This window comes from Vitiosangium sp. GDMCC 1.1324 (assembly GCF_003044305.1).
Classification (GTDB): Bacteria; Myxococcota; Myxococcia; order Myxococcales; family Myxococcaceae; genus Archangium.
In genome coordinates, this window is sequence record NZ_PZOX01000012.1 from 230,687 (window position 1) to 343,804 (window position 113,118).

Below are 113,118 nucleotides of genomic sequence, written 5' to 3' on the forward strand. Positions count from 1 at the left end.
CGAGGGTGCTCACGTGAAGACGCCCACCCCCGTCATCAGTGGCACGGCGGAGGCCAACAGCATCGTCACGGTCATCATCGATGGCACGGTGGTGGGCACGGCGACGGCGGATGGCTCGGGCAACTGGAGCTACACGCCGGCCGCGGCGCTGACGGACGGCCCGCACCAGGTGAAGGCGAAGGCGACGGACGCAGCGGGCAACACCAGCCCCGAGTCCGCTGTGCGCAACTTCATCGTGGACACGGCGGCCCCCATTGCCCCTGTCGTGACGGCTCCGGCCGAGGGGGCTCATGTGAAGACGCCTACCCCGGTCATCAGTGGCACGGCGGAGGCCAACAGCACCGTCACGGTCATCATCGATGGCACGGCGGTGGGGACGGTGACGGCGGACAGCTCGGGCAACTGGAGCTACACGCCGACGACGGCCCTGGCGGACGGTGCGCACCAGGTGAAGGCGACGGCGACGGACGCGGCAGGCAACACCAGTGCCGAGTCCAACGTGCGCAACTTCATCGTGGACACGGTTGCTCCGGTGGCGCCGGTGGTGAGCGCGCCCACGGAGGGCACTACGGTCAAGACCCCCACGCCCGTCATCTCGGGCACGGCGGAGGCGGGCAGCACCGTCACGGTCATCATCGACGGAGTGGCAGTAGGCACGGTGACGGCGGACGGCTCGGGCAACTGGAGCTACACGCCGACGACGGGCCTGGGAGATGGTCCGCACACGGTGAAGGCGACGGCGACGGACGCGGCGGGCAACACCAGCCCCGAGTCCGCCGCGCGCAACTTCAGCGTGGACACGGGCGCGCCCGACACCTCCTTCGCCGCGACTCCGCCGAGCCTCAGCAACTCGTCGAGCGCGACGTTCGACTTCAGCTCGAACGAGACGGGCGTGACGTACGAGTGCAGGCTGGATGGAGCCACCACCTTCACCGCGTGCACGGACCCGCAGACGTTCACGGGCCTGGCGGATGGGTCGCACACGCTCAACGTGCGTGCGCGTGACGCCGCGGGCAACGTGGACGCCACCCCGGCCTCCTACTCCTGGACGGTGGACACCCTCGCGCCCGCGGCGCCCGTGGTGACGAGCCCGGCTGCCACGGTGGACACCCTCACGCCGGTCATCAGCGGCACCGCCGAGCCCCACAGCACCGTCACCGTCATCATCGACGGAGTGCCGGTGGGCACGGTGAAGGCGGACGGCTCGGGCAACTGGAGCTACACGCCGACCACTCCGCTGGCAGCGGGTCCTCACTCGGTGACGGTCACCGCCACCGACGCGGCCGGTAACACCAGCGAGGCCTCGGGCCGCTCGTTCACCATCCTCCAGGACACCGTTGCTCCCGACACCACCATCACCTCCGGTCCGTCGGACACCACCTCGGAGCGCAGCGCGACGTTCGCGTTCAGCTCGAACGAGCCGGGCGTGACGTACGAGTGCAGCCTGGATGGCGCGGCCTTCACCGCGTGCGTGTCGCCGGTGACCTTCACCGACCTGTCCGAGGGCGAGCACACCTTCCAGGTGCGCGCTCGCGACGCCGCGGGCAACGTGGATGCCACCCCCGCCACCCGGACCTGGACCGTGGCCACGGGGAATACGGGCGGGGACATCGCCTTCCTGGGCGATGGCTTCGGCTGCTCGGCCACGGGCGGTGACTCGTCGCTGGTGCTGATGGGCCTGGGCACGTTCCTCGCGCTGGCCCGCCGCCGCCGCCGGTAACCAGGCCCCCCTTGTCGTGAGACCCGGGCCGGGCTCCCTTCCCTCACGGGAGGCGGGGCCCGGCCCTTTCTCTTGCCTCAGTGCACCTGCTGGGACGAGCCGGTGGTGGGGTGCGGCTCGGAAGGAGTGGTGCTGACGGAGGACAGCAGCGGGAGGGCCACATAGAAGGTGGCGCCCCGGCCCACCTCACTCTCCACCCAGATGCGGCCGCCGTGGCGCTCCACGATGTCGCGGCTGATGTACAGGCCCAGCCCCAGCCCGCCGTACGACGTGACGGCGACATTCCGGGCGCGGAAGTAGCGCTCGAAGAGCTGCTCCTGCTGGTCGTGCGGGATGCCAATGCCCTCGTCCGCCACGGCGAGCAGCGCGAAGTCACCGCGCACGTCCAGCGTCACGCGCACGGTGCTGTCTCCGGGGCTGTACTTGAGGGCGTTCTCCAGCAGGTTGGCGATGACCTGCTCCAGCCGGTAGGCGTCTCCGTTGATGCACACGGGCTCGGCCGGGTGCGAGTAGTCGATGCGGTGCTGGCCGCGCTCGGAGTCCATGCTCGTCAGCGAGCGCTCCACGAGCGTGTCCAGCTGGGTGGGCTCGAAGTGCAGCGCGAGCCGGCCGGCCTCGATGCGCGAGGCATCCAGCAGATCGTTGATGAGCGACGTCAGCCGTACCAGGTGCTGGCGCGCGTGGCGCAGCAGCGTGGGGTCCACCGGCTCCTGGCGCTCCATCCGGCGCTCCAGGCTGGCCAGCCGCAGCGACAGCGGGGTGAGGGGCGTCTTCAGCTCATGCGAGGCGATGGTGAGGAAGTCGTCGCGCACGCGGATGGCCTCCTGGGCCTCGCGGAAAAGGCGGGAGCGCTCGGACTCGGCGCTGCGCTGCTCGGTGACGTCCTCGACGATGCCCACGCCGCCCTCCAGGACGCCGTTCTCGTCGAAGCAGGGCGCGAAGTGGACGCGCACCGGAGTCACCTTGCCCGAGATGACGGCACGGTAGTCCCCCTCGTAGTACGCGTGGCGCCCTTCGAGCACATCGCGCACGCAGGACTTGAGGGCCTCGTCCTGGAGGGAGAGCAGCTTCAACCCGATGAGGACCCGTTTGGGCGAGCCCATGAGGCGCGAGAAGTAGTCGTTGCACGCCATGAGGGTGGGCGTGGTGTCGAAGTGGAAGAGGCCCAGCGGGGCGTTCTCGAAGACGAGCTGGTAGGCGCGCTCCCCGGCGCTGCCCGCATGGGCCAGGCGCGTGTGCACCGCGGGGGACAGTTGCTCCAGGGGCTCGTGGGTGTAGTCGGGGAACTCTTGCGAGCGCCGCAGCACCACGGTGATGCGCTCCCCACTCTTTCCGACGGAGGCCCCCGCCGTCACTTCCACCTCCAGCTCCGGTCCTCCCCGGCGCAGCAGGGACGCCCGGATGGGTCGCCCGCTCAGGGCGCGCCGCCGGCCCAACAGGTAGCGCAGGAAGGACTGAGCATCGAAGGTGTGCAGGCGCCGGGGGACGAGCACGGTGAAGGGCTGGCCCACCAGTTCCTCCTGCGTCCAGCCGAGCAGGCGTTCGGCGGCGGGATTCAGGTAGAGGACGCGCTCGTCGGTGTCGCAGGCCACGAGTGGGTCCGCCATGGCATCCATCACCTCCCTGAAGTCATCGCCAGCCATGCCTCCCCCTCCATGGAGGGTCACCTCCTCGCGCCTACAGGTTGGGTACGGAACGGTCGCTCTGTGAGCCCTTCCACACCGAGCGCTCGTGGGCCGGGTCCCGGCTCGCGGAGCGGGAGACGGGCCAGGGGCATCGGTTGCCTGCCAGCCTGACGAGGGGGAGCAGGTCAAACTCCCACGAGGGGGGAGGGCTCGCCGAGGGGGGGGGCAGGTGGCTCGGCGCGGACGGCGGGCGGCTCCAGCTGGAAGCGCGCGACGAGGGGCATGTGGTCCGAGAGCCCGTGGAAGCGGCTGCGCGTGTCCCCGAAGGGGCGGGTCTCGTCGGCGTCCAACCACCGCACCCCGCTTCCGGAGAAGATGTGGTCCAGGTGCATGCGCATGTGCATGAAGCCCGCGGTGGGGAAGCCTCGCGAGGCCTTTGGGTCTATCTGCCCCACCGCCGCCTGGGCGCTGGTGAAGTGGGCCTCGTCGCAGATGCAGTGGAAGACGGGGGAGGCCGGAGGGGAGTTGAAGTCCCCGCAGACGAGGAAGGGCTCTCCGGCGGACTTGTGCCGCACCATCTGCACGAGCGCGTGCGCCTCGTGGAGCTGGTTGATGCCGTTGCCCATCTTGCTCTTGGAGGCCCAGAAGGCGCGGGAGAAGGGCGTGGGCAGGCTCAGGTGGGTGTTGAAGACGTGGAGAGGGAGGCCGTCGTCCTTGCGCAGCAGGCGCATGTGCGCGCAGATGCGGCTCTGCTTGCGCTCGCGCAGCACCCGCACGTGGTGGTGGGTGATGTGGTGGGGCGCGTCCACGTTGTGGGTGTCCACCGTGAGCCGCTGGGTGTTGACGAGGATGGCCAGCCCGGTGGTGTAGAGCGGGAATTCACCCAGCGTGTAGCGGTGGGCGCGGAAGTAGAAAGCCTCGTAGGGCATGGGCCGGCGGAAGTTGGCGAACGTCTCCTCCATGCGCCCCATGAAGGCCTCCAGCTGCGTCTCGCCGCGGGGGGTGTGCCGGTCGGCGACGCTGCTGCGGAAGGACCGGGTCTCCACCTCCTGCAGGCAGACGATGTCCGGCAGCGGCTCCAGCCCGGCCAGGGCCGCGGCGACCCGTCGCTTGGGTCCTAGCGTGCTGGCGAGCCCGCGCAGGGCATGTCCGAAGTAGCGGACGTTGTAGCTGACGATGCGGAGGGGCGTATCGGCCATGCTCGCTCGTGCGCCGCGTGGAGGCGGAAAGGTAGGGGGAAATTATTGCCGGTCCTGTCCGACGGGGAGCGCCCTGGGCCTTGCGCAGCGCCCCGTGGCTCGGGTAGTGCGCCGCCACCGGGGTTGCCTGGCACCCCTGGATGCATGCAGACCGCCCGTTGGCCGGCAGCGGGCCTGAGAGGAACACCATGAATCTGCGTTCGACGATTTGGGCCGTGGCCGCCCTGATGGCTGGCGGCATGATGGGCTGCGGCAAGCAGCCGAGCTACTACCGCGTGGCCATCGACACGGCGCCCCTGAGCAACCTGCCCCCCAGTTGCTACCGCTCGGGCACGCCGCCCACGGACGACACGACCAGCAACGTCGTCACCGTCGACCAGTGGGTCATCTGGGACGGGGTGGATGACCGGAAGTACCTGCAGACGGGCGACATCAGCTATCCGCTGGGCGATGCCCAGGTGACCATCACCGCGGGTGATGCCATCGTGAGCAGTGCGGACAAGGACAAGACGACCTTCGTCGTCGAGCGCACGCGGACCAATCCCAGCCGCAGCCTCCGCGCCACCTATACCTTCGACAGCCTGGGGCAGACCGCCGAGGGCACGCTCGCGCTGAGCTACTCCTGCACGGGCACCGGGTGCGATCCCAACTGCGACGCCTCGCTGCACTTCGTGGGCCGTCTGCTCGACGTGGATCCGACGCTCATCGTGAACAACACCGCGGGCTAGTGCCGCGGCGATGGGCCTCTCCCGGCGCGGCCTCGAGGTCTCGCCGGGGGGAGGCCGTCATCCCAGCAGCCACCGCTTCAGCAGCACGAAGAGCCAGGCGAGCCCGAACCCCGTGGCCGCCGTCACGAGCAGGAGCAGCCAGTCCATCGGGGAGCCCCGCTCCTCCAGGACTCGGCGCCGCACCTCGGGCATCCCATCCGGGTTGATGGCGTCCATCAGGAGGTTCTCCCGCCAGTCCTCCACGTACTCGCGCGCCCACGACTCGAAGCCCTGGCCGTCGCGCTGCGTGCCCGGCGCTTCCAGGTGCCGGTCGATCCACCAGACCCGGGCTTCGGGTGAGCTCAGGTTGATGGCGGAGACGGCGCTGTCCCGGTGGCCGATGGAGAACAGGTGCTCGGGCCAGGGTTCACCCACGCGGCCGCGCCGCAGCTCACGGTTGAGCTGGATGAGCCCGTCCGCGTCGTCCCACAACTCCGTGTCGGTGTTGCCGGCGAGGGCGGCGATCGGGAACCGCTCCATCAGCCGCCGGTAGCTGGGGGGGAGCTCGATGTCCAGCTCGCGCTCGATGCGCTGGAGGTCGGAGGCGTTCATGGGCGGGCTCCCCACTGTACCTCCCCTCGATGTGACGCGCCCGGGCGGACGGGCGCATGGCGGGAGGGCGGGGCTGGATGCCAGGCAGGCGGAGGAGCCGGGACGGTGTTAAGGAAGGGGCACGCCATGACGTCTTCCTCATCCCGTTTCCGCGGAACCGATTCCTACCTCTCCAGCGAGGGCCTCCAGGCCGCCGTCAACTGCGCGCTGACGCTCCAGCGTCCGTTGCTGGTGCGCGGCGAGCCCGGCACGGGCAAGACGCTGCTGGCCGAGGCCGTGGCCCAGAGCCTGGGCCTGCGTCTGCTCACCTGGCATGTGAAGAGCACCACGCGCGCCCAGGACGGCCTGTATGTCTACGACACCGTGCAGCGCCTGTACGACTCGCGCTTCGGCGACGGGGACGTGCGCGACATCCGCCGCTACATCCGTCTGGGGCCCCTGGGCGAGTCCTTCGCCTCGAAGGAGCGGGTGGTGCTGCTCATCGACGAGGTGGACAAGGCGGACCTGGAGTTCCCCAATGACTTGCTCCACGAGCTGGACCGGATGCGCTTCCGCGTCTCGGAGACGAACGAGGACGTGGCGGCCACGCACCGCCCGGTCGTCATCATCACCAGCAACAACGAGAAGGAGCTGCCGGACGCCTTCCTGCGCCGGTGCGTCTTCCATTTCATCGACTTCCCGGACCAGGAGCTGATGCGGCGGATTGTGGCGGTGCACCACCCGGGGCTGGACGAGTCGCTGACGGAGCAGGCGCTCAAGGTCTTCTACGAGCTGCGCAACTTCACGCGGCTGCGCAAGCGGCCGTCCACGAGCGAGCTCGTGGATTGGATTGCCGTGCTCAAGGCCAACGGCGTGACGAACGTGAAGCTGGAAGACAACCTGCCCTTCCTGGGAGCGCTGCTCAAGCGCGAGCAGGATTTGCTGTCGGTGGCGGAGGCCTTCGGGCGCGGCCGCCGGACGAAGGCCTGAGCCGGAGCGAGCCATGTTCCTGCCCTTCCTCTACGAATTGCGGCGGCGCGGGGTGCCGGTGGGCGCGCAGGAGGCGCTGTCGCTGGCGGGAGCGCTGAAGGCGGGGCTGCACGACAGCTCGCTGGACGGCTTCTACCACGTGGCGCGGGCGCTGCTGGTGCACGCGGAGACGCACCTGGATGCCTTCGACCAGGCCTTCCTGGCGCACTTCAAGGGGATGGAGGGGGCGGGGCAGCAGCTCACGCAGGAGCTGCTGGAGTGGTTGAAGGAGGCGCGGGAGAAGCGCGAGCTCACCCCGGAGGAGCGGGAGTTGCTGGAGCGCTTCGACGCGGAGGAGCTGGAGAAGCTCTTCCAGCAGCGACTGGAGGAGCAGCGCGAGCGGCACGACGGTGGGACGAAGTGGATTGGGACGGGGGGCGCCTCGCCCTTCGGGCACTCGGGCAATCCGCGCGAGGGCTTCCGGGTGGGAGGCGAGGGCGCCCAGGGGACGGGGGGCCGCATGGCGATGAAGCTCGCGGGAGCGCGGAAGTACCAGGGCTACCGGGGCGACGTGGTGCTGGACACGCGGCAACTAGCGGTGGCGCTGCGCAAGCTGCGGGCCTTCACGCGTGAAGGAGCGCCGGACGAGCTGGATGTGGAGGGCACCATCGCGTCCACGGCGAAGAACGCGGGCGAGCTGGAGGTGGTGACGCGCCCGCCGCGCCGGCCGAACACGCGCGTGGTGTTGATGATGGACGTGGGTGGCTCCATGGACCCGTACGCGCACCTGGTGAGCCGGCTCTTCTCGGTGGCGAAGCAGGCCACGCACTTCAAGGAGCTGCGCACGTACTACTTCCACAATTGCGTGTACGGGCGCGTGTTCGACTCGCCGTACCTGGTGGGAGGCATCAGCGTGCCGGAGCTGTTGGGGCAGGTGGGCCGGCACTTCAAGCTGGTGGTGGTGGGGGACGCGTTGATGGCGCCGTACGAGCTGGCGATGCGGACGAACTCCGAGGGCCGCTACGACCCGAATGAAGGCAAGGAGGGGCTGGTGTGGCTGATGGAGCTGGCGCGGCACTTCGAGCGCAGCGCGTGGCTCAACCCGGAGCCTCCGCAGACGTGGCGTGGCAACACCATCCAGGCGGTGAAGAACGTCTTCGACATGTTCCCGCTGACGCTGGAGGGACTGGGAGACGCGGTGGCGCACCTGACGAAGGGGCGCGTGGTGCGCGGTCGCCGGTAGCGGCCAGCCCTTTCTACGCTCAGTGTTACTTATCCGGCACGAAAGCAGGGCTCCTGACGCTAGGATGCGCGCGTCTCACCAACCCAGGAGCCGGAGATGAAGAGCCAGTGGCTGAGTGCAGCGGTCCTCGCGGTAGCGGTGGCAATGAGCGCCTGCGGCGGCACGCAGGCGGAGCCCGAGACGACGCCGGAGCAGGGCAACGTCGAGGGGCTGTACCCGCGGTGTGATGCGAATGGGAACTGCGGGCCGGGGTTCACCTGTATCAATGGGGTCTGCCGCCCGGGCGTCATCGAGCTGCTCCCGCAGTGTGACGAGGAGGGGAACTGCCCGACGGGGTACTACTGCCCCGGTGGTCCGGGAAGCACCTGTCGTCGGGGTGGCGTCAGCGCGCAGCTCCCGCAGTGTGATGAGGACGGGAACTGCCCCGTCGGCTTCGTCTGCCGCAATGGCCCGGGAAGCACCTGCTACCGGGGCGTGGCCGTCGCCCAGTGAGCTGAACGTCTGATTCCACGGCTCCTGGCGCTGCTTCGCCAGGAGTCGTGTCACCGGAGCGGGCCTCCTGCCCACTCAGCCGAAGCTGGCGGCCTCGGTGAGGGTGGCTCGAGTGGCGCGCATCGCCGAGCCGAACCGAGCGACCCCATCCGCGCGCAGCCGCTTCACCGCCTCGCCACCCAGGTAACGCTCCACCGCTTCCTGGCCCGTGAGCTCATACCAAGCCACGTAGCGGACCCATCCATCCTGTGCCCGCGACGCGTCCTTCCACAGGCGGCAGCGCAGGAAGCCGGGCTCTCGGAGCACCTCGGGAATGTGCAGCTCCCGCATCCACCGCAGCCACTCTGGCTCGGAGTCGGGCGCCACCTCGAGGGTGATGGCGTAGGCGGTGGGCGTCACTTCTGGCCCCCGAGCCACGAGCCCCACCGCACGAGCCGCACGCCACCCTCGGACTCGCGCTTGCCACCGGCGAGCACGCGCTCGGTGTCGCTGGAGAGCGGCTGGAAGCGCGCCTCATACGGCAGGCCCGCGAGCGCCGGGGCCCACGGCTCGGCCGCATACGTCTCCGAGGAGACGCGCTGGATGCGCTCGACGTTCTCGGTGTGCTGCTCGGTGAGGGCGGGCACGTTGCGGTCCTCCGCGGTGAAGGTGCCGCGGCTACCGGACGCGGCGGCCGCGGGCGGCCAGTCCCCCTCGCTCAGCGCACCGAAGGTCAGCTCCGTCAGCACCTCCTCGAGGGGCTCGGGCTCGGCCTGCGAGAAGTCGGAGCAGGCGGGGGCGTTGGTGTCGATGGGGCCCTCGGTGCGCAGGAGGTAGCCACGCTCGGCGGCGAAGCACGAGCGCTGCACGCTGGGCGAGGGGCCCACCACGTCCACGCGCCGGTCGTAGTACGCGCCAGGGCCCAGGGGCCGCTCCAGCGCCGGCACCGGAGCGCTGGTGCTGGCCGAGCCCTCGCGGAACTCGCGCAGCGTGAGCTGGATGCCGCCCGGGACGTGGAAGCCAGCGGACTCGGTGCTCGCGTCGATCAGACCATGGGTGAGGTACAGCGGGCCCGGCTCGTTGGCGTACACGCGCGTGCGCAGCGGGCCGTCCACGGGGCGCTGGTCGCTGACGTAGCGCATGGCCTCCCAGGTGCGGCCGGCGACGGAGGGACGCTCGGCGGTGGCCTCGCCCTGGTGGGGCACGTCGATCGGCCGTGTCACGTCCGCGCGCACGGGGATGAGCTGCTCCTGCGCGAGCCGCGTCTGGGACAGGGGCTTGCCGGCCTCGTCGGTGTAGGCCAGCCGCACCCAGACCCAGGGCTGCTGCACGGACACCACCTCCAGCGTCACCAGACCCTTGAGGGTCCGCGCGGTGCCGCCGCCGCCGCGGGGCTCGGGTCCCTGGGTCGCGGAGAAGGAATACGTGACGCGGTCACCCACGCGGGCACGCTGCCAGTCGTCTTGCGCCTGCACGGACGCGGGATTCTGGGCCTGCGTGTCGGAAGGAGAAGGGCCGCTCGACTTCGTACTCTCACAGCCCGGGAGGATGGACAGGGCCGCGCCCAGCAGCGCGGCGAGGGGAAGAGGGGAGTGGCGCATTTGCATGGGAGACTTGATACACCGGGAGTGTATTCACTCCCATCTTTCGCTGGAGCCGCGCGCATGCCCCCGTCCCTGCCCATCCGCCGCGTCGTCCTCTACAAGCATGGAGTTGGCTACTTCGAGCGCCGCGGAAAAGTGAACGGCAGCGAGACGCTCCACTTCGACTTCAAGGCCCGGGACATGAACGACGTCCTGAAGTCGATGACGGTGTTGGACCTGTCGGGCGGCTCGGTGTCGGCGGTGAGCTATGACTCCACCAAGCCGCTGGAGCAGTTGCTGCAAGAGGCCACCATCCGGATTCCGGACTCGGGCAGCCTCACGGCGCTGCTGGGGCAGATCAAAGGCGCGCGGGTGCGCGTGCGGGTGGGCAGGGAGCAGCAGGTGGAGGGCGTCATCGTGGGGCTCGAGTCCCTGCCGGTGGCCCAGGGCGAGACAGCGGTTCACCGGCCCTTCCTGACGTTGCTGGTGGGCGCCTCCCTGCGCAGCTTCGATCTGCTGGATGTGGCGGAGCTGACCTTCCTGGACGACACCGTGCGCAAGGACCTCGAGTTCTACCTGGCCACGGTGCTGTCCTCGTACAAGAAGGACACCAAGCGGCTGTCCGTGCTCACCGCGGGTGAGGGCGAGCGGGAGCTGTTCGCCTCGTACGTGTTGGAAGCGCCGGTGTGGAAGACCAGTTACCGGATTCTCCTGGAGGAGGAGCAGAAGCCGCTGTTGCAGGGCTGGGCGGTGGTGGACAACACGGGGGACGAGGACTGGGAGGACGTGGACCTGGCGCTCATCGCCGGGCTGCCGGTGTCCTTCGTGCACGACCTCTACAACCCGCGCTACATGAAGCGGCCGGTGGTGGAGGTGCGCACGGAAGCGGCCGCCGCGCCCGTCATCCCCGAGGAGGGTTTCGCGCAGGAGGAGGCGTTTGCCGAGGCGCCGATGGAGATGGCGGCGGACCTGGCTCCCGCCATGGCGGCGCCCGCTCCCATGATGAGGACCTTCGGGGCGGCGCCAGGCGCGGCGCGCCCGAGCCGGCGCGAGGCGATGGAGCGCAGCGCGGGGGTGAAGACGCTGACGAAGGAGGTGGGGGACCTCTTCGAGTACCGGGTGGACCACCCGGTGACGGTGCACCGCAACCAGAGCGCGCTGGTGCCCATCCTGCACCGTCCCTTCGAGGGCCGGCGGGTGCTGCTCTACAACCGCGCCACGCGCGAGAAGAACCCCATGGCGTGCATCGAGCTGAAGAACACCACGGGGCTGACGCTGGAGGGTGGCCCGGTGACGGTGACGGAGGGGGACACGTACGTGGGCGAGGCCATGCTGGACACGATGAAGCCGGACGACCGGCGCTTCGTGCCGTACGCGGTGGAGCTCGGGTGCGTGGTGTCGGTGGAGGACCGGACGGAAGACGGGCCGGTGCTCAAGGCGGTGGTGAACCGTGGCGTGCTGACGGTGGAGTTCTACCACTTCCGGCGCACGCACTACTCGGTGCGCAACAAGGCGAAGCGGGCGCAGACGCTGTACCTGGAGCATCCGCGCACGGGCTGGCAGTTGCAGGACACGCTGGAGCCCGACGAGACGACGGACAACTTCTGGCGCTTCAAGCGCGAGCTGGCGTCCGGCGCGAACGAGGACTTCGCCGTCACCGAGTACTCGGGCGGGCAGCGCACGTATTATCTGTCGAATACCGGACTGGACGAGGTGGGCTTCTTCCTGAGCTCGGGCTTCATCGACGAGCGCGTGGCCCAGGGCATCCGCGAGGTCATCTCCATCCGTGACCGGGTGGCGCGGCTCGCCGAGGACGAGCGGCGGCTCACGGACGAGCGCACGCAGCTCTTCAAGGACCAGGAGCGCATCCGGGCCAACATCGAGACGCTCAAGAGCGGGGCCTCGCAGCGGGAGCTGGCCGAGCGCTTCGTGACGAAGCTCAACGAGCAGGAGGACCGGTTGGAGGCCATTGCCCGCGAGCTGGAGCGGGTGGCGCGCGAGAAGCGCGAGGCGCAGGAGGAGGTGAACCGCAAACTCCAGGCGCTCTCCTTCACCGCGGACCTCGGCACGCCGTCCGCCCAGAAGGCCAAGGGTCGTGGGAAGGACAAGGCGTAGTCCTCCTTCTCGCCGTGACCGGATAGGTATGGCATCATGTTCGCGGCCGCGGGGCTGCCCGCTGCCAGCGAAGCCAATTCAGGAACTGGGAGGGGAACGATGCTGCCGAAGAACGACGAGACCGAGAGCACGGAGCAGGAGGTGAAGACCCAGGGCGCTACCACCTACGTGAGCAACGGCGGGCACAACGAGCCGCCGGTGGGAGTCGCCGCGGAACCCAACGAGGCGTCTGGCCCCGCGAATCCGCTGTAACGGGCCCTCCGCGCCGGCTCAATTTCCCTGTGCGCCAGGCGGCCGGGCCGACCCGATGAGTCGTTGCACGCGCTGGAGTTGATGAGCCCAGGTGTGCTCGAGGTTGCGATTGTCCGCCAGCGCCTGGGTGAAGTCCTCCTGGGCCTGGTTCCATTGCATCTGTTGCTCGGGCTGCGCTGAGCCCTCCGCTCGCGCGAGCACGAGGCTCGCCCTCAGGACGCGAGCCTCCGGCCAGTGAGGGCGCTCCTCCAGCAGGGCCCTGGCCAACGCGAGCCCCTGCTCCAGCAGCGGGTGGGGATTCTCGCCCCGCTTCGCCGTCCAGGCGGCCCACTCCCGGTAGAAGTGGCCCAGGGTCAACCGGGAATCCACTTGGGTGGGGTCCAACTCGAGTGCCCGCCGGAAGGCCTGTTCCGCCTCCTTGAAGTCCGTGGCGTGGGCCTGTCCCTGGCGTGCCTTCCACCGGGCCTGGAGCTCTCGCACCCGCCCGAGGTTCAGTTCGTTGTCGGAGTCATTGGGGTTGCGTGCGAGGGCCTCGCGCAGTGCCTCCGAGGCCCGCGACAGGCTCCTGCTCGGATCCCTCCCCTGGTCCAGCTCGAAGGCCGCCTGGGTGTAGTACAGCTGGCTCAGATTGGCCCAGGGGAGCGGGTGCTCCGGCGCCAGTTGAAGGGCTTTCTGGTAGGCCTCCTGCGCCGCGCGCACGCTCGGGCCGGGTTCCTCTCCCTGGGCGCGGAGCCAGGTGGCGCGCCGGGTCTGCATCCAGCCGAGGTTGTTGTAGGCCGAGAACTTGCGGGGAGCCACCTGGATGGCCTGCTCGAAGGCGTGCTGGGCCTGGGCGAGCAATGGGAAGGGCTCCTCGCCATGGTCCCACGCCTCGCCCGCCAGCCGGGTCAGCACCAGGCCCTCGCCATTGAGGAGGTAGGGGAGCCGGCCATCGATGGCGAGCCCCTGGCGGTACCGCTCGAGCGCCTTCTCCAGCTCCGCTCGGGCCTCCGCGGGGTGCGCCCCGCTCCTGTTCGCCTTCCGCTCGTGGACCTGCCCCTCGTAGTAGTACAGCAGCACGCTGCGGGGGTTGAGCGCCCGCGCCTCGCCGAGCGCCTGCCTTGCCCGCTCCAGGTCCCCATCCGGGTCCGGGGCGCGCGGACGCGAGACGCGCAGGAGGTAGGCATTGACGAGGTCCGTCCAGGCGATCAACTGGGTCCCATCCATCTTGACGGCCGTGCGATAGGACTCGATGGCCTTGCCCAGCCTGGGCAGCGAGTCCTGGCCGGTCTGATGGTCGTACTCCGCCCACGTGCCGTAGATGAGACCCAGCAGCCTGTGGCTCTGGGCATCCCGGTCCTCCAGGGCGAGCCCCTCGATGACGTCAACGGCCTGGCGGAGCTGCTCGCGAGGATCCTGATTGCGGAGCTGGCGGGTCCGCCCCCACTGCAAGAAGAGCCATCCCAGCTCCTTTCGGGCCTCGGGCCGTTCGGGCGCGAGCTCCCGAGCGGCCCGCGCGGCCTCGAGCGCATGCTGGAGGGGCTCCTGCACGTCTCCTCCCCGGGTGATGCGGTCCTCGGCCAGGCGGCGATGGAAGCGCGCCTCCAGGACCCTGGATTCGTAATGGTCGGGCGCCACCGCGAGGGCACGTGACACTGCCTGGAGACCGCGCTGGAAGGGCGGCTCGATGTCGCCGTGGCCGTAGAGCTCCATCTCCATCACGGCGAGCTCGAGCCGGGCCAGCGCGTGGTGGAGGGCGGGGTTGCTTCGGCCGATATCCACGGCCCGCTCGTAGGCCCTGCGGCTGGCGGCGAAGGCGGCCCGGGCCTGCTCGTATCCGCCCTGGTTCCAATGCGCCGTGGCCGAGGCCAGGAAGATGTCTCCCCGGAGCCGGGGCGCCTCATAGAACCCGGGGGAGCTGTCCCCCAGGGCATCCAGGCGGGCCAGGGCATCGTCGAGGCGGCCCTCGAAGAAGGCGAGGAGTGCCGCCACGTAGTCCGGAGGTACCGGAGCGCCCGCGCTTCGCCGGAGGTATGCGAGCGCTGGGTCCCGCAGGCTCCGCTCAAGCTCCTGCTTGCGTGCTTCGCGCCGCCGCTGGGGTGAAGTGTCGCTGGGGTCCGCCTTCCCGCGCTGCTGCTGGTAGTCGCGCTCCACCTCCAGCAGCCGCTCCTGGTAGAGGTGACCCATCACCAGGGCCAACGTATAGGCCACCTGGGGCTCGCGGAAGCCCCGCTTCCATGCGGCCTCCAGGTGCTCCCGGGCCTTCGTCTGGTCTCCGAGCGCGAGGAAGCCCTGTCCCAGCGCGTAGTGGCCCGGCCCCTGACCCAGGTCGCCGGCCTCGCGCATCTCGGCCTCCAGCTCGCGCATCCACGCCTGGATGGTCTCCCGGTCGGCTCGGGTGTCATGCGGCGGCGACAGGTGCGAGTGCAGGGCATGGCCCTCGATGTCCTTCGCCTTGGCGGTGAAGCGGCTCGCCAGGAGCTCACGCTGGGAGGCCTCGCGGCTCGCCAGCACGGCCTGGCCCACGGCGAGCGCCACCACGATGAGCGCCACCGAGCCCGTGATGACGAGGGCCCGGTGTTGGCGCGCCTTCTTGCGCAGGCGGCTCCAGGGCCCGATGGGGCGTGCCCGCACCGGCTCGCCGTTGAGGAACCGGTCCAGGTCCTCGGCGAGGGCGCGCGCCGAGTCGTAGCGGGCCGAGCGGTCCTTCTCCAGGCACTTGAGGACGATGGCCTCCAGGTCCACCGGGATGTCCACGTCGAGCGAGCGCGGGGGACGCGGCTCCACGAGGGGGATGTTGCTGAGCACCTCCAGGTGGTTCTTGCCCGGGATGGGGAAGGTGCCCGTCAGCAGGTGGTAGAGCGTGGCGCCCAGGCTGTAGACGTCCGCGCGCCGGTCGAGCCGTGCCACCTCGCCGCGAGCCTGCTCGGGCGCCATGTAGTGCGGCGTGCCCAGCACCGAGCCCGTGGCCGTCGTCCCTTCCTTCCAGTCGCGCGCCAGCCCGAAGTCCATGACGTAGGGCTCGAGCTTCCCGTCCTCCGTCCGCGCCACCAGGATGTTGGAGGGCTTGAGGTCCCGGTGGATGAGGCCGGCGCGGTGGGCGGCGTGCACGCCCTCGGCGGCATCGCGGAGCACCATCGCCTTCTGCTCGACGGTGAGGTGCTTTGCCATTTGGTTCAACGTCTGCCCGTCGATGTACTGCATGGCGATGTACGTGCGGCCCTGGAACTCGCCGACCTCGTACACCTGGCACACGCGCTCGTGGACCACCCGGGCCTGCGCCCGCGCCTCGAAGACGAAGCGGCTCGCGGTGTCGGGGTCGTCGTCGCGCACGAACTTGAGGGCGACGTCGCGCCTCAGCTTCATGTCATGGGCGAGGTAGACCCGTCCCATGCCGCCCTGTCCGAGCAGGCGCACGTACCGGTAGCGCTCCCACCCGGACACGGGAAAGTCCGGCGTCTCCTCGAAGGGGGGGACGCGAAGGGCGCGCTGATTCCGCGTCGCGCTGTCCAGGGTGAGGGTGCTGTGCGGGGTGAGGGTGCTGGGTGGGACGGGCCCCGGCGCGGCTTCTCCGCGCAGCGAGGCCAGCGAGTCCGCGGAGAGCAGTCCCCGCTCCACGAGCAACTCCAGGGAGGCGCGTCCCAGGCGGAGTGCTTCCACGTGCAGGGCCTCCGCCTCGTCCCTGGAGAGGAGGCCCTTCGCCACGGCCATGCGCAACTCCGAGTCATAGGCGTCGAACACGGAAGCCCCCTGGGAGAGCGCGCATGTTACAGCCACGGGCGGGAGACGGATATGCGGCGGGGCGGCTCCGCCGCGGAGCCTCTACCGGAGGTCCGCATCCATCCCCGGCTTCAGCCGCCCTCTCTTATTCTCCGCGAATGCGGCATGGGCGGAGCCCACCGTGAAGCCCTCCAGTGCCTCTTGGCCGCTCAGTTGCTCCTCGGGGTACCAAACACTCGAGGGCTGGCTCCGCGCGTTCTGCCTGGCAGCTCTCAGCGCCGCCCCGTGGCTCGGAGCGGCGTCACGCCTTGCTCACCACTCCGGTATCTGCCGGACCTCGACCTCGTTCACCTTCACGATGTCGCCGAAGCGTATCGCCCACTCGATGGCCGCGGCCTTCGACGGGAGGTCGAGGAGCGCATAGCCGGCGACGAGCTCCTTCGATTCCGCGAACGGCCCGTCGATCACGGTGTGCTTGCCGCCTTTGAAGCGGATACGCGCGCCCTTCTTCGTGCTCGCGAGGCCGTTGGTCGCCTCGAGCACGCCCGCCTTCGTCATCTCGTCGATGAGCGCGCCCATCTTCGCCATGAGCTGCGGATCCGGCGGTACTTCGTTCTCCGAGCGCTCGTCCATCTTGTGCATCGACAAGAAGCGGAGTGGCGGGTTCTCCGGCTTCGGCACCATGCCGAGGTCCCACGGCTCGACGACCGGACCCATGATGAGTTCCACGTCGCCGAGCACGGCCGCGAACTTGTCGCACCACGAGATCGCCTCCTGCTTCGAGCGCACGCGCATGAGCGCGAAGCCGGCGACGAGCTCCTTGGCCTCGGTGAAGGGGCCATCGGTCATCGTGCGCTTGCCGTTCTTGTAGGCGATGTGCACCCGCTGCGACGAAGGCTTGAGCCCTTCGCCCGAGACGAAGACCTTCTCCTTCGCGGCCTCCCCGATGAGCTTGCCGACGCCCTCAATGATCGCCGGCTCCGGCGGGAGGCCCTTCTCCATCTCTTCCGTCATCTTGTGCATGACCATGAATCGCATCGCGTCTTTCCCCTGGGTTCGAGCTGGGCCTCATGCCTCGCTTCTGGAACGGCGACGAACCAGCCGGGGCCAGATCGACACACGTGGGCCCACTTTTTTTGGCGGCCTGACGTTTTCTGAAACCCTCGTATTTCCAATGGGTTGCGTTCTGCCCACTCCCTCAACACGGCGCGGGAGAGCACGGTGCGGGAGTTGGAGATCTGAGCTGCCAGGCGAGACTCCGACCAGAATCCGGTTAAAACATTATTTCCATGTTTAAATTGATTAACATGTTGACACTCCGATTTCGGCGCTCGCAATGTGGGCCCGTCGCCGAGGCCGGCGACAGGGAGCGCGCGAGCGGGCCGCGGGCAGTCCCGCAGCTCGTACGGCGCGCATCGATGCCATCGCGTCCACGACGCGCATTGCAGGGGATCGCACCATGCCGAAGTCGAAGCAACTCTCGTCCTGCCTCCGTCCCGCCCGCCGAGCCTGGCCGGCGCTCGCCGCCCTCGCCCTGGCCGCGAGCGCGCCGGCGGCCCATGCCTATTCGGCCGTCTACGGCGGCGGCCCGTTCTATTCCGGTGGCACCGCGGTGATGGACGACCTGCGCAGCTCGGGCTTCACCACCGTGATGCTGTGGAGCTTCCACATCGAGGACAACGGCGACCTGGTCTACAACGACATCCCGGTGGTCAAGAATGGCGCCTACATCGGCGACCCGGCTTGGCCGACGCGGCTGGCCACGCTCAAGACCGCGCCGACCTCGGTCAATCGCATCGAGGTGTCGATTGGCGCCTGGAGCGTTCCTGATTTCGAGCGCATGGCCAGGCTGGTCAACGGCACCGCCGCCGGCTGCGGCAGCACCATCGTCTGTGGCACCGGCAGCAGCAGCATCCTGTACCGCAACTTCCAGGCGCTGAAGACCGCCACCGGCGCCGACGCGGTCAACTTCGACGACGAGAGCGCCTACGACCTCGCCTCGACCACCCAGTTCGGGCAGATGCTGATCGGCCTGGGCTACAACATCACCTTCGCGCCCTACACCAATCAGAGCTTCTGGAAGAGCCTCAAGGACAACCTCGGCAGCGCGGTCGACACCATCTACCTGCAGGTGTACGACGGAGGCGCCGGCAACAATCCGGCGAGCTGGAACACCGCGATGGGCATGACCGTCGACCCGGGCCTGTGGTCGCGTCACGGCACCGGCTGCGGCAGCGGCGACAGTCCGGCCACGGTGCAGAGCAAGATGAGCAACTGGAAGGCCACCGCAGGCATCGTCGGCGGCTTCATGTGGCTGTATGACGATATCCAGGCGTGCTGGTCGCAGGGTACGACCGCGCAGTACGCGGCGGCGATCAACACCGCGGTCAGCGGCAACACCCCGCCGGTGGCCAATTTCGGCGTCAGCGTGAGCGGACTGACCGCGAACTTCAGCGACTCCTCCAGCGACATCGACGGCAGCATCGCCTCGCGCAGCTGGAATTTCGGCGACGGCAGCGGCTCGACCGCGACCAACCCCAGCCATACCTACGCCAGCACCGGCAACTACAACGTCAGCCTGACCGTGACCGACAACGGCGGCGCCAGCCACACCAAGACCCAGACCGTCTCGGTCGGCGCCGGCAACATCAACCTGGCGCTCAACAAACCGGCGACCGGCTCCAGCGCCTGCAACAGCAGCGAAACGCCGGCCAAGGCGGTCAATGGCAGCGTCTCCGGGGGCAACACCGACAAGTTCTGCTCGTTGACCTCTCCGTCCTGGCTGCAGGTCGATCTCGGCTCGGTGCAGACGGTCAGCAGCTTCGTGGTCAAGCATGCCGGCGCGGGCGGCGAATCGAGCACCTGGAACACCAAGGCCTTCACCATCCAGACCTCCAGCAACGGCACCAGCTGGAGCACCCCGGTGACGGTGACCAACAACACCGCCAACTCGTCGACCCACTCGATCAGCGCCACCTCGGCGCGCTACATCAAGCTCAACGTGACCACCGCGACCCAGAACGGCGACCCGGCGACGCGCATCTACGAATTCGAGGTGCGCTGACCCTGCCTCGAGGTTTCATCCTGGAGCCGGGAACCTGGAGGTACACACACATGTGCATCCACCCTCTCGGCATACGACTCGTCCCGGTCGTTCTCCTGCTTGCCTCAGGATGCAAGCAGGAGCCCCGGACAGTGGACAACCTTCTTGGCGCGGATAGCGATGGCAATGGAGTCCGTGACGATAAGGTCCTGGTGAATACTCGCGCGCGTGCCGATGCCTACAGCAGATACAACACCGCCCGGAGTGGGACCGTGATGCCACTCCCCGAAGGCGATACCTGTATCAAATAACATGAGAGGCATCATGTCATGACAACCCTTGCAGCCCGTTCCTGGAGGCCGTTTCCTTGCGTCTATTGAGCCGACTCGTGGTGGGTGTCCTGGGGTTCGCCCTGCTCGTCTCCGGAGCCCTCGGCTGGCGTGCCATGCAGGTCCAGCGTGAGCGGGACCGCCGCGTCGCGGAGCTGCGAGCGCAGCTGCCGAAGCTCCGCGCCGCCGAGTCGCTGAGCGCCACGGACGCGTGCCACCTGGCGGAGGCTTACTACCTGGAGCAGAAGCATGCGCTCGTCACGAGCTGCCGGGATGCCACTGTCGAGCCCACGAATCCCGGGGTGATGAAGTTCGTGGGGCTCCGCTATGCATACCACTGGGATGATGCGATCCTCGGGGGCGCCCACGTGCCGACGCTCTGTCTTGCGAAGGGGCCCGAAGGGTGGTCTGTCGCGGGCGAATCCTACCAGCTGGCGGACTGCCATTTCGCGGCGCCGACCGGAGCTGGGGCGCCCGAGGCGCAGGTGGCCCAGGCCCAGCGTGCACGCATGGAAGCCATGTATGCCGCGGTCAAAGAGGCTCTCGCGAAACCGGACTCGTCCAAGGACGTGTGTGACGGACTCACCCCCACCCGAGCCGTGGAGGTGCTGGATGCCGATCTCCTGGAGGTGGGCACGGGCGCGGGCGCGCGCGATCAGCGCAGCATTCGGTTCGGCGACCTGCTCTACAGCACCTGCTTCCCCAAGCCGGGCCAGCAGCCGTTGATGCCGTGTGGCGTGGGCCATCGCGAGCCCATTGCCTATGTCGTGGCCTTTGATGACATCCAGGAGGTGGCGCCGGTGGAGACGAAGCCGGGCGCGTTCGAAGGCGGCCTCTACACCGCGAGCGTGAAGCTCGTGGACGTGCGACAGCACGAGGTGCTCTGTCAGCGCGGCGTGACGTATACGCTCCCGTCCGAGGTCCTGACCACGAGGAGCAAGGGGCTGCGGGAAGCGTACTCCGAGGGGGTGCGCCAGGAGCTGCACAAGACCGTCAGCGCGCTCACCCAGGGGCAGCTCACCGTGGCGTTCTGAAATGAGAACCCATGAGCTCCTCGTGGTGGGCCTGATGATCGCCAGCCCGGTCTCGCTCGCGCAGGCGGACAGTCCGACCTACGTGTGCGGCAGTGGGGATCGGGGGGCGGGAGCCCGCGACATTCCCTGGAATACGGACGAGTGGCGCGAGCTCCAGCGCGCCGTGCTCCGCTACTGTGCCCGCGGCGCTGCGGTGGACCCGCAGCGCCATTGCAAGTACGTGGTTCCGCTCGTCAAACACGGGCACTGCGCCTTCGAGTTCTACGAGGCGAACGCATCGACTCCCGCGTGCATTGCGTTGGGGCGCCACTCCGACGCACCGGAGCTCTCGTGGCACGCAGAGCTCGAGCGCGTGCGCGGACGGTGGAGGGTGCATCGGCTCCTGTTCGACGATCTCGAGAGGCCGTAGCCGGAGCTGCGGTCCCGGCTCGAGCAGGCCTTTCGCAAAAACAATCTCCTTCAAATGCAAGCGTGTTTTGAGCGCTGCCCGGAATTGTTGCCGTTTGGAGGATGAGCGCATTCTGAGAAATCAATGTTTGCCTCATACGCAATTTAGTTGCCTATCATTGCGATGACACTCATTGCGGGTCACGTCCCCATGGGGCGAACCCATACATCCTTGAGTGACGCTGGAGGCAAACATGTTGAGGTGGCACTTCCCGTTGCGGCGCCTGGTTGGCGCCGTGTCCCTGGCCGCGACGTTCGCGACTGGTTGCAGCAACCCGGAGCAGGCTCCGGAGGCGCAGACTCCCGAGTCGTCGCCCTCGGCGGAGCTCAACGTCACGCTGGAGGACGCGTTCGTCGCCATTCCTCGCCAGGTGAGCGCGGAGCAGCGACAGCAGGTGCAGCAGAAGCTCGACGGGGTGGTGGAGGACGCGGGCCAGAGCTTCTACATCGCCATCCGCAAGAGCGAGCTGGCCCAGAAGTGGTTCCTGTCCGCGTTCGTGAAGCAGAACTTCCCGGGAGGGGTGAGCTACTCCGCGGGCAGCTCGCTGGGTACGCGCGTGGTGAGCTTCAAGGTGCAGAACGGCAAGCTGTTCGTCTTCGACGTGGACGACCGCAAGACGAGCAGTGATGTGTTCGATCCCCAGGTGCTCGTCGAGGCCTATCCCATCGTCTCCGACTACGCCGCGTTCAACCGCGTGCGCGGCTCGGACCAGTACGTGCTGTTCGATCCCGTCTCGGGCCTCAACCACTTCGGCGTGGTGGGCGATCAGCTCGGTGAGTACGGTCAGCGCTTCCAGGTGGAGCTGAGCTTCGCCCAGCGCTTCCGCCGCATCTCGGACGGCGTCACGTTCGAGCAGGTCTTCACTGGCTACTCGGACACGCCGGACCCCTACTCCGGCGAGCTGCTGGAGAAGAACCAGTTCCGCACGTCCGGCACGCTGGGCATCGGTCTGCGCAAGTACTCCGAGGGCCAGGGCTACACCCCCACCGAGCTGCCACCCCTGGAGCACTACTTCCGCAGCGAGCCGCGCCTGATTCCCAACACGGGGCAGGTGAAAGAGGTCGCCGCGAAGTGGAACATCCACCCGGGCATGAAGCCCATCAAGTGGTACATCTCTGACCACATCCTGTCCGTCCAGGCCGATCCTCGCTACACGGGCTATGACCTGGTGGCAGCGGTGAAGCGTGGCATCGAGGGCTGGAACTCGGTCTTCGGCTTCAAGGTGTTCGAGGCCGCGGTGGGCGACAGCTCGCTGAGCTTCGCGGATGACGACAAGAACGTCCTCATCTTCGACCCGGACGACTCTGTGGGCTTCGCGTTCGCCAACTGGCGCACCAATCCCAACACGGGCGAGATCCGTGGCGCGAGCGTCTACTTCAACACGCTCTGGCTGAAGTACGCGGACACCATCCTTAGCCACGGCGCGAGCGCCACCGCCACCGCGTACACCCCGACGGCGAAGGCGACGAAGCCGGCGCACCTGTCGTGGGCCGGGATGAAGGGCACTCCGCTGTGCGAGCTGGAGGCGCCTCAGTTCCGCGCGCCGGCCCTCGGGCTGGCTCAGCTCGAGAACAGCCTCCAGGGGGCGAGCGCGGCGCTCACCAAGAAGCAGATCGTCGAGCAGTACCTCACGCACGTGGTGCTCCACGAGGTCGGCCACACGCTGGGTCTGCGCCACAACTTCGCGGGCTCGCGGGTGTTCAACGGTACCCCCGGCACCCAGCGGTCCAGCTCGGTGATGGACTACGTGTACGATCCGGATGCGGTCTATGGGGACACGCCGGGCAGCTACGACGTGCAGGCCATCCGCTACCTCTACGGGCTGTCCTCGCAGCTGCCCACCGACGCGTTCTGCACGGACCAGGACACGCGGTTGGACCCGTACTGCATCCGGTACGACCGCTACGACGATCCGCTCACCTTCTGGTACGGCCCGTACCACCAGCTCATCATCGAGCTCATCCTGGAGGGCAGCGCGACCTTCGATGAGTTGTCCTACGCGTTCAACTCCTACAGCAACACCGAGTTCCAGTTCGTGCGCGCGGCCAACCCGGAGACCCAGGCCTACGCGTACGATCTCGCCATGGCCCAGGTGCGCCCGCCGCTGGTGGTGCCGGACGGCGCGATCCCGGAGTACGCCGCGCTGGCGGACGGCCTTGCCACCCGCATCCTCTCGCGCCTGTACCTGGATCCGGCGTCGCAGCGAGGCTCCTTCACCAACAACCCACCGAACACGCCGGCCCTCACGGCCAAGGTGGTCACTGACCTCAAGAGCATCCTGCTCAACGTGGACGGCATCCGCAGCTACGCCTCGCGCCGCACGGCGGTGGACATCCTGAAGACCCAGCAGTCGCTGCCCGCCTACTCGGCGCTGCGCGAGGCGAAGAACACCCTCACCGCCCAGCTACCGACGCTGTCCGGCGATACGCTCCTGCAGACCGAGGACCTGGTGGCCCGCATCTCGGCGGCCATCTCGCCCTACTACCGCTGAGCCTGACTTCGTCCCCTCTGGCGCGACCGCCAGGGGGGCAGGGGGGCGCACCGAGGGAGCGAGGAGGTCCGCGGACGGGTGGGGCGAGGACCGAGATGACGCGCGAGCGGCCCAGGACTGCTGGTATACGCGGCCCATATGAATGAGGCCGTCCTTCATCGAGCTCTCACGGTCGCCGTGCTGGTGTTGGGCGGGCTGACCTTCGTCGGCTTGCACTTCATCGTCGCGCCGTATGGGCGCCACTACACAGGCGGGTGGGGACCCACGCTCCGAACGCGGACTGCGTGGATTCTCATGGAGTCACCCGCGGTGCTCCTCTTCGGTTCCATCTTCGCTTTGGGACAACACCGGACGGAGTGGGTGCCGTTGGCCTTGCTCGGCCTCTGGATGCTCCATTACGTCCACCGCACTTTCATCTACCCCTTCCAGCTCAAGGCCGACAGGAAGCGGACGCCTTGGCTCATCGTGTCGCTGGCGCTCATCTTCAACACGCTCAACGCTTACGTGAACGCGCGGTGGATTTCACATCTCGGGACGTATTCGAACGCATGGCTCCTGGACCCGCGGTTCGTGTTGGGGGCGCTGCTGTTTCTTCTCGGCAAATGGGTGAACATCACTTCGGACACCACGCTCCTTCGCCTGCGAGCGCGTGGCGAGGGCGGGTACCAGATTCCCCAGGGCGGTCTCTACAGACTGGTGTCCTGTCCCAACTATCTGGGTGAAATCATGGAGTGGGTGGGCTGGGCGATCGCGACCTGGTCGCTCGCGGGTGTCTCGTTTGCGCTGTACACGGCTGCGAACCTGGTGCCGCGGGCTTTGTCCCATCACCGCTGGTACCGCGAAACCTTCGCGGACTACCCGTCCCAACGGCGCGCGCTCATCCCGTTCTGGTTGTGACGGCTCTCACCGCGCGCGACGCCGAGGGCGTCGTGCTACACCAGTTCCCCCGAACCAACGAGGGGGAAACATGCGCGGATATCAGGCAGGACTGCTCCTGGTGGGCTTGTGGCTGGCGGCGTGCGGAAGCGTGAAGCGCGAGGACTTCGACGCGGAGCTCGCCACGGCCGTGTGCGAGAAGTACGTGCGCTGCGGGTTGTCGTACGACGCGGACTCCTGCGAACAGGGCCTGGCGGTGGGGTTTCTCGCTCAGCATGGGTTGAACGCGCAGTACAGCGTGGCCATCAACGCGGGCCAGATGCACTACGACGCGGATGCGGCCGAGAAGTGTCTGGAGAAGATCCGGAGTGGCCCCTGTGACGTGGACCCGCTGTCCTCGCGGATGTTGCTGGAGGGCGTGGGCATGTCCGCGGACTGCCGGTTCCTCTTCGGTGAGGTGGCGGACGGCGAGGCCTGTCGTTGGAGTGGTGAGTGTGGTGCCCCATCCGTCTGCAGCTCGACGGCCCCTTGGTACTGCGGGACCTGTCAGCCCAAGCGCGCCGAGGGAGCCCAGAGCCCATCCTCCCTTCTGTGCATGGAAGGCCTCGTCTCCTTCCAGTCCACCTGCCAGCAACCCCTGAAGGAGGGGCAGTCCTGCGATCAGCCGGGCATCGACTACTCGGAGGCCTGTGAGCCGGATCTCATCTGCGATTCGGACAGCCTCGTCTGCCGGCGCCTCGCGTCCAAGGGCGAGGCCTGCGACCTCCAAAGCCATCGGTGTGCCTGGAACCTCGCGTGCATCGACGGTACCTGCCATGCGCTGAACGGCAAGGGAGAGTCCTGTACCGCCCAGGCCGCGAACGTCCTCGACCTCAGCGGATGCCAGCGGGAGCTCTTCTGCGATGCCGACCCTGGTGCGCCCGGCAGGTGCCGCCCGCGGCTCGTCGACGAGGGCTCCTCGTGCCGCGACTACCGGGAGTGCGGCCGAGGCCTCTACTGCGAGGGCTCGGACACCGGGAGCGGTCAGCGCGGCACGTGCCGTCGACTCGCGCGAGAGGGGGAGAGCTGCGACGGGCGCGTCTGCAATTTTCGCTTCTACTGCTCCGAGTCGTCCCGCACCTGCATGCCCCGCAGGCAGTTCGGTGAGTCATGCGCGGACGAGGCCTCTTCGTGTGCCCTGGGACTCTCGTGCAACGGGCGCACCTGCGGAGGCCTGGACTACAACTGCCATCCGTAATGCACTACGGCAGGGACTTCTTCTCGAAGAGCGGGCAGGACACCATGGTCCCCAAGCAAAAAGGCGCGAGGTTCAGTGACGGCTCGGGCTTCACGAAGATGGACATCCAGAAGCTCCACAAGTTGTATGGGTGCTAGGAATCCTTGACGTGCAGCGCTCGGCCTCTTCCCTTCCTGGAGGCTCTGACTCCTTCTTGGGGGGACGACGTCCGAGGGATGGCTGGGGCGGGTTCATTCCGTGGATTCCAGGCCGTTGGCCCGCTCCCCCTCCTTGCTCGGGGCTTGGAACGGCCCTCTCCGTGAGGCTGCCCGCTCGGTGTGTCGAGGCACGGTCTTCCCGAGGTGTGCTGCGGCCAGGGAGCGGGCTGCACATGGTCCTTGGTGGAGCGCCCGTCCAGGGCGCTCGTGCGCGAGCACCCCCAGAGAGGAGAGGCACCATGGACGAGACACCTCGCAAGCAGTTCCAACCCCTACCGGGCGTGCGCTGGGGCGCGGTGGCCACGGGCGCGCTGCTGGGGGCCGCCGTATGGCTGGTGCTCCTGCGCTTCGGAGACATGCCGCAGATGTTCTCGTTGTCGTTGGAGAAGAACGCGCCCGGACTCGGGCTGCGGGTGTGGTGGGTGGTGGCGCCGCTGCTCGCCTCGGGCGTGGCGTCGTGGACGGGGGTCTGCGCCTCGGGTGAACGGGGCATCCGGGACGCGTACCTGCACGGGTTGCTCGCCTGGGCGGGTGCGCTGCTGCTGGCCGCCCTGGTGGGACTGGGCAGCGTGGGCGTCTTGCCGGAACTGGGGTGGAGCGGGCTCGCGGCGGTGGTGGGCGCCGTCGTGGGAGCCGCGCTCGGGCGGGCCCTCCTGGCCGGGCGTGTGGCGGTGCCCTGGGTGCATTCCGGAGCCAGCCGTCGTCCCCTGCTGCGCGGGGATGCTCCGGTCGAGGCGGGCTCGCCCTCCCAGCCCCGAGCGCGGTGGAGGGATGTGCTCGGGGAACGGCGGGGGACGCCGGGGGACCAGCGGCCCGGTGCGCACGAGGACGCGCGGGACCCGGACCACGATCTGCACTGACGGAGGCTCGCTCGGGGCTGGGGGCGAACCCACCTCGAACAGGACGTTCCCCGGCTCGCGGCCCTACTGGCACAGGGGCTGGTAGGGGATTCCGGGCACATACTGTTTCCACTCCTCGGGGCTGAGGCCCGAACCCACGAGCTGACATGCCACACCGATGGGGTTGGCGACGACCGCCGGCAGAACGCCGAGGTCCCACACCATGGCGAGGCGGTCGCGGCTGCTGGTCACCAGCCAACGCCCGTCGGCGCTGAGCGCCAGGTCCTGTACGTTACGGGAGAGCATCCGCAGCGTCGCCACCCGGTTCGGTGCGGCCGCATGGGCGACGTCCCACAGGATCGCGGTCCCGTCCTCGCTCACCGTTGCCAGCAGGTTCCCTCCGGGGTGGTAGCCAATGTCGTTGATCTCCCCCGTGTGGCCCTTCAGCGTGGCGACATGGCGGGGTCGAGCGGGGTCGGTGACGTCCCACAGGTTCACGTTTCCCTGACGACGACCGCTTCCGTAATCGGAATGGGTGGTCGCCAGCGAGTGCCCGTCCGGGCTGAAGGCCGCCTTCTTGGCGTTGTCCAGGCTCGGTTCGGAAAGGTGAGCCGGAGAGGATTCGGAGGAGATGCGAACCGGACGGGAGGGATTGGAGATATCCCAGAGGATCAGCCCATAACCCTGGGGGAGGGCCAGGACCTTTCCGTCCGGGCGGAAGGCAATTCCGCCCAGGATGTTGATGCCGGAGAACGTGATGAGCGGGGTCGGGTGGGTGCGATCCTTGACGTCCCACAGCGCTCCCCATGCCTCACTGAAGACCAAGCCGCCCGTGGCCACCAGCGTCGTTCCGCGCGGGCTGAACGCCACGGTCGACACGGCGGTTGAACGGGTCTCGGTGGCGACCTTGCGCGGGTGCTCCGGGGCCGTGACGTCCCACAGCACGATCGCGCCCTGACCGCTGTAGTTCACCTCGTTGCCGGCGGCGCTCCCCAGGGTGGTACCGTCCGCGCTGAACGAGACGGCATTCACGGAGCTGATGCGCCCGGGCAGCGTCGCCAACCTGCTCGCGTGGCGTGGGTCGGTGACGTCCCAAAGGAGCACGGTCCCCCCGAAGCCCGCGGTCGCCAGGGTGTGGCTGTCTGGGCTGAACGCGGCCGCATCCCCCACGCCCTCCTCCTCGGCCAGCGTCGCCACGGCCGTCGGTTCGGGGTGGCGGGTGTGCCAGCGCGTCACGGTGGTTCTGTCGTCGGCGGTGCTGAGGGTCAGGCCATCCGGGCTGAACGCCACGGCCTGCACCGAGCCCGTGTGGCCGCCCAGCACCACCGGACTCGGCCGGGTCGGGTCGCGGAGGTTCCAGAGGCGCGCCGTGCCGTCGTTACTGGCGGTCGCGAGCGTACCGCCGTCCGGGCTGAACGCCACCGCATTGAGCGAATCGATGTGGCCAACGAGTATGGCGAGCCGCTTGGGGGTACTCGGAGCGGAGATGTCCCACAGGTCCGCGTTGCGGTCGTGGGCGGTGACGAGCAGGCGGCTGTCCGGGCTGAACGCGGGGTGTTCCGACGAGAGCGGCAGCCGCACCAACTCTCTCGGGCGGGTGAGCTCGGAGACGTCCCACAGGGTCTGGCCCGTCCCATGGGTCACCACCAGACCCGTGGGCGACTCCTTGCCGGCGAGCAACCCCGAGGAGGTGAGGAGCAGGCGGCCATTCGGGCTGAAGAGCACCTCTTCGGAGTCGAAGACCCGGGTCCGTGTCAGCAGTCGCTGGGGTCTTGTGCGGTCGCCGAGATGCCAGAGGATGAGTGAACCGTCGCCGGCGCCCTTGTCCTTGCCCGGGCGGCAGACCGTGGCCAGGGTCTTCCCGTCGGGGCTGAAGGCCACTGCCGACACATCGGGCAGGTCGGTCAGGGTGGCGACTTGCCGGGGCCGGGCGCGCTCGGTCAGATCCCACAGGATGACGGTGCCGTCACGGGCCGCGATGGCCAGCGTGCCGCCGTCGGCGCTGAAGGCGACATCCTCCAGGGACTCGGCCTTGCTGGAGAGGTCCGCCAGCCGGGTCAGGCCGGAGTCGGTGACATCCCACAGGGTCACGCCCACTTCCTTGCTGGAGAAGTTCTTGACGGTGGCCAACGTCCGCGCGTCCGGGCTGAACACCGCCGATTCGATGCGGTCCCGGAGGGAAGAAAGGGAATCGTCTGAACTGGAATCGCCCGAACTGAAACCGCCCCCGTAGCGGGTATTCATCAGGTTGGTGATCAGGCCGACCCGGGCCAGAGGCGTGGGATTTACTCGTAGCGCGGCGAGGTTGAGCCGGAGCGACATCTGGGGCTGGGACTCGCGGAGGTTTTCGGCCTCCGCCAGGAGGGCCCGGCCCGTGGCCAGGCGGCGCTGCTCCTCGGCGACCGTTCGCTGCTGCTCGGCGAGCTTTCGCTGCTCTTCGGCGACGGAGCGTTGCTGCTCGGCGGCGGAGCGTTGCTGCAGGGCCACTCTGGCGGTGATCAGGGCAACGACGAGCAGGGCGATCAGGCCGGCGATGGCTGCCCAGCGTAGCCGTGTGGCGAGGCGGTGCTGGCGGATGTCCTCGCTGTCCAGCTCGTCCTTGGGGATGCCGTGGACGGAGGCGGCCAGTGCTCCCACGCTGCTGCGGAACCTGACGTGCCGCTCGGAGAGCTGGGTCTCGGTGCGGGCCCAGGTCAGGTCCACCCACAGCGGCTCCGCGTCGAACGCGCCGCGCAGTTGCTCGGGCAGCGCGGTGGTGCGCTGCCAGTCGAAGTCACCTGCCTTCGCGTCCCAGTGAATCTCCCCCTCGGTGAGCGCGATGAGGAACGTGTCGCGCTCACGTTCCTCCTGCCAGAAGGAGACTTCGCGTCGAACCCACTCCGAGCGGGCGGCTTCCGGGGAGGCGAGCAGGATGAAGTAACGCGAGCTGCGCAGCGCGCTCTCGATGGTGACCCAGAGATCCGGGTTGGCCGCGAGGCTGCCCTCGTCGCGGAACACCCGCAGGGCGCGCGGCCGGTACCAGCGTTTGGCCAGGCGGTGCAGACAGCGTTGCACCGCGGGAGCGAGCTGATTGTCGACCGCATGGCTGTAGGAGATGAACGCGTCGTAGATCCACTTCGGCTCGGGCGACTGGTTGCTGCGCATCGCACCACCCCCCGGACGGCTCAGGCCCGCCCCAGTCTGCACGGAATGGCGAAGCCGGTGCCGGGTCCGCCGGGCGAGGCTGTCGTCCCTCCAACCATTCCGGCGGCGGGGTCAACAACACGCACAGGCGCGAGTCCTCTTCCTACTGCCCGAGCGACTCACATGTCTGACATCTTCTTGGCTTTCTTGGGCTCAAAGCACCTTTGGCGCGCACTTCGAGGTCGCCGAGGAGGCGGGGTTGCTCCACCGCCCGGACAGGAAAACCCTGGCCTTGACCTCCGAGGGCATGTTCTTCGCGGATGCCGTTGCAGGCCTCCTGTCCATGGACCGCGTGGCGTTCCTGAGGCGCCTGTCCGAGGTACTGAGGCGCCAGCCCGAGCCAGAGAGCGAAGAGGCTCGCGACTTCATGGGCTGAGGGGACGTGGCGGTGTTGCAATGTTTTGAGGTTGCCAGTGCAGCTCGGTTGCGTTTGAGTGTGTCGCTCCAAGCGGGAGCCATCGGCTCCTCCAGAGGGCGGATCCACCGAGGCCATGTCCCAGAAAAGAATCGCGGCGAACCTCGAGTACCTCCAGCAGCACTTCGAGCAGCACGTCAATCCGCGGGGGAGGCAGACTGGCTACTTCCGGTACTCCTTCGGGCGCCGGGAGGACGACCCGATGAGTGCCTTCGCCAGATTGGAGTACTCCCAGGGCACCGGCTCATCGTCCCTGGCGCGCTACATCCCCTTGGAGGCGCTGGACGTCGAGGAGACGCGGTTTCGGGCCTTCGTCGCCGGGACCGCGCGAGCCATCGTCGAGAACGTTCCTCGCTTCCTGTCGGACCTGGTGCTGGTCGACGTCCAGCTCCTGGAGGACGTGGTGCTCGTCGACGAAGCGGACCTTAGTGAGCGGGTAGCGCAGACGCTTCGCGAAAACGCGTTCGAGTCCGCCGTGTCGTGTCTCGAGACCGTCTGCGAGCACCTGGAGGTGGAGCTTCCCGAGGACCGGCCCGACTACCTCGAGTTGCTCCAAGCGCTCCTCATGTATGACATTTTCGACGCGGACTTCGAGGCGCTCCTCGACGACCTGTCCTCCAGGCTGAAGGCGCTCCCCATCGAAGAGCGCCCCGAGGCGACCCGTTGGATTGTCATCACCGCCAACTGGTCGCAGTGCAAGCCCCACAAGGTCATCTGGAGGGGACAGGAACTCCCGCTGTGGCATGGCCTCGTCTTGGAGTTGGGAGCGCTCCACCGGGAGTGGCATGGTGCGGACATCCCACGCATCCCACGCCGAGGCGATGAGAACGTCGTGGAGCGGCAAGAGACCCGGCCCGTCATCCAGTGGTCGTCCGACCCCCATCCCGTCCTCCGCATTCCCATGGCGCAGTCCGTCACCTGGAGACGGTCCTTCCGGAACGTGGGTGAGCAAGGGGCGGGAGTGAGCATCTCGGTGACTGGGGACTTCATCAAGACGAGTCTGGTGGAGCCGCGCCTGGTGGTGAATGGCGTCGAGCGTCCCTTGCACGTCTCGTTCATCTCGGGAGCCGAGGCCCAGATTCCGATGCCCCTGGATCCTTCGAGTGAGCACCACCTCGAGCTCACCTTCCAGGCCCGAGGCGGAGGTGGAGGCATCATCGACGTGGGCGTGATGGCGTGGGTTCCCTCGGAGGACACGAGCGATGGGATGGGCTCGGTGTCCTCGGAGCTCAAGGAGACGCTTCAGGTGTTCGTCGGCTGAGGGCCGATTCGGAACGGAGGACAGACGATGACGACGAGGCCCTTGCGGCGCCTGTGGGCGAGCGGCGAGACACTGTGGGTTGGAAGCCTGACCCACCTGGACATCTACGAGAAGAACCAGGGCATTCAGCGCTGGGTGAAGGGAGATGTGGAGTTCAATCGGATGTCGAACGTCGTCCTGGCCGTGGCACCCGAGAAGGAGCGGGTCTGGGTGGGGCGTGGGGCGCAGCGCGAGGTGGAGAAGTTCGGGCCCGAGAACCATCCGCCCCGAGTCTTCACCTTGACTCGGGGACTGGACACGCCCGTCACGCCGCTGGAGGTGGAGCTGGCGGACCTGGTGTGTGATGGGGAGCGACTCATCGGTTGCCAGGTCGACGGTCGTCCGGGGCTGGCCAGCATCCTGTGGAGCGATTTGTCGGCGAGCGCCTGGCAGACGATGCCACTCCCCGAGCCGGTCGTCGGCGTGCCGTGTGAGCTCTTCCCTCCCGAGGAGGGCGTGGAGGGGGATCCTTCCGGGGTCCTGCTCTCGACTCACTTACACGGCGTGGTGGCGGTGGATCCCGGCTCGGGGTTGATCGCCGTGATTCGTCCGGGCTCGTCGAAGGTGGACTTCGTCTTGAAGCTCGCGCCGGCGAGGCTCAAGGAGCAATGGTTCGCGGTTCCCACCCGGAAGGGGGTGCTGCTCGGCATCACGCGGAACGGGACGTCCTCGGCGCTGCTCCATTACACCGAGGACGGGCGCCTCACGGATGAGCTCAACATGCAGGAAGACACCAGTGTTCGAGGCCTCGCGCTGGCGGATGAGGACACGGCCCTGGTCGTCATGAAGAGGCACCTCGCCCTGGCACCGGTGTCGCCCGAGCTGACCATCTCGGAGATGGTGCCGGTCGACATGGAGGATACGTTCCGCTTCGCCACGGCGACCGCGGCTCCCGGCAGGGTCTGGATTGCGCCGGACTACCTCGACTACGGCTGGATTGCCCAGGTGCGCTGCGAGGCCGGCAAGCCGCCGGAGCTCTGGAAGTTCAAGGCACCGCTGGCTCAAGGCGAACCGCTCTGGGATTACGGGTGCTCGCGCCCTCGGCTCGACTGGGAGGACGCCTCGGCGACCGACACGATGAAACGCAAGTTTTCCGTTCCGCTGGCGTCCTCCTCGACCTGGAGGCAGCGCTTCCGGAACGTGGGGACCGAGGCGACGGGACTGCGCCTCCTGGTGGGAGGCCGGCCTCTTGGAGCGGACGCGGTGACGGTTCGCGTGCGACTGAACGGTGAGGAGCTCGTTCCCGCCTCCCACGCGGGGGATGACATGCGCTTCGAACACCGGATGTCGATTCCGCCAGGGGCGACCGGTGAGCTCGAGGTCACGGTTCATGGCCAGCAGATGTGCTCGGGGCTCGTCGCCGTGAGTCTCGCCCCCTGGACTCCATCGAAATACCTGCCGGCCCCCGAGAGTCTCGGTGGAATGCACAGTGAGATCTACAGCTTCCTGGAGCTGTCGGTCGTGGACCCGTCGTCTGTGTCGTAAGACATTCCGAGCGAGGGCCCGTTGATGGGGATGACTGGAACACCACAGGAGCTCAAGGCCCGCGTGAAGCGCCATGACGTCCGTGAGATGGACGGCCATCTCGAGATCTATTTCTGAGCCACGCACAGCCCAGCAGCAAGCCGGGCCTCGCCGCTTCACAGACAAGCGAAGGGCTGGGACATATCCGGGTAACACTGTGCGCCGAACAGGCGTGCGAAGGAGACGTGGACGCGCCGCGTCTCGTGGGCCCGGCGCCGCACGCGGATCTCAAAGCGCACCGGTATGCTCACGGGCAGGGTGTTGCTCACCTCTCCGTAGAAGGACTCCGTCAGGCGGACGTTGCGCACGGTATGGTCAATCCAGTTCGTCCCGTCGTGGAGCTGCAACGCCAACTGGCCATCATCCACGCTGTCGGAGGGACCGGAAGCGCTGGCGGCGTCCACGTCCATCTGGACCGAGCCGCGGACGAGTCCGGGCTGGAAATGGGTGTAGAAGCCATCGAGGTACCCGATGACCTGATGGCCCGCGCCGGGCTCGATCAGTACCTCCTCTCCGGCGGACAGCTCCACTTCGTAGCCGTGGGTCGCGGCGGACTGTTGCAGGGCCGCGCCCCGGGTCTGGAGGGAGGAGGTGGAAGACTGCTCGGAGCCACAACCGGACACGAGCAGGGCACACAGCGAGAGAACAAGGTTCTTGGACATGGGACGGGTCCTTGGGATTGAGAATCGGGTGGTGAGAGGGAATGGGTCCGGGGCGCGCGCCGTGCGCCGCCGGCTCCCCCTTGACGAAAACCGCTCGAAAACCCTGACAACCCTTGGACGGACCCGCGAAGGTGTGTTGGGAGCGCGGGCCGTGTAGGAGCAGCGCCCGCAGTCGCCCTACGGCGCGGAGCTGGTGCTCGTGTGGCTCTGGCCAATCGCGTACAGGATGGCGTCCCGCAGCTCGGTCGTGCTGTCCGCACGGAAGAAGCTGCCCTTGCCCGCCAACGCAATGCTCTGGAGCATGGGGCTGCTGTCGCCGTAACCGACAACGAACGTGCGCATCGTCTGGATTGCCGGCATGTCGTCACGCAGATCCATGTGCGACAGGAAGAATGCCACGTCATCCATGAAGTTCTTGTTGCCCACGCCAAGGCCGGTCGGCCAGTTGTATTCGGTGTAGTCACACGCCTCCTTGGTGGAGCCGACAAGGTCGCAGTAGTTCACGCCACCCACGTCAGGGTTCACCTCCGGGTAGACCGGATCGAACCGGAGCAGCGAGCCATCGTCGTGCCGCCTCTGGTAGTACATGAGGAGCTCCATCATCTTGGTGATGGGCACCGTGTTGTCCGAACGAGGCGTTCCCCCGCTCACCACGATGACGGCATTGGTCTGGAACCTGAAGCACGTGGAACGCCGCTGGGCCCAGGGCTCCTCCCAGGGCTGGCCTGGCAGATAGGCTCCGGTCGATGGGTCGGAGCGAGGCTGCTTCAGCCACTCGTCTGGAGCCATACCCCAGTAAAGGCCTACCTTGCCCGTGTAAGGGTCATCGTAGGTGCCACCATTGCAGCACCCCGGCCAGCCGAAGTACCCGGGGGAGAGCGGCTGCTTGAACCACTTCTCCCACTTGCCGTCCATCTGCTGCGAGGAGTAGTAGCCACCCAGACCGAACAGGGCCTCGCCAATGGAGCGCTCGTTGTTGCGGTACTGCATGTTGTTGACGGCCTTCATCAGCCCGGGCCGATCCATCGCCGTCTCATCGAAGGTGGGATGGGACTGTTCGCAGGTCGGACGCAGCGGTGCGAGCAGCTCCGGCGGATCGAACCAGCCGTGGTCCCTGCCGAAGGTGGCCACGCCCAGGCGCGTGTGGGTCACCGATTTGATGACGTCCTTGATCACCTTGCGCGCAATCACGAACTTGGGCGGACGCACGTTGAGGACCCGGCCACTGACAACCCACTTGCGATACGCCTCGGGAGGAATCTGTGGCTCGCCGGGCTCCCGGACGGGGCCATGCTGATACGAAACGGTCGCGGGGTTCACCATCGGACCCCGCCACCAGCCCTTGGTGTTCAGACAGCTCACGCACTCCGCGATGAGTGAGGAGTCGGAGTAGGGGAATGGGTAGTCCTCTATATCCCAGCCCACCTGGCTGTAGCAGGCGTTGAGTGCGTCACCGTAAGAGTAGTCCAGCTGGCGGGTGTCAAGGCTGAGCGAGGACGGGTACTCCTTCACCATCCAGGCGATGCGCCGGCCGCGAGTGAAATAGAACGCATTCGGATTGAAGAAAGGAGAGGCGAGGTCGGGGTCGCTATCATAGACGACGGAGCCGTTCTTCGCCGGGTCCGAGCTGTTCGCGTCGAACCAGCTCATCGCGGAGACCAGCGCCGGGTCCGAGCAACCCGTGTTGATTGCCATTCCAGCCGAGCCTACTCCTCCAAGATCTCCAGGAGCGGGGTTCGAGGGCGTGGGGTAGTAGCCGGGTGTGAAGACCTCGGGCAGATACTGTGGGAAGTCCTGCATGGACTCGCTGTTGTCCAGCAGGAGGATGACATTGGGTGGAACATCCTGTGCATGGCTCGGGAGGGGCAGAAACCAAAACATTCCTGCTGCCACCAGTCCCACGTTCAAACCTCTACATGTACCCCATCCACCTGGCATATCGCGCCCTCCAGACGAGCCCCACTGAATGGTGGGGAGTGCTCGTTTGACGAGGATGCACGCAACCCCTGACAACGCGACTACGGCCCACGGCCGGCGGTACAACTGGACGAAACGCTGGAGCGAACGGGGCAGAGAGGAAAAGGGAGGCGAGCAGGGGAGTTTCGCGGAGAAATGGGCAGAGCCGGTGGAGTTGGAGGTGGCGCCACTGCCGTGCTGGGAGGGGTTGGGAGTAGAGGAGAGGCAGCGCAAGGTGAGGGGGTTGCTGCTTGGAGGCGGAGGAGGATGCCCGAGAACGGAGCAAGCCCGTGTTGGGAGCGCGGGCCGTGCAGGAGCAGCACCCGAATACCCGGCCCTTTCCTCTGCGCTTCGTGCCCCTGGTCGCTTGACACCCTCTGAGCCGATGACGGGGGCCCGCTTCACCACCGTCAAGGGCCAGGACACCGCCGCCCGCTACGCGGAACTCTTCGGCATCTCGGGCAGCACGGGCCGGGGCGGTGGGTGTGTCGACATCCACCCCGGCACGGTTCGGCGCTGAGCCTCAGGCGCGGTGATCAACCACAGTTGTCGGGATCGTAGATGGCGAAGTTGGTCTTCGTCCCGACGACGCGCAGCGTGTGGCCACAGCTACAATCGCCGTGGCCCACCTCCACGCTGTAGGTCGCATCGCTGTAGTACCTGACAAAGGAGAACCCTTCGCAGTAGGGCAGCTCGTCCTTGCGCGTGCTCAGTTGGGACTCCTCGCTTACGTCCTCGACACCACCACAGCCTGCCAGCAAGCCAACCGCCAACAGCCCGCCAAAGATGCTCTTGCGCATGATGGAAACCTCTAGATGGCAATTCGGGTTTGTGCAGCCTTCCGAGGATAGCGCGTTTCATCGTGAGATGCTCTGGAATCCAGGAGACGACGTCCGGACAGGGCTGGATGTGTCTCCGCGGAACCCCAGGGGTCATTGACCCGTCCGCCGCGAGTCGCGAGAGTGATCGGAGAAAGGTGCTCCCATGAAGGTCGTCTTCATCAATCATCATCTCTTCCAGGACGGCGACACCTATGGGCTCATCTATGCCCTGGTCCTGAATCAGGCGCTCAAGGTGGAGGCCCTGCGACTGGGCCTCTTCTGGATCAACGACGACCTGTATCAGCCCGGCGTGAACGGTGCTTCCCAGGAGGTCCGCGACTACACGCGGAAGGTCCAGACGCGCCTGGGCTACTTCGAATCCTTCGGGCAATTTGGTCCCCAGGTCGTGCTCGCACGCTGCCGGTTCAGCGACGCAGTCGACGTCGTCGAGTACGAGGCGGGGGACAACGAGCTGCTCATCACCGCGAACAAGACCCTGTTCAAGGACAACCCCCGGCTCGTGTCCCTCTTCCTCACGGGAGAGGAGAACGACCCGAGCCTCTGGCTCAAGGAGCTGGACGCCCGACTCGATGCCAGGGTGAAGGTGGACGCAGGCTCCCTCGCGTACGCTGCCAACGCCCTCGAGGTTTCACTGGCGGAGCTGCCGTCCCCGAAGGACCTGGAGCGCCTGCGCAACTACCTCAAGGTCCACTCCAGCTACTCCTCGGACTCGCTCTGTTACCTGGTGAGGGGCCTGGGGCCCTCCACGCGGACGGCGTTCAAGGCGCTGGTGGCTCGGACGTTTGGGTTCGAGCGGGACGACGAGCTCTACTTCGCCTACATCAGCAAGTCGACCGACTACGTCCGGCAGTGCATCACCGTGAAGGGGTTCGCGGCCGTGGCGGACGCGCTGCGCAAGGCCGTCCTCCGCTGCACCCAGGCCTACACGGAAGACAACCGGACCTTCATCCGGACCTTCATGGCCGGCCTGATCGCGCACAAGGACCCGGTCGCCCGGCTGGGCGTTCCCAGCAAGCCCCCGGTCGTCCAGCTGGGCGTTCCCAGCAAGAAGGCTCCCGAGCCCATCCTCCTGCTGTTCTGGATCCGTGGCGCGAAGAAGGACGAGGAGAGCGCCATCCTGGGCACCTACGAGCAGGACGGCTCGGGCAAAGCACCCAGCGTGGGGAAACCCCAGCACCACACCAATGTGACGCTCTACAAACAGGTTCGTCACATGGTCAAGGAGCTCTCCGTCCAGACGGGGGTTCCCATCCTTTTCGTGCCCATTGGCGATGAGCTCGTGGAGGACTTTGGAACGACCGTCACGGATGCGTCCCGGTCGGTGGCGCTTTCGCGGACCGCGCTCGAACATGCCGCGCTCGTGCTGGGCATCTCCCTCACCCAGCGCCCGAGCCACGAGGAGTACACGCGGCTGTGCATGTACCTGCGTGCCCACTACGGCTACGACGCAAGCCAGGTCGAGATGCTGCTGGAACTCCGCAGTGGCTTCAAGAAGGGCGCCAAGGACCACAACCTCATCCGCTTCTTCGAGCGCGAGCCCTTCCGGAACAGGCCCATGGGCGCGCAGATCAACTTCCTGCTTCAGCTCGCCTCCCAGTACCGGGTGGTCCAGGTGGGCATGCGGAGCGGTTCGATGGAGCGCCTGATGTATCTGGGGGTTCCGACCATCTACTTCGATCGCACGAAGCCCCTCCCGGATCTTCCCAATCCCGTGGGCGCCGCACGCATCAAGCAACTCTGCCTCTTCGAGGGCGACAGCCTCACGGAGTTGATGGACTACTTCATGCGCTGCGACGCGGCGCTGAACTCGCCGAATCCCATCAAGGGGTATCCGCTCTTCTTTCAGATTGAAAACAGAGACACCGGATTCCTCAAATACTCATCCGTGAGCGAGAACCGGGTCAACAAGATGATCGAGAAGCTGGCAGAGCACCACCTGCGTGACTACAACCAGCTCAAGCACAAGATCGTCCAGAAGGGGTTCCTCTCGTCCCCCGGGTTCAATGAGCTGCGCCGGAACCTGCTCAAACTCGGAGGGCTGGTGGATGCGGAAGAGCAGAAGATGCTCTTCATGCTCTGGTTCACGATGTTCGTCTATCCCAGGTACTCGGCGCTCCTGAACGCGGATGCTCCACGCGTGGGCGGCGCGCCCCAGCGCAGCAGTTCCTTCCAAACCCGGCTCAATTTTCACCGGACCCTGCGCGAGCTGGAGATCCATACGAAGCGGAAGGAGCGGAGTGATAGAAAGAAAGGCGGAGGCAGCTCGGGCACGAGCACTTCCACCGCGACGGCGTCTCCCCCCTCTTCCTCCGCTTCCTCCTCTTCCTCTTCCTCCTCCGGGATGGGGGGCAGGGGAGGGGGCGCGGCCGTGCCACTCCCGGTCGCGGTGGGCTACCAGGTCAACGATCTGATCCGTGTGGACTACATGGTCGCGTACGACGTCGTCGGGCGCATCACGGGCATCAACGGGAACCTGGTCACCATGCGCATCGACCACTGCTATCGGCCGAATACGTTGACGGAGGTCGAGGATGCGGAGGCCCGCTTCCTCATCGGCAAGAGCATGGACTGGAACAAGGGCGATATCCTCCGCAAGGAGCCCTGAGCAGGCCGAGGAAGGTGTCAAAGATTCGAGCGAGGCCTCGATGAATTTCCGGGCCGGTCAGGCTGTCTTGAGCCGCATGTCCCCCAGCGCCTCTGTGTCCCTCGGCATCCTCGCGGTCTCCCTCGGCCTTCTGACCCCCTCGCGGGCGGCGCGTGCCGAGGAGGGCGACTGTCTCGTCTGGGCGCAACCTGACTCGAGCAAGCGTCCCGGAGGCGGCTTGCACAAGATCAAGATCCGCATGCCCGACGCGATGGCCCGAGACGAAGCGAGCTTGAAGCACGTCGCCGCGGGCCTCGCGAGCGTCGGCGCCCGGGTGCTCTTCGAGTACGGCGCCGGCTCCGAATATCCCTTCTTCGTCCAGGCGACCGATGCACAACTCGATGCCCTGGCGGCCCGTCTCACGGGGCTCTACCAGAATCCGGTCGAGCAGGTCCGGGCCTGGTTTCAATATGCCGACGACGTGGACGTGCTCGAAAGCACCGGTCTGGGCCTGATCGTCGATACCGGCAGGACGCGACCGGACCAGCTCCCGGTTCCGAGAGGGTGGGCCCTCTCGGCTGGACCCGAGCAGCCGGTGTATTGGCTGGTCCACTTCGCCGCACCCATGTTCAATGATTCACCGTGGCTCGCATCCTTGCAGCACGCCCCGGCACTCGAGAGCCCAGCGCCGAGGGTGCTGGTCGACTGGAATGCGACCACCGCCGTGGTCCGCATGACCGCGGTTCAAGCGGGTCAGGTCCGCCGGTTGCCTGGAGTGGACTGGGTCGGTCGCTACGAGGCGGCATTGAAGCTCGGGCGAAGCCTCGGCCCGCCCTCCGGTTGTCTGGAAGGACGCGCCGGTGCTGAGCAACTGCTTCGCTCCGCCGAGGCCCTGCCCGAGGAGGAAGTGGAGCTCGTGGTCGGACTCTTCGAGTCGAACCCCAAGTTGAGCAAGGCGATCCTTGCCCAGGGCGGAGCGGTGTCCGAGAGCGGCGAGGACATGCTTGTCGTCAAGGGACCGCGGCGGCTGATCCGCTGGCTCGCCCGCCGCGTTGAAGTTCGCTTCCTGGACGTGGAGGCCACCGGGGGTCCAGCTGTGGACGGGCTCGGCTCACCTGCTTCAACACCTCGTGCCCCTCGTTCTCCCTCCAAGGAGTAGGAATCATGACCCCGTCCCTCATCGTGCGTGCGCTCGGAGCACTCTCTGCGGCAGTGCTGCTTGGGGGATGCCCCACCTCGCGTTACGTCTTCATCCCCATCGCCCACGCTCCCGGCGAGAGCGGCAGCAACTGCGTCGAGGTCTGCTCTCGAGCCTTGGGCGTCCCCCCGTCGGTCAATTGCGGCTGGAGCGGCGAAGAGGTCCGATGCATCTACTCGGGGCGCGCTCCGGCGCTCCCGAGTCGTCCCTTGGAAGCCTCCGACTGCCGGGCCTCCTGCGCGGAGGCAGGCATGCCCGATGTCGAGAGCTGCGAGGCAATCACCGCCATGAATGGGGAGCCGCTGGTGGCTTGCTCCTATCGGGTGGGCTACCTCTGAGCCCCTCACCCTCCCAGTGCGTGCTCTGAAGCCTGTCGGGTACCGGGTTCACGGCGTTCTGATGGTGATACCGGCGGTCCAATGGATGTCAGACGGGGAGTGTAGAAGGGATGTCCATGGGCCGGCATGATGCTGGTCTGGCTTCAAGGAGATGTCCCTGTGGCTCAACCGGTCTACGTCGATGATCACCGTTACGCAAATGATTCGGACGATACGGCGGCATTCCAGAGGGCGTTCGATACGGGCACGAAGGAGATTCGCTTGTTGGCCCGGACCTACGTGGTGTCCGCTCCGGTGACGCTGAAGACCAAAACCGCCTTGCATGGCGAAGGCAGCGGTGTCACCACCCTCCGCTCGAGCGCGCCCCAGAGTCCTGTCATCCTCATCGAGCAGGGCGCGGACTTCGTCCACATCAGTGGCATGACTATCGAGCATGATGGCCCGTCGGCTCCGGTGGCCGGGGGCGATGGCATCTTCCACGACACCAATGGCATCACGGGCTCGTGGGACCGGGGTGTGCTCACGGATCTGCGCCTGAGCAAGAACTACATCGGGTTCAACGTGGGCATGACGGCCTATACCATGCTGTTCGAGGTCCAGGCGGTGGACAATGTGAGCCACGGTTTCAACATGGTTGCCAGTGCGCTGGGAGCCGCCAACCCTCTCCAGTACTACTTCAGCAAGTGCAGCGCGTCCAAAAACGGGGGTTGTGGCTACCGCTACGAAAGCCGCAACACGGCGCCGGCCACATCGGTCGGTGCGCTGGAAAACTGCATCACCTACGCCAACGGGTCGCATGGCGTCGCGGCGTACGGTGTCCAGACCAACCCACTGGCCAGTATTCGCATTGATGGCGGTTTCTATGGGGAAGACCGCGGCCACGGCATCTACCTCGACACGTGGGGCTCTCAGCATCTGATTCGTCCGGGCTTCGTGGAGCTGGCGAACGAGTGCGGCATCTACATCTCGGACCACAACCGCGAAGTGCAGGTCAGCTGCGGGATGGTGGTCAATAATGGCTTGGATGGTCTGTTCATCAACTGCCCCGACGCGAACGTGACGGGAGGGCAGTTCATCGCCAACGGCCGCCTCCGGATCGATGGTCGCCGCAACGGCGTCTATTATTACAGCAGCGGGACGGGCGTGGTGACGGGTGTTCGATCCAAGGATGTGTCTGCCGCCAATCAGCAGAGCTTCGGCCTCGTCTCCAATGCCGAGGTGCTGGTCACCGGCAGCGACTTGCGAGGCAACATGCTGGCGGGGATCACCGGGCTGACCCATCCGGCCTCCACCGGCAACCGCACCTGAGGACAGCAGGTCCCGGTGTCAGGGCTCGCCCTCGCTCGCATGGCCCTGCCACCGGGCACCGGCTGTCTGCCTGTCACGTACCCTGGCCGTGAGTCATGGCTCGGCGACCCGGTGTGCTCGCCGATGAGGTTGACTCGCCCGGGGGCGTGCGTTTCAAGTTCTTTGACACCGTTTCGGCTCACTGATGAGCTGCTTCACCATCCACGTCCCCGCGTCCGTCCCGTCCGTGCGCCACAGTGCGGAGAGGCGGATGAAATACAGGATGCCGTTCATCTGGACGGGCTCGCGGATGGCGCCGCTGGACGGGTCATAGGGCCAGTCCTTCACCTTCACCGTGCCCTCGGGTGTGCCGTCGCTGTGCCAGAGGTCCACTCCGGACACCCCATCGTTGGCGACGAAATAGAACATCCCCTGGTAGGCCCCGAGCACGTTGCAGTCACACCACGCCGTCCCGGAGCGGATCTCCTTCACCATCACCGTGCCGGCCTCGGAGCCGTCGCTCTTCCACAGCTCATAGCCAGTGGCCGGCGTGTGGGCGATGAAGAAGAGCGTCTCCCCTATCCGAGTGGGCGCACTCAATCCCGAGGTGGCCGAGCCCGGAGAGACATCCTTCACCAGCACCGTGCCCTCGGGGGTGCCGTCACTGCGCCACAGCTCGTTGCCGGCGTGGTCGTTGGCGGAGAAGTAGAGGATGCCGTCCATCTCCACGAAGTTGTCAGGGTTCCCATCGTTGGGCCTTGGACCCGGAGTGGAACGCATCACGCCGCGCGCATGGACGCACCTGCTTCAGGAAGAAGGCGAACGAGCCCACGCCGAGACCGTGCCGCGTCACACCCCCGTCACACCCCATGCGTTAGCAAGGGCTCCTTTCGACGCGTCGACGCGGCGCAAGGAGTCACTCGATGACGCCTCAGGTTTCCCCTCGTGCGGCAAGGACATCCAAACCCAGCAGGAGGAGGGGAGCACAGGCGGCCATGGGGGATTTTTGTGTGGTTTCACTAATTACAAGGGAGTGTGTATGAGTTTCCAATTCGTCAAGGGCGCGCTCGTCGCGGTCGCCCTGGTCCTGCTGAGCAGCACCCCGGCTCGTGCTGCCGATTATGCGTCCTACCCCGATGGGAGCGTCCTGATCGACGCCAGTAAAAACCAGCGCTGGCTCATCCAGGGAGGCGCGAAGTTCTCGATTCCCTCCACCGAGTGGTCCTACTTCAACAATCTGTTATTCACCTACTTCGTCTCGTCGAGCACCATTGATGGCATCACCTCGGTCCCCCGGGATGGAACGACGCTGCAGTCGCGGGGTGACGTTTCGATCTACGTCGTCATTGGTGGCTGGGCGTGGGGCATCCCGGACATGAATGAGCTGGAGCATTTCGGCGGGACCAGCAATGTGCGCATCATTCCCTCTTCCTTCAATTACTGGTCGCTCGACACCGCGCAGAATGGAACGATGGTTCGCGAGCGTAGTGGTGACCCGGTCTATGTCCTTTTCGGGTACACCAAGTTCTGGCTCCCTACCTCGGCGGATGTGGAGTATTACGGCGGTTGGGGGAGCGTGAAGGTGATCCCGAATGGCTCCGCGGCCAGCATGTCGGACATTCCCCAGTGCGGGACCCGCCTCCGCGAGCGCTCCAGCGGAGTTCTCTACCGTATCAACGATCTCGGCCAGAAGTATGTCATCCAGAACCCCTCCAGCTATGAGTGGGCCAACCACTACGTGGTTCCCGATGGCACGCTGGCCAGGTTCCCCGACGGTGCTGCGGTCTCCTGCATCGGCTGACCCCTGAGTGAGGGGGAAGGGGCCCGGCTCCGGACCATTCCATGGGGGACTTCCTCCGTGGCACAGCCGGAGGCCGGGCTTCACCTTTCGCGGATGCGCTCGGGGTGCGTGTACACGTTGAAGCGCCCGTTGCGCACGAAGGGGGCGAGGGGTGGCGCATGTGTCCTCTCGATGAGGCTCAGCCGGTGGGGAATGGGCAGGGCTCTACGCGAGAGGAGAAATTGAAGGGGCGGGACGCGCCGCGGTACCCCGCCCTCTTCGAGGGCGTCCAGTCGAAGAACCTCTATGACGCGGGTTGCCTGAGCACCTGGGTGTACGACAACGTTGGCGGCGCGGTGCTCGTCGAGTAGAGCGGGTTCCCAGAGCGGGCCGCGCGCCGGAGCCATCCGGGATGGGGCGGTGACCCGGCGCGCGGATTCCCATCAGGCCCGGGGCGAAGCCCACGCGGAGGTGCTCCAAGATCCTTCGCCGCCAGCTTCCACACCTCTCCAAGTGGTTCTCGAAGGTTCTGCTTGCCACGTTCATCGCCCCGAGCTTGGCGAGCGGTTCCTCGCTGAGCTTTCCATCAGCACGTCAAACAGCGCCTCGAGTCTGGCGGAGAGCGCGGAGGGGTCCGCCTCGATGAGCCCGGGAATTCCGACGACCTGCCGCATGACCTGGAAGCCCGCGATGAGCGCCAGGAACATCGCCGCACGTTCCGCGGGTTCGCGCCCGGGCAATACGTCTGCCAGGGGCTTCTCGAAATGCTTCACGAACTTCTCGCGGAGGATTCTGGCGGCCTGCTCGTTCGACGCCGAGCGGAGCATGATCAAGAAACCGTCCATGGGCGTTGCCTCGGGAGCCGTCTTCGCGACGAGCGCCTGGGCGACCTCCCGGCTGAGCGTCGCCAGTTCCCCACTGCGCGCGGTGACCCGGCTCGTGAGGATTCCGGGCGCGGACAGCGTCACCTCGACGACCTCCTCGAACAACTGCTCCTTGGAGCCGAAGTAGCGGTTGACCAGCATCGCGGTCACCCCCGCCCCCTGCGCGATCTCCCGGACGCCGACGCCGTCATAGCCTGAACGCATGAAGGCCAGGCGAGCTGAATCCAGGATCGCCTGCCGGGTTGCTTCGGCGTTCCGACGGCGCGGTGGAGGCCCGCCGGACCTCGCCTTCTTCGTGTTCACCTTGCTCATTCTACACCTGTAGACTTTCGTGGCGCCGGGAAGTATACAGGTGTAGATATCCAGTGGCCACCCCCAAGACACAAGGAGACCGACCATGGACATGCAACTGAAGGGGAAGCGGGCGCTCGTGACCGGTAGCAGCTCGGGCATCGGAGCGGAGATCGCCAGGATGCTCGCCGCGGAGGGGGTGAAGGTGGTGGTTCATGGGCGGGAGCCGGGGCGGACGCAGGCGGTCGCCACGGAGATCGAAACCGCCGGAGGCCAGGCGGCGATGGCGCTCGGCGACCTGACCACGGACGAGGGCGCCACGGCCGTCATCGATGCGGCACAGCGGGCCTTTGGCGGCATCGACATCCTCGTGAACAACGTCGGCGGTTCCGCCAGCGTGGCGCACCCAACCTGGTTCGAGGCTCCTCTGGAGGAATGGGCGGAGAACTACCGCCACAACACGCTCGCCGCCGTCCGCTTGATTCAAGCCTTCGTTCCCGGGATGCGGGAACGCCGCTGGGGTCGGGTGATCCAGATTTCGTCACGCAATGCCATCTCGCCGCACGCCCAGTTCGGCGCGTATGGCGCGGCCAAGGCGGCGCTGAACAACCTCACGCTCAGTCTGTCGAAGGCGCTCGCGGGAACGGGCGTGACGTCCAACGGCGTGATGCCAGGGTTGATCTACACGCCCCAGCTCGACTCCTGGTTCGTCGAGGTGGCACAGAAGCATGCCGGGACGAGCGACCCCAAGGCCGGTCAGGCGCATGTCCTGAAGAACATCGTTCACCAGACGGTCGATCGCCTGGGACAGCCGAAGGACATCGCCGCGGCGGTCTGCTATCTGGCGAGTCCGCTCAGCGACTTCATGACGGGAACCACGTTCCGCATCGACGGCGGCGCCACGCCGACGGTGTGACGCTTCTCGCCGGAGGTTCATGCGGCCGCGGAGAAGAACATCCGCGCGAGCGCCAGCGCGTTGCCGGTGACGTCCCCCTGACCTAGAAGGCGGGAAACGACCCTTCAGCGGCCCTCACCCCGGTTCAGCGATGCATCCCACTTCCCCGAAGCAGCGGCTCCCCTATGAGGGCATCCTCTTCGACCTCGACGACACCCTGATCGACTTCAAGGCCTCGGAGAAGTCGGCGCTGGCGCTCGTTTACGAGAATTTCTACCGGGCCTTCTCCCAGGAGGACGCCTTCACCCGCGGCTTCCATGAGATCAACCAATCGCTGTGGAAGGCCGTGGAGAGCACTCAGTTGCCCGTGGGCCAGCTCGGGTTGAAGCGGTTCCAGCTCCTCTCGGAGGCCCTGGGCGCACGCATCGAGGCGGAACCGGTGGCTGCCTTCTACGAGCACCAGCTCGGCACGACCGCGAGGTGGTTTCCGGGGACCTCGGAAGCGCTCGCCCTGCTCGGGAGCCGGTACAAACTGGGCATCGTCACCAACGGCCTGACCCATATCCAGAAGGCCAAATACAACCATCTCTCCCTGGGGACGTGGTTCAAGTCCTTCGTGGTCTCCGAGGAAGTGGCCATCTCGAAGCCCCAGAAGGAGATCTTCCATATCGCGCTCACGCAGCTGGAGATCGCCTCCGAGCATACCCTCATGGTTGGCGATTCCCTCACTAGCGATTATGCGGGCTCCCTGAACGCGGGCATGGATTTCTGCTGGATCAACCCCAAGCAACTGCCCTTGCCCGCGCATCTGCCGGAGCCGAGATTCACGCTTCAATCCGTGGCGGAGTTGCCCGCGCTCCTGATGTCTTGAACGCGGGTCGCGGCCCTGGGGTCAGCCGCACGCCCAGGCGAGTGCGAGGACCTTGGGGTGGTTGGGGCAGCGCGTGACGTCGGCATGCCCGAGTCACTCACCGCGGACCTCAGCCGGCAGCGGCCCGACGCGAAGGCCGTCGACTGGTTCCACCTGGTGCTGCGCTAACCGGTCGGTGGCGTGCCGGCGTTGATCGCCCATTGCGCGGCGAAAGCCCGCTTGTAGGCGGGCCGCGCTTCGCCGCGGGCGACATAGGCGGCCAGGTTCGGAAATTCGTCCAGAATGCCCGATGATCTCAGCCTGAGCAGCACCGACACCATCATCAGGTCGCCCGCGCTGAACGCACCGTCGAGCCAGTCGGAATCGCCCAGGCGAGCGGAAAGTTGCTTCAGCCGGCTGCGCACACGAGCCTCGACCAGAGGCAGACGCTCCTCACGCCAGGGCTTGTCGCCTTCCAGCAGTCTGGCGGTTACGAGTTCAAGGATCGGCGGCTCCACCGTGTTGAGCGCAGCAAACATCCATGTGATCGCGCGCGCCCGCGCATTGGCATCGTCCGGCAGCAGGCCCGCCTGGCGCTCGGCGATATGGAAGACGATCGACCCTGTCTCGAACAGGGCGAGATCGCCTTCCTCATAGGTTGGAATCTGACCGAAAGGATGAAGCGCCAGATGCGCGGGTTCCTTCATCGCACCGAACGAAACAAGGCGAACCTCATAAGGTTGGCCCACTTCTTCGAGCGCCCAGCGAACGCGCGTATCACGCGCCAGTCCCTTGCCGCCATCGGGTGACCGTTCAAAGGCGGTGATGGTGATGGTCATCGTGAGGCTCCTCCTTGGCGAAAATCATCGGCTGCGGGGTCAGCATAGCGGAGCGGAGGCCGACCACGCCCTGGTGGCGGCTGTCGCTGCACGATGACGCTAGCCATGGTTTCGGCCGATGCAAGAAGCGCGAGGACGATATCCGCCCGATCGAGGGACGGCCGCCGCTCGACCGCATGCCCCAAGTTGCCGGTCGCCTTGTCATCGGCCGCCAATGGGTGAAGACGCTCAGGAAGGGTGTCAGACGATTCGTAGGAGACGAGGTGTCGAACGAGTCCTTTGAGTGATGCCTGGAGGCTGTCCATGGACCCATAGGGTGAAAGTCCCGAAGCGGGAGAAGGTCGAGCCGCATAGCTTGGGTGGCACCGAGAGGGGAGAGCCCTGCGGTGAAGCCCACCGACAAAGCCCCGTGTTAGCGGGGTGAGCGAGTGCGCGGGCCGCAACGACGAGTGAACGCCTGGAAGAGGCCTCGTGACTCGTAAACACCGGGTGCCGAGCCGGCTCAAAGACGGTGAAGGCAGCAGGAACTCCCCGAAGACGACCTTGGGGAGTCCACCCGGCGGGGTAGAAGGCGGCGGCACGTGAACAAGGCCATGGATGGAAACAGGGAAGGGCTCCTCGTCCCACGGAAAAAGCCTGTGGAAGCAAGGTAGCCGCGCGAGCCGAGGAGGCGAAGTGCGGCGAAGACGAGAGCCTGACAGATGGGTCCGTAGTAGCGGGGAAGCGGGGTAATGCCCGTGGAGCGAAGGGGCCCTGCCGGAGGCATTCGGAACGAGAGGTGAGGCGGGAGTGGGATGACAAGACCCACCGTCAGTCCGCAGGAACCTCGAATGAAGATAGACCGCCGGGCGAAATCAGCCCCCGGCTGGCAGCGGCGGAGTAGGGGCGCGAAGCCCCGAAAGTCGGCGACCAGGCGGATGGAAACATAACCCCGGTGGAGGACGCCTCCGCGGTGAGCCGGATGCGGGAAATCCGCCCGTCCGGTTCGAAGTGGCGGGGGCCGGAAACGGAGTGATGGTGCGCTCTAAACGGGCACGAAGCCGGAAACGGCGGAGACGGCCAAGAGCAGCCTGCACACCACCGCGCCGGCCCTCGACCCGATCACCTTCCCCGCGGGCTTCGGCATCTCCTCGGCTGAGCAGGCGAAGGTGGTGGGAGCCCACGCGGATGGCATGGAGGTGGCAGCGCGATCGTCCGTGCGGCCCAGTCCGATGGTCCTGCGGCGGCCCGGCAGGTGTGCGCCGAGATCAAAGCGCGGCCTCAAGCGCTGAAGCGTACCGTTGCCCGCCTTCGTGCTGGGAAACAGCTCGCCGCGCCCTGTCTCGAGGGGCGCGGCGAATTTGTTTCGGCGTTCTGACTCCCGATCCACCAGGCGAGCCGCTGCGCTCGGGCCAGGCGGGAGAGGGCCAAGGCCTTGCCCCGGCGCGACAAGCTTCGCACCTTGCCACGGAGAACTCTGCCACATCGCGAGAATTGCCATGAGCAAGGCCGTCCAATTCGATGAGTATGGTGACGTGAACGTGCTGCACTTGGTGGAGATGCCCATGCCCACGGCCGCGCCGGGACGCGTGGTCGTCGAGGTTCGCGCGGCGGGCATCAATCTGATTGAAGCAGCCATCCGCACGGGCGCCGTCAAGGAAATCTTCCCCGCCCACTTTCCGTCCGGCGAAGGGAGCGACCTGGCGGGCGTGGTGGTTTCGATCGGGCCGGGAGTCACCGACTTCAGGCCGGGAGAGGAGGTGCTCGGCTGGTCGGATGAGCGCTCGAGCCATGCCACGCACGTCTCCGTTCCGGCGAAGCAGCTCACCCCCAAGCCGCCCGGACTCTCCTGGGAGGTCGCCGGCTCGCTCTACGTCGCGGGGCTTGCCGCCTGGGGCTCGGTGGAAGCCGTGAACGCCCAGCTTGGCGAGACGGTCGTCGTCTCCGGTGCGGCAGGCGGTGTCGGCTCGATCGCCGTGCAGCTCCTGCTCCTCCGCGGCGCGCGCGTCCTTGGCATCGTTTCGGAGCGGAACGCGGAATGGCTCAGGCAGCTCGGCGCCATCCCCGTGAGCCACGATGAGCGGACGCTCGAGCACCTCCGTGCGGCCGCACCGAAGGGCGTGGACGCCTGGGTGGACGTCTTCGGCGCAGGCTACGTGAAGATGGCCATCGCGCTCGGCGTGAAGCCCGAGCGCATCAACACCATCGTCAACTACCAGGCGGCGAAGGAGGTCGGCGCGATGACCCGGGGCACACAGTCGGTGTCGAGCGCGACCACGCTCGGAAAGCTCGCGGCGCTCGTCGCCGAGGGAAAGATCCAGATTCCCATCGCCGCGCGGTATCCGCTCGAACAGGTCCGCGACGCCTACCGCGAGCTCGAGCAGCGGCACACGCGGGGCAAGATCGTGCTCGTGAACTGACCGCTCGGCGCGGCCAGATGAACCAGCCGCAGTTGATGAAGCGCTTCTCGCATCCGGCGCTCGCGACGGCGGCGTACAACGCGGGCCCGGAGGCGGCGGTGAAGTGGGTGAAGGAGAAGGGCGCGCTGCCCCTGGACCTGTTCGTCGAGGAGATTCCGTTCCGCGAGACACGCGGCTACGTGAAGCAGGTGCTGGCGGACCTGTACCTCTACCAATCCTTCTACGGGAAGGAGGCCGCCACGCAGCGGTTCTCCCTCACCGTCCCATCCCCCGCCACCGAGGGCGTCAGCTTCTGAGCGCCCCCTGAAACGGGACTGCCTTTGCCGGTCCCAGTTGGCGGCGGCAAGCAGCGCAATGCTTCACAAGTGAGGGCTCCTGGCTCTGGAGCCCTCTCATGCCACCTACCTCCACGGACATGCGGACTTGCCGCTCCAGGTTGGCTGCGCCTCCGCCGCGCTCCTCCCCAGGATTCCGAGGGTACGATTCGAAGGAGAACCCTCTCATGAACGTCCAGGCCATGGCTGACCCTTCGGCCCCTTCCGAGGCCAACCCCCTCCCTACCAGCGCCGAGATCATCGGCTTCCTCGTGAAGACGCTGGAAGTGGAGTTGGGCCACGACATCAAGGCGCGGACCTGGCGCAACTACATCACCGGAAAGCCGGTGAGCGAGAAGACCCAGGAAGCCATCTTCGATGCCCTGACCCTCGCCTTGCTGGGGCCAGCGGTACCGACGGGTGACGTCCCGCTCCCCAGTCGGCAGGTCGCCCCAGCGGAAGAGGTCATCCGGGGCATCCGGGACGTCCTCATGTTCCAGGCCCGGCACTGGGACGACATCCGTGCCCAACTCCCAGCGGGCGCCTCCCCGAAGGCAGTGCCACTGCTCGCCATCATTGCCCTCCGCCTCGCCATCATTGATCTGGCCCTGCGGGTCGCGACGCTTTTCGTACTCCGGAAGGACATTCAGCCTCCCAAGGAGCGAACAGCATCGGAGGTGTCGGAGACACCTGAACTCGAAGACAATGTCCTCGGGCAACTGCTTCGCGAGTTGATCAAGCTCTCCAGGCTCACCCGGGACGAGTTCGCCAGGAAGCTCGGCGTCAGCAAGCAGGCATTGGACAAATGGCTCGATGGTCGCGAGCTGCCTCCCGCGCTGCGGCTCGAGGAGATCGTCGATCTCGTGGTGAAGCAGACCGGGACGACCAGGGACTCCACGCCCGTCCGCCTCCTGCTACGTGGGCTGCGGCTGCTGTCCAAGTTGGTCCGCCCCCTGGAGGCCTTCATCGGCCACAAGCAGTTCGAGCAACTCGGTCTGGCCTTCCTCCGGATCACGCGCTCGTTGTGGCTATACATCGCCCGCATCCACATCCACCCCGAGGAATTCCAGGCACAGATGTATGGCGAGCTCATCCTGCTCGGCTCACATTCGGGCTGGGGACAGCACATCCTGAGGGAGAGCGCGCCCGAGGAGAAGGACATCGTCTGGAGTGGCCTCATCCGCGCCGCGGGAATGGACTGGGCCGATATGCTGACCTTCATCCAGCAGGTCGCCAACAACCTCGCGAGCATGGAGCGGATCGCGAACTCCGAGGGGCTCCGTCACATCGACCTCGAGGAACAGGCGGAGACATCCCTCCTCATGGCCTTCGCGCCCGACGATGCACTCCCCGTTTTCCTGTCACGCCTGCGCACAGCCCCACCCGAGCACCGCGCCATGGCGAACTGGTACTTCCTGGGCTTGCGGCTGGAGGGAATACGGGAGTTGCCGGATGGCCCGGAGAAGCGCTCGGAGCTCGCGCGGCTGGCGGAATCGTGCCGGCTGGCAGCCAGCACGAGCCCGTGGCAACCCGAGTCATTCAACTGCCTCGCCTGGCTGTGCCATGGCGAGCGCATCCTCCTCCTTCTGCAGCCGTTCAACGACATCTCGATGGAGAATCGGGCAACCCTGGTGCGCGCGGGCCGGGAGTTCATCGCCGCCCTGGACGATGCCCCTCGGACACCTCCTCCCGCCGACATGCGAAACTGGAACGAACACATGTCGAAGCTCCGCGAACAGGTCGCGGACCTCTGCGACCGACTCGAAGCCATGGATCAAGAGTGATTCCGCCGCCTCCGGCTACCCGAGCAGTTCCGACAAGGGTCCCGGAGTGATCCGCGTCGGTCCATTGGACGGGGTACACTGGCTCAACTTCACAGGCCATCGAAGAGACGCGGGCTCTCGTAACGTTGGGGGTCTGGCCCGAAGCGGGCGAGCTCACTCGAAGCGACGCTCTCCCCTCCTACCTATGGCGCCCGCTACGCGCTACCGCACCGCTGGCTGATTCGCCGACAAGCTCCTAGCTGCTCAAGAAGGGCTGCCCGGCCTCACAGCCTGCACCCAGGAGTGAGCCCGGTGGACCCGGCCCTTGTTGCCCGCGCGGGGCCGGCCTACGAAGGGGGCATGGCCCCTTCCCCCTCCGACTCCACCACTCGCGCCACGGCCATCGGCGCGGTGGCCATCCTCCTCTGGGCCTCGCTCGCGCTGCTGACGACGTGCACGGGCAGCGTCCCGCCCTTCGAGACCGTGGCGATCTCCTTCGGCGTCGCCTCCCTGCTGTCGCTCGGCAAGTGGCTGGTGCGGCGCGAGGACATCGGGCGCCACCTGCGCCAGCCGGCCGCGGTGTGGCTGACGGGCGTGGGCGGGCTGTTCGGCTACCACTTTCTCTACTTCCTGTCCCTGAAGACGGCTCCGCCCGTGGAGGCCAACCTCATCAACTACCTGTGGCCGCTGCTCATCGTGCTCTTCTCCGCGCTGTTGCCCGGAGAGCGCCTGCGCGGGTGGCACGTGGCCGGAGCCGTGCTCGGCCTGTGCGGCACGCTGCTCCTGGTGACGGATGGAGGCCGGGTCGCCTTCCGTGCCGAGTACGCCGCCGGTTATGCCTCGGCGCTCGCCTGCGCCGTGACGTGGGGTGCCTACTCGGTGCTCTCACGCCGCTTCGGCGCGGTCCCCACCGACACCGTCGGCGGCTTCTGTGGCGTCACGGCGGTGCTCGCCGCGCTCTGCCACCTGGCCTTCGAGCGGACCGTCTGGCCGGGCCTGGGCGAGTGGCTCGCCCTGTTCCTCATGGGCGCCGGGCCCACGGGGCTGGCCTTCTTCGTCTGGGACGTCGGCATGAAGCGCGGGAACATCAAGGCGCTCGGCGGCCTCTCCTATTCCACGCCGCTGTTGTCCACGCTGTTGCTCGTCGTGTCCGGGCGCACCCGGCCCAGCTTCATGCTGGCGCTGGCCTGCCTCTTCATCATCGGTGGTGCGATGCTCGCCTCGCGCGACCTGTGGGCCCGTGAGGAGCGTGAGGCGGCGGGCCAGACGACCCCCTGACGGGGAGATACGCCGGGCCGTCTTCCCGAGCGGGCTATGGCTCCTCGGTCGCGCCCCAGCGCTGCTGGGCCAGCTCGAGGGTGCGGGCATTCTCGGGCACCTGGCGGAGAAAGCGCTCGCGGGCGGCCTCCTCTGGAATGTCGCGAGCACGCTCGCGCAGGCACCACAGCGCGTCGCGCAGGGCTTCTTCCCCGGCCTGGAAGTCTCCCCCGGCCAGGCATGTCTCGGTCAGCGCGAGGTGCACGCCAACGGCGGCCGTCCCCGCACCGCCCAGGGCCTCCAGCTCCCGCGCACAGAGCGTGGCCATCTCGCGGGCCTCACGGGTGCGCCCCTGGGCGAGTCGCGCGCGGGCCAGCACGGTGCGGGCGAAGAGCCGGTACGGGGGATAGGGGGCCAGCAGCTCGCAGGCCCCGAGGGCGTCGGCCTCCGCTTCGGCCCACTCGCCCCGGTGGGCGGCTGCCCTCGCCAGCGTGATTTGCGACCACCCCCGGTGCAGCAGGGGGCCCGTGTCCTCCATCTCCTCCCGGGCCAGAATCCGGGCCTCCTCCCAGTGCCCCGGCTCAAGGCTGCCGGCCAGTGTCGCGGCCAGGTGCGTCCGCGCCACGGAAATCGCGAGGGACTGCTTCGTCTGCCGGGCGGTGCTCAAGCTCAAGCGGAGCATCTCCTCGGCACCCGGGACGTCCCCCAGCGCCGCGAGCGCCTGTCCGGTGAGCGCCCGCGCAGAAAGCGCGTTGCCCTCCGCGCCTAGCTCCTGGAAGCCGCTGATGCTCTGGCTGGCGTCCACGAAGGCCTGCCACGGTCTGGCTTCGAGGACGTAGTGCACGAAGTTCCACGCCAGGCCCACCCAGCCACTCGCCAGGGGTTCCCGGGCCATGGCCTGGGTGCTCATCACCTCGGCCATCCGCTCGAGAAGGATGACCGCCCGCGGGCGCTCGCCCACCCAGGAGGCCGCACAGCACAGCAGCGAGAGCGCCTCGATGTAGGCCGCCGTGGCACCGGCCTCGGGAGTGGTGCCCAGCAGGAGCTGGCCGTACCCGGCCATCTCCTCGTGTCTCCCGAACAGGCCCCCTCCGCCAATCATCATGCCCATCAACTTGCACCAGAGCGGATCCCCCGGGCTCAGCGCGGTCAGGACCTCCGGGCCCTTCTCGAACAGCAGCACGAAATCACCCATCCAGAATGCCGTGGCGACCCGGAGGGCGCGCAGTCGCACCAGGTTCGTGCCCTGGGCCCCCAGGGTCAGGGCGGCCTCCACGCACTGGAGCGTGCCGGGCAGGTCGTGGCGCTCGAAGTGCTGTGTGGCGGCCCGGGTGAGGAAGGGAATGGCGCGCTCGGGTTGCTGGCCCAGCGAGGCGTGCTCGGCGAGCACCCGCGGGTCGCTCTCCCCGGCCTGTTCCAGCCAGGTGCCCGCCAGCCGGTGGCCGTCGGGCTTGTGGCTGTCGGGCACCAGCCCGTAGGCCGCGTCCCGCACCAGCGCGTGGCGGAAGCGGTACTCGGCCTCGCCGGGGAAGCGGCTGTCGGGCTGTGGCTGCACCCACTCCTGCTCCACCAACCGCTGTATCCAGCCCTTCAGCGCCTCCTCCGACAGCTTCCCGCTCAGCAGCGTGCGCACCCCGCCCGCCCAGAAGGTGCGGCCGAGGAAACTGGCGGCCAGTAGCACCTGGCGGGCCTCGGGCTCCAGCCGCCCCAGACGCGCCTGCAACATGGCCAGCACCGTCTCCGGCGGACTCTCCCCCCTGCCCTCCACCACCGCGCGGATGAGCTCCTCCAGGAAGAGGGCGTTGCCCGCGGCCTGCTCCACGAGTCTGTCCACGAGGGCATCCGACACCTGTGCTCCCAGCACCTCGCGCACCAGCCGGGCGCCGGCCTTACGGCTCAGCTCGCGCAAGGGCACCTCCTGCAGGCGCCGCGTCCGGAGTCCGGCCAGCAGCGGCTCCACCTCGGGCCGGGCCAGGGCCAACACCATGAGGGGTTGCTCGGCCAGCTCCCGCAGCGCCGTGTCGATCAGCCGCACGGAGAGCTGGTCCCCCCAGTGCAGATCCTCCAGCACCAGCAGCACCGGGTGGTGCGCGCACTCGGCGCCCAACCACGCCACCAGCGCTCGCTCCACCTGGGTGCTCATCAACCGCGGATCCCCACGCGCGGCGCGCAGGCGCGGGCTGTGCTCGTCGGGAAAGGGGATGGCGCACAGCTCTCCCAGGAACTCCACCACGTCCCGGGCCTGCGTCTCCGGCAGGTGCTGGGAGAGACGCCGGGACAGCCGTGCCCGGCGCTCCTCGAGGGGCTCGCCCCCCGAAACACCGCACAGCCGGCGCAGGGCCTGGGCGAGCAATCCATCCGCCGAGCCCGCGCTCATGGGGTCTCCACGGCCCAGCAGCACCAGCGGGGAAGGCTCGTGGCGCTCCAGGCGGCGGAGGAACTCATGGCGCAGCCGGGACTTGCCCGTGCCGGCCGGAGCCGTCATCAGCACGGCTTGCGCGGTGGGCTCCTCCACGCAGGTGGAGAAGGTCATGTGGAGCAGGGACAATTCCTGCTCGCGGCCCACGCAGGGGGTGGGCCTGCCCAGCAGGGGGCGGGACTCGTCGGCACTCAGGTGCTCGCCATGCAACAGGAAGAGGCCGGACTGTGCACGGGTGAGCTGGAAGCAGGAGCCGAGCAGCCCCGCCGTCACTTCGTCCAGCAGCACCGGAGCTGCGCCAGGGGGCAGCGCATCCACCTGGCGCAGCAGTTGGCCGGCGCGGTCCATTGCTTCACCCATGGGCAGGTGAGGGGCGAGGGCGCCGCGGCCGGTGGTGAGGACCACGAGGGCGTCGGGCCATTGCTCCAGGAGGAGGAGGGCGCAGCGAGCGGCGAGGGAGGCGGGGTCGGTGGCCGAGCCGAGGGAGGCCACGAGGGTGGCGACCAGGGCGCCATCGGCGAGCAGCTCCACCCGGGCGTCATGGGGGAGCAGCAGGGGGCGCAGGGAGTCGCGCAGCGCCTGGCGAGAGCCCGGCTCTCCCGGGACGCGAGGCGCGGCCAGCAGGACGGTGACGAGTTGCTGCCCGGCGGTGGCCAGGCCGGGCAGAGGAGCGCTCGGGGACGGGGTGGCGTCCGGCCCTGTCTCCAGGTGAGCGCGTAGTTCCTCCAGCGCACCGAGCAGGCCGTGGGCATCCGGGAGCCGGCGCGCGGGCTCCTTGGCCAGCATGCGATCGAGCAACCGCTGGAGGGAGGAGGGCAGCTCGGGGCGCGGCTCGCGCAGCGGCACCGGTTCGGTGAAGAGAATCTTGGCCAGCGTGGCCATCAAGTGGGGCGCGCGGAAGGGCGGCTGGCCGGTGAGACACTCGTAGAGGACACAGCCCAGGGAGAAGATGTCGGCGCTGGCGGTGAGCTGCTCCTGACCCGACACCTGCTCGGGAGCCATATAGCCCGGAGTGCCGAGGAGCACCTGGCTGGCCGTCATGAAGCTGGAGGAATCCATGTGGCGGGCCAGACCGAAGTCCAGCAGCACCACGTCCTCGGGGCGGCCCTGGCGGAGGAAGAGATTGGAGGGCTTGAGATCACGGTGGATGACGCGGCGCTGGTGGGCCGAGGCAAGGGCCTCGGCGGCGCGTCGCAGCAGGGAGAGCGTCTCCGCGAGGCTCAAGGGCTGGCGTGCGAGGCGGCGCGAGAGGTCCTCGCCATCCAGCCATTCCATGGCGAGGAAGGGGTGCTCCTGCTCGGTGTGGCCATGGGCGACGTAGGAGACGATGCCGGGGTGGCGCAGCTCCGCCAGGAGGGAGATTTCACGGGTGAAGCGCTGGCGGGCCCTGGCCTCGTCCACGCGCAGCAGCTTGAGGGCGACGGGCTGGCCGGAGAGGCCGTCGATGGCGCGGTAGACAGTGCCCATGCCACCATGGCCCGCGAGGGACTCGAGGGTGAAGCGTCCGGCGATGAGGGTGCCCGTGGGTAGCGAGGGCGCCATCGGCGCGGTTGGCTCACCCGGTGCCCGGCGGATCGTGAGCGTGGTGCTCTCCATGGGAGCGAAGTGTAGGTCAAACTCCCAGAGCGACCTATACCCCGGGCCGCCTACGGCCCGAGGCCAGGGAGCCGCCTGGTCCGCAGGGCAGCGAGGGGTGGCCGCTTCAGGGTTTCGGGCCCGCCAGCAATCGAACGACGGCGGCTCGTCCTGTGTGTCGACGAAGATGAAGGACTCCGCAATGGCCGCTCCGGCGAGAGCGGGAGATTGCTTCGCTTCAGTGGACTCGGGTGGATGGGGCCAGAGCAGCACTCCCGATGGCCGACGTCACCTGCTCCAGCGTGGGCCAGGGCCGCTGCCTGGACACCGACCCCACCGTGAGCAATGACCTGTGCGAGGGCGGCACCTTCCGCAAGAACTCGGACGGCTCGGTGACCATCTCCGGCTGGAACATGCTGGACCTGCAGAACTTCTTCGTCACCCGCGACAACTTCCGCCACCAGGCCATGGACCTCTCCCAGGTCGTCCGCGTCCTCCAGGGCGGCATGAACACGAGCCTCACGCCCTTCGGCGTCACCGTGGACGCCAGCCACATCGACTACGTGGGCCAGAGCCTCCCCCAACTTCGTGACGATGAGGACGATTCTCTACTCGACCCCCATCGCGCTCCAACCCCCGTCGGGGAAGTGACCGAAGGTGATCTCCCTCTCCCGGAGGGTGAGGGAATATGGCCGCAGTGCAGCACATGTACCCGGCGGCACACCTTCGCCGACTTTCCCACCGGCTCGGGCAGCTTTGGATCCGCCGGCTCGTCCAGCACGGCCTCCAGGTTGCTCAAGCCCTCGCGCTTCGCGCGTTCGCCCAGGTAGCGCACCATGTCCGGCTCGATGTCCACGCCGGTCCAGCGCAGCCGCTGTTGCAGGGAGTGCCTGTGCTGGACGGGCCCGGGCCATGAGGTCCGGGCCCTCTTCCGCCAGTTCTTCAGGGGAAGAGCGACGCCGCGAGCTTCGCGGTGCGCGCACGCTGCGGGTGGTCGCCGACGGGGATGCGGGCCACCTCCTGCTCGGTCGCGTAGGAGATGACCGACACGGTGTCGTCGCCAGCCACCGAGACATAGCAATACTGTCCGTCGGCGCTGCTTGTCGCCCAGTAGGTCCGCGCGCCGAGCGGGTGGATGCGGTAGCGGAGCGTCTCGCGTGAGACGATCGCCGCGTAGTTGGACATCGTTCCTGCCACGCAGAGCTTGGTCCCATCGCCGCTCATCGCGAGTCCGTGGTGGGCGGAGTCGAGGATGTACTGGTCACGGCGCAGCGCTTGGGCCTCCTCGGAGACCGGCAGGTGGGCAAGCCGCGTCACGCGATCCTCCTGCAGGTCGTACTCCACGAAGCCGTGGAAGAACGACACCTGGAAGTAAAGGAACCGCTCGTCGGGGGACAGCGCCATCGGCCGGACCGCCGCACTCATGTCGGGCATCCCGATCTCGGCAAGCTTCTGGCGCATGTTCATCCTCTTGAGGACCTGCAGCGTGCGCGCATCGACGATCTGGAAGATGCGATCACCCTTGGTGCCATCCATCTCCGGGGTATCGAATGGTGTGTAGACGAAGCCGATGCTGGCATTGAAGATCTTGCTGCCGTCGCGGGAGTAGTTGTTCTCGTGCGGGTTGTCCCCTGCGGAGAAGGAGCCGACGATGTTCCCAGTGGCGGTGTCGATGATGTTCACGCGATTCGCCGTCGATGCCGAGACGGCGAGCCGGGTACCATCCGGCGAGATGGCCATGTGGTCGGCGCGCTGACCGTCGACCCGCGTCCGCCAGCGAAGCTTGCCGGTGCTCAGATTGATGGCAACGACGTCCGCGAAGCTGGGTCGCGAGACGTAGATGACCTGCCCGTCCTTCGAGGCGAACATGTCATCCACGAACTGATCATGGCCCTCGCCCACCTGCTCGCGGATGAGCAGGAAGTACGTCAGGCGCGCGGGGTCGAGCATGATTTCCAGCATCCGCTCATCACGGTCTGGAATCACGTTGATGCGCCTCAACCGCTGGTAGCTCTGCACATCGATGACGTCGGCGGTCCCGTCCCAGTTGTTGCCGACCAGCAGGACGTCGCGCATCGGCGTCTGGGCGGCGGCACTGAACGAAACCAACATCCATACGGCGGCGAACAACGAAACGGCTCGAGCGCTCCATCGGCTCAGGCTGGTGCCCACTTGCCGGGTACCCATAGTTGGTCCTCCTCAGGACGAGTCAGCGTTGCAGTCCCAACCGCAACGGAAGGGGAGTACCAAGCCACGCCGCGACATCGCCCCCACCGAAGGGAGGGGAAACGCTCCCACCCGGCTACCGCCACGGGCGGGAGATCCTGCTATGAGCAAGGAGCCAACTATCGCTCCTCCTGGATGAGCCAGCGGGCTACCCTGCGGCCACCACTCATCCGGGAGCTTCAACATGACCGTGGCATCACTCCGAGTCTCTCTGGCCGTCGCCTGCACCTCGCTGTGGATGAGCGCGTGCCAGCACGCTCCCTCTTCCAACCCAGCTCAGAGTAATGCCACCGCGTCGCAGTCGACGGCTCAGTCCGCGCAGGCCGTGCCGTCCGCGCCCGCGACGCCCGCGCCCACGCCGCCTGCTCCCGAGCCCGCGCCGGCCGAGCCCGCGCCGGCCGTCGCCGAGTCCGCGCCGCCCTCCTCTGTGCCTGCGCCTGCCACACCCGAGCCAGCCGCGCCGGTGCCCGCAGCGCCCGAGCCTGCTGCGCCGAACCCTGCCGAGACGGTGGCGCGGTTCGACGGTTATCGTGACCTGCGCTTCGGCATGAGCGCCGCCGAGGTGAAGAAGGCCTGGGGCAGCGGGCTCAAGCGCGATCCCAAATCATCAGACTCGTGCTTCTACCTGGACCCGGGGGCCGGCTGGTCCAAGGTCGGCCTCTCGTTCATGATCGAGAACGGCAAGTTCGTCCGCTACGACGTCGGCAACAAGACGGACACCGCGCCCGGCGGCGGCAAGGTCGGCATGTCTACTCGCGAGATCCAGAAGCTCTATGCCGGACGCATCAAGCTGGTCAATCGCCCGTACCTCGATGGCGCCTACAACCTGCGCATCGAGGATGCTGCCGGCGGCAAAGGCGTGCTGCTGTTCGAGACCGACTTGAAGGGTACGGTCACCGGGTGGCGCGTGGGCCTGGTGCCGCCAGTCGATTACATGGAGGGTTGCAGCTGAGGGCGTCGCGGCGGGCGTGACAGTCTTCCTCGGTACGCTGTCTGCCGAACCCGGCAGGCACCCACGGTCGCTCGCGGACCTGCCCCTGTTCCCCGGCCCGAGCCATGAGCACCGCGCACACCTTTACCCGGACAGACTCGGAGCGTTGCGGCACGACGTCGAGGCCCGCAAACAGCGCCTCGCGGACCTGCCCGCGGGGATCGCCGTGCTCCGAGCCCACCGGAGCCGGGAGTTCATCGCCAGCTTCCTCGCCCTCTATGAGGCGGGAGTTCCTCAGGCGGTGTTCTCTCCGGAGTGGACCTCGGCGGAGGTGGAGGTCCGGCGGTGGGGGCTGGTGCAGAGGGGCCGAGGAGGGCCGCAGACGGGGGCCGCCTGTGCTGTGCGCCGGACAGGTGGAGAAGCCGTGCAGCCCTCTTGGGGCACACGCCGGCCCAGGCGGCCCCCACGAGGGGGGCGGCAGGGGTGGTCCCTGCGCTGCAGCCAACTGCGCAGGCCGCGTGGGCAACTCCAGGTGCTTCAAAATGGCGCGCACCCCGACGGGTGCCGTCACGTACGCCAAGACTCGTCGCCTGCCTCCACACCTCACGCAGACGAACACGTCGAAGTCGAACGTCCTCCTGAGGAACTCGGCGAAAGTCTACTCGAGGCGTCCTCTCCCTCATCGGCTCCTTGCTGACCACTGCCTGGGGCGCCACGCTTGCCTCCTCCGCACCTGCTTGGGGGAGCAGGGGCTGCTGGGCAGGGAGAGCCAATACTATTAGGGCTCCGCCCGATGTTCAGGGGCCGTGACCGCCACACCGGGTCACGGCCCCTCGCCTCACATCTTTCAGGGTAAGCGATCACCCGCTCAGGCCGGAAGTTGGTGCTGCTCATGCCCATCCGGGCGCATCAACCCAGTGAGTGGTTACCCCAAAACCTGTGGGCTGTATCCCCGGGCTGGTAACATGCTTGACTCGCAGCATCGCCCATCGCGCCATGGAACCAGTCAACTCCCGTCCGCGGTCAATCCCGTTGACTCATCCCCGATTCCTCTTCGCCATTCTGGTGGCCGCGCTCACCTGCCCGTCCTGCACTACCATCTCCAGCGCACCTCCCGTCTCATCCATCCAAGCCGGGTTTGCCGGGACGTACAGCGGAACTCCGACGCACTTCAACCAGTCGTGTGGGGCAGCCTGCGCGGCCCCCACTGCCCCGAGCACCGGGGAAATTCTCGCGCCAGCGGCCACTCGGGCGGGCCAGGTGTTCGAGAAGGTGGTCGAAGTCGCTGAAACCCTCCACGGCCTCCTCAACGTCATGAAGTTCCTCGACGAGGCCCAACGAAAGAAGGCCGAGGCAATCCTGGAGGAATGCGCCAGCGAGGCCAACTTCAAGGTCAACGAGGAGCTCTTCGGCAAAGGGAAGTCGCTGCCCGAATCCGAGTGCGACAAAGAGCCCGACGTCAAGAACAGGACGGCTGACACCTGGAAGCAGCACCTTGGCAATCTCAAACATGCAGCGGCATTCATCTGTGTGCAGGAGCGCCTGGCTGCGGAGTTTCCCAACAACTTCGCCATCGAGCCGCGCTATCGCAAGGATGAGATAACGAAAGAACTCCTGCTGACCGACAGGTGGCTTGGCTCACAGAAACCGGACGTGGTCCTCCACTTCACCCGTAACGCCACCCGGATTCAGTGCATCTACGACTTCAAGTTTCCTTGCGATATCGCTGACCGTCGCGATCCCCTCGAAGACCCGAACACCAAGGCTCAGCTGCTCAAATACAAGAAACTCGGCAACGAGGATTGCCTACCAGCCGTCGTCACGCCCAGCCTCGGACTCAGCAGGCCCGAAACCCTATGACGCAGCACTATCCCCGGATTCGTCCCCGTGGTGTCTACCCGCCCGAGAAGGAGACGGGAGAGCGCCTCCTGGCGAGGGAGGTCATTCATTTCGCCTTCTACATGCCGCATGACCACCCGGATCTTGCCGCCGGAGTGTCCCACGCCTTCGACTGCTACATGAACGCTGTTGGCGAAGGACCCGACACCTTCAACGCCTGCGTCATCGGCACCTCCAGTTACGGCCCCCTTACCGCCGAGCGATGGAAGCGCATCCGCCAATTGCTGCGACCCGACCGTCCCTTCCGCTACGCCGAGGATTGTGCCGACCCGTACCGTCTCCGCGAGATGGAGAAAAGTGGCAACGAGACGTGGATTCACCTGGGCAACGGGAACGACAGGCTCGCGGGCTTCAAACTCACCTACTCGGCCCGAATTCCGTCCCGCGACCGGAGACCTTCCGACTACGACGTGAGCTACCTCGAGGGAATGCTGCCAACCGGGTACCTCGAGGAACGCGGACCCGCTGCGGTGAGGGAGTTGATGCTCGACATGGCTTCGGGCCTGCACTTCGCCAGTGGCCATGCGGGGCTGAGTTTCGACTCCCTCGTGGGGGACGCGTTCTTCACGGCGCGAATCCGCACCGAGCTGCTTCGTTACCCGGGGATCAGTCTCAACCACGGCTCCATTCCGGACTGGATGGGCACGCGAGTGGACGGGGTACACTGGCTCAACTTCCTGGGCCTTCCCGTCCTTCAGGAGCTGGGCGGCGTGTCCACACTGCGTTCCCGCCTGCACTCACCAGAAACAACCGTACAGGCTATCGACGAGGCGCGGGCTCTCGTAACGTTGGGGGTCTGGCCCGAAGCGGGCGATCTCACTCGAAGCGACGCTCTCCCCTCCTACCGCGAGTTCGGCCACGCGCTGGAGCCCTGGCTCGACAAGCCTTTCAATGACCCCAGGTTCCGTGTCGAGGGCTTCACCCAGGAAGAAGCCATGAAGTGGGCCCGGCGTTTTCTTGATTGACATCGCGGTCGAAGCGACGAGGTCGCCCACATGCATGCCTTCGTTCGGGTCCTTTGACACCGCTCCCGCGGAGCACCGCTCCCTTTCCGCCTTTCTCCTTCCCTCCGCGTGTTGTGCCAGAGCGCGTCGCTCGAGTTCTTTGAGTGATGCCTGGAGGCTGTCCATGGACCCATAGGGTGAAAGTCCCGAAGCGGGAGAAGGTCGAGCCGCATAGCTCGGGTGGCACCGGCAGGGGAGACCCCTGGGGTGAAGCCCACCGACAAAGCCCCGGAAAGCGGGGTGAGCGAGTGAGCGGGCCGCAACGAGGAATGAACGCCCGGAAGAGGCCTCGTGACTCGTGAACTCCGGGTGCCGAGCCGACTCAAAGACGGCGAAGGCAGCAGGAACTCCCCGAAGACGACCTTGGGGGGACCACCCGGCGGGGTAGAGGGCGGCGGCACGTGAACAAGGCCATGGATGGAAACAGGGAAGGGCTCCTCGCCCCGCGGAGAAAGCCCGTGGAAGCAAGGTAGCCGCGCGAGCCGAGGATGCGAAGTGTGGCGAAGGCGAGAGCCTGACAGATGGGTCCGTAGTAGCTGTGAAGCGGGGTAATGCCCGTGGAGCGAAGGGGCCCTGCCGGAGGCATTCGGAGCAAGAGGCGAGGCGGGAGTGGGATGATAAAACCCACCGTCAGTCCGCAGGAGCCTGGAGCGAAGATAGAACGCCGGGCGAAATCCGCTCCCGGCTGGCTGCGGCGGAGTAGAGGCACGGGGCTCCGAAAGTCGGCGGCCAGGCGGACGGAAGCATAACCCCGGCGGAGGACGCCTCCGCGGTGAGCCGGATGCGGGAAAACCGCCCGTCCGGGTCGAAGTGGCGGGGGCCGGAGACGGAGTGATGGTGCGCTCTAAACGGGCACGGAGCCGGAAACGGCGGAAACGGCCAAGAGCAAACCTGTACACCACCGCGCCGGCCCTCGACCCGATCACCCTCTTCGGGGCGAGCCGGGGCGAGCTAGAAGGCGCCACCGGGAGTGGGGGCTACGCAACCCACCAGCTCACCCTCCGCTCGCTCATCCCGACCGCCCGAAACTGCGAAACTCGAACTTAGATTGAGAGCCATCCCTGGTTCAGCGAGTTTTCAGTCGTAGCCTTTGTATTCAGTCAAACTCTTGGGTTGCTTGGGGCCGAAGAGTTCCCGTGCCTTCTCACGCAGCGCAGCCGCAATCTTACTCTCAAATGGCTTGTCGATAAGAAAAAAATCGTAGGATCTGTACTTTTCCGAAAACGGCTCTGTTGCAATACCGACAAGCTTTCTGAGTTCAAGGTCGCAATAGGCCACGCATGAAAGAATCTCCAGCCACTTTGCGCGTTCCCTCCTTTCCTTGATGTTGCTCGCCAACACCAAGACTCCAAAATCATCGCTGACGCGAACGACGGAGTAGCCTTGGCCAGTTCTGTCGGCCTTTCGCAGTTTTTCGAGCAGTTTGTCACCAACCATCCGGCGTTGGAGCCTATTGAGCGACGAAAGCTCAAGTGCGAGACGCGCATAGCTCTTGACACCGTTGTCGCTCGGCACGCCTGTCCCGGCCGGATCGAACCCGATGGATTTATGGATCCACTCGATGATGCGGTCAATCAATCTGCTGTTTGCATTGAGTTGGCTTCGATGCTTGATTTCTTCTTGGTTTTCTTTTTGATAATGCTCCCAGAGCCCCTCATCAATTAGCAGCATGTCAAGTTCTTCGCGCTTGGCTTTGTCCATGATCTCCGGCTGGGTCTTGTAGACTGCCAAGAAGTCCAACTCGTTGAGCAGGGGTGAAAGGTTTTTTCGCGAAAGAATCAACTCGCGCAAACGCAGGTACCGTATGAGGTCCGGCAGCGTGTCAATCTCGGAAGACAAAGCCAGCAAGTCTTCGGCTCTGATGATGTGTGCCGGGATTCCATGACGCTTCTCAAAACCATTGAAGATGTGGGTGCGTTCTTTTGGTGGAAGGCTCGCCTCGTCGGGAAGATCAAGTACAACAATGCCGATGACTTCACTGACTTCGCGTGGGTTTAGTGGAATCTCGATTCCTGCAGCGTTAAGTAGTGTTGGCAATCGGTTTTCGGCCAGGGCGCGCTTGATGGTTTTTAGCTGGTCGATACCTTCCGAGACTCTCTTCTCCGCGCGCTTGATGTGGTTCGGATTGTCACTGGGTCTGCCTTTTCTGGATTTGACTTGAAACACCAGCAGCGTATTCCCAAAAGGAACGAGGATGTCGGCAGCCTCTTTTTCAAGTCCGGACTCTTTTGAGAATTTTGGGTTTCGAACCGTGAAGTCTGCCAAGGAAACGGTGCGACAAATTTTCTCTACTAGATCTTCAGCTTTTGTTCCGTGATCAGGCATGGTCTCACTGTCGCTCATGTCTACTCCTCAGTATCCAACAGAAGTTCAGTGCTAGTTTGCTTCCAGCAGGCGATGCACCGCGCACCGCCTGTAAAGGGACGTAGCACCGTCCCCTGACACCACCAGTTTCCGGCCAGGAACCCAGCATCGTACCTGTCAGGACGCGAACGAAGAGACCCGCCGTGGCGCAGCTCCACGACAAGACTGCAGGGCGAACACCGCGCGCAGAAAGAGGGTAAGGACGTCGGAGAGCAGTCCCGCATACTTTAGCAGCTCAGGGAACACGCTACTGATAGACTCCCACGGGCTTCCGTGAAGCCCCTGGCTGCTCGGGTGGTTCGAGGCCTACGAAAGCAGGAGCCGCAGGAGGGTCCTGCCTCCGCGTGCAGGGCCTCAGCCTCGTCCCCGGAGAGGAGGCCCTTCGCCACGGCCATGCGCACCTCCGAGTCATAGACATCGAATACGGAAGACCCCTGAGAGAGCGCGCATGTTACCGCCATGGGCGGGCGACGGGTATGAGGCGGGGGCCGGCTGCGCCTCTGTGTGCTATTGCGCCCGGTAGACCTCGGCGCCCGCCACCACGGTGAGCTTCACCTGGGCCTTGAGCAGTTCCGCCGCGGGCGCTTCCACCGGGTCCACCGAGAGCGCCACGAAGTCCGCATCCATCCCCGGCTTCAGCCGCCCCCGGTCATTCTCCGCGAATGCGGCATGGGCCGCTCCCACCGTGAAGCCCTCCAGCGCCTCCTCGCCACTCATCCGCTGCGAGGGGTACCACCCGCTCGCGGGCTGGCCCTGCGCGTCCTGCCTCGTGCGCGCCGCGTACAGCCCCAGCAACACGTCCGGCCGCTCCACCGGGAAGTCGCTGCCGAACGCCAGCGTCGCTCCGGCCTCCTTCAGCTTCCGCCATGCGTACGCGCCCTGGATGCGCTCGGGGCCCACGCGCGCCTCCGCCCACGGCATGTCGCTCGTGGCGTGTGTGGGCTGCATGCTCGCCACGAAGCCGTTCTGTCCCAGCCGCTGGATGTCCTCCAGCCTCATCACCTGCGCGTGCTCCACCCGGTGCCGCAGATGGCGCGTCCCCGTGGCCTCGGACTCGCGCAGCAGCGTGTTCAACACCAGCGTGTTCGCCCGGTCTCCAATCGCGTGCGTGGCCACCTGGAAGCCGCGCGACATGAAGGCCTTCACCCGCGCCTCGTACTCCTCGGGCGTCAGCAGCAGCAGTCCCCGGTGGGACGGCTCGTCGCTGTAGGGCGCGTGCAGCGCCGCGCCCCGGCTTCCCAGCGCTCCGTCCACAATCAGCTTCACCGAGCGCATCGTCAGCATCCGGCCCTGGTAGGGGCCCTCGCGCAGGAACGTCTCCCGGTCCGCGCCCTGGCCCTCGGCCATCGCGTAGACGCGCAGCGGCAGCTTGCCCTCCTTGTCCCAGCGCTGCAGCAGCCGGTAGGTACGCAGGTCCATGCCCGCGTCGTGCACCCCCGTCAGCCCCACCTCCGCGCAGCGCGCGAACGCCGCGGTGAGCCGGCCCTCCACCTGCGCGTCCGTGGCCGGTGGTACCACCGCGAGCACCAGGTCCATCGCGTTGTCCACGAGCACGCCCGTGGGCTCACCGTCCGCACCGCGCAGGATGCGGCCTCCCGATGGATCCTTCGTCTCCTTTGTAATCTTCGCGCGCCGGAGCGCCTCGCCGTTCACCCACAGCGCGTGACCGTCGATGCGCTCGAGCACCACGGGCGTCTTCGGCAGCTTCGCGTCCAGCTCGGCCCGGCCGGGGAAGCTCTTCTCCGGCCAGTCGTTCTGATCCCACCCCCGGCCGATCAGCCAGTCCCCCTGCCAGGCTGTGGCGGGAGCGGCGGCCACGCGGGCAATCACCTCGTCACGCGAGGCCGTGTCCTCCAGCCGCACCGCGGCGAGGCTCTGGCCGAGCCCCGCCAGGTGCCCGTGCGCGTCGGTGAGGCCAGGCACCACCGTCGCGTCTCCCAGGTCCACCACCCTCGCGTCCGCTCCCGCCGCGGCGAGCACCTCGGCCCGGGTGCCCACCGCGAGCACCTTCCCCGCGCGCACGGAGAGCGCTTCGGCGATCGGCCGCTCCGCATCGAGCGTCCGCACGCGCCGCGAGACATACACGGTGGTGGTGGAAGAAGAGGTCTGCTGCGCCTCTGGAGCACGCCGGGCACAACCGGCCGCGCACACGACGAGGAGCACCGCGCCTAGAAGAGACCGCATACCGTGCATCGCACACCTTTCGGACTGCCCCGGAAGCCGGGGTCGGTGGCGCTGCACTCTGGCGCACTCACGCGCGCCTGGGAACCGCGTGGAGGGACGTCAGTGCTTCACCGGCTCGGCCAGCCCCTTGTGGATGGCGTCCTCCAGCAGGGACTGCACCTTCTTGTTGGCCTCGTGGCTCTGCTTCTCCATCTGCCGGCCGAACTCCTCCATCTGCCGGCCGTACTCCTCCATGGGCTCGCCGAGCTTCTCCATCTCGTCGCTGAGCGGCTCCATCTCGCGGCTGAACGCATCCATCTGCCGGCTGTACTCGTCCATCTCCCGCTCGAGCGCGTCCTGCTCGCGCTCCAGCTCCTTCTCCTGGCGCTCGAGCTCCGGGGACTCCTTGCCGTCCTTCTGCTCCTGGCGGGCCTGGGCGAGGTTGAGCTCCGCGTGCCTGCGTGCCAGCTCTCCCAGCCTCGCGCCGACGGCAGCCTGCTTCGCGCCGACGGCGGCCTGCTTCGAGCCGACCTCGGCCTGCTTCATGCCGATCTCCGCCTGCTTCTGGCCGATCTCCGCCTGCTTCTGGCCGAGCTCCCCCTGCTTCTTGCCGAGCTCCCTGGTGACATTCACGGTGTCCTCGATGATCTTCAGCGTCGCCGCATCCCGGATGACGTACTCCTGGTCATCCCGGCGCACGTAGAGCAGGGGCTGCTTTCCATCGCCCGCCAGGGAGCGCGCCACCCTCAGGTCCCGCGTCGAGCCGGACATCGTCGCGCTGTCGGGGGACCGGATGAGGACGTAGGAGAGCTCGTTGTCGTCGTCGTCATCCGAGTCCATATGCCGCACCTCGGGCGCGGCCGGAGGAGCGGGCGGCTTCGCCGGGACCGCGGCCGCGGCCACGGGAACGGGAGCGGGAACGGAAGGCTTCGCCGGGAGCGCCGGAGGAGCGGCGACGGCCACGCGGGCCGGGCCCACCGAGAGCTTCCCGGGCACGGCCAGGGTGGGCTGCAACGGCTCCACGGGCCCCGTGGGCCGGGTGGCCAGGGCCGGCGCCTGGGCGGGGACGGGCGTCTCGCGGGCCACCACCTGGAAGGGCACGAGTGCCACGAGGGCGAGCCCTCCCAGGGTCCAGCGTGCCCAGCGATGGTGCTGCTTCGACTCGGTATCGGCGTGTTCCAGCATGGCGATTCTCCGTTTCAGGGCTGCGAGGTGTGACGATGCACCTGGAGCCGCCGCGGCAGCCGGAGCGCGGGCGACACCAAAGATGAGCAGGAGCCGCCCGTACTCGCGGGGCGCGGCACCGGTGGCCTGGAGCGCGGCGGCATCGCAGGCCTCCTCCCGGGCGAGGGCGTACTCGCGGCACGCCCGCCGCACGAGCGGGTGGAAGAAGAACACCGTGCGCGCGAGCGCCGGCACCCAGCCGAGCCACAGGTCCCCGCGCCGCACGTGGGCGAGCTCGTGTGCGAGCGCCATGCGCTGCTCCAGCGGGGACAGCGTCTCCAGCGCCTTGCGCGGCAGGATGACCTCGGGGCGCAGCATGCCGAGCGCCAGGGGACTCGGGGCCCGCTCGGAGACGAGCAGCTGGGGGACTCGCGAGAGGCCCAGCTCCCGCGCGAGCGTCGCCGCGGCCTGGTGGAGCGAGGCGTCTTCCAGGGGCCGGGCCTCGCGCCGGATGTGGCGCAGCTGCACGAGCCCTCGGAGCAGCTCCCGCGCCTGCCACATGACGCCGCCGAGCCACACGAGCAGCACCCCCAGCACCAGGGGGGTCCAGTCCGTGCTCGTCCCGGGGTGCACCGGCTTGGGCGGTACGGAGACGGAGGTGGCTTCGCCACCACGCGTCCCTGCCACGGGGAGCGCGAGCCCTTGGGCCGGAGCTGGCGCCGACGCCTCTGCCTTCACGGCGGCCACGGGCGCCTCGGGGGCGGGCAGGAGCGGCAGGCGCACCGAGCCGGGCGCGCACAGGCCCACCAGTCACTTGAGGCCCACCAGCCACCACAACGTGGTGCGCACGGACGCGGGCAGCCTCGGCACCGCGCGCGTGAGTGCCCACACCGCCAGCGCGCAGAGCGCACCCTGCCACGTTACCTGCCAGAGCGTCCGCAGGACTCCGAGCCCGTGCTCCATCACCGCGTGCATCTCCAGGGTGGTGCTCATTCCTCCCCCTCCTTCTTCGACTTGAGCCGGGCGACGGCCTCCTCCAGCTCGCGTAGCTCCTCGTCGCTGACGGTGTCGGCCTGGGACAACCACGTGGCGAAGGGCGACAGCGAACCCGCGAGGGACTTGTTCACGAAGTCCCCCACCACGCCGCGCAGCAGCTCCGCCAGCGGCACGCTCGAGCTGTACTGGTAGACGCCCTCCACCTTGTGCCGGGTGAGGTGTCCCTTGCTGCGCAGCCGCTCCATCACCGTGAGTACGGTGGAGCGTGCCAGCCCTTGCGGCTCACCGAACTTCTCCGCCACCTCGCCCACGGTGACGGGTCCGTGCTCTGCCACCCAGCGCAGCACCACCAGCTCCTGGTCTCCCACCGGCTTCTTCATGTTCCTCACCTGCGTGACTACAAGTGTCGTCACGAAGCAAGGTAGCGGTGACTACTGTTGTAGTCAAGTCGATGGGGCGAGTCTCGTTACGCCGGGGACGTCGTGGGGGGGGGCTCAGCCGTGCTCGCGCTCGAGCACCAGGGGCGTCCAGTCCCCACCCAGGTGGAGGCGGGGCACGGTGACGCTGCCGTCCGAGCCGGCGGTGACGGTGCCGCTGGCCTTGCCAAAGCGCCAGCGGATGCGCTCGCCGGGCAGACAGAGGAAGCGCTGCACCCGGCGGGGCGTCACGTCCACCACGGGCGAGTCGGTGACGCCGGGGCCGAGCACCGCGCGCAGCGGCATCACGAAGCGCCCGGTCGTATCCACCAGGTGACTCGAGTCCCAGCGCAGCGAGCGGTTGAGCAGTCCCGCCACGTCCCCATCCCAGCCGGTGTCGCCGGGCACCTTCGGGTCTCCCGCGTAGCCGGAGTCGTTGCGCCAGGGCTGCCGCCCGTTGCCGCCGCTGCCCGGGTTGCCGTCCCACGAGGAGCGGCTGAAGGCCGGGAAGGCCAGGTCCCTGCGCAGGAAGGTTTGCGTGTCCAGGCGCGCGTTCCAGCCGCGGACCCACCAGCGCGCGCCCAGCCACGGGTCTGTCTCCACATGTCCGCCCTCGTCCCAGACGGCGACGTGGCCGATGTGCTGGGACTGCAGCGTCTCGTAGAAGGAGACGCCGGTGAGGGTGCTGGGCCCCACCACGGAGCCGAAGTGGATGACGGGGTCGTCCTTGCCGTGCTCCAGGAAGAGGAACTGCGAGCGGGCCCCGGGCTCGTCGCGCAGGGCGCGCGTCATGTCCAGGCGGCTCCAGACGCCCAGGCCGTCCGCGTCCGGCACCTCCTCCTCGGGCATGCCCCACAGGGAGGAGAGCTGCGCCAGCCGCCAGGGACGGTGGGCCCTCGCCACCGGTTGCGCGTGCTGGGCGAACACGCCCGCGAAGTGCCGCGCGTCCAGCAGGCCGAGCGTCAGTGCGCCCGCGCCGCCCATGGAGTCCCCCTCCACGAAGACGCGCTCGGGGTCCGCCCCGGGGTAGCTGCGCAGCACCCACTCCAGCAGCGCCAGCACCCGGCGCGCGGTGTACGGCGGCACGGCGCCGGCCAGGGCCGGCCTCCGGGGCAGGCTCTCGGAGTAGCCCCACCAGTAGGTGAGGTGCGGGTCGCTCGGCTCGATGATGAAGCGGTCCGTGCTCACCTGGGCCGAGGGTGGCCAGTTGCCCACGCCGTGCAGGCGCACCGTCACCGGCATGGGGTAGCCAGCAGACGCGGCGAGCGGCACCGTCACCACGGCGGGGAAGGTGCGTCCGGCGTAACCGGGGCTGTCCAGCCACTCGTCCGTGGGCTGCTCCAGCGTCAGGCGCAGGCCGCCGGGCAGCTCCTCCCGCTGGACGATGCGCGGCTCGGGCGGGCGCACGGTGTCGCGCACGGCGATCGTCATCCGCGCCTGCGCCGTGGTGCGGTCGTCCCGGGCGGTGAACGTCACCTCGTGGCGCCACCCGCCCTGGATGAAGTCGGGCTGGAAGGTGAGCGTGCGAGAGGGCTCATCCCAGCGAGCGCCCGGCGGCAGTCCGTCCGCGAAGACGCGGAGGTTGCCGTGTGCGCCCTCCACCTGCACCGTGACGCGCAGCACCTCCGTCTCGTTGACGCTCTGGAGGGGAGGCACCCGCAGCGTGAGGCTCTGGGGAGGGGGCGGCACCCACGGGGCTGTCTCGGACTGCGCGAACGCGGGCCGCGGTGAGTCCAACAGCAGCAGGGACAGCAGGGCCAGGGCCACCGCCAGGTGCCGCGGAATGCAAGACCGGAAACTGCTCCCCCAATGCATGGTGCCACACCCTCACGAGCGGCTTGCGAGGGAAACCGAGTCCCCCGGGCCGCGGTTCGAAGCCCTGCGCTGTCCTCCAGCAAACCGCATGCCCCCGACACGTGGACGGGGCGGGTTCACGGGTGGTCCGGGTGGTACCGGTGCCGGTACGTGGTGCGCCGCGAGGTGAGGTTCGGGTTCTCGAAGAGCTTCACCAGCACGAGCCCCGCGACGAAGCCGCCCACGTGGGCCCAGACGGCCACGCCGCTGCTGACCTTGGCGTTGAGCGGGTCGAGCTGGGGCAGGCCGGCGACGACCTGGAGGCCGAACCAGTAGAGCAGCACCAGCCAGGCGGGCAGGGGGATGATGCGGATGATGATGATGAAGATGAAGAGCATGTTCACCCGCACGCGCGGGTAGAGCAGGAGGTAGGCCCCCATGATTCCGGAGATGGCGCCCGAGGCTCCCACCATGGGGACGGGCGAGGCGGGGTCCACCAGCACCTGTGCCGCCGCGGCCGCCAGGCCGCAGACGATGTAGAAGACGATGAAGCGCAGCCGGCCCATGCTGTCCTCGACGTTGTTGCCGAAGACCCAGAAGAAGAGGCAGTTGCCGAGGATGTGGCTCCAGCTCCCGTGGAGGAACATGGAGGTGAGGGGCGTGAAGAGGTTGATGGGGTTTCGGTCGACCACGCACGACAGGTCGTCCGAGAGCGGCACCTCCAGTCCCACCGGGGCTTGTCCGGTGAGCTCACCCGGGACGAGCCCGTAGTGGCAGATGCTGGAGACGAGGGCCAGGACATTGAGTCCGGCGCCCTGCACGAAGACCCAGGTGGCGCCGATGGCACCGAGCAACAAGTAGGTGACGATCGGCGTGCGGAGTGTGGGGTTGTCGTCGCTGATGGGAATCATCGAAGTCCTCCATCATGTCCATCTCGGAGCAGTGGGGCAGGGAATTCAGCACCTGACGTGTATGGCGCCGGACGTCCTGCCCCGGGGCCGCTTCCCCGATGAGAGGGGCGGTCCTCAGTTTGTCTCCATGGACTCCGTCACCCCCCGTTGTATTCCGTTGCCCGGCCTGCGTGTGCAGGCGCTGGAGGCCGGCCCCGCCGATGGACCGCTGGTGCTCCTGCTCCATGGTTTCCCCGAGCTGTCCGAGAGCTGGCGCGAGGTGTTGCCCCGGCTGGCCAAAGCGGGCTTCCACGCCGTGGCGCCGGACCTGCGCGGCTATGGCGGCACCGACCGGCCCGAGCAGGGGTACGACCTCGAGACGCTGGCCAACGATGTCGTCCAGCTCGCGCGCCACCTCCAGCCGGAGCGGCCCGTGTACCTGGTGGGCCATGACTGGGGCGGGCTCATCGCCTTCCACGTGGCCGCTCGCTACCCGGAGGTGGTGGACCGTCTGGCCATCGTCAATGCACCGCACCCGGCGGTGATGGTGAAGGAGCTCTGGAAGCCCGCGCAGCTCGTGCGCTCCTGGTACATCTTCCTCTTCCAGATTCCGTACCTGCCCGAGCGCCTGCTCTCCGCGTGGGGCGGTGCCCTGGTGCCGCGCATGCTCCGGAGGGCGATGGTGGACCCGTCGCGCGTGCCACCGGGCCGGCTGGCGGAGTACGAGGCGAACTTCTCGCGGCCCGAGGCGGCGCGCGCGGCCCTCGCCTACTACCGCCAGATGTTCCGTCACACCCTGACTCCGCGCGGTCTGCGCGAGGCGAGGAACTACCCCCGCATCCGCGCGCCCCTGCTGGTCATCTGGGGCGAGAAGGACATCGCGTTGCGCAAGTCCCTCACGCAGGGGTTGGAGCCATACCTCGAGCAGCTCCCCACCGTGCGCTACCTGCCCGAGGAAGGCCACTTCGTGCCGCTGGAGGCGCCGGAGAAGGTGGCGCCGCTCCTCGTCGAGCACTTCCTCGCGAGGCGTTCCCAGGAGGAGCGGAAGGCGAGGCGGCCCACGGGGGCGGAGCCACACGGCGAGGGTCCGCAACCCCCGGCGTGACGGAGCCCCGGACTCACTCCTTCAGGTGCAGCTTGCGCACCAGCTCCTCGTACTTCTCCGGCGGGAGGTTGGCCTCGAGGAGCGCCTGCCGGAGCTGCTCGCCCTTCTTGTACACGGCCGAGTAGCCGCACTCGGGGAGGAACTCCGGCAGCGCCGAGTAGACGAGGTTGCGCGGGTAATCCCTGCACATCCCCGGACGGCTGTCGTACGAGTCGCACTGCTTCGTCACGGGGTCGTAGTGGGTGCAGCGGAAGACGAAGAGCCTGTTGCGGCGGTCCTCGCCTGTGTACTCGAAGCCATTGACGAGCCGGTGCCACGTGAGTGTGAGCCAGCGCAGGGAGCGCAGCAGGAACACGGGCCTGCTCACGGCGATGACAGGCGTCTCGCAGCAGCGGCCGCAGCCAGTGCAGGAGCCGGTCAGCCGGTAGCGCGGCTCGCCCCGGGCGCGCAGCAGCAGGCGCGTGAGGGACAGGTCGATGGTGTAGCGGATCAGCGCGAGCCGTTTGATGACGCGGCGGATGGGCCCATCCCTCATGGTGGGGCCAGTCTACCCGAGGAGTCCGTGCTCCTGACGCCCGCCCGGCCGGAGCGCGGGGCCGTTCATGCCGCCTCCTCGCCCTGGAGGTAGGGGAGCACCAGCGTGAACGAGGCCCCTTGCCCCGGTCCCTCGCTGTGGACCTCGATGGACCCGCCCAGCTCCTGGGCCGCCAGGGCACTGGAGTGCAGGCCGAAGCCATGCCCATCGTCGCGGGTAGTGAAGCCGTACTGGAAGATGCGGGTGAGCAGCTCCGGCGCGATGCCCACGCCGTTGTCGCGCACCTCGATGCGGATGTGCTGGGCGCTGGTGCACTCCATCCTCAAGGACAGCCGCCGCGCGTCCTCGGGGACGGTGTCCAGGGCGTTACGGGCGTTGCTCACCAGGTTGACGAGGATCATCAACACCTTGTGCTTGTCCGTCAGCACGGGCGGCAGTGGCGCCAGGTTCCGCTCCACCTTCACCCGGTGGCGCAGCAGCCCGGCCGAGTTGATGCGCAGCGAGTCCTCCACCAACTCCTCCAGGTGCACGGCCTCGTGCAGGCGGGGCGTCCTGGCATAGGTCTGCTGCACCTTCACGATGTCGCCGATGTGCTCGGTGTACCGGCTCACGTCGTCGAGCAGCGAGAGGAGCTCCTGCCGCTCCTCCTGCAGGCTCTGTCCCAGCTTGCCCAGGAATGGCGTCACGTGCTGGCCGCGCTCGTCCCGCGTGAGGAAGGCGCTGAGGTTGGACAGGTTCTGCTCGAGCATGTCCGCGACCCGGCTCACCTGCTCCAGCCGCATCCGGCTCATGCGCTCCTTGGCGAGCTGGGCCGAGGTATGGACGCTGGTGAGCACGTTGCCCACGTTGTGCAGCACGTTGGTGGCGATCTCCGCCATGCCCGCGCGCCGGGCCGTCTGCACGAGCTGCCGGTGGACGTCCTGCAGCTCGTGGGTGCGCTCCTCGACCCGGTGCTCCAGGCTCTCGTTGGCATGGCGCAGGGCCTCCTCGCGGTGCTGGACCTTGTCCGCCATCAGCCGGATGGCCCGGGCCAGCTGGCCCAGCTCGTCCTCGCGCGAGGTGTCCAGCTCGACCTGGAAGTCTCCGGCGGCCACCCGATCCGCAGCCTGGGTGAAGCTCAGCAGCGGGCGGGTTATCTGCTGCCGGAGCACCCAGGACATGATGACCAGCTCCAGGAACAGCGCGAGCGTGCCGAGCAGCAGCACCTGCCGCGCCGCGCGCAACGCCGGCTCGGACACCACGCGTTCGGGCAGCACCGTGACGAAGTTCCAGCCGGGGCCCTCGAGCCGTGCCACGCCGAGGTACTCGTCGAACTCCGGGAGCTCCACCACTCCGTCGTCCGGCGCGCGGGTGCGCACCCGCTCGAAGATGCTCCGCAGGTGGTGCCGTTGCTCCCCGGTGACGCCGTCCTGGGGGGCGTCACCCAGGATGTCGTAGACGCCGGTGGCGCCCTCGCGGGTGAGCTCGGGATGGGCGATGACGCTTCCATCGTCGCGGAAGATCATGTTGTACGTGCCGGGCAGGTGGTCGCTGATGGTGCGGGCCATCAACTCCTCGAGCAGCACGTCATGGCCGATCCGCGCGATGTACTGGCCGTCCATGTCCAGCGGCGTGGAGACCGACACCATCCACTTCTGGGTGACCTGGTCCGCGTAGATGCCGCTCCAGATGGAGCGCCGCGTGGGATTGTTCTCGGGCGTGTGCGTGTCGCCGCCGCGGAACGCGATGGTGTTGCCCAGGTCGTGGCACCAGTTGGGCCGCTCCGGCCAGTAGACGATGATGACCTCTTCGGGCAGCACGACGTAGGTGTTCGTGAAGCGCGTGTGCAGGGCGGGCCCGAACCAGGCCACCACGTCATATGCGGCCAGGATGCGCCGGCGCAGGGCCGCGTCGACCGTCCGGTTCCGGTTGACGATGATTCCCGGCATCTTCGTGCCGTCGAAGCCCTCGACGCGGCTGCGCAGGGTGCCGTCGGGCATCCGCGTGACGAGGCCGTCGAAGCGCGCGCTCACGTCCTCCTGGCCCATGGCACGGAGCCGTTCCTCCAGGGCCTTCTTGAGCGCGGCGTGGTTGTCCTGCGCCAGGACGAAGAGGAGCTGCTCGCGCTGGCTGCGCTCCCCCACGTGCCGCTCCAGCCGCTCGAGGTCCTCGGTGCGTACGGTGTGCAGCAGGTGGAGGTAGCTGAAGAGCGTGGCCAGGGCGACGACCCCGGCGATGCGCACGCCCATCTTGAGCAGCGTCGAGCGGGACAGGGAGGTGGGCGAGCGGGGGAGCGGCATGGAGCGGGCGGGGGAACGTCAGCTATCGAACAGTACGCCTTTTCTGACCGGCCCACCGCTGAAGGGCCGCTTCTGCACCGCGGGCGATCCGGGGGATGTGTTCCAGACGAACCGCCGGGTTCCAGATTTGCTGCAAGGCCTACATCCCTGGGAAGGATGATTTGGCGCAAAGGGACGCTCGTGCTTCAAATTCCCCGTCACTCATTTTCGAGGGGAGTGCCCAATGAAGTCGTCGAGCCGTTCGCCGTGGTCCCTGTCGCTGGTGGTGCTCGCCATCGCGACGCTTGCCGTCGGATGTGCCGCCAGCCGCCGCGAGGCCTACATCCAGGACAAGGCGAGCCAGTACGTGTACCGCAAGCCCATCGCCGAGGTGTGGCCCCAGGTGCGGATGCTGCTGAAGGAGAAGGACCTGCCGCTGCGCGAGTCCCCCGGCGGGTTCGAGATCAGCACCGACTGGCACCCGGTGGGGGCGCCCTCGTCGCTGGGCACCAACTACGTGCGCTACCTGGTGCGCGGCAAGCAGCCCACGCCGGCCATGTGCGCGGTGGAGATCTTCCGGCAGAACCGCACCGAGGCCGGCCAGGGCCCGGTGGACGCGCAGACCGGCCAGCGCCGGGAGCTCGGCACGGACACCACCAATCTGCAGCGGGACATGGAGATGGAGTGGGAGCTGCTGCAGCGCGTGGACCCCGAGGGTGCCAAGGCGCTGCGGGACGAGGCCCAGAAGACCATCAAGTAGCGCTCGCGCTCAGTCGCGCAGGGGCAGCTCCACGGTGAGCCCGTCGTAGGCGACCTCGAGTGGCCCCTTGAACTCCTCGCGGGCCTGGGTGAGCAGCCGCGAGGGGTCCGTGTCATGGCGGCTGGAGAGGTGCGTGAGGATGAGGCGTTTGGCGCCCGCCTCGCGCGCCACCTGGGCCGCCTCGCGCGCCGTCGAGTGCCGCGTCTCCTGGGCGCGCGTCTGCTCGTCGTCAGAGAAGGTGGCCTCGTGGATGAGCAGGTCCGCGTCGCGTGAGGCGCGCACCAGGGACGGGCAGGGCCGGGTGTCGCCGGAGATGACCAGCCGCCGTCCGGGCCTCGGGTCTCCCACTACCTCGTCGGGGCGGATGGTGCGGCCGTCCGGGAGCGTCACCGTCTCGCCCCGCTGGAGCTGGCCGTAGACGGGCCCCGACGGAATCCCCATCGCCTTGGCCTTGTCCAGGTTGAACTTGCCGGGGCGCTCGTCCTCCTGCAGCACGTAGCCGAGCGCGTTGATGCGGTGGTCCACGCCCACGGCGGTGACCGAGTAGCCGCGCCGCTCCACCTTGTCGCCGTCGCGCAGCTCGTGGAACTCCACGGGGAAGGACAGCGTCTCCACGCCCAGGTGCACCGCCTGGTGGAGCAGCCGCCGCGCCGGAGGAGGTCCGTAGAGCAGCACCGGCGTGTCGCGTCCCATCATCCCCAGCGTGCGCAGGAAGCCGATGATTCCCAGGTAGTGGTCCGCGTGGAAGTGGGTGAAGAAGACGGCATCCACGGTGAAGCCGGTGCCAAAGCGCACCATCTGCCGCTGACTGCCCTCGCCACAGTCGAAGAGCAGCAGGTCCGCGTCCGCCTTTACCGCCAACCCGGACAGGTTGCGGTGCAGCGTCGGCTGTGCGGCCGAGGTGCCGAGGAAGGTGAGCCTGAGGATGGACATGCCGGCGCTGCCCACGATGGATGAACCTCCCGCGCAGCGTCCGAGCGCTGGCGACATGTCTCATCTACCAGAGGTTGGGAGAGCCCTCTGCGGCCGTCACTCCCCGAGCGTCCGGAAGTCGTGTGGGTGAGTGTGTGACCTGACGAGGGCCGGGAAAAAGAAATCGGGCGCGTGCGACATCCGGAGGGGGCCCCTGTCTGGCGGGTGAAGCGGCTCCACGGCGTTGCCGGGGAGCGCGACACCCAGAGGGGGAAACGCAATGAAACGGTCGTGGAGCAGTGTGGGAACCCTGATGTTGGGCGCGGGGCTGATGGCGGGTTGTGGCGCGGTGGAGGAGGGGGCGGGCGGGGCGCGGACGCCCCTGGCGCAGGTGGAGCAGGGGCTCGGCGTGGAGTCGGTGGGGTGGGGAGACACCCTCACCCTCGCGGCCAATGGCTCCTACGAGCTGTACGTCGACGGGGCCCTGGTCGGCAGGGATGCACGTTGGCTGGAGGCCGGGACGTACTCCGCGCAGGTGAACGCGGGGGATGTGGTCGCCGTGAGGGTGGAGCGTGGGGTGGGCAGCACGTGGTCGGGCCTGCTGGCCGATATCAAGGTGGATGGGCGTCTGGTGCTGTCCACGGAGCGGCTGTCCTGGCGCTGCACCTCCACGTACACCCCGGGCTGGGAGACGGTGGATTTCAAGGATGACGCCTGGCCGGCAGCGGTCGAACGCACCACCAATTGGGGCTCGCCCTGGGGCCCGGTCGCCGGCATCGGCTCGGCGACGAAGTGGATCGGCCTGGCGGACTCCGCCGCCGTCACCTTCTACTGCCGTGCCACCGTGCTCGGCTGCGGACCGGACGAGGCGCGCGGCAAGCCCGCGAGCTCCAGCGGCTCGGGGGGTTCGGATACGCCGGACAAGGCGTTCGACGGTGACGTGAACACGCGGTGGACCTCCAGCGCGTCGACGGGCTCCTGGGTGCAGGTGGACCTGGGCAGGCAGACGCTGATCGGCCGTGCGGCCGCCATCTGGGGCTGGGACACCCGTTTCGGAACCTCGGCCTCGAGCGTCCTCGAGGGCAGTACGGACGGAGTCGTCTGGAAGCAGCTCGCGGATTTCTCCCAGCCGTCCTCCACCATCGGCACCCGGTTGTTCAGGCCCATCTTCCCGCGGGCGGCCGTGCGCTACGTGCGCATGCGAGGCACCCAGTGGAATGGGGCCACGGGTTTCGTGAATGATCTCCAGCTCTTCTTCCCGTGCAGCCAGTGCGGCGAGGACCAGGCCCTCAAGCGGCGGGTGACGACCTCGGGCTCCTCGAATGGCACCACGGCAGAGCTGGCCGTCGACGGCGACCCCACCACGAGTTGGGAGTCCGATCGGGCCAACGACGGTTGGGTGCAGGTGGACCTGGGCCAGCCGCTCAACATCGAGCAGGTGGACGTGAAGTGGGGCTGGGACATCAGCGGCCAGGTGGGCACCACCGCCTCGAGCGTCATCAAGTACAGCACCGATGGGCTCACCTACCAGACGCTGGAGACCCTCACCCACGACACCGAGACGAGTGGGGATCCGCAGACCATCCTCAAGCCGTTCTCGGCCCGCTACGTGCTCTTCCAGGGGTTGAACTGGAACAACCGCTGGGGCTACCTGGATGACCTGAAGGTCATTGGCTCCTGCCAGACGTGCGGCACCAACCTGGCGCTCGGCAAGCCGGTGACCGCCTCCAGCTCCTGGTCCAGCGAGTATCCCTCCCTGGCGGTGGATGGCCTCTTCAACACGTACTGGGGCGCGGGCATGTCCACCGGTGCGTGGCTCGAGGTGGACCTCGGGCAGGAGTACCCCGTCGCCTACGCCCTGGTGGCCTGGAACTGGGACGCGAACATCGGTGACGACGCCGAGAGCGTGCTCGAGGGCCGCTCGACGACCGGCACCTGGATGCCGCTGGGCAACCTCCGGCACACCGATGCCACCAACTGGCGCAAGCAGGGCCTGTTCTTCCTCCCCGAGACCGTGCGCTACGTGCGCTTCCGCGCCACCCGGTGGAACACCGGCTGGGGCAACGTGAGCGAGCTGCAGGTCTGCACGCTGTAGGCCGTGCGCCTCACAGCGGGCCGAGGTTGAAGTCCAGCTGGCTGCGCACCATGCGAAGGATGCTCTCCATCTCCGAGCCGTCCACGCGCAGCCGCTCCGAGAGCCGGCGGCACGTCTGCTCCAGGATTTCCTGACGTGCCGCCGCCACCCACCGGGCCGCCGTGGCCCGGTGGATGCCATACACCGCCCCGAGCTTGTCGATGCTCAGCCCGTCCACGAAGTACAGCCGCAGCACGTTGCGCCGCTCGCTGGGAAGCGAGGCGATGGCGGCCTCGAGCGCCTCCTTCAGCTCCGCGCGGTAGTGGCGCTTGAAGAAGGCCACCTCCGGGTCGGGCGTGGGGTGGTCGAGCAGCTCCGGCTCGTCGCTCCGCGGCTCCGCGTCCCTCCGCTCGCGCAGGTTGAGCCCCGTGCGCACCGCGGCGATCCGCACCCAGCCTCCGAGGGGGCCTCGCCCCGCGTACTCGGAGATTTTCGCCGGGCGGCCGGGGGCTCCCACGAAGAGCTTCTCCCAGAGCACCTGCCGCACGTCCTCCTCGGCCTCGGAGGGCCCACGCAGGCCGCGCACTGCCGCGTCCACCTGCGGCCCCAGCCGCTCCTCGAAGGACTCCAGGGCCTTTGGCAACCCCCGCGCGCAGGCACAGGCCAGGTACAGGTCCTCCACGTGCAGCGACTCCAGCGCCGCCACCCCGTCCTTCCCCGCTGGCAGGCGCTCCACCACGTGCTGGAGGAAGGCCTCGTCGGGCAGCCCGAGCGCGGGCCAGGTGCTCCGTCCTACCTCCACCGCCCGTTGCAGGGCCTCGCGCAGCCGCTGCGCCTCCTCGAGGGACAGGCCCGATTGTGCCAACCGGGTGAGGATGGGGTCTGCTGCCATGGCGCGTGTCTCGCTTCGGGGACCACTGCCAGTATAGGTCCTCGCTCCATCTGCTCCCAACGCCGTGGCGGACGGCGCACCCGCTGTGCGTCCCACTCGACCTGCTGGCGGCGCCTGCGCTACAGGCACGCCATGAGCGACACCCTCACCGTTGCCCCCACGAGCGACCCGCGCCGCGTGCGCGCGACCGATGGCTCCATCCTCTCCGTGCCCGCCGGGTGGGCCCTGCTGCCTCCGGGTGACGCGGGCCTCACGCGCCGGGTGAAGGCCGCTGGCCCCAGCTGGACGGTGGTGGAGAAGAAGGGGCGGAAGGTGTTCTCACAAGGCGTGTGGGCGCCCGAGGCCCACATCACCGCCGCCCGGGCCGCCTTGGATGTGGAGCGGGCCACACCGGCCTATGCCCGCCGCCGCGAGGCGGACGTGCGCCGGCGCGAGCGCGAGCAGTCCGAGTACGAGGTGGACTTCGCCAACGCGGTGCTGCGCTTCCTGGCCTTCGCGCCGAGCTTCACCGCGCACGCCAAGAAGCTGGCGGTGGCGGTGGCGGCGCATGCCACCCCCGTGGGCAGCGGCACTGTGGCGCGCACCGAGCGCATCCCCATCGAGCGCCGTGCCGAGGCCGCCGTCATCGCCTGGATGCGACACCAGACGACGGCATACGACAACCTCTCCATCGCCCGGGTGAAGGGCGCGCGCCGGGAGGTGCGCCGGGAGCTGGCCGAGGTGTCCCGAGCGGTGTTGGACCTCCACCGCCGCGACGTCCCCCACGCCGTGCCCGCGTGTCCCCTGTGCAAGGCCCTGGCCCGGCTCGGCGCTTCCGCCCCGTAGTGTTTGTGTTCCCGGTCGTCAGTCTTCTTCCTTCCATATGTCTGGCGGCGCCGCGGGGGGTTGCCGGCAGCGTGCCACCGAGGGAAGGCCTGGATGCTCATCTGGCATCCTCAGGCCGACGCGCTCCGCCAGAACACCCAGTGCCAGCCCCTCCACACAGACCTTTGCCTCGGTGGCCCAGGTCTCCTGGGGCAGGCGTCCCCGCTCGCGCAGGTGGGCGTAGCGCTTGAGTTGTGCCGACACCATTCGCTGGAGCGCCTCCTGGAAGCGCTTCTCCTCTCGTGCCAGCAGGGCCTGGCACACCTCGAGCCGCGGCTCCTCGGAACCCTGGAGGACCGCCTCGAAGCGATCGAGGGCTTTGTGTGCCTCGGGCGCTGGTTGGCCCAGCAGGCAGTGGTCCATGAGGAATCGGACATAGAGAAAGTCCTCCTCATACTCGCTGTCCGTTCGCCGAGCGCGCGGGGCACGGACGGCCAGCTCCCGGGCGCCCTCCAGGTCGAACGCGGCCAAGGCATCGAAGAACGGTGTCGCACGACTGAGCGCCACGGGCCATGCGCCGTCCGCGGGAGCGCCGAGCGCCAGGAGCGCCCTGCCGCTGCGGTATAGGTGGGACTGGAACGCCTCGGTGTCACAGAGCAGCAGGAGCGAGCCGATGCCGATGCGCCTGTGGTTGTGGCAGAAGGTGAGGAGCGCTTGTGGGTCGCCCCCGCCCTGGAGCAGCCGGGGGAGGAGCTTCTGGTTGCCGTAGCGGGCGTTGCTCACGAAGACGGGGAGGAACTTGTTGCTCATGCCTGGCCTCCCGGGGCGCGAACGCGAATGGCGCCGACCTCCCCGTGCTCCGCGCTGGAGACAATCACCGCCTGCTCCCCCATGGCGTACTTCCGGGCGAAGGCACGAGTGGCCATGCAGACCCCCACGGCGCCGCTGGCCGCCCCCACGTCTCCGAGCGAGGTGCAGGGCAGCAGCAGCCGGGTCCTCTCTCCCAGCCGGTTTCGCAAGCGCACCTGGACGGAGCCCCAGGCCCGGGCGCGCCATTCCTCTCCATTCAGGTCGGAGATCAGGTCCCCCACGAAGTCGCCCGCGGGAGTCTGGGGAAGTACCTGCTCGAGGGTCCGTGTCAGTATCTCCCCCGTACTTGGCTGCCCCGCCATGCGAGAGCCCGCCTCACTGCCGGTGGCCACCGCTTCGATGGTCGCGAGCACCGGGGCACCTCGCTGGCGGGCGGCCTGGGGGAGCTCCACGAGCAGGCAGGCGCCGGACTCTCCTGGCATCAGCCCCGCGGGGTGGTCCGGCGTCTTCAGCCGTCGGTGCACCAGAAGCCACTCCAGGCTGGTTTCGTCGAGGTAGGAGTCCAGGGAAAGGACCACGAGCCGCTCCACCTGCCTCGCGGCCAGGAGTTGCTGCGCGAGCTGGAGGGCGGCGGCGGTGCCCGCGTGTCCGGCGTGGACGAAATGGACGGATTTTCGTGGCCATTCCAGGCCCAGGAGTTGGCCGAGGCGCTCCAGCCAGGAGGACTTCATGAGGTCGGGCCCGAAGTCCTGGACCTCGAGGTAGCGCGCCGGGTCCAGGTGAGGCAGGACGCATAGCCAGCCCGTCTGGCTCCAGAAGCGGACATCGGATGTTGGGGGGAGATGGGCAGTCTCCCGCAGGTCCGCCACGCAAGCTTGGGCCAGTTGCAACCACCGCCCGAGCGGCCCGAAGCCGTCGGTCAGCTCGGGGATGGGGTGGCCCAGGAGAGGCACGGGTTCCAGCTGCTCCTGGTCGGTGACGTAGACATCGTGCAGGGGCCGGGGACGGGTGAGCCCCGCACGGATGGCGGCACAAGAGGAGGCGACGCCCCAGCCCAGGCTCGACACCATCCCCAGTCCTGTCAATGCCAGCGGCATGCGAGTGCTCCAGAGGAAGCTACGCGCTGGTCGAGAACTCGAGCGGCTTGAGATGGACGTTGGTGAAGCCCTTCTCCTTCAGGGCCTGCGCCAGGGGCTCCGAGACGATGTAGACGGAGGGTTCCTCCTTGGGCCGGAAGAGGGCCGGGAGGTTGGCGCTCTTCTTCGGGTCGAGCATGTAGCGGGCGACGTGGATGACTCCTCCCTCCGGCCCTATCTTCACCCCGCTGGCGACCGGGTCCAGACAGTCATGGGTGCCAATGGGGTTGATGAAGAAGTAGTCCCGGCTGTAGAGGCGCTTGCGGTGGTCGTACAAGTCGAAGGGCAGGTACTCCACTTCAATGCCCTGGCAGTGCGTCGCGATGACCTCCTTCATTTCTGAATGGACGATGAGGTAGCTGTTCGTATTACCCACAAGGGAGGACAGCTTGATACCGGGGTGGTCCTCTCTCAAGGAGACCTTCGCTTCCTTCGGGTAGAAGCGGCGGGTGCTATCGCCAAAAGCCATGCAGTAGCTGCGCAGCTCCATGCCCTCTGGAGGCCCATCTGTCAGGCCGAGTTCCGAGTCGTTCAGGTTGCCGAGGGTTTCGAGTTCAAAGAATCGCACGGTCAGTCTTCCTGGTTGACGGTTATCGCGAACGTGTGGAGGAGGACGAACGCATTTTCTCTTGCAACGCTTCTACGTGCTGGTCGAGAACTCGAGCGGCTCGAGATAGACGTTGGTGAAGCCCTTGTCCTTCAGGGCCTGCGCCAGGGACTCCGAGACGATGTAGGCTGCGGGCTTCTCCTTCGGTCGGAAGAGGGGCGGGAGGTTGGCGCTCTTCTTCGGAGCGAGCACGCGGCGACCGACATGGATGACGCCTCCTTGTGATCCGATCTTCACCCCGCTGGCGACCGGGTCCAGACAGTCAAGGGTGCCAATGGGGTTGATGAAGAAGTAGTCCCGGCTGTAGAGGCGCTTGCGGTGGTCGTACAGGTCGAAGGGCAGGTACTCCACTTCGATGCCCTGACAGTGCTCAGCGATGACCTCCTTCATGTCTTTGTGGACGATGAGGTAGCTGTTCGTGTTGCCCAGCAGAGAGGACAACTTGATGCCGGGGTGGTCCTCTCTCAAGGAGACCATTGCTTCCTTTGGGTAATAGGGGGTAGCGCGCCTGCCTCGGGCCATGCAGTAGCTGCGCAGTTCCATGCCCTCCGGAGGCCCATCGGTCAAGGCGAGCTCCCGGTCGTTCAGGTTGCCGAGGGTTTCGAGCTCGAAGAATTGCACGGTCGATCCTCTTCTTTGACGGATTATCGGGGACTTGCGGGGGAGGGCGGACGCATCATCTGCCCCAGCGCTTCGATGGAGGTGACTCCGTGGACGCGCCGGGCGCTGGCGACCTCGCCGTAGGTTTCTCTGGACACCTCTTCGATGGCCTCCGCGAGTTCCTTGTACCTAGGTTCGCCGCCCTCTTCATCATGCTTATCCATTATCTGCTCGAGAGCTGCCCGAAGATGCTCGTCGAGCTTGCGCTCGACGTACTCGTCATAGGCGGTGTGGTTGCACTGCTTCGTCTCCCGGTGGATGGGGAGCTGGAGCAGGTCGCCCACGCGCTCGTCCATTGGCAGGATGATCATGTTGTCCTTGTGGTGGACGTTGTAGGGCGCGTCGAGCACCTCGCTCGCCACCCGGATGGCCAGTTCCGGCTTGGGGAAGACCTTCAGAATCACGGCGCGCAGCGTGGCGTCCGGGACGACGTGATGGGCCTCGTGGTAGTAGGGCTTGTTGCAGTCCCACTTGAAGTTGTACTTGCCCCGGGCGACGTCCCAGTCTCCCTCGCGCGGCTTCTGGACCTCGTGCCGGTACATGCCCTTGTTGTCGGACGAGAGCGCCGCCGTCTCGCCGCGCTTCGCCAGCCTGGTGACGGCCTTCGCACCACCCCGGAAGAGCAGCGCCCAGCGTCCGTCGCCCAGCGAGCGCAGCTGCTCGTCCGTCACCTCGTACTGGCTCGCCTTCTCCAGCGCCTTCTCGAAGGCCTGCCAGCGGTGGGAGCAGGAGCAGTTCTCCTTGTACGGAGGCTCGTGCTTCGCGATGCACTTGCCCCCGCTCGGCCCTCCCGCGGTGTGGTGTGGAACAGGCTTCTCCAAGAGCTCCAGGTGCTTGTTGGACTTGCCCATGTTCGTGGACGCTAGCGAGCCGTTGGAGGATGGGCAATCCGCGGCGGGCGCGTCTCGCCCTGCCGGCTCCGATGCGGTAGACTTGTGCCTCGGAGGTGGACCGTATGGCAGTCAACACTGGCGTCAACAAGATGTCCGTGGTGACCAAAGACAGCAACGGCACCACGGTGGCCTTCCCGGACGTGTGCAAGACGCCCAGCCCCGGAGGTCCCGTCCCCATTCCTTACCCCAACGTGGCGAAGTCCTCGGACACTGCCAAGGGCACCAAGAAGGTATCGGTGGGCGGCAACCCGGTGTGCGTGAAGGATTCCAACTTCAGCACCAGCACTGGCGACGAGGCGGGCACCGCCGGCGGTGGTGTGGCTTCCAGCAAGACGAAGGGCAAGGCCGAGTTCGTCAACTTCTCCTTCGACGTGAAGTTCGAGGGCAAGAATGTGGCACGGGCCATGGACCTGATGCTGCACAACGACAAGAACACGCCTCCCTTTCCTGTCATGCAGGGCCCTGTTATCGCCAACGGCAAGGGCCCGGGTAAATCCAAGTGTCTCGTCTGTGATCACGACGTCTAGGCGTATCCACCCAGGAGCGCGGCAATGAGCGAGTACCTCGACAAGAAACGGCTCCTCCCGGAGTCACGGACCCAGGAACCCATCCTGGGCAGCCGGGCCGGGCAACTCATGGGGGCCGAGGCCTCCGGCGCGCTGCTCGTCGACTTTCCGGGGAACACCGCTGGCCCCGTGCCCGCGAGGCTCGCCGTGGTGGTCGACACGAAGACCCTCCAGGCGGCCGTCGTCCAGCGGCAGAAAGTGGTCCTCCTCTTCGAAAACGGGGATCCCCGTCTGCCCTTCATCATGGGCCTCATCCAGGAGCCCAGCGCGACGCCACTGCTGGATGCCCTATTGGAGAGCCCACCTCAACCGTCCGCCCCACCCATGGAGGCCCGTGTGGATGGCAAGCGCGTGGTCATCGAGGGCCAGGACGAAGTGGTCCTCAAGTGCGGTGAGGCCAGCATCACCCTGCGCCGCAATGGCAAGGTCATCGTGAAGGGCACCCAACTGGAATCCCGGTCCCTCGGCGTCCACCGCATCAAGGGCAGTACGGTGGAGATCAACTAGCGCGCCATGTCCGTGCACACCGAGCGACCGCTGCGTTGGGAGGTCCACGAAGAATATCTCGATGAGGCGGCCTTCCGCTGGAGCCAGTGGGAGAAGTCGCTCGACTCTCCTGATTATGTGTTGGCGGAGGTGTCGGAGCTGGAAGAGGCCCTGGCGGCGCACGTGGATGGCCTGGTGTTGGGGGGAGAGCGGGTGGCCCGGCGTCTGTTGGAGCCGGCGCTGGCGGAGGACGAGCCCGAGCGCATCGTGGCCGCGGCCCTGGCGCTCCTCGGAGGCGAGACACCTTCCGGCTCCGCCGCGGTGTTCACCGCGCTTCGCCAGGCCAGACCTCCCGTGAGTGCTGCCTTCCAGCGCGCGCTGGAACTGGCCACCCCCCAGTCCATTCCCGCCGACCTCCCGTCCCTCCTGAAGGAGGAGTCCACCCCGGAGCTCCTCGCCCTGGTGCTCGACACGTTGGGAGTGCAGGGACTCGCCACGGCGCCGCTGTGCTCGCCTTTCTTCACGCACCCCAATCCCCAGGTAGCCGCCGCCGCCCTACGCGCTGCCGGCAGCATGCGTTTGCCGCTAGACCCAGGTGTGCTCCGGCGCGCGCTCGGCTCGGTCGAGCCCATGCTGCGCGATGCCTCCATCGTCGCGGGGCTGCTGGGCGGCCACCGGGATGCATGGCTCGCCTGCCAGGCCGTGGCCGGGTCACGCGCTCCCAGCAGTCGGCTGCCTCTGTTGCTGCTGGCCATGGGCGGCGATGAGAGGGACATGAAGCGGCTGCTGGAGTTGCTCTCCGACGAGTCGCTCCGTCCAGACGTACTATGGGCGCTCGGCTTCTCCGGCAGGGTCGCCGCCGCCGAGGCCTGTCTGGAGTTGATGCGGCAGGCGTCCGTCGCGGCGTTGTCGGGTGAGGCCTTCAGCGCCATCACTGGGTTGCGTATTGAAGGACAGTACGCCGCCGAGCGCCAGGAGCCGGAGGCAGAAGAACTCGTCCCCCTGGAGCAGGAGGACCTCGACGCCGACCTTGTGCCCCGGCCCGAGGACTCGCTACCGCTGCCCCAGGTGGATGCCGTGGCCTCATGGTGGAAGGAGGCGCGCTCCGGAATGGACGCACGGAATCGCTACCTCTCGGGGCAGCTTTTCACACCGCGGGTTCTGCTCGACGCACTCTCCAGCGCTCCCATGCGTCGCCGCCATGCTCTGGCCCTGGAATTGGCGTTGCGCAGCCGGGGCGCCTTCCATGTGCAGACGTGTGCGTTCGTGGAGCGTCAGGTGAGTGCATTGCAACGGGCTCGCTCAGCCACGCCCTCCACCTTCAGCCGTCCCTTCGCCGAGGGACTCCACAGTTGATTTGTGTATGATGTTTTGTTATTTTGTTGATAAGGATGGCTGATGTTGTTACTGACTCGTGATTCAGAAACCCCCTGGCGGTTTCTGACCGGCGGGTTAGTAATGGGCGCGTCATGGCCCGTCCTGCGGATCCCCACGCCCGTGCAGCACTCATCGCCGCCGCGCGAGCGGAGTTCTTGAAGAAGGGCATCCGCGGTGCGCGCATCGAGGACATCACCGCCGCGTGTGGGCTCTCCAAGGGCGCTTTCTACCTGCACTACTCCTCGAAAGAGGCCCTCTTCAGCGAGGTGGTGGGCGAGTTCGCCGCGGCGATGCAGCAGCTCATCGACCAGCGCATCGGGGAGACGGATCGCTTCTTCGCCGAGCACGGCCCGGTGGAGGCGCACGACGTGGCCGAGCGCTCCGAGCGCTACGAGCGCATGGTGGCGATGAACACCGAGGCGGACCTGGGCACGCTGGAGTTGATGTGGGCCTACCGGGACGTGGTGCACGTGCTCATGCGCGGCAGCCAGGGCACGGACTTCGAGTCGCTGATGTGGGGCATGGTGGACCGCGAGGTGACGCGGGTGACTCAGGAGTTCCACCGGCTTCAGCTCACTCTCGCCTGCCGTCCGGACGTGCCGGCCACGGTCATCGGCTCGCTCATCGTCGGCACCTACCTGTTGCTGGCGCAGCAGATGAGCCAGATGGAGCGCAAGCCGGACCTCAAGTCGTGGGCGGGCTCCATCCACCGCCTCATTCGCGAGGGCAGCCTGCCGCCTGGCTTCCACGCCAGCCGCGCGCCCGAGCCGAAGACGAAGCTGAAGCCGAAGACTTCCCCGCGCCGGCCTCAAGCCCGCGCGCTTTCTCGTACCCGTAGCACCCCGAGGTCATGACCGTGAAACTCTCCAGGACGCCGCTCGTTGCTGGGCTCGCCGCTGTGGGCATGGCCGCCACCGCGCTTCCCCTCTCCGGCTGCAAGGCCGACGCAGCCCCGCCCCCCACGGCCACCAAGGCGGCCGCGGCGGAGCTTCCGTCGGTGACGCTCGCCACCCCGCGCTCGGTGCAGAGCTCGCAGCGCGAGGAGGTGACGGGCACGCTCTTCCCCGCCCAGGCCCTGCAGGTGGGCTTCGAGGTGGGTGGCCGCCTGGACAAGGTGCGCGTGAAGAAGGGCCAGACGGTGCAGGAGGGCCAGGTGCTCGCGCAGCTCAATGCGGAGATCGCCGATGCCCAGCTGGCGCAGGCCCAGGCCTCGGTGGCCGCCGCCGAGGTGAGCGCCGCCATGGCCGCCGACGTGGCCGGGCGCAACGCGAAGCTGCAGCAGCAGGGCAACGTGAGCGACCTGCAGAACCTCACCACCACCACGCAGGCGAAGCAGGCCGAGGCGCAGCTGCTCGCGGCCAAGGCGCAGCTCGCCCAGGCGCAGGCCGGCCGCCGCAAGCACGACCTCAAGGCGCCCTTCGCCGGCACCGTCACCGACGCCCCCGAGCAGGTGGGCGCCATCGTGGGCCCGGGCGCGCCCCAGTTCTCGGTGGAGAACCTGAGCACCCTGCTGCTCAAGACGACGGTGGCCGAGTCCATGCGCTCGCGCCTCAAGCCGGGCGCCTCGGTGCGCGTGGAGGTCATCGGTGGCGGCGCCTCCACGGACGAGGCCGTCATCCGCACCATCATCCCCTCGGCGGACCCGGCCACGCGCCGCATTCCGGTAGACATCCTGGTGCCCAACAAGGATGGCCGCTTCGTGGCCAACACCCTGGCGCGCGTCATCCTCCCGCTGGGCGATGCGCTGGAAGCGCAGTCCCTCCCCACCAGCGCGCTGTCCTCCTCGGGCGGGGACCACGTCTACGTGGTGGGCCCCTCCGGCGAGGTGCGCCGCGTGGACGTCCAGGTGCTCGAGCGCGGTGTGCGCGAGGTGGTGGTGAAGGCCGCCGCCCCGCTGGACAAGGTCATCGAATTCCCCGCGCCGTCCCTCTCCGAGGGTACGCGCGTCTCCGTGAAGTAACCCTCGCCGAAAGATTCCAGGGCGTCCCCCATGATCCTCAGTGACGTCTCCATCCGCCGGCCGGTCTTCACGGCCATGCTCTCCCTCTGCCTCATCGTCCTCGGAGTGATGGGGTACACCCGGCTGGGTACCGACCTCTTCCCGGACATCTCCATCCCGGTGGTGGTGGTCAACACCGTCTACAAGGGCGCGGGCCCGGGTGAGATCGAAACCCAGATCATCAAGCCCATCGAGGATGCCGTCGCGGGCATCAGCGGCGTGGACAAGATCCACTCCTGGAGCCGCGAGAACGTCGCCACGGTGGTGGTGCAGTTCAAGCTGTCCGTCGACCTGGACAAGTCGGTGCAGGAGGTGCGTGACAAGGTCTCGGGCATCACCAACAAGCTGCCTCAGGACGCGGATGCACCGGTGGTGGGCCGCGTGGACATCTCCGCCGTGCCCGTCCTCACCTACGCGGCGAGCGCGCAGGCGGACTCGCGCACGGTGCGTAAAATCATTGAGGACAAGCTCAAGCCCTCGCTGGCGCAGCTCGAGGGCGTGGCGGACGTGCGCATCAACGGCGGCGACGTGCGCGAAATCCAGGTGGATGTGGACCTGGACAAGGCGCGCGCGGTGGGCGTGTCCGTGATGGACGTGGCCCAGCGCATCGGCTCGGAGAACCTGGACCTGCCGGCGGGCCGTCTGCAACTGGGGCCCACCGAGCTGACGGTGCGCTCGCTGGGTAACTTCCGGAACGTGGACGAGCTGCGCCAGCTCCCGGTGGCCCAGAGCCGTACGGGCGCCCAGGTGCGGCTGGAGGAGATCGCCACCATCACCGACGGCGCGGCAGAGCGGCGCACCACGGCGCGCCTCAACGGCGCGGATGCCGTCATCCTCGAGGTCATCAAGCAGCCCGGCTCCAACACCGTGGCGGTGAGCGACGCGGTGAAGAAGGCGATGGACAAGCTGATACCCACCCTGGGTCACGGCTTCCAGACCCGGCTGCTCATCGACCAGTCGGTGGACATCCGCGAGAACGCCCACGAGGTGTGGGTCGCCCTCCTCTTCGGCGGCGCGATGGCGGTGCTCATCATCCTGATGTTCCTGTTGGACCCGCGCGGCACCTTCATCTCCTCGCTGGCGCTGCCCACCTCCGTCATCGGTACGTTCTTCGTGATGTACCTGCTGAACTACTCGCTCAACCAGATGACGCTGCTGGCGCTCTCGCTGGCCATCGGTCTGCTCATCGACGACGCGGTGGTGGTGCGCGAGGCCATCACCCACCGCCTGGAGCAGGGGGAGGATCCGGTGAGCGCGGCCTCCAACGGCACCAAGGACGTGGGCCTGGCGGTGCTCGCCACCACGCTGGCCCTGGTGGCGGTGTTCATCCCGGTGGCCTTCATGCCCGGCATGGTGGGCCAGTTCCTCCAGCAGTTCGGCATCACCATCTCGGTGGCGGTGCTCATCTCGCTCTTCATCTCCTTCACGCTGGATCCGATGCTGTCCGCGCGTCTGGCGAAGCAGCGCAAGCCGGGCGAGCACCACCACGAGAACGCGGTGGCCAGCTCCATCCGCCGCTTCCTGGACGGCACCGAGCGCGTCTACTCGGGCATCCTGCGCTGGGTGCTCGACCACAAGTGGCTCACCACGGGTATCACCGTGCTGGTGATGGTGCTGTCCTTCGGGGCCGCCAGCCGCCTGGGCATGGAGTTCCTCGCGGCCGAGGACCGCTCGCAGTTCATCGTGCAGCTCATCCTGCCGGATGCCTCCAGCCTGGAGCAGACGGGCAACCGTGTGGCGCAGGCCGAGAAGATCCTCAAGACCATCCCCGAGGTGACGGACATCTATTCCATCGTCGGAGACAACGGCGATGTGAACAAGGCGCGCATCCGTGTCATCACCAAGGACAAGCAGTCGCGCAAGCGGGGCATCCAGGCCCTCAAGGACGAGGCGCGCGAGCTGCTCACCCCGGCGCTGCCCGCCACCCGCATCAACCTGCAGGATCTGCCCGTCATCGATGGCTTGGGCGGCGACTTCTTCCCCATCATGGTGCGCGTCACCGGCCCGGAGCTGGAGACCGTCCGCCAGGAGGCCGAGCGCATCGCTCAAATCCTGAACGACATCCCCGGCACCGCGGACGTGCGCGTGGAGTTCAACCCGCCCAAGCCGGAGCTGGCCATCGAGGTGGATCGGGCACGCGCCAAGGACCTGGGCGTGAGCGCCGCGGCCATCGCCATGCAGATGCGCATGGCCATCGGCGGTGACGTGGCCGCCAAGCTGCGCGAGGGGGTCGACGAGACGGAGATCCGCGTGCGGCTGAGCGAGCGCGACCGGGCCACGCCCGAGCGCGTGCGGCAGATTCAACTCGCCACGCCCAAGGGGCTCGTCCCGGTGACGGACGTGGCGAAGGTGGAGCTGCGCGACGGGCCGAGCGTCATCGAGCACGAGAACCGGCAGCGGCAGGTCGCCGTCTTCGCCCAGCTCGGGGGCGCCCCCCTGGGTGACGTGGCGGCGAAGCTCAAGCAGAAGGTGGCCGAGAAGCCGCTCGCCCCGGGCTACTCGCTCATCTACGACGGGCAGATCAAGATGATGACCGAGCAGAACGATGCCTTCAGCACGGCGTTCCTGCTGGCCTTCGTCTTCATCTACATGGTGCTCGCCAGCCAGTTCGAGTCCTTCAAGCACCCCTTCACCATCATGGTGTCGCTGCCGCTGGCGCTGGTGGGCGCGCTGCTGGGCCTGTTCTTCGGCGGCTTCCATGTGTCCATGGGCGCGATGATCGGCATCATCCTGCTGATGGGCCTGGTGACGAAGAACGCCATCCTCCTGGTGGACGGCGCGCTGCAGTACCTGCGCGAGGGGAGCACGGTGGACGAGGCGCTGATGAAGGCCGGCCCGCGCCGCCTGCGCCCCATCCTCATGACGAGCGCCGCCATGGCCATCGGCATGGTGCCCACCGCCATCAGCAAGGGCGTGGGCTCCGAGTTCCGCGCCCCCATGGCCATCGCCGTCATCGGCGGTGTCATCACCTCCACCTTCCTCACGCTGCTGGTGGTGCCCGTCGTCTTCGCCGCCATGGAGCGTCTGGGTTTCTTCAAGAAGGTGCAGAAGAAGCCGGAAGAAGCCGCCCCCTTGCCTGTTCAAGAGCCACAGGCTCAGCACACCGGCCGTGCCGCGTAAGCGGCCCCCGGGCTCTCTGCCCCTTCCCCCGTTCGTCATCTGAGTACCGCACCATGTCCCTCCGAATCGCTGCCGGGTCCGTCCGGCGTCCCCTGTCCGTCGTCCTCCTCGCCGCCCTCTCTCCGCTCGGCGCGCTCGCCCAGGCGCCCGTGGCCACCGGGGAGACACCCCAGCCGGTGCCTCCTCCGCAGCCCACCCTGGCGGCGGCTCCTGCTCCCGGCACGCTGCGGACGGTGACGCTGCAGGAGGCGCTCTCCCTCGCCGCGAAGCAGAGCCCGGACGTGGCCGCCGCTCGCGCCCAGGCCGCCGTGGTCGCCGCCGGAGTCCGCCGCGCCTGGACGGCCTGGCAGCCCGAGGTGACCGTTGGTGCCCAGTACGTCCGCTCCAGCGCCGAGGCCTCGCTGGACCTGGGTCAGTTCGTCGGGCTGGTGGGTGGCGTGTTCAACCTCGTGCCGGTCAATCCGCAGATCATCCCGGAGCCCGTCGTCATCACGGCGAAGGACTCGCGCTACGCGTCGGCGACCATCTCCCAGCCCCTCTTCACCCCGGCCGGCGCCTTCCTCATCGGCCCGGCGAAGGCGGGCGCGGAGGCGGCGGAGCTGGGCGCCCTGGAGGCGCGCGAGCAGGTGCTGCTGGCCGTGGCGCGCACCTACCTGGGCTTGCAGGGCATCACCCAGCTGATGGACGCGGCGCGCGAGGCCGAGTCCGTGGCGCTCCAGCGCGAGGGCGAGGCCAAGGCGCAGCTGGGAGTGGGCATGACGGTGGAGGCGGCGCTGCTTCGTGCCCAGGCGGAGACGGCCCAGGCCCGCGTGCAGCTCGCGCAGCTCTCCGGCCAGAACGTGCAGCTGCTGGCGATGCTGGGCGCGCTGGTGGGCGAGCCCATACAGCCGGCCCCGCTCGATGCTCCGGGCCCGACGTGGGACATTCCCACCGACGACAAGAGCCCCTGGGAGGACACGTACGCGGTGCGCTCGGCGGCCAAGGCGGTGAAGGCCAACGAGGGCAAGGTGACGTACGACCGCTTCTCGTGGCTGCCGAGCGTGGTGGCCCAGGCCCGCGGCCTCTACAACTCCAACGCCGGCTTCACCGGGACGAACACCAGCTACGAGCTCTCCGTGGCGGCCTCGTTGCCGCTGTACGACCGCGGGCAGCGCTACGCGGCGCTGCACGAGGACCAGGCGCGGCTGAACCAGGCCAAGGCGCAGTATGAGTCGTCGCGCGCCAAGGCCCACGCCAACTGGGTGGCGGCGAAGGCCAACCTGGAGGCCGCGCAGGCCGCGCTGGCCCAGGCCGAGGCCCAGTCTCAGCTCGCCGCCCGGGTGCAGCAGCAGGTGTCGGCCGCCTTCAAGGCCGGGGTGTCTACCAGCCTGGAGATGTCGGACGCGGACACGCGGCGCTTCCTCGCCGCCAGCTCCGCGGCCCAGTCCCGGGCCACGGTGGAGATCCGCCGCGCCGAGCTGGCCGCCGCCGGGGGCCGCATCGCCGCCTCCATCGAGCAGCCGGAGCAGAAGTAGACTCGGGGCCCGGTAGAGGAGGGCCCTGAACGTGAGCATGCCCTGGACGCAGGCGTGGTGAGCCCGGACGCGCCCCCGGAGCCGGGGCTGCTCTCGGTGGACCTCGGGCTGCGCTCGGGGCTGGCCCTCTTTGGTGCGGACGGGCGGTTGCGCTGGTACCGCTCGCAGAACTTCGGCTCCCAGTCCCGGCTCAAACGCGCGGTGCCCGCCGTGCTGCACTCGGCAGGGCCACTCGCCTGGTTGGTGCTGGAGGGCGGAGGGCCCATCGCCGAGGTGTGGGAGCGCGAGGCCATGCGGCGGGCGCTCCCCGTGTTGCGCGTGTCCGCCCAGGACTGGCGGGCCCGGCTGCTGTACGCCCGCGAGCAGCGCAGCGGTGGCCTCGCGAAGGACGCGGCCGGAGTGCTCGCGCGCCGGGTGATTGAATGGTCCGGTGCGCCCCGGCCCACCTCGCTGCGGCACGATGCGGCCGAGGCCGTGCTGCTCGGGCTGTGGGGCGCGCTCGAGGTGGGGTGGTTGGAGCAGGTGCCGCCCGAGGTCCGCAGGTAGCGAGGGGCCCGCTCAGGCCCGCTTGGAGCTCTCTCCCGTCACCACCGCCGAGCCAATGAGGTGCGCCAGCCGCAGCGCCTCCGGCACGTGTCCCCGGTCCGTGAGCCGCTGGAGCGCTTCCGCCACCCAGGCCGGCTCCGCGCCCTGCACCTGGAAGGTGAAGCCTCCGAGCTGATGGATGGGCCCGGCCCGTCTCAGCAACTCCAGCCGCCGCTCCGGCCGGGGCAGGTGGCGCAGCGCGCGCTCCATCGCGTCCAGGTCCGGCAGCCGCCGCATCACCGACACGCACGGCTTGCCCAGCGTGTGCGCCAGCCTCGGCAGGTCCACCATGTTGAAGCCGCCGAAGGCGATGCCATCCAACAGCACCAGGTGCAGCTGCGGCAGGAACTTGCCCCCCACCAGCAACCGGCACACCTCGTCCGTCGCCGTCCACCCGTCCTTGCGCACCCGTCCCCAGACGAGCCCCTCGAAGCGCGTGCCGGCGCACACCACGCCCACCAGCGGCACCCTCGCGCCGGGGCGCTTGGTGAAGGGGGCGTCGTCGAAACCGGCGGCTCGAGGCAGGGACGGAAGACGGGGGGTCATTCAAAAGGAAGAGCCCGACCTCATGAGAGGTCGGGCTCCAGGAATCATCACAGAGTGTGGGACTACCCCGCGGCGCGAACGTTCTGCGCCTGGAGGCCCTTGGGGCCCTTCGTGACCTCGAACTCCACGCGCTGCCCCTCGGCCAGGGTGCGGAAGCCATCCATATTGATGGCGGTGTGGTGGCAGAACACGTCCTCGCCACCTCCGTCCTGCGTGATGAACCCGAAGCCCTTAGCGTCGTTGAACCACTTGACCGTACCAGTTGCCATGAATCGTTCTTCTTTCGTCACAGCGGCGGCACCCGAGCCGCCGTTCCCCACCCGGACTTGAGCAGGGGGGCTCTGGCGTAGTCTGTCCACTCCTGAATGTCGAGGGGGCGGTTCCCCCAAGTGTTCAGGTTCGAGCAGCGTTGATGCCCGACTCCAGGGCATCCACGTCCGCCGAGGTCAGCTCGGGCGCCTCACCCGAGGGCGGCTCGAAGCCGGCGCGGCCGAGCTGCTTGGTGCCGAACTGGGGGAAGAAGGGCGCCAGCACATAGACGCGGAAGCACCACCCGAAGAAGCTGCTCTGGTTGAGCTCCGGGTTGATCTCCGGGGCCAGCTTCGCGTGCAGCTGGGGCAGGGTGCTCCAGTGGGCGCCCGGCACCTCGTGGTGGGCCGAGTGCAGGCCGTTGTTGAAGAGCAGGAAGTTGATGAGCTTGCCGTCGAAGCTGCGCGAGTGGTCGTGCTCGCTCCAGGCGTCCGCGTGGACGTGCTGGATGTAGTTGAAGAACATGATGGTCCACAGCGCGAAGAGCGCCGGGATGAGGAAGGCGAAGCCCCACACCATGATGCCGCGCCCCAGCCCGTGCCACGCGATGGCCACCCCGAGCAGCGCCAGGTGCAGGCCCGCCCACATGCAGTACTGGGTGATGATCTGCCGGTAGAGCGTGGGGTTCGACTGGCGCGCCTTGGCGATGTACTGCTTGATGGGATCGCTCTGCCAGTACGAGGAGATGAAGAAGTACGTGGAGGCCACCAGCCAGTTGTGCTTGTTGGTGTAGCGCCAGGTGATGGTCGCGTCGCCCGGCTTGTTGACGTACTTGTGGTGGTTGAGGTTGTGCGTGGGCACCCAGGCGAAGGTGGGGTAGCCGTAGAAGTGCGCCAGCCACATGCCCATCCAGCCGTTGAGCCTCCGGCTCTTGAAGGTGGGGCAGTGGTTGTGGTTGTGCGCGATGACGCCAGCGCTCAGCGCCAGGTAGCAGCTGATCGGGCTGAGGTAGGGGATGAGCGCGGGATTGACGTACTGCGCCATCGCGACGATCGGCATCGCGAGGCACCAGAGGAGGGTTCTGTAATCAGCGGTGTACCGGAGGCTCATGCCCCCGACGCTATCCGAGCCCTCCCGGGGGACCTAGGAATCTTTCCGGTGCTGGACACTCGCTGGCAGGGCGGGCGAGGGACCCCTGGACACCGGTGCAGGGGCGCATGCCTAACGTCAAACCTGGGAGGTCATGGGCCATGAATCGCAGTCCCATTCCCCAAGCCCGGGGAGCCACCGTGCGTGGCGCGCTGGAGGCGGAGCTGGCCTCGGCACCGGAGACGGGCCTCACCGCGAAGGAGCTCTCCGCGCGGGTGGGCATCTCCGAGAAGGACGTGGCCGGGCACCTGGAGCACCTGGAGAAGTCGCTGCGGGCCGGAGGTGCCGCGCTGGAGGTCATCCCCTCCGAGTGCCTGGCCTGCGGCTTCGTCTTCCGGGAGCGCAAACGCCTCACCCGGCCCGGCTCCTGTCCCGAGTGCCGTTCCACCCGCATCGAGCCGCCCGCGTTCCGCATCCGCTGAGCCCGGGCCCGCAAAAGAGAAGCGGCGGGAAGCCTGGGGCTCCCCGCCGCTCGTCACTTCAGGCCGTGGGGCCCTGGGGTGACTAGGCCGCCGGCTTCACGCCCGCCTTCGTCTCTCCGGCGATGGCGGACATCGGGGTCTCGATGCGCATGCCGTAGAACGAGCGGTACACGAACACCAGCGAGGCGGCGAAGAAGACGGCCGCGAGCACCGTGGTGATGGCGCCCTGGCCGGCCGCGTTCAGCTCCACCGCCAGCTCCACCGCGAGCAGGCCGAAGAGGGTGGTGAACTTGATGACCGGGTTGAGCGCCACGGACGAGGTGTCCTTGAACGGGTCGCCCACCGTGTCGCCCACGACCGTGGCCGCGTGCAGGTCCGTGCCCTTGGCCTTCAGCTCCGTCTCCACCAGCTTCTTCGCGTTGTCCCACGCACCACCGGCGTTCGCCATGAACACCGCCTGGTACAGGCCGAACACCGCGATGGAGATGAGGTAGCCCACGAAGAAGTACGGCTCGAGGCACGCGAAGGCCAGGGTGCTGAAGAACACGCCCAGGAAGATGTTGAGCATGCCCTTCTGCGCGTACTGGGTGCAGATCTCCACCACGCGCTTGGAGTCCTCGACGCTCGCCTTCTCCACGCCCTCCAGCTTGATGTTGGCCTTGATGAACTCCACCGCGCGGTAGGCGCCCGTGGACACCGCCTGCATCGAGGCGCCGGAGAACCAGTAGATGACGGCGCCGCCGGTGACCAGGCCCAGCAGGAACGGGGCGTGCAGCAGGCTGAGGTAGCCCTGCTTGGTCGCGTCCAGAATCACGCTGCCGGTGGCCGTATGGGTGCCGATGAGGATGACGATGATGGAGAAGATCATCGTGGTGGCGCCCACCACGGCGGTGCCGATGAGCACCGGCTTGGCCGTGGCCTTGAAGGTGTTGCCCGCGCCGTCGTTCTCCTCGAGGTACTCCTTGCCCTTCTCGAAGTCCGGCTTGAAGCCGAAGTCCTTCTGGACCTCCGCGGAGATGTTGGGGACGTTCTCGATGAGGGACAGCTCGTACACGCTCTGCGCGTTGTCCGTCACGGGGCCGTACGAGTCCACCGCGATGGTGACCGGGCCCATGCCCAGGAAGCCGAAGGCCACCAGACCGAAGGAGAACACCGCCGGGGCGATCATCAGCGTGCTGGGGATGTCGCGGCTGAAGAAGAAGGCGCCGCCCATCAGCGCCGCGATGATGATGCCCATCCAGTAGCCGGAGAAGTTACCGGCCACCAGGCCCGAGATGACGTTGAGCGACGCACCGCCCTCGCGGGAGGCCGTGACGACCTCGCGCACGTGACGGCTCTCGGTGGAGGTGAAGACCTTGATGGCCTCGGGGATGATGGCGCCCGCCAGCGTGCCGCAGGTGATGATGGCGGACAGCTTCCACCACAGGGTGGTGTCACCGGCCAGGTCCGGGATGAGCAGCTTGGACACGATGAAGGTCAGCACCACGGACACGATGGAGGTCAGCCACACCAGCACGGTGAGCGGGGCCTCGAAGTTCATGTGGTCCGCGTTCTTGTACTTGCCACCCTGGATGATGCCGTTGAGGCCGTAGGAGCCGAGGCTCGCCAGCACCATCACGATGCGCATCATGAAAATCCAGACGAGCAGCTGGACCTGGAACTGCGGCGGCACCGCCAGGAGGATGAAGGTGATGAGCGCCACGCCCGTCACGCCGTAGGTCTCGAAGCCGTCGGCCGAGGGGCCCACCGAGTCACCCGCGTTGTCACCGGTGCAGTCGGCGATGACGCCCGGGTTGCGCGCGTCGTCTTCCTTGATCTTGAAGACGATCTTCATCAGGTCCGAGCCGATGTCGGCAATCTTGGTGAAGATACCGCCGGCGATGCGCAGCACGGAGGCGCCCAGCGACTCACCGATGGCGAAGCCGATGAAGCAGGGGCCCGCGAAGTCGGAGGGGACGAAGAGCAGGATGATGAGCATCAGCAGGAGCTCGGTGGAGATGAGCACCATGCCGATGGACATACCGGCCTGCAGGGGGATGGCGTAGGTGGGGTAGGGCTTGCCACGCAAGCTGGCGAAGGCGGTGCGGCTGTTGGCGAAGGTGTTCACCCGGATGCCGAACCAGGCCACGCCGTAGCTGCCGGCGATGCCGATGAGGCTGAAGGCCAGGATGGTGATGACCTTGATGGCCTCCAGGTGCCGCAGGAAGCCGAAGTACACCACCATCACGGCGCCAATGAGCACCTCGAGGATGAGGATGAACTTGCCCTGGGTGACGAGGTACGTCTTGCAGGTCTCGTAGATGAGCTCGGAGATCTCGAGCATCGACTTGTGGACCGGCAGGTTGCGCAGCGACGCGTACTGCATGAAGCCGAAGGCGAGGCCGAAGATGGAGACGAGGATGCCGACCATCAGCAGCGAGTGGCCATTGATGCCGCTCAGGAACGTGACCGAGCGGAAGTCCGGCAGCTTGAGGTCCGCCTCGCTCGCGTGGGCAGCGCTTCCGGCCAGCACCGCCAGCAGTCCGAGGACCTTGGCGGCCGTTCCGGTGACGCTCGCGCGGAGAGCGTCCATCCGTGAAGTGGGTTTCATGGGGTGCAACTCCTCAGAGGCTCATCATCTGTAGCGCGTGGCGCTCTCGGCCTGGGCACGCTGGATTGAGAGGGTGAGAGTTTCGAGGGGTTGGCCGTCTGCGGGCGGGGGGTCCGCACGCCGACGCTTCAGCACAGCCTCGCCCTTCAGGGCCGGAGAGCACGCCTGAAGGCGGCCCGCGTGTACCACGTCCCCGGTGGGGAAGTCGAATTCCAGGAAGCGGAGAAGTCACCGGGCGTCGCCTGTCCGCCAGCTCTCCGCCGGGCAGGCGTCTTATCCTACAGGTAAGGTCGTCTTCAGCCCGGCCCTCTGAAAGACAACACGCCCGCCGGGGCACGAGGCCACCAGGCGGGCGTGCGGGAAGTGCTACAGCTGCGTCACTGCTCAGAGCACCTTCACGTTGATGGTCTTGAGGACCTGGTCGCCGCGCAGGATGGTGACGGTCCAGTCGCCTGCCTTGCCCAGACGCACGCCGGTCCACTGGCGGGTGCGCCAGCCCTCGCCCTTGATCTTCACGTCCTTGGTCTCGCGCACCACGTTGCCCTGCTTGGTCTGAATCATCAGGTCTTCGATGGAGTCACCCTGCGGCACCAGGTAGGACTGCCAGACCTGGACGGAGGTGTTGGCCTTGACGCCCTCGGGGCCCACTTCGGTGACGCACTCGAACTTGGTGGGGCTGTCCTTCTCGGTGTCCACCTTGGTGCACAGCTTGGCCTCGACCAGCAGGGGACCCTGGCCCTGGCCCTTGTAGAAGTAGTCCCACGTGCCCTTCACCGCGTCGGCGGGAGGTGCCTTCACCGGCTCGTGCGCCGGAGCGGCGGCCTCCGGGGCCTGGTCCTGCGCCATCGCCATACCGCCGAACGCCACCACCGCGCACATCGCCAGCTTCGTCAGGTTGCTTGCCATGGTGTTTCCCCCTCGAATGGGTTTCGCCCGGGTGTCTAGCACAGGACAGGCCCCGGCTGGCCACGCGGCGTGCCCTCAACCCCAGAGGAAGAAGGCGAGGGTGACGAGCGGCAGGTAGACGAAGAAGGCCATCAGCAGGAAGCCGAGGATGTCCTTGAAGTCGAGTCGCGCCACCGCCAGCAGAGGCAGCGCCCAGAAGGGCTGGATGAGGTCCGTGGCCATGTCCCCCCAGGCATACGCGAGCACCACCTTCTCCGGGGCGACGCCGAGCGTCTTCGCCGCCTCCAACAGGTAGGGCGCTTCAATGGCCCACTTGGAGCCGCCCGAGGGCACGAAGTAGTTCACCACGCCGCTGTAGAGATAGACGATGGCGGGGAAGGTGCTCGTGGTGGACAGCGAGACGAAGAGCTGGCCGATGCGCTCGGTGAGGCCGGTGGTCTTGAAGATGCCGTAGATGCCCGCGTAGAGCGGGAACTGCAGGACGATGCCGTGCAGCACGCTGGCGGCTTCCTCGCTGGCCTTGAGCAGTCGCGCGGGCGTGCCGTGCAGCAGCACCGCCAGCGTGAGGAAGAGGAAGTTCACCACGTTGAGGTTGATGGCCTTCCAGCCACCGTTGAGCCACAGGTGGCGCGCGAACCAGAGCAGGCCCAGCACGCCGAAGAGCACGTTGAGCAGCGGGGAGAAGTCCAGCCACGTGGCGGGGCTCTTCTCGGCCGGGCGCACCGGCGGCTCGAAGTCCTTGAGCTGCTCGAGGATGGCGGGGTCCACGCGCACCGTGCGCTCGGGCCGCGGGTGCAGCGCCCATGCGAGCACCGTGAGCGTGCCCACCGCCGCCACGGTGAGCCAGAGGTTGAAGGGCGAGAAGAGCGTCCGGTCGATGGGGATGACGCCGAGCTGCTTCTCCAGGAAGTGGCCGGGGGTGGCCACCAGCAGCGGCGCGGAGGCGGACAGGCCCGCGTGCCACGTGGCGCCCAGGCCGAAGTAGGCGCAGGCCACCAGCAGGCGGTAGTCCACGTCCGGCTGCCGCCTCACCACGAAGCGCACCAGCATGGCGCTGGCCACCAGCGACAGGCCCCAGTTGATGTAGGCCAGGCCCATGGACACGGCGGCCATGAGCACCACCGCGCCCCTCGGGGTGCGCGCCAGTCCCGCCAGGCGCTCCAGCAGGGTGCGCACCGGGCCGGTGAGGGCCAGCAGGTAGCCGGTGAACATCACCAGCGCCATCTGCATGGAGAAGCTGAGCAACTCCCAGAATCCGCCGCCCCACGCCTCCAGCACGCGCGGCGCGGACGTGTCCGCCCAGCCCAGGGCCAGTCCCATGGTGAGCAGGGAGAGCAGCACCGCGATGGCGAACGAGCTGGGCACGAAACGCGCGGAGAAACGGCCGAGGGCCTCCGCGATGCGAACGAGTGTTTCCACGGGACGCCGGGCTCCGATAAAGGGGCAGGAAGACGTACACCCCGGACCATTTGAGCACGGCTCCCCGGCCGCTCCAATGACAGACAGCGCACACTTCGGGCCCTCCCAGTGTCTGGATTCCATCGGAAGGGCGGCTCGGGTTGCACCTTGCTGTCAGGGAATGCGCAGCCCCCCACTTGTCCGGCGAGAGGGCAATGGCCATCTGGACTTCAATGGCCTACCGCGTCCATATCCCCGTGGAGCTGTGGAGCACGTTCAAATCGCTTCCACCGGCGTTCGTCGATCGGCTGCACCGGCGCATCGACGACATCGCCCAGCTGGCGGAGGTGGCTCCTCCTCTCAACCCACTCTGGCTGAAGCTCGGCGCCACCGACCGGCCGTTGCTGCGGTGTGTCGTGGAAGGGTACGCCCTCCTCTACGAGGTCGACGAGTCCTGCCGCACCCTCTCCGTGCTCGACGTCGAGCAGGAAGAGACCGAGTCGTCCTCGCTGTCCTCCGAGCTGCGTGCCGTCAACGGCCGTCACTGAGCCGCGAACGCAGAGGAGCCCGTTTCACCCGGTGTGCAGGAAGACGTACGCCGTCATCGGCCCGCCCAGGGAGATGATGATGCCCCGCGCCCGGCTTGCTTCAGCCCCCCCCGCCTCTTCCGTCCGATGCACCTGCCACCGCTCTGTGAGCGTCCGCGTCTGGTGCTCTCACCGGCCCCCTTCATGGGGGTCGTTCCGTGCGCGCGCCCCCCTTCCAGGCGGTAGAAGTTTCAGCCCGGCTCTGGTGCTTTTTACAGGCCCGCCCGCCCCTCCCTGTACGAGGGAATGAGGGGATGGCGCGCCGATAGTGGCCTACAGGCAGGGAGGTTCAGCCACTTCGCGACGCGCCAGGTGGGCGAATCGCGTCCGGAGGCAGCGGCACGAACATGGCATGGGAAAGGGCTTCCGTGGAACCCGACTCCCGCTCGAGCTGCGACTGCCAGACGCCCCACCCGGAACTGGAGGAGTGTCCTACCGTCATGCGGGCGGCCCTCGAGGACCGCCCACAGACTCCGCTCACGTTGCCGCCCTCGAGCGAGCGGGGTGAGAAGCTCGTGGGTCAGCGCTACGGCAGCTTCATGTCCCTGCGCGAGCTGGGCCGCGGGGGCATGGGCACGGTGTTGCTCGCCGAACACGTCCTCATTCCCAAGCGCGTCGCGGTGAAGGTGCTCCACCGCCACCTCGCCGAGGAGCCGGAGCTCGTCTCGCGCTTCCTCGCCGAGGCGCGTGCCATGAGCCTCGTGCAGCACGAGAACGTCGTCACCGTGTACGACCTCGACACGCGCGACGGCCGGCCCTACTTCGTCATGGAGTACCTGGAGGGGCAGAGCCTCGCCGCCTTCGCCCGGGGGCCGCTCGAGCCGGCGCTGGTGGTGGAGCTGCTCGCCCAGGTGTGCGAGGCGCTCGGCGCGGCGCATGCGCGCGGCATCATCCACCGCGACCTCAAGCCCGCCAACGTCTTCCTCGTGCCGGGCCCCAACGGGCGCCACCGGGTGAAGCTGCTGGACTTCGGCATCGCCAAGCGGCTCGTCCGGCTGGATGGGGAGACGCCCACCCGCACCGGCGTGCTCATGGGTACCCCCGAGTTCATGGCCCCCGAGCAGTGCGGGGGCAAGGACGTCGACGCGCGCACGGACCTCTACGCCGTGGGCGTACTGGGCTACCTGCTGCTCACCGGCAGCGCGCCCTTCACCGGCAGCAACGCCGCCGAGATTCTGGTGGCCCACCTCCAGCAGGCCCCGCGCCCGCCGCACGAGGTACGCCCGGGGATTCCGCAAGCGCTCTCCGCGGTGCTGATGCGCGCCCTGGCCAAGCGTCCCGAGGCACGCTTCTCCACCGCCGCCGAGCTGCGCGCCGCGCTGGAGACCTCCGTCGGCCCCTCTCGGACGCTCGCGCCGATGCCCCCTCTGGGCTTCACCGCGCGCGTGCCGATGCATGGCTCGCTGGGCATCCGCGAGTACCCCTGCGAGCGCGTGGGCCGCGCGGGCCTCTTCTTGAGCACCGGCGAGGAGCCGCCGCCCCTGCTCTCCGACGTGTCGCTGCTGCTGCGGCTGCCCGGGGGCGAGCTGCCCTGCACCGGCCAGGTGGTGCGCCACGTGACGGGCGAGCAGGCCCGGGCGTGGAACATGGCCCCGGGCTTCGGCGTGGAGCTGCGTGATGCCACGCCCTCCTTCCAGCAGACCTTCGCCCGGCTGCTCGCGGGGGAGCGGCCTCCGGAGCCCACGCCTCCGCCCGCGCCCCAGGACGATGCCCGCGCCGAGCCCGTGCTGCGTGAATTCCGCCAGCGCCTCAGCGGGGACTATTACGCGGTGCTGGGCGTGCCCCGGAACGAGGACGCCGACATGGTGCGCGCCCATGCGCGCGAGTGCCGCAACCGGCTCGAGCCGCTGCTCCTGTTGCCCCTGTCTCCCGGCCAGCGCGCCCTCGTGCAGCGCGCCCTCTCCAAGGTGGCCCAGGCGCTGCTGGTGCTCGGCCACCTGGAGCGGCGCGTGGAGTACGACGCGGAGCTGCGCAACGTGGAGGGCGTGCTGCGCTGTCTCGCCGCCGGCCTCACCGTCACCGCCCTGGAGGCGTGCCGCCATCGCTTCCTCGCGCGCCACCCGGAGACCGAGGGCCACTCCGTGTTGCACGTCGCCTCCGGTGATGCCTTCCGGACCGCCGGCCGGCTCGCCGAGGCCCTCGCCTCCTACGAGGCCGCCCTGCGGGTGGACCCGCTCCACCTGGAGACGCTCAAACGCTGGCACGCCCTCCGGGTGAGGATGCGCAGCCATGCGACGTCCGCGACCCACCGTTAGAATGGGCCGCGCGCATGGCCTCGGACCCGACAGACCTCGATGACAAGCTCCCCCTCCAGGGGCGCTTCTCCCGCTTCCGCAAGCTCGCGGGTCTCTCCGCTCAACTCAGCGCGGACGTCCTGAAGAGCGGGGCGAAGCGGCTCGTCGGGCAGGAGCCGGAGCTGCTCAGCAAGGCCGCCGCGGAGAAGCTCGTCTCCACGCTCGGCGAGCTCAAGGGCGCGGCCATGAAGCTCGGCCAGGCGGTGTCCATGGACACGGAGCTGCTCTCTCCCGAGGTGCGCCAGGTCATCGCCCGCCTGCAGAACGAGGCTCCGCCCATGCCCTACGAGCTGGTGGCGCGCATCCTCCGCGAGGAGCTGGGCGCGGCCCCCGAGGAGCTCTTCCGCTCGTTCGACGAGGCCCCGCTCGCCGCCGCCTCGCTGGGCCAGGTGCACCGCGCCGTGCTGCACGACGGCCGGCACGTGGCGGTGAAGGTGCAGTACCCCGGCATCGCCCAGACACTCGCCGGGGACATGGACAACCTGGGCCTGGTGGTGAAGACCGTCTCCAAGGCCTCGCGCCTCACGGACGGCACCGCCTACTTCCGCGAGCTGCGCGACGAGATGTTGTTGGAGACGGACTACCTGCGCGAGGCCTCGCTGTGTACTGGCTTCGCCCGCGGCGTGGAGCGTCTGCCGGACCTGAAGGTGCCCGAGGTCATCCCCGAGCGCACCACCGGGCGCGTGCTCACGCTGGAGCTGCTCCAGGGCCGCACTCTCAAGGACTGGGTCGTCTCCGAGCCCTCCGCCGAGGAGCGCTTCCGGGTGGCGCGCCAGCTCATCCTCGCCATCTACGGGCCCTTCTTCACTGCCGGGGAGATGCACGCGGATCCGCACCCGGGCAACTTCATGGTGCTCAAGGACGGGCGGCTGGGGCTGCTCGACTTCGGCTCCATCAAGCGCTTCACCCCGCGCTTCGTGGACGCCAACCGGCGCATGTTCCTGCACGCCGTGCGGCTCGAGTCCATGGATGTGCTCGGCCTGAGCCGGGAGGTGGGCTTCACCACGGAGCTGCCCGACGCGGAGGCCGCTGCCCTCATCCAGGAAGTGCTGCACATCGCCGGGCGGCCCATGCGCTCCGCGCCGTACGACTACGGCACGTGCTCCATCACGCGTGACATGAAGCTGCACTTCGCGCGCAACGCCCCCCGCTTCCTGAAGCTTCGTCCGCCCGCGGAGGCGGTGCTGTTCTTCCGTTCGACTGGAGGGCTGGCGCAGAACCTGCGGCTCATCGGGGCCCGGGGCGACTTCCGCCGGGTCTACGAGGAGGTCGCCGCGTTGCTCTAGCGGGTGCCCGCGGCTGGCAGCCGGCTCTTCTTGTAGATGCTGATGAGCTTGCGGGCCAGCGACTCGCCCTGCACGCTCTTGGAGATGTAGCCATCCGCGCCCGAGGCCAGCGCGAGCGCGCGCAGCTTGGACTCGTCCGAGGCCGAATAGAGAATGAAGCGCGTGGTGGCCGGGGCCTGGTTGCGCGCCAGCGCCAGCACCTTGTCTCCGCTGAGCGCCGGAATGTTCACATCCAGAAGGACCAGATCCGGCATGGCATTGCGGACCAGGTTGGAAACACCCAGCGAGGAGCGGTGTGTGCGAACCTCGAAGCCGTAGGCGTGCAGCGTCCGCTCCAGAAGCATCAGCTGATCCACATCATCGTCCACCACGAGGACACGAATCTTGTTCTCGCTCTCGGACATGGGCTCCCCTTGGAGGCAGTGCAAAGGTGGTTGGCGGCGCTTCAGGATAGCGTCTCACTTCCTTGCTGGGAGGCCCGTCCTCCAGGGAAGGAAGCTGTGAGGCCACAAATCCGACGCCTGGAGCCCGGGGAGATGTGCAAAGCCGGTAAGACCGAGCGGAATTGAGTCCAGCGAGATGGGCAAAGCCGGGAAGAAGTCACCGTTTTGTGACGGCCGAGCGAGCTCACCCGCGGCGCGAGGGGGCCCTGGGCAGTTGGACGGTGAACACGGTGCCCTCCTCGCGGCTTGAGCGCGCCGCGACCGTGCCACCATGGGCGGTGGCGATCTGCTGGACGATGTAGAGCCCGAGTCCCAGGCCGGAGGACGGCTTGCTTCCGCGCTGCTCTCCCCGGCGGAAGGGCTCGAACAGCTCCGGGAGCAGCTCGGCGGGGATGGGCTCACCCTGGTTGAGCACCTCGATGCGCACGCGCTCGCCCTCGTCGCGGAGGGCCAGCGCCACGGGGAGGTCCTCGGGGCTGTAGTCGAGGGCGTTCTTGAGGAGGTTGCCGAGCAGCTGGGCCAACCGGTCCGGGTCCCACTCGCCGCGCAGGTCGCCGCGCACCTCCAGCCGCAGCTCGCGCGCCGGGTGGGCCACCTCCAGCTCGCTCACGACACGGCGGCCCAGCGGACCCAGGTCGGTGGGCACCGGGGTGATGGGGATGCCGCCGCCCAGCCGCCCGCGCGTGAGATCCAACAGATCGCCGATCATCCGCCCCATCAGTTCCGCGTTGAGCGCGATGCGTTGGGCGAGCCGCAGGGCGCGCTCCGGCAACGTCTCCTGGCGCAGCAGGAGGTTGGCCGACAGGGTGATGATGCCCAGGGGGTTGCGCAGGTCGTGGCTAACGATGCCGAGGAAGCGCTCGCGGAACTCGGCCGTCCGGCGCAGGTGTTCCTCGAAGCGCTTGAGATCGGTGATGTCCACCACCGATGCGGCCACCATGAGGGTCTGGCCAGCGTGGTCCTTCACCGGGGAGTAGCTCACCAGGTAGTGGCCGAGCTCGCCCCGTCGGCCCGCGGTGGGGACGGTGATCTCCACGCTGGAGAGGGGCTCCCCGGTCTCGAAGACGCGCTGGTAGTAGGGCGCGCTGGAGGGCGCGATGGCCGGGATGACCTCCCAGATGGTGCGTCCGATCGTCTGCTCCACGGGGACGCCGTTGACGGTGGCGAGCGCATGGTTGATGCGCACGTAGCGCAGGTCCCGGTCGACGAAGGCCAGGCCCACCGGCGCGGTGGCCAGCAGCGTGTCCAGCAGCGCCAGGGCCTCCTCCCGCTCCTTCGCCAGGGCGCGCCGCAGCGCCACGTTTCGCGAGGTGACCACGGCTCCTCTCAGGGACCCGTCGGGCCGCCATAGGGGCCGGGCCGCGACGGAGACCGGCAGCCGCGTGCCATCCGGACGGCGGATCCACATCATCTCGTCCCGCACGTGCTCGCCGTGGAGCGCGCGGTAGAGCGGCACCTGCTCCAGAGGCATGGGGTGGCCCTCTTCGTCACAGAGCCCGTAGGTCTCCACCCACTCCAACGCGCCTACTTCCTTGAGGGGCACGCCATGCTGGCGCTCGGACTCGGAGTTGAGGATGCGCAGCACGCCCTCGGCGTCCGCCATGACGATGCCGTCGCCGCTCTGTTCGATGAGCTCCTTCAGCAGGGTGTGCTGTTCCTCGGCCGCGGCCCGGGCCGCGTGCGCGCGCTCCAGCAGAGTGGCGCGTTCCTTCTCCGCCTTCCGGAGCTCCTCGTCCCGCGCTCGCTCGGACTCAGCGACGGCGCCGCTCATGGAGAGGTCGATGCCACGGTGGAAGGTCCGCTGTTCCTCGAGGTCGGACGTGCCCCCGGTCTCTTGCAGGAGCTTGAGGATGCCCTCCCTCAAGAGGCTGTACTCGAGGATGATTCGCGCGGCGTCGTAGCCGATGCCGCGCTGTCGGGCACGGGGCGAAGGGGACGTTCCCCGGGGGGGGCCGCGAAGCAGCTCCAGCAGCTCATCGAGCAGCTCCGGGAAGGTGTCGAGGATGACGGAGCGCGGTGGTCCTTCCGTGGGGAACCGGGCCCGCAGCGTGCGCTCGAATCGCTGCAGGATGTCCTCCCGTCGCGTGGCGAGGAGCTCGACCAAGGCACCCATGAGAGGGGCAGCTAGCCATGAGGGGGGCTTCCGGGCCAGCGCGGAGCGCTCGTCCCTGGTGTGCAGTGAGCACTGCCATGCCCGAGCGTGCTACCGGGCGTGGCGTGCCTTGCGTTCCGGTGTGGGCTTCTTCCGGGCCGGGCGCCGCGCGGGCTTCGGCGTGGAGAGGGCCGGGACGGTGAGCGTGAAGCGGGCGCCTCCTCGCGGGCGGTTGGTCGCGGTGATGGTGCCTCCGGCCCGCGAGATGACACCGTGGGCCATGGCCAGTCCCAGGCCGGTGCCCTGGCGGCCCTTGGTGGTGAAGAAGGGCTCGAAGATGCTGGGCAGGTGCTCCTGGGAGATGCCCGTGCCCTCGTCCTCCACGGTGAGGATGACCTGGCCGCGCTGGTGTCGCCCGCGCACGCGGATGGTGCCGCCCCGGGGCATGGCATCGCGCGCGTTGAGCAGCAGGTTGATGAGCACGTAGCGCAGGTCCGCCGCCGAGCCGCTCACCGGAGGCAGCGGCGGCACCTTCACGTCCAGGCGCAGCGTGAGGCCCTCGCGCGCCGCTCGCTGCTCGAGGTCGCCGCGAGCGATCTCCATCGCCTCCCGCACCACCTCGGCCAGGAGCACGGGCTCCCCGTTGCGTTCCTCCCGGTGCCGCCGCGCGAAGTCCTGCAGGTGGTGCACGCGCGTGCTCGCGTCGCTGACGATGCGCTCCAGTGCTTCCAGGTTGTCCCGCTGGCGCGCGGCGAGCCGGGTGTCGCGCTGGATGAGCTCCAGCCGCAGCTTCATCGCGTTGAGGGTGTTGTTGAGGTCGTGCGCGACGCCCAGCACCATTTCACCCAGCGTGCGCAGGTGCTCCCGCTCGGCGAGTGTCCGCCGGAGCCGTGCCTGCTCCTCGTCCGGCTCGGGGTCCTCGTGGCCGAGCCCTCGAGCGGGTGAGGGCCGGAGGGCGATGGCATCTGACTGTCTTCCACCACGAGAGGGACGGCGAGGATGCATGGAGGCGTGTGCGAAGGAGCCAACACCATCCGGAGCGCCAGGGCTGTTGGACGCGAGTACAGTGTGCTTCCGTAGTCTGGACAACAGAGGAGCCGGGGGCTGGCACCTTGAAGTTGCACCTGGAATGATACAATTCACTCCCAGAAGAGTGGGGAGTGGGCCGTGCCTGAGGGGGGCCTCGGGACAAAGGGAGTTCCATATGGAGGCGGGAAGGATCCGGGTGGGCATCCTGGAGGACCATCAAATCTTCCGGGAGAGCCTGGTGGTTCTCTTCGAGAGCTCGGGCATGGAGGTGGTGGCTCAGGGCCCGGACGAGGAGGGGTTCCTGGCACAGCTCCAGGAGGCGGAGCCGGACGTTGCGCTGGTGGACCTGCGGCTCGAGCGCCCGGACAGCGCGGAGGTGGGTGACGGTGTGAGGGTGGTGGAGCTGCTGCGCGAGCGGCATCCCCGCATCCGCTCGCTCATCCTCTCGGCCTACCGGGATCAGATGTTGCTGGAGCGCTGCTTCCAGGCGGGTGCCGCGGGTTACCTGTGCAAGCTCAACGTGGGCAGCACCGGCCTGGTGTCCGCCGTCGAGCAGGTGGCCCGAGGGGAGTGGCTCGTCCCGCCGGAGCTCGTGAGTCCGGTGCAGGCCGCGCAGGGCGGACGCAACCTGCTCATGGAGCGGCTCACCCTGCGCGAGCGCGAGGTGCTGGGCCTGGTGGCGGCCGGCGCGGACAACCTGCAGATCTCCGCGCGGCTGGGCATCACCGAGCGCACGGTGAAGGCCCACGTCTCCAACCTCTACCGCAAGCTGGCGGTGCACAACCGCGTGGAGATGGCCCGGCTGGCGTACCAGTCCGGCCTCAGCTCCCCCGTGGATGCACAGCCCTCGTAGGTACGCCCGGGCGCTCAGGGCCGCAGCGCGGTGACGAGCTCGAAGGGGCCGGGCAGCACGCGCACGTCGTGGAAGCCGAGTGCCGCGAGGGCCCGGGTGTAGAAGTCCACCTCGCGCAGGCGGCTGACGCACGAGTCCACGCCCATGAGGAAGTAGGACCAGAAGAACTGGGCGGCGAGCCGCTCCGGGGTGCGGAACTCCTCGCAGATGAGGACGCGGCCACCGGAGGGCAGGGCGTCGAGGGCGGCGCGCAGGAGGGCGCGGGCCGTGTCCTCGGGCCAGTCGTGCAGGACGCGGACGAAGGAGAGGGCGCGGTAGCCGTGGGGCAGGGGCTCGCGCAGGAAGTCACCGGCCACGAAGCCGAGCCTCCCCGCGAGGCCGCGCGACTCCCGGGTGCGCGCCACCAGCGGCTCGCAGGCGGGCAGGTTGTACACGTCCACGGCGAGGCCGGGTTGCCACTCCAGCAGGTGCGCCGCGAGCGTGCCGTCTCCGCCGCCCACGTCCAGCAGCCGCGTGCCCGGCTCGAGCAGGTGGGGCCCGTGCGCGCGGAACGTCTCCAGGATGGGGCCGAGCCCCGCCGCCATGCTGGCCTCGAAGCCCGCTACCTGTGCGGGCGTGCGCGGCGGCCAGTCGAAGGCCTCGACAGGCATGCTCCGCTCTCCGCGCAGCACCTCGGGCAGACGGCCGTGCAGCTCGCGCCAGCCGTACGTCTCCCGGTCCCGCTCCAGCGAGCGAGGACCCAGCACCGCTTCGGCCGCCGCGCGCAGGCCGGGCACCGCGCTGTAGCGGGCCTCCACCAGCGCATCCGAGGATTGCTCGCGCCGCACCAGGCCGAGGCTCTCCAGACAGTCGAGGAACTTGTAGAGGCGTCCGGGTACCAGGCCGTGCCGCTCGCACAGGACGCCCAGCGTCACCGGGCCCGGCTCCAGCGCGTCCAGCAGTCCCAGCCGCAACGCCGTGTCCACCACGTCCACCGCCCGTGCGCCGTTGAAGAGCAGGTGGAGCAGGGCGCGGGGAGAGGGATTCGGCGCGCTCACGGGGCGCCCGCTCCGGCGTCTCCGCGGGGCGCCCCGGGTGCATAGCCGCCCTCGCGCCGCCAGTCCGCCGTCAT

The 113,118-nt window shown here is 67.9% G+C and carries 96 protein-coding genes and 2 pseudogenes (2 of these 98 only partly in view); 53 read left to right on the forward strand and 45 right to left on the reverse strand.

Annotated elements, in window-relative coordinates; genetic code table 11:
* On the forward strand, window positions 1–1,720 hold the final stretch of the coding sequence (locus tag DAT35_RS31510; RefSeq protein WP_108071910.1) for an Ig-like domain-containing protein. 4,454 nt of this gene lie to the left of the window's left edge; the window shows 1,720 of its 6,174 coding nt (coding positions 4,455–6,174); the start codon falls outside the window, past its left edge; it ends in the stop codon at window positions 1,718–1,720.
* Window positions 1,721–1,797: 77 nt separating this feature from the next.
* Here DAT35_RS31510 and DAT35_RS31515 read toward each other — a convergent pair whose 3' ends face one another.
* A complete protein-coding gene (locus tag DAT35_RS31515; protein ID WP_233261836.1) occupies window positions 1,798–3,363 on the reverse strand; it encodes an ATP-binding protein in 1,566 nt (521 codons plus the stop codon).
* Window positions 3,364–3,530: 167 nt separating this feature from the next.
* The gene (locus tag DAT35_RS31520) at window positions 3,531–4,544 is read right to left on the reverse strand and encodes an endonuclease/exonuclease/phosphatase family protein (protein WP_108071912.1); all 1,014 of its coding nucleotides are present in this window, start codon (window positions 4,542–4,544) and stop codon (window positions 3,531–3,533) included.
* Window positions 4,545–4,732: 188 nt separating this feature from the next.
* Here DAT35_RS31520 and DAT35_RS31525 point away from each other — a divergent pair, with 188 nt between their 5' ends.
* Window positions 4,733–5,272 (forward strand): hypothetical protein, encoded by a 540-nt coding sequence (locus DAT35_RS31525; RefSeq protein WP_108071914.1) that lies wholly within the window; start codon window positions 4,733–4,735, stop codon window positions 5,270–5,272.
* A 57-nt stretch (window positions 5,273–5,329) separates the two neighbouring features.
* On the opposite strand, the gene DAT35_RS31530 is transcribed toward DAT35_RS31525, so the two are convergent.
* Window positions 5,330–5,863, reverse strand: a complete 534-nt coding sequence (locus tag DAT35_RS31530; protein ID WP_108071916.1) for an SMI1/KNR4 family protein — start codon at window positions 5,861–5,863, stop codon at window positions 5,330–5,332.
* Between the two features lie 126 nt (window positions 5,864–5,989).
* Here DAT35_RS31530 and DAT35_RS31535 point away from each other — a divergent pair, with 126 nt between their 5' ends.
* From DAT35_RS31535 to DAT35_RS31545, 3 genes are all read left to right on the forward strand, one after another.
* Window positions 5,990–6,832, forward strand: coding sequence for a MoxR family ATPase (locus tag DAT35_RS31535; RefSeq protein WP_108071918.1), 843 nt, complete (start codon window positions 5,990–5,992; stop codon window positions 6,830–6,832).
* A gap of 13 nt (window positions 6,833–6,845) precedes the next feature.
* On the forward strand, window positions 6,846–8,054 hold the full coding sequence (locus DAT35_RS31540) for a VWA domain-containing protein (protein ID WP_108071920.1): 1,209 nt from the start codon (window positions 6,846–6,848) through the stop codon (window positions 8,052–8,054).
* Window positions 8,055–8,150: 96 nt separating this feature from the next.
* The gene (locus tag DAT35_RS31545; RefSeq protein WP_108071922.1) at window positions 8,151–8,546 is read left to right on the forward strand and encodes a hypothetical protein; all 396 of its coding nucleotides are present in this window, start codon (window positions 8,151–8,153) and stop codon (window positions 8,544–8,546) included.
* Between the two features lie 75 nt (window positions 8,547–8,621).
* On the opposite strand, the gene DAT35_RS31550 is transcribed toward DAT35_RS31545, so the two are convergent.
* Together DAT35_RS31550 and DAT35_RS31555 are read right to left on the reverse strand one after the other, a co-directional pair.
* Window positions 8,622–8,945: a DUF4286 family protein gene (locus DAT35_RS31550; RefSeq protein WP_158501970.1), complete on the reverse strand. Its 324-nt coding sequence runs from the start codon at window positions 8,943–8,945 to the stop codon at window positions 8,622–8,624.
* Window positions 8,942–10,132, reverse strand: a complete 1,191-nt coding sequence (locus DAT35_RS31555) for a DUF6068 family protein (RefSeq protein ID WP_108071926.1) — start codon at window positions 10,130–10,132, stop codon at window positions 8,942–8,944. Before DAT35_RS31555 ends, DAT35_RS31550 begins: the two co-directional genes overlap by 4 nt.
* A 57-nt stretch (window positions 10,133–10,189) precedes the next feature.
* Between DAT35_RS31555 and DAT35_RS31560 the strand changes: the two genes are divergently transcribed.
* A complete protein-coding gene (locus DAT35_RS31560) occupies window positions 10,190–12,223 on the forward strand; it encodes a hypothetical protein (protein WP_108071928.1) in 2,034 nt (677 codons plus the stop codon).
* Between the two features lie 99 nt (window positions 12,224–12,322).
* Window positions 12,323–12,475 (forward strand): hypothetical protein, encoded by a 153-nt coding sequence (locus DAT35_RS59245; RefSeq protein WP_158501971.1) that lies wholly within the window; start codon window positions 12,323–12,325, stop codon window positions 12,473–12,475.
* Between the two features lie 18 nt (window positions 12,476–12,493).
* Here the strand turns inward: DAT35_RS59245 and DAT35_RS31565 are convergent, their stop codons facing one another.
* The 3 genes and pseudogenes from DAT35_RS31565 to DAT35_RS31570 all read right to left on the reverse strand — a co-directional run bounded on the left by DAT35_RS31565 (window position 12,494) and on the right by DAT35_RS31570 (window position 17,212).
* Window positions 12,494–16,195, reverse strand: coding sequence for a serine/threonine-protein kinase (locus DAT35_RS31565; RefSeq protein WP_108071930.1), 3,702 nt, complete (start codon window positions 16,193–16,195; stop codon window positions 12,494–12,496).
* Between the two features lie 90 nt (window positions 16,196–16,285).
* Window positions 16,286–16,456, reverse strand: a pseudogene (locus tag DAT35_RS61115) (amidohydrolase); the annotation flags it as partial.
* Window positions 16,457–16,486: 30 nt separating this feature from the next.
* The gene (locus tag DAT35_RS31570; protein ID WP_108071932.1) at window positions 16,487–17,212 is read right to left on the reverse strand and encodes a YciI family protein; all 726 of its coding nucleotides are present in this window, start codon (window positions 17,210–17,212) and stop codon (window positions 16,487–16,489) included.
* Window positions 17,213–17,633: 421 nt separating this feature from the next.
* Here DAT35_RS31570 and DAT35_RS31575 point away from each other — a divergent pair, with 421 nt between their 5' ends.
* From DAT35_RS31575 to DAT35_RS31615, 8 genes are all read left to right on the forward strand, one after another.
* On the forward strand, window positions 17,634–19,238 hold the full coding sequence (locus tag DAT35_RS31575; protein ID WP_108071934.1) for a PKD domain-containing protein: 1,605 nt from the start codon (window positions 17,634–17,636) through the stop codon (window positions 19,236–19,238).
* A 346-nt stretch (window positions 19,239–19,584) separates the two neighbouring features.
* Window positions 19,585–20,580 (forward strand): hypothetical protein, encoded by a 996-nt coding sequence (locus DAT35_RS31585; protein ID WP_146209965.1) that lies wholly within the window; start codon window positions 19,585–19,587, stop codon window positions 20,578–20,580.
* 1 nt (window position 20,581) lies between these two features.
* Window positions 20,582–20,989, forward strand: a complete 408-nt coding sequence (locus DAT35_RS31590; protein WP_108071940.1) for a hypothetical protein — start codon at window positions 20,582–20,584, stop codon at window positions 20,987–20,989.
* Between the two features lie 232 nt (window positions 20,990–21,221).
* Window positions 21,222–23,519 carry a zinc-dependent metalloprotease gene (locus tag DAT35_RS31595; RefSeq protein WP_108071942.1) on the forward strand — a complete coding sequence of 766 codons (2,298 nt, stop codon included), beginning with the start codon at window positions 21,222–21,224 and terminating at the stop codon, window positions 23,517–23,519.
* 138 nt (window positions 23,520–23,657) lie between these two features.
* Window positions 23,658–24,416 carry a methyltransferase gene (locus tag DAT35_RS31600; protein WP_108071944.1) on the forward strand — a complete coding sequence of 253 codons (759 nt, stop codon included), beginning with the start codon at window positions 23,658–23,660 and terminating at the stop codon, window positions 24,414–24,416.
* 70 nt (window positions 24,417–24,486) lie between these two features.
* Window positions 24,487–25,632, forward strand: a complete 1,146-nt coding sequence (locus DAT35_RS31605) for a hypothetical protein (RefSeq protein WP_108071946.1) — start codon at window positions 24,487–24,489, stop codon at window positions 25,630–25,632.
* Window positions 25,633–25,676: 44 nt separating this feature from the next.
* Window positions 25,677–25,769: a hypothetical protein gene (locus DAT35_RS59250; RefSeq protein WP_233261837.1), complete on the forward strand. Its 93-nt coding sequence runs from the start codon at window positions 25,677–25,679 to the stop codon at window positions 25,767–25,769.
* Window positions 25,770–26,068: 299 nt separating this feature from the next.
* The gene (locus tag DAT35_RS31615; RefSeq protein WP_108071950.1) at window positions 26,069–26,689 is read left to right on the forward strand and encodes a hypothetical protein; all 621 of its coding nucleotides are present in this window, start codon (window positions 26,069–26,071) and stop codon (window positions 26,687–26,689) included.
* A gap of 63 nt (window positions 26,690–26,752) precedes the next feature.
* On the opposite strand, the gene DAT35_RS31620 is transcribed toward DAT35_RS31615, so the two are convergent.
* Window positions 26,753–29,812, reverse strand: a complete 3,060-nt coding sequence (locus DAT35_RS31620) for a TIR domain-containing protein (protein WP_108071952.1) — start codon at window positions 29,810–29,812, stop codon at window positions 26,753–26,755.
* A gap of 271 nt (window positions 29,813–30,083) precedes the next feature.
* Between DAT35_RS31620 and DAT35_RS59255 the strand changes: the two genes are divergently transcribed.
* The 3 genes from DAT35_RS59255 to DAT35_RS31630 all read left to right on the forward strand — a co-directional run bounded on the left by DAT35_RS59255 (window position 30,084) and on the right by DAT35_RS31630 (window position 33,051).
* Window positions 30,084–30,227 (forward strand): hypothetical protein, encoded by a 144-nt coding sequence (locus tag DAT35_RS59255; protein WP_158501973.1) that lies wholly within the window; start codon window positions 30,084–30,086, stop codon window positions 30,225–30,227.
* A gap of 115 nt (window positions 30,228–30,342) precedes the next feature.
* The gene (locus DAT35_RS31625; RefSeq protein ID WP_108071954.1) at window positions 30,343–31,527 is read left to right on the forward strand and encodes a hypothetical protein; all 1,185 of its coding nucleotides are present in this window, start codon (window positions 30,343–30,345) and stop codon (window positions 31,525–31,527) included.
* Window positions 31,528–31,554: 27 nt separating this feature from the next.
* Complete coding sequence (locus DAT35_RS31630; protein WP_108071956.1) at window positions 31,555–33,051, forward strand: hypothetical protein; 1,497 nt, start codon at window positions 31,555–31,557, stop codon at window positions 33,049–33,051.
* 155 nt (window positions 33,052–33,206) lie between these two features.
* Here the strand turns inward: DAT35_RS31630 and DAT35_RS31635 are convergent, their stop codons facing one another.
* Both DAT35_RS31635 and DAT35_RS31640 read right to left on the reverse strand, forming a co-directional pair.
* The gene (locus DAT35_RS31635) at window positions 33,207–33,752 is read right to left on the reverse strand and encodes a hypothetical protein (protein WP_108071958.1); all 546 of its coding nucleotides are present in this window, start codon (window positions 33,750–33,752) and stop codon (window positions 33,207–33,209) included.
* 177 nt (window positions 33,753–33,929) lie between these two features.
* The gene (locus DAT35_RS31640) at window positions 33,930–35,633 is read right to left on the reverse strand and encodes a VWA domain-containing protein (RefSeq protein WP_108071960.1); all 1,704 of its coding nucleotides are present in this window, start codon (window positions 35,631–35,633) and stop codon (window positions 33,930–33,932) included.
* 442 nt (window positions 35,634–36,075) lie between these two features.
* On the opposite strand from DAT35_RS31640, the gene DAT35_RS59260 reads away from it, so the two are divergent.
* Window positions 36,076–36,228: a hypothetical protein gene (locus tag DAT35_RS59260; protein WP_158501974.1), complete on the forward strand. Its 153-nt coding sequence runs from the start codon at window positions 36,076–36,078 to the stop codon at window positions 36,226–36,228.
* Window positions 36,229–36,244: 16 nt separating this feature from the next.
* Here DAT35_RS59260 and DAT35_RS31645 read toward each other — a convergent pair whose 3' ends face one another.
* Window positions 36,245–36,508 (reverse strand): hypothetical protein, encoded by a 264-nt coding sequence (locus tag DAT35_RS31645; protein ID WP_108071962.1) that lies wholly within the window; start codon window positions 36,506–36,508, stop codon window positions 36,245–36,247.
* Window positions 36,509–36,692: 184 nt separating this feature from the next.
* Between DAT35_RS31645 and DAT35_RS59265 the strand changes: the two genes are divergently transcribed.
* The 4 genes from DAT35_RS59265 to DAT35_RS61120 all read left to right on the forward strand — a co-directional run bounded on the left by DAT35_RS59265 (window position 36,693) and on the right by DAT35_RS61120 (window position 41,978).
* Window positions 36,693–39,155 carry a hypothetical protein gene (locus DAT35_RS59265; RefSeq protein WP_158501975.1) on the forward strand — a complete coding sequence of 821 codons (2,463 nt, stop codon included), beginning with the start codon at window positions 36,693–36,695 and terminating at the stop codon, window positions 39,153–39,155.
* Window positions 39,156–39,372: 217 nt separating this feature from the next.
* Window positions 39,373–40,293, forward strand: a complete 921-nt coding sequence (locus DAT35_RS31655) for a hypothetical protein (RefSeq protein ID WP_146209966.1) — start codon at window positions 39,373–39,375, stop codon at window positions 40,291–40,293.
* Window positions 40,294–40,298: 5 nt separating this feature from the next.
* Window positions 40,299–40,670, forward strand: a complete 372-nt coding sequence (locus DAT35_RS31660; protein ID WP_108071966.1) for a hypothetical protein — start codon at window positions 40,299–40,301, stop codon at window positions 40,668–40,670.
* Window positions 40,671–40,796: 126 nt separating this feature from the next.
* Window positions 40,797–41,978, forward strand: a complete 1,182-nt coding sequence (locus tag DAT35_RS61120) for a glycoside hydrolase family 55 protein (RefSeq protein WP_233261838.1) — start codon at window positions 40,797–40,799, stop codon at window positions 41,976–41,978.
* 110 nt (window positions 41,979–42,088) lie between these two features.
* On the opposite strand, the pseudogene DAT35_RS62475 reads toward DAT35_RS61120, so the two are convergent.
* Together DAT35_RS62475 and DAT35_RS31670 are read right to left on the reverse strand one after the other, a co-directional pair.
* Window positions 42,089–42,160, reverse strand: a pseudogene (locus DAT35_RS62475) (galactokinase family protein); the annotation flags it as partial.
* Window positions 42,132–42,737, reverse strand: coding sequence for an ELWxxDGT repeat protein (locus DAT35_RS31670; protein WP_108071971.1), 606 nt, complete (start codon window positions 42,735–42,737; stop codon window positions 42,132–42,134). The gene DAT35_RS31670 and the pseudogene DAT35_RS62475, both read right to left, overlap by 29 nt.
* Between DAT35_RS31670 and DAT35_RS31675 the strand changes: the two genes are divergently transcribed.
* Both DAT35_RS31675 and DAT35_RS31680 read left to right on the forward strand, forming a co-directional pair.
* Entirely contained in the window at window positions 42,727–43,758 is a 1,032-nt protein-coding gene (locus tag DAT35_RS31675) for a hypothetical protein (RefSeq protein ID WP_146209968.1), read from the forward strand. The two genes, DAT35_RS31670 and DAT35_RS31675, sit on opposite strands and share 11 nt — an antisense overlap.
* 158 nt (window positions 43,759–43,916) lie before the next feature.
* On the forward strand, window positions 43,917–44,108 hold the full coding sequence (locus tag DAT35_RS31680) for a hypothetical protein (RefSeq protein WP_108071975.1): 192 nt from the start codon (window positions 43,917–43,919) through the stop codon (window positions 44,106–44,108).
* 171 nt (window positions 44,109–44,279) lie between these two features.
* Here the strand turns inward: DAT35_RS31680 and DAT35_RS31685 are convergent, their stop codons facing one another.
* Window positions 44,280–44,933 (reverse strand): TetR/AcrR family transcriptional regulator, encoded by a 654-nt coding sequence (locus DAT35_RS31685; RefSeq protein ID WP_108071977.1) that lies wholly within the window; start codon window positions 44,931–44,933, stop codon window positions 44,280–44,282.
* An 85-nt stretch (window positions 44,934–45,018) separates the two neighbouring features.
* On the opposite strand from DAT35_RS31685, the gene DAT35_RS31690 reads away from it, so the two are divergent.
* Both DAT35_RS31690 and DAT35_RS31695 read left to right on the forward strand, forming a co-directional pair.
* The gene (locus DAT35_RS31690; protein ID WP_108071979.1) at window positions 45,019–45,828 is read left to right on the forward strand and encodes an SDR family NAD(P)-dependent oxidoreductase; all 810 of its coding nucleotides are present in this window, start codon (window positions 45,019–45,021) and stop codon (window positions 45,826–45,828) included.
* Between the two features lie 130 nt (window positions 45,829–45,958).
* The gene (locus tag DAT35_RS31695; RefSeq protein WP_108071981.1) at window positions 45,959–46,678 is read left to right on the forward strand and encodes a YjjG family noncanonical pyrimidine nucleotidase; all 720 of its coding nucleotides are present in this window, start codon (window positions 45,959–45,961) and stop codon (window positions 46,676–46,678) included.
* A 164-nt stretch (window positions 46,679–46,842) separates the two neighbouring features.
* Here the strand turns inward: DAT35_RS31695 and DAT35_RS31700 are convergent, their stop codons facing one another.
* Window positions 46,843–47,496 carry a glutathione S-transferase family protein gene (locus tag DAT35_RS31700; protein WP_108071983.1) on the reverse strand — a complete coding sequence of 218 codons (654 nt, stop codon included), beginning with the start codon at window positions 47,494–47,496 and terminating at the stop codon, window positions 46,843–46,845.
* A gap of 14 nt (window positions 47,497–47,510) precedes the next feature.
* Between DAT35_RS31700 and DAT35_RS31705 the strand changes: the two genes are divergently transcribed.
* The 5 genes from DAT35_RS31705 (at window position 47,511) to DAT35_RS31730 (ending at window position 53,250) form a co-directional block, all read left to right on the forward strand.
* On the forward strand, window positions 47,511–47,783 hold the full coding sequence (locus DAT35_RS31705; protein WP_108071985.1) for a hypothetical protein: 273 nt from the start codon (window positions 47,511–47,513) through the stop codon (window positions 47,781–47,783).
* Between the two features lie 1,191 nt (window positions 47,784–48,974).
* Window positions 48,975–49,895: an NADP-dependent oxidoreductase gene (locus DAT35_RS31715; RefSeq protein ID WP_108071987.1), complete on the forward strand. Its 921-nt coding sequence runs from the start codon at window positions 48,975–48,977 to the stop codon at window positions 49,893–49,895.
* 17 nt (window positions 49,896–49,912) lie between these two features.
* Entirely contained in the window at window positions 49,913–50,191 is a 279-nt protein-coding gene (locus DAT35_RS31720; protein ID WP_369946181.1) for a hypothetical protein, read from the forward strand.
* Window positions 50,192–50,397: 206 nt separating this feature from the next.
* On the forward strand, window positions 50,398–51,993 hold the full coding sequence (locus DAT35_RS31725) for a helix-turn-helix transcriptional regulator (RefSeq protein WP_108071989.1): 1,596 nt from the start codon (window positions 50,398–50,400) through the stop codon (window positions 51,991–51,993).
* Window positions 51,994–52,332: 339 nt separating this feature from the next.
* The gene (locus DAT35_RS31730; protein WP_108071991.1) at window positions 52,333–53,250 is read left to right on the forward strand and encodes a DMT family transporter; all 918 of its coding nucleotides are present in this window, start codon (window positions 52,333–52,335) and stop codon (window positions 53,248–53,250) included.
* Window positions 53,251–53,284: 34 nt separating this feature from the next.
* Here DAT35_RS31730 and DAT35_RS31735 read toward each other — a convergent pair whose 3' ends face one another.
* A complete protein-coding gene (locus tag DAT35_RS31735) occupies window positions 53,285–57,244 on the reverse strand; it encodes a serine/threonine-protein kinase (RefSeq protein ID WP_108071993.1) in 3,960 nt (1,319 codons plus the stop codon).
* Window positions 57,245–57,501: 257 nt separating this feature from the next.
* Here DAT35_RS31735 and DAT35_RS60105 point away from each other — a divergent pair, with 257 nt between their 5' ends.
* Window positions 57,502–58,053: a hypothetical protein gene (locus tag DAT35_RS60105; protein ID WP_199243055.1), complete on the forward strand. Its 552-nt coding sequence runs from the start codon at window positions 57,502–57,504 to the stop codon at window positions 58,051–58,053.
* Window positions 58,054–58,165: 112 nt separating this feature from the next.
* On the opposite strand, the gene DAT35_RS31750 is transcribed toward DAT35_RS60105, so the two are convergent.
* Window positions 58,166–59,410, reverse strand: a complete 1,245-nt coding sequence (locus tag DAT35_RS31750) for a YncE family protein (RefSeq protein ID WP_108071997.1) — start codon at window positions 59,408–59,410, stop codon at window positions 58,166–58,168.
* A gap of 223 nt (window positions 59,411–59,633) precedes the next feature.
* Between DAT35_RS31750 and DAT35_RS31755 the strand changes: the two genes are divergently transcribed.
* From DAT35_RS31755 to DAT35_RS31770, 3 genes are all read left to right on the forward strand, one after another.
* Window positions 59,634–60,401, forward strand: coding sequence for a hypothetical protein (locus DAT35_RS31755; protein ID WP_199243056.1), 768 nt, complete (start codon window positions 59,634–59,636; stop codon window positions 60,399–60,401).
* Window positions 60,402–61,640: 1,239 nt separating this feature from the next.
* Window positions 61,641–62,240 carry a hypothetical protein gene (locus tag DAT35_RS31765; RefSeq protein WP_108071999.1) on the forward strand — a complete coding sequence of 200 codons (600 nt, stop codon included), beginning with the start codon at window positions 61,641–61,643 and terminating at the stop codon, window positions 62,238–62,240.
* A complete protein-coding gene (locus tag DAT35_RS31770) occupies window positions 62,237–63,244 on the forward strand; it encodes a type VI immunity family protein (protein ID WP_233261839.1) in 1,008 nt (335 codons plus the stop codon). The genes DAT35_RS31765 and DAT35_RS31770 overlap by 4 nt, the downstream gene beginning before the upstream one ends.
* 1,116 nt (window positions 63,245–64,360) lie before the next feature.
* Here the strand turns inward: DAT35_RS31770 and DAT35_RS58360 are convergent.
* The 7 genes from DAT35_RS58360 to DAT35_RS31805 all read right to left on the reverse strand — a co-directional run bounded on the left by DAT35_RS58360 (window position 64,361) and on the right by DAT35_RS31805 (window position 73,091).
* The gene (locus DAT35_RS58360) at window positions 64,361–65,626 is read right to left on the reverse strand and encodes a hypothetical protein (RefSeq protein ID WP_146209971.1); all 1,266 of its coding nucleotides are present in this window, start codon (window positions 65,624–65,626) and stop codon (window positions 64,361–64,363) included.
* 528 nt (window positions 65,627–66,154) lie between these two features.
* Entirely contained in the window at window positions 66,155–67,840 is a 1,686-nt protein-coding gene (locus DAT35_RS31780; protein WP_108072003.1) for an amidohydrolase, read from the reverse strand.
* Between the two features lie 90 nt (window positions 67,841–67,930).
* Window positions 67,931–69,781, reverse strand: coding sequence for a M56 family metallopeptidase (locus DAT35_RS31785; protein WP_108072006.1), 1,851 nt, complete (start codon window positions 69,779–69,781; stop codon window positions 67,931–67,933).
* A gap of 3 nt (window positions 69,782–69,784) precedes the next feature.
* Window positions 69,785–69,967, reverse strand: coding sequence for a hypothetical protein (locus DAT35_RS31790; RefSeq protein WP_108072007.1), 183 nt, complete (start codon window positions 69,965–69,967; stop codon window positions 69,785–69,787).
* The gene (locus DAT35_RS31795) at window positions 69,964–70,350 is read right to left on the reverse strand and encodes a BlaI/MecI/CopY family transcriptional regulator (protein ID WP_108072009.1); all 387 of its coding nucleotides are present in this window, start codon (window positions 70,348–70,350) and stop codon (window positions 69,964–69,966) included. The genes DAT35_RS31790 and DAT35_RS31795 overlap by 4 nt, the downstream gene beginning before the upstream one ends.
* A gap of 114 nt (window positions 70,351–70,464) precedes the next feature.
* Window positions 70,465–72,201: a hypothetical protein gene (locus tag DAT35_RS31800; protein WP_158501976.1), complete on the reverse strand. Its 1,737-nt coding sequence runs from the start codon at window positions 72,199–72,201 to the stop codon at window positions 70,465–70,467.
* Window positions 72,202–72,317: 116 nt separating this feature from the next.
* Window positions 72,318–73,091, reverse strand: a complete 774-nt coding sequence (locus tag DAT35_RS31805; RefSeq protein WP_108072013.1) for a rhomboid family intramembrane serine protease — start codon at window positions 73,089–73,091, stop codon at window positions 72,318–72,320.
* Between the two features lie 127 nt (window positions 73,092–73,218).
* Between DAT35_RS31805 and DAT35_RS31810 the strand changes: the two genes are divergently transcribed.
* Window positions 73,219–74,175 carry an alpha/beta fold hydrolase gene (locus DAT35_RS31810; RefSeq protein WP_108072186.1) on the forward strand — a complete coding sequence of 319 codons (957 nt, stop codon included), beginning with the start codon at window positions 73,219–73,221 and terminating at the stop codon, window positions 74,173–74,175.
* 13 nt (window positions 74,176–74,188) lie between these two features.
* Here DAT35_RS31810 and DAT35_RS31815 read toward each other — a convergent pair whose 3' ends face one another.
* Window positions 74,189–74,710, reverse strand: coding sequence for a YkgJ family cysteine cluster protein (locus DAT35_RS31815; RefSeq protein ID WP_108072015.1), 522 nt, complete (start codon window positions 74,708–74,710; stop codon window positions 74,189–74,191).
* 65 nt (window positions 74,711–74,775) lie between these two features.
* A complete protein-coding gene (locus DAT35_RS31820) occupies window positions 74,776–76,989 on the reverse strand; it encodes an ATP-binding protein (protein ID WP_233261840.1) in 2,214 nt (737 codons plus the stop codon).
* Window positions 76,990–77,212: 223 nt separating this feature from the next.
* On the opposite strand from DAT35_RS31820, the gene DAT35_RS31825 reads away from it, so the two are divergent.
* Window positions 77,213–77,728 carry a hypothetical protein gene (locus DAT35_RS31825; RefSeq protein ID WP_108072017.1) on the forward strand — a complete coding sequence of 172 codons (516 nt, stop codon included), beginning with the start codon at window positions 77,213–77,215 and terminating at the stop codon, window positions 77,726–77,728.
* A gap of 9 nt (window positions 77,729–77,737) precedes the next feature.
* Here the strand turns inward: DAT35_RS31825 and rnz are convergent, their stop codons facing one another.
* Window positions 77,738–78,661 carry a ribonuclease Z gene (rnz, locus tag DAT35_RS31830; protein WP_108072191.1) on the reverse strand — a complete coding sequence of 308 codons (924 nt, stop codon included), beginning with the start codon at window positions 78,659–78,661 and terminating at the stop codon, window positions 77,738–77,740.
* Between the two features lie 259 nt (window positions 78,662–78,920).
* Here rnz and DAT35_RS31835 point away from each other — a divergent pair, with 259 nt between their 5' ends.
* On the forward strand, window positions 78,921–80,735 hold the full coding sequence (locus DAT35_RS31835; protein ID WP_146209972.1) for a discoidin domain-containing protein: 1,815 nt from the start codon (window positions 78,921–78,923) through the stop codon (window positions 80,733–80,735).
* A 10-nt stretch (window positions 80,736–80,745) separates the two neighbouring features.
* Here the strand turns inward: DAT35_RS31835 and DAT35_RS31840 are convergent, their stop codons facing one another.
* Window positions 80,746–81,606: a sigma-70 family RNA polymerase sigma factor gene (locus DAT35_RS31840; protein WP_108072021.1), complete on the reverse strand. Its 861-nt coding sequence runs from the start codon at window positions 81,604–81,606 to the stop codon at window positions 80,746–80,748.
* A gap of 132 nt (window positions 81,607–81,738) precedes the next feature.
* On the opposite strand from DAT35_RS31840, the gene DAT35_RS31845 reads away from it, so the two are divergent.
* Window positions 81,739–82,431 carry a DUF2293 domain-containing protein gene (locus DAT35_RS31845; RefSeq protein WP_108072023.1) on the forward strand — a complete coding sequence of 231 codons (693 nt, stop codon included), beginning with the start codon at window positions 81,739–81,741 and terminating at the stop codon, window positions 82,429–82,431.
* Window positions 82,432–82,449: 18 nt separating this feature from the next.
* On the opposite strand, the gene DAT35_RS31850 is transcribed toward DAT35_RS31845, so the two are convergent.
* From DAT35_RS31850 to DAT35_RS31865, 5 genes are all read right to left on the reverse strand, one after another.
* Complete coding sequence (locus DAT35_RS31850) at window positions 82,450–83,220, reverse strand: Imm49 family immunity protein (RefSeq protein ID WP_158501977.1); 771 nt, start codon at window positions 83,218–83,220, stop codon at window positions 82,450–82,452.
* Entirely contained in the window at window positions 83,217–84,317 is a 1,101-nt protein-coding gene (locus DAT35_RS59270) for a hypothetical protein (RefSeq protein ID WP_158501978.1), read from the reverse strand. The genes DAT35_RS31850 and DAT35_RS59270 overlap by 4 nt, the downstream gene beginning before the upstream one ends.
* A gap of 19 nt (window positions 84,318–84,336) precedes the next feature.
* The gene (locus DAT35_RS31855) at window positions 84,337–84,924 is read right to left on the reverse strand and encodes an imm11 family protein (protein ID WP_108072027.1); all 588 of its coding nucleotides are present in this window, start codon (window positions 84,922–84,924) and stop codon (window positions 84,337–84,339) included.
* A 72-nt stretch (window positions 84,925–84,996) separates the two neighbouring features.
* A complete protein-coding gene (locus DAT35_RS31860) occupies window positions 84,997–85,584 on the reverse strand; it encodes an imm11 family protein (RefSeq protein ID WP_108072029.1) in 588 nt (195 codons plus the stop codon).
* Window positions 85,585–85,607: 23 nt separating this feature from the next.
* Complete coding sequence (locus DAT35_RS31865) at window positions 85,608–86,474, reverse strand: AHH domain-containing protein (RefSeq protein WP_108072031.1); 867 nt, start codon at window positions 86,472–86,474, stop codon at window positions 85,608–85,610.
* Between the two features lie 104 nt (window positions 86,475–86,578).
* Between DAT35_RS31865 and DAT35_RS31870 the strand changes: the two genes are divergently transcribed.
* From DAT35_RS31870 to DAT35_RS31905, 8 genes are all read left to right on the forward strand, one after another.
* On the forward strand, window positions 86,579–87,043 hold the full coding sequence (locus DAT35_RS31870) for a DUF4150 domain-containing protein (RefSeq protein WP_108072033.1): 465 nt from the start codon (window positions 86,579–86,581) through the stop codon (window positions 87,041–87,043).
* Between the two features lie 24 nt (window positions 87,044–87,067).
* Window positions 87,068–87,589 carry a DUF6484 domain-containing protein gene (locus DAT35_RS31875; RefSeq protein ID WP_108072035.1) on the forward strand — a complete coding sequence of 174 codons (522 nt, stop codon included), beginning with the start codon at window positions 87,068–87,070 and terminating at the stop codon, window positions 87,587–87,589.
* 6 nt (window positions 87,590–87,595) lie between these two features.
* A complete protein-coding gene (locus DAT35_RS31880) occupies window positions 87,596–88,924 on the forward strand; it encodes a TIGR02270 family protein (protein ID WP_108072037.1) in 1,329 nt (442 codons plus the stop codon).
* A gap of 113 nt (window positions 88,925–89,037) precedes the next feature.
* Window positions 89,038–89,799, forward strand: coding sequence for a TetR/AcrR family transcriptional regulator (locus DAT35_RS31885; RefSeq protein ID WP_108072039.1), 762 nt, complete (start codon window positions 89,038–89,040; stop codon window positions 89,797–89,799).
* On the forward strand, window positions 89,796–90,905 hold the full coding sequence (locus DAT35_RS31890) for an efflux RND transporter periplasmic adaptor subunit (protein ID WP_108072041.1): 1,110 nt from the start codon (window positions 89,796–89,798) through the stop codon (window positions 90,903–90,905). Before DAT35_RS31885 ends, DAT35_RS31890 begins: the two co-directional genes overlap by 4 nt.
* 30 nt (window positions 90,906–90,935) lie before the next feature.
* Window positions 90,936–94,064 carry an efflux RND transporter permease subunit gene (locus DAT35_RS31895; protein WP_108072043.1) on the forward strand — a complete coding sequence of 1,043 codons (3,129 nt, stop codon included), beginning with the start codon at window positions 90,936–90,938 and terminating at the stop codon, window positions 94,062–94,064.
* A gap of 53 nt (window positions 94,065–94,117) precedes the next feature.
* The gene (locus tag DAT35_RS31900) at window positions 94,118–95,578 is read left to right on the forward strand and encodes a TolC family protein (RefSeq protein ID WP_108072045.1); all 1,461 of its coding nucleotides are present in this window, start codon (window positions 94,118–94,120) and stop codon (window positions 95,576–95,578) included.
* A gap of 54 nt (window positions 95,579–95,632) precedes the next feature.
* Window positions 95,633–96,124, forward strand: a complete 492-nt coding sequence (locus tag DAT35_RS31905; RefSeq protein WP_233261841.1) for a hypothetical protein — start codon at window positions 95,633–95,635, stop codon at window positions 96,122–96,124.
* A 12-nt stretch (window positions 96,125–96,136) separates the two neighbouring features.
* Here DAT35_RS31905 and DAT35_RS31910 read toward each other — a convergent pair whose 3' ends face one another.
* From DAT35_RS31910 to DAT35_RS31920, 3 genes are all read right to left on the reverse strand, one after another.
* Complete coding sequence (locus tag DAT35_RS31910; protein WP_108072047.1) at window positions 96,137–96,709, reverse strand: DUF99 family protein; 573 nt, start codon at window positions 96,707–96,709, stop codon at window positions 96,137–96,139.
* A gap of 62 nt (window positions 96,710–96,771) precedes the next feature.
* Entirely contained in the window at window positions 96,772–96,978 is a 207-nt protein-coding gene (locus DAT35_RS31915; RefSeq protein ID WP_108072049.1) for a cold-shock protein, read from the reverse strand.
* A gap of 124 nt (window positions 96,979–97,102) precedes the next feature.
* On the reverse strand, window positions 97,103–98,017 hold the full coding sequence (locus DAT35_RS31920) for a fatty acid desaturase (RefSeq protein ID WP_108072197.1): 915 nt from the start codon (window positions 98,015–98,017) through the stop codon (window positions 97,103–97,105).
* Window positions 98,018–98,208: 191 nt separating this feature from the next.
* Between DAT35_RS31920 and DAT35_RS31925 the strand changes: the two genes are divergently transcribed.
* Window positions 98,209–98,529 carry a transcriptional regulator gene (locus DAT35_RS31925; RefSeq protein ID WP_108072051.1) on the forward strand — a complete coding sequence of 107 codons (321 nt, stop codon included), beginning with the start codon at window positions 98,209–98,211 and terminating at the stop codon, window positions 98,527–98,529.
* Window positions 98,530–98,611: 82 nt separating this feature from the next.
* Here the strand turns inward: DAT35_RS31925 and DAT35_RS31930 are convergent, their stop codons facing one another.
* From DAT35_RS31930 to DAT35_RS31940, 3 genes are all read right to left on the reverse strand, one after another.
* The gene (locus tag DAT35_RS31930; protein WP_108072053.1) at window positions 98,612–101,119 is read right to left on the reverse strand and encodes a sodium-translocating pyrophosphatase; all 2,508 of its coding nucleotides are present in this window, start codon (window positions 101,117–101,119) and stop codon (window positions 98,612–98,614) included.
* A gap of 384 nt (window positions 101,120–101,503) precedes the next feature.
* On the reverse strand, window positions 101,504–102,025 hold the full coding sequence (locus DAT35_RS31935; protein WP_108072055.1) for a hypothetical protein: 522 nt from the start codon (window positions 102,023–102,025) through the stop codon (window positions 101,504–101,506).
* Between the two features lie 75 nt (window positions 102,026–102,100).
* Window positions 102,101–103,444, reverse strand: a complete 1,344-nt coding sequence (locus tag DAT35_RS31940; protein ID WP_108072057.1) for a short-chain fatty acid transporter — start codon at window positions 103,442–103,444, stop codon at window positions 102,101–102,103.
* Between the two features lie 194 nt (window positions 103,445–103,638).
* On the opposite strand from DAT35_RS31940, the gene DAT35_RS31945 reads away from it, so the two are divergent.
* The 3 genes from DAT35_RS31945 (at window position 103,639) to DAT35_RS31955 (ending at window position 107,590) form a co-directional block, all read left to right on the forward strand.
* The gene (locus tag DAT35_RS31945; protein ID WP_146209973.1) at window positions 103,639–103,971 is read left to right on the forward strand and encodes a type II toxin-antitoxin system RelE/ParE family toxin; all 333 of its coding nucleotides are present in this window, start codon (window positions 103,639–103,641) and stop codon (window positions 103,969–103,971) included.
* 407 nt (window positions 103,972–104,378) lie between these two features.
* Window positions 104,379–106,265: a serine/threonine-protein kinase gene (locus DAT35_RS31950; protein ID WP_233261842.1), complete on the forward strand. Its 1,887-nt coding sequence runs from the start codon at window positions 104,379–104,381 to the stop codon at window positions 106,263–106,265.
* Between the two features lie 14 nt (window positions 106,266–106,279).
* Window positions 106,280–107,590: an AarF/ABC1/UbiB kinase family protein gene (locus tag DAT35_RS31955; RefSeq protein WP_108072063.1), complete on the forward strand. Its 1,311-nt coding sequence runs from the start codon at window positions 106,280–106,282 to the stop codon at window positions 107,588–107,590.
* On the opposite strand, the gene DAT35_RS31960 is transcribed toward DAT35_RS31955, so the two are convergent.
* The 3 genes from DAT35_RS31960 to DAT35_RS31970 form a co-directional block, all read right to left on the reverse strand.
* The gene (locus tag DAT35_RS31960; protein WP_108072200.1) at window positions 107,587–107,994 is read right to left on the reverse strand and encodes a response regulator; all 408 of its coding nucleotides are present in this window, start codon (window positions 107,992–107,994) and stop codon (window positions 107,587–107,589) included. The two genes, DAT35_RS31955 and DAT35_RS31960, sit on opposite strands and share 4 nt — an antisense overlap.
* 223 nt (window positions 107,995–108,217) lie before the next feature.
* On the reverse strand, window positions 108,218–110,146 hold the full coding sequence (locus DAT35_RS31965; protein ID WP_108072067.1) for a PAS domain-containing protein: 1,929 nt from the start codon (window positions 110,144–110,146) through the stop codon (window positions 108,218–108,220).
* Between the two features lie 90 nt (window positions 110,147–110,236).
* Complete coding sequence (locus DAT35_RS31970; RefSeq protein ID WP_233261843.1) at window positions 110,237–111,130, reverse strand: sensor histidine kinase; 894 nt, start codon at window positions 111,128–111,130, stop codon at window positions 110,237–110,239.
* 199 nt (window positions 111,131–111,329) lie between these two features.
* Here DAT35_RS31970 and DAT35_RS31975 point away from each other — a divergent pair, with 199 nt between their 5' ends.
* A complete protein-coding gene (locus tag DAT35_RS31975; RefSeq protein WP_108072069.1) occupies window positions 111,330–112,007 on the forward strand; it encodes a response regulator transcription factor in 678 nt (225 codons plus the stop codon).
* A 14-nt stretch (window positions 112,008–112,021) separates the two neighbouring features.
* Here DAT35_RS31975 and DAT35_RS31980 read toward each other — a convergent pair whose 3' ends face one another.
* On the reverse strand, window positions 112,022–113,044 hold the full coding sequence (locus tag DAT35_RS31980) for a methyltransferase (protein WP_108072071.1): 1,023 nt from the start codon (window positions 113,042–113,044) through the stop codon (window positions 112,022–112,024).
* Window positions 113,041–113,118, reverse strand: the 3' end of a protein-coding gene (locus DAT35_RS31985; protein ID WP_108072073.1) for a tryptophan 2,3-dioxygenase family protein. 735 nt of this gene lie beyond the right edge of the window; the window shows 78 of its 813 coding nt (coding positions 736–813); the start codon falls outside the window, past its right edge; the stop codon is at window positions 113,041–113,043. The genes DAT35_RS31980 and DAT35_RS31985 overlap by 4 nt, the downstream gene beginning before the upstream one ends.

What these genes read in the sequence shown, in the direction of transcription:
- DAT35_RS31515 (WP_233261836.1), bottom strand. Translation starts at nt 3,363, where the DNA reads ATGGCTGGCGATGACTTCAGGGAGGTGATGGATGCCATGGCGGACCCA.
- DAT35_RS31520 (WP_108071912.1), bottom strand. Translation starts at nt 4,544, where the DNA reads ATGGCCGATACGCCCCTCCGCATCGTCAGCTACAACGTCCGCTACTTC.
- DAT35_RS31525 (WP_108071914.1), top strand. Translation starts at nt 4,733, where the DNA reads ATGAATCTGCGTTCGACGATTTGGGCCGTGGCCGCCCTGATGGCTGGC.
- DAT35_RS31530 (WP_108071916.1), bottom strand. Translation starts at nt 5,863, where the DNA reads ATGAACGCCTCCGACCTCCAGCGCATCGAGCGCGAGCTGGACATCGAG.
- DAT35_RS31535 (WP_108071918.1), top strand. Translation starts at nt 5,990, where the DNA reads ATGACGTCTTCCTCATCCCGTTTCCGCGGAACCGATTCCTACCTCTCC.
- DAT35_RS31540 (WP_108071920.1), top strand. Translation starts at nt 6,846, where the DNA reads ATGTTCCTGCCCTTCCTCTACGAATTGCGGCGGCGCGGGGTGCCGGTG.
- DAT35_RS31545 (WP_108071922.1), top strand. Translation starts at nt 8,151, where the DNA reads ATGAAGAGCCAGTGGCTGAGTGCAGCGGTCCTCGCGGTAGCGGTGGCA.
- DAT35_RS31555 (WP_108071926.1), bottom strand. Translation starts at nt 10,132, where the DNA reads ATGCAAATGCGCCACTCCCCTCTTCCCCTCGCCGCGCTGCTGGGCGCG.
- DAT35_RS31560 (WP_108071928.1), top strand. Translation starts at nt 10,190, where the DNA reads ATGCCCCCGTCCCTGCCCATCCGCCGCGTCGTCCTCTACAAGCATGGA.
- DAT35_RS59245 (WP_158501971.1), top strand. Translation starts at nt 12,323, where the DNA reads ATGCTGCCGAAGAACGACGAGACCGAGAGCACGGAGCAGGAGGTGAAG.
- DAT35_RS31570 (WP_108071932.1), bottom strand. Translation starts at nt 17,212, where the DNA reads ATGCGATTCATGGTCATGCACAAGATGACGGAAGAGATGGAGAAGGGC.
- DAT35_RS31575 (WP_108071934.1), top strand. Translation starts at nt 17,634, where the DNA reads ATGCCGAAGTCGAAGCAACTCTCGTCCTGCCTCCGTCCCGCCCGCCGA.
- DAT35_RS31590 (WP_108071940.1), top strand. Translation starts at nt 20,582, where the DNA reads ATGAGAACCCATGAGCTCCTCGTGGTGGGCCTGATGATCGCCAGCCCG.
- DAT35_RS31595 (WP_108071942.1), top strand. Translation starts at nt 21,222, where the DNA reads ATGTTGAGGTGGCACTTCCCGTTGCGGCGCCTGGTTGGCGCCGTGTCC.
- DAT35_RS31600 (WP_108071944.1), top strand. Translation starts at nt 23,658, where the DNA reads ATGAATGAGGCCGTCCTTCATCGAGCTCTCACGGTCGCCGTGCTGGTG.
- DAT35_RS31605 (WP_108071946.1), top strand. Translation starts at nt 24,487, where the DNA reads ATGCGCGGATATCAGGCAGGACTGCTCCTGGTGGGCTTGTGGCTGGCG.
- DAT35_RS59250 (WP_233261837.1), top strand. Translation starts at nt 25,677, where the DNA reads ATGGTCCCCAAGCAAAAAGGCGCGAGGTTCAGTGACGGCTCGGGCTTC.
- DAT35_RS31615 (WP_108071950.1), top strand. Translation starts at nt 26,069, where the DNA reads ATGGACGAGACACCTCGCAAGCAGTTCCAACCCCTACCGGGCGTGCGC.
- DAT35_RS31620 (WP_108071952.1), bottom strand. Translation starts at nt 29,812, where the DNA reads ATGCGCAGCAACCAGTCGCCCGAGCCGAAGTGGATCTACGACGCGTTC.
- DAT35_RS31625 (WP_108071954.1), top strand. Translation starts at nt 30,343, where the DNA reads ATGTCCCAGAAAAGAATCGCGGCGAACCTCGAGTACCTCCAGCAGCAC.
- DAT35_RS31630 (WP_108071956.1), top strand. Translation starts at nt 31,555, where the DNA reads ATGACGACGAGGCCCTTGCGGCGCCTGTGGGCGAGCGGCGAGACACTG.
- DAT35_RS31635 (WP_108071958.1), bottom strand. Translation starts at nt 33,752, where the DNA reads ATGTCCAAGAACCTTGTTCTCTCGCTGTGTGCCCTGCTCGTGTCCGGT.
- DAT35_RS31640 (WP_108071960.1), bottom strand. Translation starts at nt 35,633, where the DNA reads ATGTTTTGGTTTCTGCCCCTCCCGAGCCATGCACAGGATGTTCCACCC.
- DAT35_RS31645 (WP_108071962.1), bottom strand. Translation starts at nt 36,508, where the DNA reads ATGCGCAAGAGCATCTTTGGCGGGCTGTTGGCGGTTGGCTTGCTGGCA.
- DAT35_RS59265 (WP_158501975.1), top strand. Translation starts at nt 36,693, where the DNA reads ATGAAGGTCGTCTTCATCAATCATCATCTCTTCCAGGACGGCGACACC.
- DAT35_RS31660 (WP_108071966.1), top strand. Translation starts at nt 40,299, where the DNA reads ATGACCCCGTCCCTCATCGTGCGTGCGCTCGGAGCACTCTCTGCGGCA.
- DAT35_RS61120 (WP_233261838.1), top strand. Translation starts at nt 40,797, where the DNA reads ATGATGCTGGTCTGGCTTCAAGGAGATGTCCCTGTGGCTCAACCGGTC.
- DAT35_RS31670 (WP_108071971.1), bottom strand. Translation starts at nt 42,737, where the DNA reads ATGCGTTCCACTCCGGGTCCAAGGCCCAACGATGGGAACCCTGACAAC.
- DAT35_RS31680 (WP_108071975.1), top strand. Translation starts at nt 43,917, where the DNA reads ATGTGTCCTCTCGATGAGGCTCAGCCGGTGGGGAATGGGCAGGGCTCT.
- DAT35_RS31685 (WP_108071977.1), bottom strand. Translation starts at nt 44,933, where the DNA reads ATGAGCAAGGTGAACACGAAGAAGGCGAGGTCCGGCGGGCCTCCACCG.
- DAT35_RS31690 (WP_108071979.1), top strand. Translation starts at nt 45,019, where the DNA reads ATGGACATGCAACTGAAGGGGAAGCGGGCGCTCGTGACCGGTAGCAGC.
- DAT35_RS31695 (WP_108071981.1), top strand. Translation starts at nt 45,959, where the DNA reads ATGCATCCCACTTCCCCGAAGCAGCGGCTCCCCTATGAGGGCATCCTC.
- DAT35_RS31700 (WP_108071983.1), bottom strand. Translation starts at nt 47,496, where the DNA reads ATGACCATCACCATCACCGCCTTTGAACGGTCACCCGATGGCGGCAAG.
- DAT35_RS31715 (WP_108071987.1), top strand. Translation starts at nt 48,975, where the DNA reads ATGAGCAAGGCCGTCCAATTCGATGAGTATGGTGACGTGAACGTGCTG.
- DAT35_RS31720 (WP_369946181.1), top strand. Translation starts at nt 49,913, where the DNA reads ATGAACCAGCCGCAGTTGATGAAGCGCTTCTCGCATCCGGCGCTCGCG.
- DAT35_RS31725 (WP_108071989.1), top strand. Translation starts at nt 50,398, where the DNA reads ATGAACGTCCAGGCCATGGCTGACCCTTCGGCCCCTTCCGAGGCCAAC.
- DAT35_RS31730 (WP_108071991.1), top strand. Translation starts at nt 52,333, where the DNA reads ATGGCCCCTTCCCCCTCCGACTCCACCACTCGCGCCACGGCCATCGGC.
- DAT35_RS31735 (WP_108071993.1), bottom strand. Translation starts at nt 57,244, where the DNA reads ATGGAGAGCACCACGCTCACGATCCGCCGGGCACCGGGTGAGCCAACC.
- DAT35_RS60105 (WP_199243055.1), top strand. Translation starts at nt 57,502, where the DNA reads ATGGCCGACGTCACCTGCTCCAGCGTGGGCCAGGGCCGCTGCCTGGAC.
- DAT35_RS31750 (WP_108071997.1), bottom strand. Translation starts at nt 59,410, where the DNA reads ATGGGTACCCGGCAAGTGGGCACCAGCCTGAGCCGATGGAGCGCTCGA.
- DAT35_RS31755 (WP_199243056.1), top strand. Translation starts at nt 59,634, where the DNA reads ATGACCGTGGCATCACTCCGAGTCTCTCTGGCCGTCGCCTGCACCTCG.
- DAT35_RS31770 (WP_233261839.1), top strand. Translation starts at nt 62,237, where the DNA reads ATGACGCAGCACTATCCCCGGATTCGTCCCCGTGGTGTCTACCCGCCC.
- DAT35_RS58360 (WP_146209971.1), bottom strand. Translation starts at nt 65,626, where the DNA reads ATGAGCGACAGTGAGACCATGCCTGATCACGGAACAAAAGCTGAAGAT.
- DAT35_RS31780 (WP_108072003.1), bottom strand. Translation starts at nt 67,840, where the DNA reads ATGCACGGTATGCGGTCTCTTCTAGGCGCGGTGCTCCTCGTCGTGTGC.
- DAT35_RS31790 (WP_108072007.1), bottom strand. Translation starts at nt 69,967, where the DNA reads ATGAGCACCACCCTGGAGATGCACGCGGTGATGGAGCACGGGCTCGGA.
- DAT35_RS31795 (WP_108072009.1), bottom strand. Translation starts at nt 70,350, where the DNA reads ATGAAGAAGCCGGTGGGAGACCAGGAGCTGGTGGTGCTGCGCTGGGTG.
- DAT35_RS31800 (WP_158501976.1), bottom strand. Translation starts at nt 72,201, where the DNA reads ATGCATTGGGGGAGCAGTTTCCGGTCTTGCATTCCGCGGCACCTGGCG.
- DAT35_RS31805 (WP_108072013.1), bottom strand. Translation starts at nt 73,091, where the DNA reads ATGATTCCCATCAGCGACGACAACCCCACACTCCGCACGCCGATCGTC.
- DAT35_RS31810 (WP_108072186.1), top strand. Translation starts at nt 73,219, where the DNA reads ATGGACTCCGTCACCCCCCGTTGTATTCCGTTGCCCGGCCTGCGTGTG.
- DAT35_RS31815 (WP_108072015.1), bottom strand. Translation starts at nt 74,710, where the DNA reads ATGAGGGATGGGCCCATCCGCCGCGTCATCAAACGGCTCGCGCTGATC.
- DAT35_RS31820 (WP_233261840.1), bottom strand. Translation starts at nt 76,989, where the DNA reads ATGCCGCTCCCCCGCTCGCCCACCTCCCTGTCCCGCTCGACGCTGCTC.
- DAT35_RS31825 (WP_108072017.1), top strand. Translation starts at nt 77,213, where the DNA reads ATGAAGTCGTCGAGCCGTTCGCCGTGGTCCCTGTCGCTGGTGGTGCTC.
- rnz (WP_108072191.1), bottom strand. Translation starts at nt 78,661, where the DNA reads ATGTCCATCCTCAGGCTCACCTTCCTCGGCACCTCGGCCGCACAGCCG.
- DAT35_RS31835 (WP_146209972.1), top strand. Translation starts at nt 78,921, where the DNA reads ATGAAACGGTCGTGGAGCAGTGTGGGAACCCTGATGTTGGGCGCGGGG.
- DAT35_RS31840 (WP_108072021.1), bottom strand. Translation starts at nt 81,606, where the DNA reads ATGGCAGCAGACCCCATCCTCACCCGGTTGGCACAATCGGGCCTGTCC.
- DAT35_RS31845 (WP_108072023.1), top strand. Translation starts at nt 81,739, where the DNA reads ATGAGCGACACCCTCACCGTTGCCCCCACGAGCGACCCGCGCCGCGTG.
- DAT35_RS31850 (WP_158501977.1), bottom strand. Translation starts at nt 83,220, where the DNA reads ATGAGCAACAAGTTCCTCCCCGTCTTCGTGAGCAACGCCCGCTACGGC.
- DAT35_RS59270 (WP_158501978.1), bottom strand. Translation starts at nt 84,317, where the DNA reads ATGCCGCTGGCATTGACAGGACTGGGGATGGTGTCGAGCCTGGGCTGG.
- DAT35_RS31865 (WP_108072031.1), bottom strand. Translation starts at nt 86,474, where the DNA reads ATGGGCAAGTCCAACAAGCACCTGGAGCTCTTGGAGAAGCCTGTTCCA.
- DAT35_RS31870 (WP_108072033.1), top strand. Translation starts at nt 86,579, where the DNA reads ATGGCAGTCAACACTGGCGTCAACAAGATGTCCGTGGTGACCAAAGAC.
- DAT35_RS31875 (WP_108072035.1), top strand. Translation starts at nt 87,068, where the DNA reads ATGAGCGAGTACCTCGACAAGAAACGGCTCCTCCCGGAGTCACGGACC.
- DAT35_RS31880 (WP_108072037.1), top strand. Translation starts at nt 87,596, where the DNA reads ATGTCCGTGCACACCGAGCGACCGCTGCGTTGGGAGGTCCACGAAGAA.
- DAT35_RS31885 (WP_108072039.1), top strand. Translation starts at nt 89,038, where the DNA reads ATGGCCCGTCCTGCGGATCCCCACGCCCGTGCAGCACTCATCGCCGCC.
- DAT35_RS31890 (WP_108072041.1), top strand. Translation starts at nt 89,796, where the DNA reads ATGACCGTGAAACTCTCCAGGACGCCGCTCGTTGCTGGGCTCGCCGCT.
- DAT35_RS31895 (WP_108072043.1), top strand. Translation starts at nt 90,936, where the DNA reads ATGATCCTCAGTGACGTCTCCATCCGCCGGCCGGTCTTCACGGCCATG.
- DAT35_RS31900 (WP_108072045.1), top strand. Translation starts at nt 94,118, where the DNA reads ATGTCCCTCCGAATCGCTGCCGGGTCCGTCCGGCGTCCCCTGTCCGTC.
- DAT35_RS31910 (WP_108072047.1), bottom strand. Translation starts at nt 96,709, where the DNA reads ATGACCCCCCGTCTTCCGTCCCTGCCTCGAGCCGCCGGTTTCGACGAC.
- DAT35_RS31915 (WP_108072049.1), bottom strand. Translation starts at nt 96,978, where the DNA reads ATGGCAACTGGTACGGTCAAGTGGTTCAACGACGCTAAGGGCTTCGGG.
- DAT35_RS31920 (WP_108072197.1), bottom strand. Translation starts at nt 98,017, where the DNA reads ATGCCGATCGTCGCGATGGCGCAGTACGTCAATCCCGCGCTCATCCCC.
- DAT35_RS31925 (WP_108072051.1), top strand. Translation starts at nt 98,209, where the DNA reads ATGAATCGCAGTCCCATTCCCCAAGCCCGGGGAGCCACCGTGCGTGGC.
- DAT35_RS31930 (WP_108072053.1), bottom strand. Translation starts at nt 101,119, where the DNA reads ATGAAACCCACTTCACGGATGGACGCTCTCCGCGCGAGCGTCACCGGA.
- DAT35_RS31935 (WP_108072055.1), bottom strand. Translation starts at nt 102,025, where the DNA reads ATGGCAAGCAACCTGACGAAGCTGGCGATGTGCGCGGTGGTGGCGTTC.
- DAT35_RS31945 (WP_146209973.1), top strand. Translation starts at nt 103,639, where the DNA reads ATGGCCATCTGGACTTCAATGGCCTACCGCGTCCATATCCCCGTGGAG.
- DAT35_RS31955 (WP_108072063.1), top strand. Translation starts at nt 106,280, where the DNA reads ATGGCCTCGGACCCGACAGACCTCGATGACAAGCTCCCCCTCCAGGGG.
- DAT35_RS31960 (WP_108072200.1), bottom strand. Translation starts at nt 107,994, where the DNA reads ATGTCCGAGAGCGAGAACAAGATTCGTGTCCTCGTGGTGGACGATGAT.
- DAT35_RS31965 (WP_108072067.1), bottom strand. Translation starts at nt 110,146, where the DNA reads ATGGGTGCCTTGGTCGAGCTCCTCGCCACGCGACGGGAGGACATCCTG.
- DAT35_RS31970 (WP_233261843.1), bottom strand. Translation starts at nt 111,130, where the DNA reads ATGCATCCTCGCCGTCCCTCTCGTGGTGGAAGACAGTCAGATGCCATC.
- DAT35_RS31975 (WP_108072069.1), top strand. Translation starts at nt 111,330, where the DNA reads ATGGAGGCGGGAAGGATCCGGGTGGGCATCCTGGAGGACCATCAAATC.